Below are 113026 nucleotides of genomic sequence, written 5' to 3' on the forward strand. Positions count from 1 at the left end.
GTGTTCCTTCTTCGGGAGGTGCAGCACCGCGGTGACCATGGCCAGGGCCACGGCGCCGAGCGGGAGGTTGATGTAGAAGGACCAGCGCCAGCCCATGTGGTCGGTGATGGTGCCGCCGACCAGCGGTCCGCCGATCATGGCGAGGGCCATCACGCCGGCCATCATGCCCTGGTACTTGCCGCGCTCGCGGGGCGGGATCAGGTCGCCGATGATCGCCATGACGCCGACCATCAGACCGCCGGCGCCGAGGCCCTGGATCGCGCGGAAGCCGATGAGCTGGCCCATGTCCTGGGCCATGCCGCTGAGTGCGGAGCCGACGAGGAAGATGACGATCGAGGTGAGGAAGGAGCCCTTCCGCCCGTACATGTCGCCGATCTTGCCCCAGATGGGAGTGGAGGCGGCGGTGGCCAGGGTGTAGGCGGTGACGACCCAGGAGAGGTGTTCCAGGCCGCCGAGCTCGCCGACGATGGTGGGCATGGCCGTACCGATGATCATGTTGTCGAGCATGGCCAGCAGCATCGCGATCATGAGCGCCATCAGGACGACCCGTACGCTGCGCGGCTTCACCTCCTCCGAGGTGTCCGCCTTCTTCTTGATTTCCACCATGTTCCACTCCCCTGGCGCATACGCACCGGCCCTGGGACTTACTTGCCGACCGGCTAGTTCACTACAATGGGGAAGGTAGACCCGTAACTAGCCGGGCGTCAAGCAAGTAACTCAGGGGAGAGTCATGTCCAGCAGCAGTCCGCAGCAGCGCCGTGGCGATACGCGGCAGCGCATCCAGGACGTCGCACTGGAACTCTTCGCCGAGCAGGGGTACGAGAAGACGTCGCTGCGGGAGATCGCGGAGCGGCTCGGGGTCACGAAGGCGGCGCTGTACTACCACTTCAAGACCAAGGAAGACATCATCATCAGCCTGTTCGAGGACCTGACCCGGCCCATCGACGAGCTGATCCGGTGGGCGGAGGAGCAGCCGCGCACGCTGGAGATGAAGCGGGAGGTCCTGCGCCGCTACAGCGAGGCGATGGCGGGCGGCGCCTCGCTGTACCGCTTCATGCAGGAGAACCAGGCCTCGCTGCGGGAGCTGACCATCGGCGAGACGGTGAAGAAGCGCCTCCTCACCCTGGTGGAGCTGCTCCGGTCCGGCCAGGAGGACGCCCCGCTGGCCGATCAGGTGCGGTGCGTGAGCGCCCTGTTCACCCTGCACGCGGGGATGATGTTCCTCCAGCACGTGGAGGGCGACCCGGAGGAGACCCGGCAGGCCGCCCTGGAGGTCGCGACGGACCTGATCACCCAGGCGCACGGGCAGGTGTAGGCCCCGCCGAAACCCCTCGGCTCACGCGACACTCCCCGGTTCACTCGATCGAACGAACGTAACCCCGGGCGATTACTCTCCGTAGTCAAGTCGGCTACTTTTGGTGATGCGGGGTGCTGCGGAACGGCCGCGGCACCGCCCGAGCCGAAGGAACCGCCGCCATGATGCGTCTCGCCCTCACCACCGCCGCTGCCGCCGCGGCAGCCGTCTTCGTCACCGCGTTCGCGCCGCAGGCGCCCGCCCCGGCCGCGCCGCTCTCCTACGTCGCGCTCGGGGACTCGTACAGCGCCGCCTCCTTCGTGCGCCCTTGGAACACCGACGGATGCGGCCGCTCCGCGCAGGACTATCCGCACCAGGCCGCGCGGCGGCTGAAGGTGGAGCTCACCGATGTCACCTGCTCGGCGGCGGAGGTCAGAGCGGGGCTGCTGAGTCCGCAGTCCGAGCTGAAGGGGCCGCCGTCCGTGCCGCCACCAGGCGGATGGACCGCCAAACCGGCGCAGATCAGGGCCGTTACGGCAGCCGCGGATCTCGTCACGGTCGGCGCCGGCGGCAACTCCGTGGGCTTCGCCGAAATCGTCGAGGCCTGCGTGAAGCGGGGCCTGGCCTCTTTCGGTACGGGCTCCCCGTGCGCCGATCACTACGCGCGGGGCGGGGGCGCCGCGGGGCTCGACGCCCGGTTCACCGCACTGGAAGCCGATTTCACGGCCCTGCTGAAGGAGATCCGCACGCGTGCTCCGCGCGCCGGGGTGGCGGTCGTCGGGTATCCGGCCGTCGTGGACAGCTCGGCGGGCTGCGGCTGGGGGTCCTGGCACCAGCTCGGAACCGTCGCCAAGGGCGACATGCCCTGGCTCGACTCCGTGGAGCGCCGGCTCAACGCCCTCCTGCGGGAACAGGCCCGCCGGAGCGGCGCGGTGTACGTGGACACCTACTCCTCCAGCACCGGGCACGGGGTGTGCGCGGCCGCCGAGCAGCGCTGGATGTACGGGATCAAGGACAGCCTGACCGGGCCGGGCGAGCAGAGCGACCCGCCCTCCGAGCTCTGCCGCTCCATCCCGGCCCGGGGCGAGGCCTGCACCGTCCTCCACCCGAACCTCCGCGGCGCCACCCACCAGGCGGACCGCGTCACCGAGGCCCTGACCGCACTGGGGGCAACCAGAAACTAACTAGAACCTGACATACCGTCCTCGACGGCGGCTGGACCACCCGCTGACGGCGGGCGACCCCGATGACGGCGGCGTGATGCGGGCCCGTCGTCCGGTCACTCCGCCGCGGGCGGCTTCTTGAACCGGTCGCGGAGCGTGCGCTGGACGGCTGAACCGATGAGCAGGACGAGGGCGGCGCCGAGGCCTCCGAGCAGTTCGGGCACAGCGGCGTACAGGACGTCGTTCACCGCTTCACCGCCGCGGCGGCACGCTCCACCTGGCGGGCGCCGAGGCGGTGGAGCTTGCGGCGGACCCGCTCGCCGTACGCCTCGGGGTGCTCGCTGTCGACGGCGGCCACCGCCCAGGAGTCGGCGCCGGCGGCCCAGGTGCGGGCCACCGCCTGCTCCGGCTCGGCGAGTTGCCGCAGCACGGCGCCGACCCGCTGGTCCTGGAACTCGTCGTCCACGAGGAGCCCCTCGGGGCAGCGCCGATCGGTCACCACGTCGGCGAGCGTGAGGCCGTCGCCGACGGGCCGGCTCAGCAGGGTGACGCGTTGGCCGCGCGTGCGGTGTTCCCACAGCGGCAGCAGCTGCCGGTGTGCTTCGTCGGCCTCCTGGCGCAGCAGGTGCCTGAGCGCCGGGTCGTCGGCCGCACGGTCGCGGAGCAGGTCCACCCAGTCGCCCAGCAGGGCCATCTCGACGGCCTCCCGCCACCGCGCGGGGTGCGCCAGGCCCAGCCAGGTGCGGCTGAAGTCGTCGACCGTGGCGTGGTCGCCGTCGATGGCCGCGTTGCGGGCGACCAGCGCGTTCTGCAGCAGCAGCCGCTCGGAGCGGTTCAGTTGCCACGGACGCGCCGTTGCCAGCGCCAGGAGCACGGAGGAGATCGCGGCGTACACGTTGACCAGGACCTCAGCGAGCCCTTCGTCGCGCGACAGACCCGAGAGGATCGCCGCCGCTCGAAGGAGGCTCATGGCGGCCTCGACGGGCGCGAGTAGGTGCTGGGGGTAGTGGCCAGATGCCCGTTCCGCGCCGATGGCCGCCCGTTCTTCACGCGTGCCCGGGCCCTGGATTTCTACGACGCACGCCGGGCAGACACTGACGGACTCCAGGATGATCATGAGCCTTCCTTCGGAGAAGAGGTCTTGAGGTTCTCTCTCCTGGGCGCGGGGGCAGACCCGATCGGCAAAGAATCTTCAGAACGCCCGATGTGGCCTGCGTCACGTCTGACGCGTGAGGGCCGCCCGGTCCGGCGCGGCAGCGGCGGCTCGGCGCTGGCCCCTCGCCCGAAGATCAGGAAGACTCGGATCATGGTTTCGATAGTGCAGAACGTGGCGATCGATTGTGCGGACGCCTATGAATTGGCCCTGTTCTGGAGCCGGGTGACCGGGTGTCCGCTTCCGCCGGAGGACGGGCCGGGTGTCCGGGAGACTCAGGTGCTGTTGGCGGAGGGGCCGGTGCTGTACTTCAACCAGGTTCCCGAGGCCAAGACGGTCAAGAACCGGATCCACCTGTGCCTGCGCCCCGAGACCTCGCGGGAGCAGGAGGTGGACCGGCTCCTCGGCATCGGAGCCACCCTCGTCGGCGATCACCGCAACCCCGACGGTTCGGGCTGGGCCGTCCTCGCCGACCCCGAGGGCAACGAGTTCTGCGTCCTGCGCAGCAAGTCCGACCTCGCCGCCGCGCACCCGGCCTAGCTCGTTCCTTGGGGTCAGGTCGCGGTGGGAACGTGGCGCGCTGCCACGAGCCGGGCCATGGTCCGGAGTTTCCTGAAGTAGGAGGCGCAGTACTCCGAGTTGATCAGGGGCTCGATCCTGTCGAGGTCGGCTATGCACGCCCAGAGGACGGCTATGCCGTTGTCGTCGAGGCCGCCGTTCAACTCGGCGTGGACGAGGCCGGCGACATCGGCGTCCAGGAGGATCAGCTCCACGCCGTCGATGTCCACACCGCGAAAGCTGTCGGGGTACAGGGCGCGCAGGTGCTCCTCCCACAGCCGGGTGAGTCGGGCGTCGGACGGTGCCGCGCCCGTGGCGGCTGCCGTCGCTCCTGCCGAGGGCCGTGGGCGGACAAGCAGGGATACGGCGTCGAAGACGGCACGGACCATCGCGATGGCCCCCTCCGGACTGATGTCGGCACTGGTGACGGCGCCCTGTGTGAGCTCGTCGCGCAGTTGTCGGCTGCGGTCGAGCCGCGTGGCGAGTTCTGCCGGGACGAGCCCGGTGTCGGCGGCCCGCTCGATCAGGTCTTGGAGCGACTCGTTGACGGCAAGGCGCTCGGTGAGGACGTGCTCCAGGGCGAACAGGGAATGCGTGACGGCGGCGGTGGCGAACTCGTACCGGTAGTAGGAGTGCCGGATGAGCTCGCGGGAGGTTTCCAGCGCGCTCATGACGTACATCGACGCGTCGCCGGGCAGAACCAGGTCCGCAACCAGGGCATGCATGCCCTCGTAGTCGAGAACGACGAGGCGGGCACGCGGGTCCGGTACGGGCACCGGCAGCAGCAAGGGGTTCACCCACGCAGTTTCGTCGCCCCAAGGCTGCCGGTGCCATCGGATTTGCTCGGCGCAGGCGTGGCAGGCGTGGCAGGCGTGGCAGGCGTGCTGATGCGGCGTCAGCGGGACTCTCGCCACACGGCGACTTCGGCTTCGATGTCGAATTCCTTGAGGTTCAGCGGGGGGCCGGGCGGGGGCCTGCGCAGGGCCGTGCGGATCTTGTCGTTGATCTCCGTGAGGAGGGCGCGGACCTGGCGTTCGGTGCGGGCGGCCTTGACCGCCTCGCGGGCGTCCTCCGCCTCCTTGCGCAGCGCGAGCGCCGGCGGGAGGACCGCGAAGCCCTCGCGGTGCAGTTTGCCCTTGATCCACCACAGCTCGTCGTACGGGGCGTCGAGCGAGGCCAGCGGCTTGCCGAAGCCGGGCAGGTTCTCGATCTCGCCGCTCGCCTCGGCCTGCCTGATCTGGCGGTCCACGAAGGATTCGAAGCTGACGCCAGGCGGTTTGCGCTCGGTCACGTTGCCTCCCAAGGGGTTCTCGCCAGCATAACTCCGGGGACCGGGGGGAGGGTTACGCACCGTGACCGGCCGTGGGCTCAGAGGCGGCGGTCCGACTCCTCGATCGGGATGTCGTTGATGCTGGCCTCGCGGCGCCGCATCAGGCCCGCGGCGTCGAACTCCCACTGCTCGTTGCCGTGGCTGCGCCACCACTGGCCGCCCGCGTCGTGCCACTCGTACTCGAAGCGCACGGAGATGCGGTTGTCGGTGTACGCCCACAGCTCCTTGCGCAGCCGGTACTCCAGCTCGCGCTCCCACTTGTCGGCGAGGAAGGCGCGGATCTCGGCGCGCCCGTTCAGGAAGCGGTCGCGGTTCCGCCAGGCGGAGTCCTCGGTGTAGGCGAGGGCGACGCGTTCGGGGTCGCGGCTGTTCCAGGCGTCCTCGGCGGCCTGCACCTTGGCGCGGGCGGACTCCGCGGTGAAGGGCGGCAACGGCGGTCGCACGGCGGAGGGAGCGGCGGCAGTCACGGGGTGCACCTCTCGACGGAACAGGAGGGAGAACGGTCATTCTCCTCGCTGCCCCAACCCTAGAGAACGGTCGTTCTCAGCGCAAGCGATTCTGGTCTACGCTGCTTCCATGCCCGCCGCCCCGATGAGCTCGATGAGCTCGATGAGCCCGATGAACGACGAAGAGGCCCGCACGCGCCTGCTGGACGCCGCGGAGGCGCTGTTCTACGCCGAAGGCATCCAGGCCGTGGGCATGGACCGCATCCGCGCGCGGTCGGGCATCCCGCTCAAGCGGCTCTACCGCCTCTACCCGGCCAAGGAATCCCTGGTCACCGCCTACCTGGAGCGCCGCGACCGCCGCTGGACGGCGAGCCTGAGCGCAGCGGTCGCGGGGCGGCCGGCCGACCCCGTCGGGGCGGTCTTCGAGTGGCTCGCGGGGTGGTTCTCGGAGCCGGACTTCCGCGGCTGCGCGTTCCTGAACGCGTACGGGGAGCTGGGCGCGGGTCCCGCCGGGGTGCTGGACGTCGTACGCCGCCACAAGGCGGAGCTACGGGCGCTGCTGGCCGGCATCGCCGGTCCGGGCCGGGAGGGCCTGGCGGAGCAGTTGTTGCTGCTGGTCGAGGGGGCGACGGTGGTCGCGGCCCTGGAACCGGGGCCGGGGGCGGCGGTGCGGGCGCGCGAGGCGGCGTACGTCCTGGTCCGCGCGCACGGGGGGATTCACGCGGACGGAGGGATTCACGCGGCTGCCGAGTGATCGGTTACGCGTCGTACACAGCCGGGTCGCATTGTCAGCTTTTAACTGGTGTCGGGACTTTTGTCCACCGGAAGACCGCATTCGGCGGTCGCCCTCCGGTTCCGTCGCTTTTCCTCGCGGAGGAAACACCCTTGTCTGCTTCCCGCTGCACGTCGGCCGCCCTGGTCGTCGCGGCCGTCACCGCGACCTGCCTGCTGCCGGCCGTGCCGGCTTTCGCCGCCGGCTCGCCGCACATCCGGTTCTCCCAGCCGTACGTCCCCTCGATCGCCGCCGGAAAGACCGGCCGCGTGGTGATCGTGGCGGAGACCGGCGGCGATCAGGCACTCAGCAGCAGCTTCCGGATCACGGCGCCGGAGCGGACGACCTTCCCCGAGGCCCGCTTCTACTGGAACGGCGACCGTGCGGGCGCGCCCTGCACGCTCTCGGGCAACGCCCGCCAGCTGACCTGCGATGCCGGGACCCGGGCGGGCTTCGCCTTCCCGGCGCAGAGCGACACCCGGCTGGGCGTACTCGTACGGGTGGACGCGGACGCTCCCGAGGGAACGACGCTCGACGGCGGCGAGTGGGCCGCGGACGGCGCCTCGCCCGGTCTGTACGCGGTGTCCACCCCGGTGACGGGGCCCAAGGGCGACGACGGGCACGACGGGCACGACGGGAAGCCGGGCCACGACGGAAAGCCCGGCCACCACGGCCGCCCAGGACCCAAGGGCGACAAGGGAGACCAGGGCGAGCGGGGCGAGAAGGGCGAGCGCGGGGACCGCGGCGACCGCGGTGAGAAGGGTGACCGCGGCGAGAAGGGCGAGCGCGGGCCGAAGGGTCCGCAGGGACCCAAGGGCCACCAGGGCCCGAAGGGCGACACCGGCCCCGCGGGCCCGAAGGGCGACCAGGGACCGGCCGGAGGCCCCCAGGGTCCGAAGGGCGACACCGGGGCCCAGGGCCCGACGGGCGACACCGGCCCGTCCGGCGGCCCGAAGGGCGACACCGGCCCCGCGGGCCCGAAGGGCGACCAGGGCAACGAGGGCCCGACGGGACCGGCGGGCGTACCCGGACCGGGCGGACCGCAGGGCCCCACGGGCGACACCGGCCCGGCCGGCGGACCCAAGGGCGACAAGGGCGACAAGGGCGATAAGGGCGACCAGGGCACCCGGGGCGACCGCGGCGACCGCGGCCCGGCCGGACCTACGGGAGCGCGCGGACCCGGCGGCGAGAAGGGCGAGCAGGGCCCCGTCGGACCCAAGGGCGACAAGGGGCACAAGGGACACAAGGGCGACCAGGGCCCGAAGGGCGACCAGGGCAAGCGCGGACCGGGCGGGCCCAGGGGCGAGCAGGGGCGGCAGGGCCCCAAGGGCCCGAAGGGTGACCAGGGCAAGCCCGGAACGTGCAAGTGCGGCAAGGACCACGGCGGCAAGGACCACGGGGGCAAGGACACCAAGCCCGGGAAGTCGACCGCCCGCATCGTCAGCGACAAGCTGCACGTGCGCACCGGTCCCGGCACCCACTACAAGAAGGCCGGCGTGATCAAGCACGGCACCGAGGTCCAGGTGATGTGCAAGACCAACGGCACCGAGGTCGACGGCAACGCGATTTGGTACAAGCTCGCCGACGGCCGCGGCTGGATCGCCGCCCGTTACGCCGCGAACCTGAACCGCATCCCCACCTGCTGACCTAGCGCCGGCACCAGCACCACCCACCCTTCGGTGCGCATCGAGGCCCCCGAGCCCCGGTGCGCACCGAAGTCGTTTCCGCCCGGCACGGACAACGAAATCCGCAGCACGCACCCACACCAACCACTAATCCCCACCTTCAACAGGTAGTTGAACAAAAGAAACCGAAGAGTAGCCCTTGTGTCCCCACCGCCACCGCGGGCAAGATCTAGCCCTTGTACGCGGCTCGGAGGGGCACAGCCTGTGGTGAGCAAAAGGGCCGGCAACGACGGGGGCGGCGGACTGCGCGCCGGCGCCCTGGGGACGTTCGACTCCATCGTCATGGCGGTCGCGGGCTGCGGGCCGGCGTACACCGTCGCCGCGACGATCCCGGCGCTCATCGCCACCGTCGGGGTCGCGAGCCCCGCCGTGCTCCTCTACTGCGCGATACCGATGATCGGCATCGCGCTGGCCTTCCGTCATCTGGGGCGCCTCGACGTCAACGCCGGGGCGAGCTACGCCTGGGTGGCGCGCACCCTGCACCCCTTCCTCGGCTTCCTCAGCGGCTGGGCCCTGGTCGTCGCCGCGACGGCCTTCCTCGTGTCGGCGACCCTCCCGGCCGGCAGCGCCACGCTCGCCCTCGTCAGCCCGGAGCTGGCCTCGCACACCGGCCTGGCCACGGCCGTCGGCGCCGGCTGGTTCCTGCTCATGGCGGGCGTGGTGGCGCAGGGGGCCAGGATCAGCCCGTACACGCGCCGCATCCTCACCGGCGTCCAGCTCGTGCTGCTGCTGGCCTTCGCCGTCGCCGCCCTGGCCAAGGACGGGAACGCGGCGGACTTCTCGCTGTCCTGGTTCGGCTTCGGCCACTTCGACGCGTCGCACAGCTTCGTCGCCGGCGCGCTGATCGCGGGGGTCAGCTACTGGGGCTGGGACGTCTCCAGCAACCTCAACGAGGAGACCCGCACCAGCCGGCGGTCCTTCGGCCTCGGCGGCCTGATCGGCGTCGCGCTGTCGTTCGCGGTGTTCGTCGTCTTCACCATCGCCACCAACATCCTCATCGGCGCGGACGCGGTACGGGACAACCCCGACGGCTTCCTCTCCGTGCTCGGCGACGCCGTCTGGCCGGGCTGGGGCGGCCGGCTGCTCGTCCTCGCCGTCGTGCTGTCCATGGTCGCCACCCTGGAGACGAGTCTGCTCCAGGCGACCCGCACGCTCTTCGCCATGGGCCGCGACCGCACCGTGCCCGCCGCGTTCGGCCGCATCCACCGCGACTGGCAGACGCCTTCCGTGGCCACCGCCACCGTGGCGGCCGTGGCGCTCCTCCTCGTCGCCGTCTCCGCGACGGCCGGCTCCGGAACGCAGTTCGTACGGGACGCCGTCAGCGGCATCGGCCTGCACATCGCCTTCTACTACTCCCTCGCCGGGCTGGCGGCCGTGGTCGCCCACCGCAAGGTGCTGTTCAGGTCCGTGGGCACCTTCCTCTTCGTCGGGCTGTGGCCGCTCGGCGGCGCCCTGTTCATGATCTGGATCTTCGCCATGTCGGTTCCGGAGCTGACCGGCAGCGCCCTCGCCATCGGCCTCGGGGCGCTCGCGCTGGGGCTGGTCCCGATGACCTTCTCCCGGCTGCAGGGGGTCTCGTACTTCAGGCCCAGGCCGCTGGATCCCGAGCAGGACGCCTTCTACGAGGAACAGGGCGCGGGACCGGTCCCCGGCCCGGGCCTCGCGGCGGCCGAACGGCGGGACGACGTACTGACCGACTTCTGACGACGCCGAGAGCGCCGACAGCACCGAGAGCACCGACTCGACACCACGCCGATCCGAGGAAAGTCCATGGCACCCTGGCCGCGCCGCCGCCGTTCCGGAGCACCGGTCTACGACCAGGCGTACGGCGACCGACGCCTGGAGCAGTGCCGCCAGGACATGGTGATGGGCCGCTGGGAAGGGGCCCGCGACCTGCTGGCCGAGCATCCCCGCCACGACTGGGACCGGCGCGCGCACCGCATCCGGCTGCTCGCGGACGCGGCGGCCGGCAGGCGCACCGTGGACGTCTGGTACGCCGCCGAGCCCGCCAACGCGGACGCGGCCGTCCTGCGCGCGGAGACCGAGGTGATGCGGACGTTCGCCGCGGCGCGCAGCGGGGCGATGCCCGCGAACGACAGCCTGGACCAGGTGGCCGGGCTGTGCCTGCGGGCCGCCGATCTGGCGCCCGCGGACCCGTACCCGTACGTCTCCCTGGTGACGCTCGCCCGGCTGTACGACCGCGGCGACCCGAACATGGGCCACTGGTGGAAGGAGCTCCGCGCCCGCGACCCCTTCCACCGGGAGGCGCACCACCAGGCGCTGCGCTACCTCTCCCCGCGCTGGCACGGATCGAACGGCGAGGCCAACAACTTCGCCTGGGACGTGGCCGTCTACGCCCCGCCCGGTTCACCGCTCGTGGTGCTGCCGCAGGTGGCGCGGGCGGAGCAGTACCGGCACCAGACGGAGGCGGAGGGGCGCACGGCGATCGGCCTGGCCTACCACTGGAGCGGGGACCGGGCCCGCTGGGACCTGCGCAACGCGCTGGAGAACTGGATCGCCCGGCGCACGGTCTCGTACGCCCAGGACGTCGCCGACCTGAACTACCTGGCCCACGGTCTGGTCCACGCGGGCATGGAGGCGCAGGCGCCGGCCGTCTTCGCCCTGCTGGACAACCGGGCCACGCGGGTCCCGTGGTCGTACAGCGGCGACGCGGAGAGCCTCTTCGTCCGCTGGCGGGACAAGGCGATGGACCTGTTGGACCCGCCCCAGAAAAAATCTTGAAACTTCTCGGCGGGGGATGTCGAGAACCCGTGCCGTGCTCCGTCTCCTCAGTGGAAGCGGCCAGAATGGGCCGCACGGCACGGAGGAGACCGTCATGGCCAAGTACCTGCTTCTCAAGCACTACCGCGGCGCCCCGGCTGCCGCCAACGACGTCCCCATGAGCGAGTGGACGCCGGAGGAGATCACGGCCCACATCCAGTACATGCGCGATTTCGCGGACCGGCTGGAGGGCACCGGCGAGTTCGTCGACGGTCAGGCGCTCGCCCCCGAGGGGACCTGGGTCCGCTACGACGGCGAAGGCCGCCCGCCGGTCACCGACGGCCCCTTCGCCGAGACGAAGGACCTGATCGCCGGCTGGATGGTGATCGACGTGGACAGCTACGAGCGCGCCCTCGAACTGGCCGGGGAGCTGTCGGCGGCCCCCGGTGCGGGCGGCAAGCCGATCCACGAGTGGCTGGAGCTGCGCCCGTTCCTGGCCGCGCCGCCGACCGTCCCCGAGTGCCACTGACCTGGACCAGGTGGACGAGGCGGACGAGGCGGACGACGTGGACGAGGCGGACGAGGCGGACGAGGTGAATGAGGTGGACCAGGTCAACCGGGTGAACCAGGTGGACGAGACCCTGCTCCGGAGCCTCACCCCGCACGTCCTCGGAATCCTCGTCCGCCGCGGAGCAGACTTCGCGGCGGCCGAGGACGCCGTCCAGGAGGCACTGCTCGAAGCGGTGCGCGTCTGGCCCGAGGCCCCTCCCCGGGACCCGAAGGCCTGGCTGATCACCGTGGCCTGGCGCCGGTTCCTCGACGCGACGCGGGCGGACACCGCCCGCCGCCGGCGCGAGGACCGGGTGGAGGAGGAACCGGCGCCGGGCCCCGCCCCCGCGGTGGACGACACGCTCCAGCTCTACTTCCTGTGCGCCCACCCCTCCCTGACCCCCTCCTCCGCCGTCGCGCTCACCCTGCGCGCGGTCGGCGGGCTCACGACGCGCCAGATCGCCGCGGCCTACCTCGTCCCCGAGGCGACGATGGCGCAGCGCATCAGCCGCGCCAAGCGCACCGTCTCGGACGTCCGCTTCGACCGCCCGGGCGACGTCGGTACGGTCCTGCGCGTCCTCTACCTGGTCTTCAACGAGGGCTACTCCGGCGACGTGGACCTCGCCGCCGAGGCCATCCGCCTCACCCGCGGCCTGGCGGCCTCCATCGACCACCCGGAGGTGTCGGGGCTCCTCGCCCTGATGCTGATCCACCATGCCCGGCGCGCCACGCGCACCACCCCCGACGGCACGCTGATCCCGCTCGCGGAGCAGGACCGCGGCCGCTGGGACAGGACCCTGATCGCCGAGGGCATCGGCATCCTGCATCCCGCGCTCGCCCGCGACCGACTGGGCGAGTTCCAGGCGCAGGCCGCCATCGCCGCCCTCCACGCCGACGCGCGGACCACCGAGGAGACCGACTGGGTGCAAATCGTGGAGTGGTACGACGAGCTGGTCCGCCTGACCGACAGCCCGATCGCCCGCCTCAACCGCGCGGTGGCGGTCGGCGAGGCCGACGGCCCGCGCGCCGGCCTGGCGGCGCTGGCCGAGCTCGACGCCGCGCTCCCCCGCCACACCGCGGTCGCCGCCTACCTCCACGAGCGCGACGGCGACCTGGCCCTGGCGGCCCGCCTGTACGCCGAGGCGGCCCACCAGGCCCCCAACCTCGCGGAACGCGACCACCTGACCCGCCGGGCGGCCCGCCTGAACTCCGCCCGCCGCGACTGATCCACAGCGACTGATCCGCCGCGAAGCGGCGCAGAGTCGCTCGTGGCGTCAGTCGGCGGCGGCGTCGCCCTGCCGTCCGTGGTCGAAGCCGCCGCGGTGGGTGAGGACCTCCTCCATGTTGCCCTCCGCCCAGGCCTTGATCCCCTTCATGAGGCCCTGGAGCGAGCGGCCCAGATCCGTCAGCTCGTAGCTGACGGTGACGGGCACCGTGGGGGTCACGGTCCTGGTCACCATCCCGTCGCGCTCCAGGGAGCGCAGCGTCTGCGTCAGCATCTTCTGGCTCACGCCCGAGATCCTGCGCTGCAGTTCGGAGAAGCGCATGGGACTCGGCTCGTCGCCGGGGGCGGTTCCCGGGCCGTCCCCGCCCAGGGCGGCGAGCACGAGGGCCACCCACTTGTCGGAGATGCGCTCCAGGAGTTGGCGGCTGGGGCATTGCGCGAAGAACGCGTCGTACTCCGCTTTGGCTGCGGCCCGCCGCTCGGACGCGGTCGTGGTCGGCATAACTCGCCTCTCCGCTCGGTCACTTAGGCACTTCGAGGTGCCTTCTTCCCGCCGGTGGGCGGGTGCCTCCATGGTGGTGACACGCCCAAGCGATGGCAAGCCCATCCACCTCACGGGCCCCACGAAGGAGCAGTTGATGATGCAGCACATGACGTCCCGCCGGGCCGTGGTCCGTACGCCGTCCGGACCCCGGTCGATCGAGACCGTCACCGTCCCACTGGCCGAGCCGGGGACGGGGCAGATCCGGGTCAAGGTCGCCGCCGCGGCGGTCAACCCGGTGGACCTGGGCGTGGCCGGGGGTGTCTTCCACCGGCTCGGCCTGGTCGACCAGCCTCAGCACACCGGACTCGGCTGGGACTTCGCCGGCACGGTCGATGCCGCCGGACCGGGCGTCGACCTGCGGGTCGGCACGCGGGTCGCCGGGTTCCTCGACGGATTCGACCGCGACCACGGATCCCATGCCGAACACCTCCTGGTCTCCGCCGCCAAGGTCGCCGTCGTACCGGACACCCTGGACCTGATCGAGGCGGCCGTGGTGCCGCTCACCGCCACCGCCGCGGCCCAGCTCGTCGCCCTCCTCGGCGAGGCGCCCGGCGAGGGCCGGCGCTTGCTGGTGACCGGCGCGGCCGGTGCGGTGGGCGCGCACGTCGCCGTACTCGCCCGGGACAGCGGCTGGCAGGTGACCGGGCTGGCCCGCGCCGCCGACGAGCCGTTCGTCCGCGGCCTCGGCGTGGACTTCACCACCGGTCCCGGGCAGGACTGGGATGCCGTCGCCGACGCCGGAGCCCTTCAGGAGCCCGCCCTGCGGGCGGTGCGCGACGGCGGCCGTTTCGTCGGCGTGCAGCCCGCCGCACGGCTCGCGGAGGAGCGCGGCATCACCGTCGGCGTCCTCTTCGCCCGCCCCGACGGTCCGCTCCTCACCCGCTTGCTCGGACGGGTGGCGACGGGCGAACTGCCGGCCCGCGTCCACGCCGTCACCCCGCTCGCCGAAGCGGCCGACGCCTACGAGGCGATGGCCAAGGGCGGCGTCCGCGGCCGGATCGTCCTCGTCCCCTGACAGCCCCTTCCCCACGAACGACCACCTCAACGAACAGGACAGCCGATGCTCACCACCCTTGCCACCGTTCTCGCCGGCCTGATCGGCGCGGCCCTCATCGTCATGGGCGCGATGGTCTTCGCGAAGCCGCGGAACGCCGCCGGCTTCGGCATTCCCAACACACCGGTCGACGACCCCGCCTTCCGGTCCTGGCTGCACGTGAAGGGGGCGCGCGAGATCGTGTGCGGGGTCTTCGCCTTCGTGCTGATGCTCGTCGCGCCAGCGTCGGTGCTGGGCTGGTACATGCTGACGTTCGCGGCGATGCCGGCCGCGGACATGGTGATCGTGCTGCGCAGCGGCGGACCGAAGGCCACCGCCTACGGCGTCCACGCCGCGACGGCGGCGGTCATGGTGGCGACCGCCCTAGGCCTCCTGCTCTGAGCCCGACGGTCAAGCTGAGCGTGCCGCCGCAGTGCGACAGCTTCAAGGGCTGGGACGAGACCCTCGGCTGGGTCCCCGAATCGGTGGGATCCCTCCCGGCTGGCGGTGTTCCCCGCCGACGCCTCCGGTTCCGGGGTCAAGCCCCTGCGCGAGGTGGACGTCCCGGTCAAGGCGTCTGCGCACCAGGTCCGGGTCAGCGCGGACGCCGGACGGCTGCTCGTCGCCTCCTGGATCAACGGAGGGAAGGACGGGGCGCCGCAGGGTCCCCCCACCTGGTCGGTGCACGACGTCCGGACCGGCGCGCTGCTGGCCCGCATGGAGTGCGCGTACAAGGAGACGCCCAGCATCCTGGACCAGGCCCCCGCCCACACGGCCATCGCCTCCCCCTCGGGCCGCTACCTCGCGGCCGGCCCGGTCGCCTTCGACCTGGAGCGGAAGCAGGGCATCTGCCTGGAAGGCGACGGCAACCGCAAGACGATCACGGTCGCCGCGATCCGCCTGACCGGCGTGGGCGGCGGCGCGGGCCTCTTCTTCGCCCGCGACGACAACAAGAACCTGCGGGTCTCACTCCGACGGGCCCCCTGACCCGGCCGGATACCCGGCAGCGGCGACTGTGTCCGTACTCGCCGGCAGGCAGGCGAACGCGATTCGGGCGCCGTGGCCGAAGGGCGGAGCACCAGCTCACCTCGGGCTTGGACTCCATGGTTTGTAGAGTGCGGCCATGTGGAACCGCAGCTTTCTGATCCTCCATGGCGTCGAGAACCGCCGCCCGGCCGAGCACTGGCAGTACGACCTCGCCCAGCAGCTCCGAGCACAGCGGGAGCAGGTCTTCTACCCTCAACTGCCCGATCCCGACGGCCCGGCACTCGCCGCCTGGACCGGGGCGATCGAAGCCGAGCTGGACATGATGCGCGGGGAGCGCATCGTCGTCTGCCACAGCCTGGCCTGCGTGGCCTGGCTCCACCTCGCGGCCGACCGCGGTGACGTACCCGCCGCCGATCGCGTGCTCTTGGTGAGTCCGCCGGGGCCGTCGGCGTTCTCCTGGGACGTGATCGCCGGGTTCACGCCCGCGCCCCTCGATCTGACCGGCTTGAAGCTCGCCGTGGCAACGCCTCGGCTGGCATGCTCCGACAACGACCCGTACTGCCCGGAGGGCGCCGCCGAGGTCTTCGGTCAGCCGCTGGGGTGCGACGTCGATCTCCTGGCGGGCGCCGGGCACGTGACCGTTTCGGACGGCTACGGTCCCTGGCCGTCGGTGCTGGACTGGTGTCTGGATCCCACCACACGCTTGGCCGTCAACTAGCCACGACGGACGGGGAGGGGCTGGCCTTCCCCCCTCGATGCCGCGCCGGTCGAGTCGGCGCTGCGGCGCCGGGTCTCCTCTAGATGGCAGTTGATGTAGGAGACGAGGCTGAGCGGGTCCCGGGGGTTGTCGGCCTGGAAGGTGATGCGGCGCAGGAGGCTGACTCCGTCGAGTGCGATGCCCTCGCGGGCGAGGACGAAGACGAGGGCGAGGAAGGCGGAGCGGGCGTTGCCGTCGTCGAAGGGATGGAAGAAGCAGACGTCGAGATAGGCACGGGCGGCGCGGGCCGTCAGCCCGAGGGGTCGGCCGACGTCGGATGCGCTCTCGGCCAGGCACGCGTCGAAGCGGGCCGGTGTGTCCGGTCCGATGCCGTAGCGTTCCCGGCTTCCCTTGGCGAAGGCGGGCGAGGTGCGGAACCGTGGCGGCTGCGGGGTGCCCATGAGGTGCTGCTGCCAGCTGCTGAGCAGGGTGAAGTCGAGCCGCGCTCCGCGTGCCGCGTCTGCTCGGACCAGTTCCAGGGCGTTGAGCAGGCCTTGGGCTCGGGCGGGGTCGATGGCGCCGTCGAAGGCCCGGATGTCCTCCGCCGCGCCGTCGTGAAGAGGCACCACCGGTCCGTCCGCACCGCCGTCCGGGATCTCGTGCCACGGCACCGGTTCGCGTACCGCGAGCCAGCGCTGCAAGTGGTCTTGAGTCGGCGAGTCTGCGCGCGTTCGGCCATCGGCCGGCTGCAGGGAGAGCGCGAGCTGCTCCGCGATGTCGTCGACCACCACCGTGTCAGGACCGGTCCAGCTGTGGAAGCGTCCACCGATCGCCTCGCCGACCAGGCCCTGGGCCACGTCGGGCGCGACTCCCCACCGGTTGAGGAACCAGGTGAGCACTTGGCTGCAGTGACCGTGCCAGCCGCTGCCGCACCCGGTGCGGTCGACGACCTGCAGGATCAGGTTCCTCGCCGTGCGCTCCCACAAGATCCGCTGATCTTCGATATCGGTCAGGTCCAAGGGGTAAGCCTCGAACCAGCCGGCGAGGTACTCCAGCCACTCGCGCCACTCACACAGGGCCGCCTCGACACGGGCCAGCGTCTCTTCCGACGTCGTGATCGAGTGCTGCGGGCAGCACCAGTTGCCCACCGGTCCGCCGTCGAAATCCCCCTCGTCGTGCGCCCAGCGCCACCCGACGGTCCACCTGCCGTAGTGCTGGACAAGGGCGTACGACATGGCGTCGGCCCAGGACTTGGCCTCGCCGTAGCTCCAGGCGCTCATCGCGGGGCCCCCGAAAGGGAGGTTCGGGCGGACGGGCACACACCGGGCCGGGCCGAGCGAGCGCACCGTCCGCGCTACGGATGCGCCATCGAAGGGGTGACGGGCGGGGTCCACGTCGTCCCACTTCAGGAAGCCAGGAGCCAATTCGACGATCACCGCGCAAGCCTGCCAGGCCCGCCCGGCGCCCCCAAGCGGTTTTCCCCGCTCAGGTGCGCGACGGCGTTGCGGTTGTCCGCACTGCGACAACCCCGCAGCTGGAGCGCGCTCCGCCCGATGTCGGGGACGCCGCACTGCGGGCGCCCTGGTCAGGATGCCGGGCTCGGGCGCGCCACCAGGTATCCGGCGGCCCCGGCGACCGGCAGGCTCGCCCAGGTGCGGGTCCCGCCGCCGGGCTCCCGGGACTCCCCGAAGCCCCAGGCCCCGCCGCAGTCCCGCACGACGGCGGCCATGACCCGTAGGGCCGCCCTGCGGCGGGCCTCGCAGTGGGCGGCGAGGCGGGGGTGGGTGTGGGGAGTGTGCCCGTCGTACACCGTGAGGCGGAGAGCCCCCTCCCGGTGCCGCAGAGCGAGATACAGGCTCCGCCCGGGGTCCAAGTACCAGGCAGCGGCAACGAGTTCCCCCACCACCTGCACCGCGGCGGGCACGACCCGGTCGAGGCGGTGGGCGTGGAGCACGGACCGTACGGTGCTGCGCGCGATCTGGCCGCTGTACGGCTCCCCGGGCACGGTCAGGCTGCACGACAGCCCGTCGGGCGACGGCGGCTCATCCGCTGGCGGGCAGGCATCGAAGCAGCCGGGGCTGGGGGGCATGAAGGGGCTCAGCATGACGGACTCCCTGTCGTGAGTCGGTTGCTCTCGCGTTTGGTGGGGGCAGTGGCTCGTCGCCGAGGCCGAGGCCGAGGCCGAGGCCCAGGCATGCTGCGGCGATGCACTTCCAACTCCCTTGCGTGAGCGGTGCACTACCCAAGGTAGCGAAGGGGGTGGTCAATTCGCCACCTGAGTACGGGAATTAGCCCACTATGGATCCAGAGGCCCTCGGCACGGCAGACTGCAGCCATGCCCCCAAGGACCTCGCCGACCGAACGACAGAAGCGACTGGGCGCCGAGCTACGCAGGTTGCGGCTGGCAGCAGACGTCTCCGCCGAGTCCGCCGCAGGACTCCTCGGTATCGACCGCTCCAAGATCTCCGCCATCGAGCAGGGGATCCGCACCATCAGCGAGGAGCGCCTCCGGTCACTGGCCTGCCACTGCGACTGCGCCGACGAGCGGTACATCGACGCGCTCGTTGCCATGGCTCAACCCCAGAAGCGAGGCTGGTGGGAGCGCTACCGGGGCAAGTTGTCGTCGGCGATACTCGACATCGCGGAGCTCGAATCGCACGCAATCCGGATCCGGTGCGCGCATTCGGTACACATCCCGGGACTCCTGCAAACCAGCGATCACGCCCTCGCCGTGTTCCGGTTTGCGGTACCGGCCCTCCCGGAGTCAGAAGCCGCCCTCCGGCTGGCGCATAGGCTGGAACGTCAGCAGGTACTGGAGGGCGACTCGCCACCCGAGTACGTCGCCGTCCTGCACGAAGCAGCGTTGCGGATGCAGTTCGGTGGCCGCAAAGTCGCGCGGGCTCAGCTGGAGCACCTACTCCAGGTTTCCGAACGGGACAACGTCGTCGTCCGGGTGCTCCCCTTCGAGGCCGGAGGGTTCCCCGGCGCCGGCCAGACGGTCAACTACCTGGAGGGACCAGTGCCACAGCTCGACACCGTGCAGAGTGACAGCACGCACGGGCCTGACTTTCTGCACACCGAGGTCCAACTATCCAAGTACCGCGCCCAACTCGACTGGACGGAACGGCTCAGCCTTGCGCCCGACGAGTCCCGTGACTTCATCCACGATCTGGCGCGCCAACTGTGAGGGGAACGATGGCCGACATCACCTGGGAAGACCCCTATTGCGCTGAGGCCAGCGCTTGCTACCGGATCGGGGTGGACGGGGACGGCAACAGCTACATAGCCCTCTCCGGCCAGGAGGACTCCTACCTCACGGACACCCGCGAGGCCCTGCAACAGCTGATCCGGGACATCAAGGCCGGCAAGGCCGACCACCTACTGACGGACTGACCCCGCCCCCCGCCGGAGCGGGTGACGGGGTCCGGTCGCTACTTGCCGCTGCGCGGGAAGGTGATTTCCACGCGACGGTTCTTCTTGCGGCCTTCCTCGGTGCCGTTGTCGGCGATCGGGTAGTCCTCGCTGTAGCCGCGTACGTCGAAGGTGACGCTGGGATTGGTCACCGTCTTCGCCAGCTCGGCCTGGACCGCGTCGGCGCGCTTCTTCGAGAGTTCCTTGCCGTGCTCGTAGCTGCCCTGGTCGTCGGTGAAGCCGAAGACGCGGACGGTGGTGGCCTTCTGGGAGTTGATCTCCTGCGCGATGGCCTGGATACGGGCGGCGGCCTGAGCATTGAAGACGGCACTGTCCTCGGGGAACATCACCTCGGATTGCAGCGCCATCATGACGGTCTGGTTCGTCTCTTGGCGCCGTTCCTCGCCGCCTAGGTCTTCGACGACCTCGACCATATCCAGCACCTTGGAGGGTGCGAGCACGCCGCCCTGCGGAAGCTTCAACCCCGGGGAGTCGGGCCTGATGGGCGGGGGCGCCGAGGCTGAAGGTTCGGTGCCCGGGGGCACGGATGGCGTGACATCGTCCGCGTAGGCACTGGTCGCGCCGATGAAATGGGCCCCGGCGATGACGAGGCTGGCGACGGCTGTGGCAGCTGTGATGCGATGGCGTTTGGTCATGGGGTCACCCGGATATTTTGATGGTGGCCGCGGCAAAGGTCGGCAGACCGAACACGACCTCGGTGGTAGTGGCCGGTGGCGAGGGGAACTGGGCGAAGAAGGCGATGCTCTCCCCACCCTTGATGTTCAAGAGACCAGTAGTGCACGCACACCGTCCCTCCGTGTCACGCAGCACGAGGTAGCGCTTCTTGCCCACAGCATCGACCAGACTCGCGCCAGCGACTGACCCGGGACTGGCCGTCCTCTCTTCGCCGCGCAAGGTCCCGAAGTTGGAGAACGTCTTGGAACCTGTGTTCTTGATCTGACCGTTGACGGTGACGTACCCGTCTTGGTCTCGTACAGCCGAATTGAGCTCCAAGACGATGTCGGACGGCCCTTGCGCCGTAGCAATCACCTCAAGAGGTCCCGAGCCCTTGCTCGCAGTGGGCGCGGGCTGCTGAGGGCTACTCCCCTGACTCTGGGGAGTCTCGGACTTCGTTGGCTCCTTGGCCTTCTCGCCGTCTCCGCCGCATCCGGCCAACGTGAGGGCCAAGACCGCCGCAACCGCAACGGCCGCTCCCCCGCGGACCTTCGCCTTCTGCCGCATGCTCATGTACGCCTTTTCCTTGTCTCTCGTTGGATGTCAGTCGGCCAGTCGCACAACGAAGAGTTTCCTCGCCAGCTTGTACAAAGAGCCGGGATCCGACGGATTCACGACGATCACCGATCCGTCCCGGCACTGAATGTCGACAGGCCCGCCACCCTCGGGCGGTGGCGGGGTGGGTGCGGGGTGCAGGGTGCACCGTGGTTCGATCAAGGCCGTTGCGGTAGCGCGGGCACGCACGTTCTCGGTCCCCGGGATGACCGAGTCCCCGACCGTGCCGTTGGTGATCACCGAGACGGTGAACTCCGGGACGTCGAAGTCGCATTCCGCAGTGGCGTCGTTCGTGCTGGCGAAGGCATTCGCCTTGGAACAAGCCCCCGCGGTATCGAAGCGACGGCCCCTGATGATCTCCTCCCACTCCGCCGGTGTGAGGGTGAGGAGATTCCTGCCCCGGAACGCGTTGTCCCTGACCTCCTGGGCAGCCGCGAGCGCCGCCGCGTCGGCGGCGCCCTGCGCATCGCTGCGCGTGGCCCCCGCCATCCCGACGACGACGAAGGCCAACGCGGCAAAGAGCAGGAAGGCCATCATCGCGGCGTAGAAGGGGATGACCTGGCCCCGATCGCGCGAGCCCGCCACGATCATCCGCCGGTGATTTCCCCCAGGACCGTGGTGATGGCACCCGCGATGTTGCCCGCGAGACCAGACGCAATGATCGCCGCGATGATCAACGCGATGATCACGATGATCCCCAGATACTCGAAGACCGTCTGCCCCTCGTCCGCCCCCCGCCGAAGGCGGTTCTTCCGTTCGACGATCGCCTTGAGCAGCTTGAGGTTCTGCATGGGAGTCCTCTCCAGAGCCGGCGCCGTTATCGGTTCGCGGACGGTACGTCGTCGCACCAGCAGTTGCAAAGGGTCCCGGGACCCAATTACGGACCCACTGCGCACTCCGTCTACCCATGGCCAGCCACCCCCGGACGGGCGGTTCCCAGCCAACGGGCTATCGCCTCGCTGCGCGTGGCGGTCTGGAGCTTCGCGAAGATCCGGTTGATGTGGTTCTTGACCGTCTTCTCGCTGATAAAGCAACTGGCTGCGATCTGCTGGTTACTCATGCCGGAAGCGATGAGATCCATGACCTCCTCCTCACGCGAACTCAGGCCGTACACAGCATGGTTGGGAAGACGCTCCGAAGACTGTCCCACAGTTCGTTGCGGATGCGAAGAGGCCCGGAGTTCCGTGAGCACCGCGCTCGCCGCCGTCGGGCTGAAATGTGCGCGGCCCGCGCTGACGTCGCGGACGGCCGCCACGAGGTGATCCGGCGTGAATTCGCCGTGCACCAAGTAGCCGCCCGCACCCAGCAGCAGCGCCTCGCGGACGATCTCTGACTCCTGGCTGTACGTCAGCATCAGCACCGGAGCGAGCTGCACGAGGTGGGGCAGCGCCGAGATGCCGTCCACCCCCGGCATCCGGACGTCCAGGAGGACCACGTCGGGGGCGTGGAGCCGTGTCAGGTGCAGCGCCTCACGGCCGTCCGCCGCCTCGGCCGCCACTTCGAAGCCCTCCACCGCGCCCAGGAGGGCCGCCAGGCCCGCCCGTACGACCGGGTTGTCGTCGGCGATCAGGACGCGCAGCGGCAGCGTCATCACGCACCCCTCCCCGTCGAAGGGAGGGCGGACAGGGGAAGTGTCAGCCGGACCTGCGTCCCCGGCCGCCCGCCGGGCCGGGCTCCGATGTGGAGGCGGGCGCCGATCGCGGCGGCTCGCTCCGCCATGCCGAGCAGGCCGAAGCGGCCCGCCGAGGCCAGCGCCGCGAGGTCCATGCCGCCCGGGAGGCCCCGGCCGTCGTCCTTGATCACCAGCACCAGGTCGGTGTCGTCCACGGCCGCCTCGACCTTGATCCGAGCCGCCCCCGCGTGCCGCCGGGCGTTCTCCACCGCCTCCCCGGCCACCGCCAGCACGTGGCGGGCCACCGGAGAGGGCACCACCGGGAGGGTGCCCTTCACGCGCAGCTCGGCCGCGTTACCGCCCATCCGGGCCCGGAGTTCCGTGGCCAGGGACACCTCCGGCGCGTCCAAGTCCCGCCGCAGGTCCGCCAGTACGTCCCGGGACTCCGCAGCCGCGCGGCGGGCCGCCCCGGCCACCAGGTCGGCCTTGCTGCGGAGCGCAGCCGGGTCGGTCGTGCGGGTCAGGGAGTCGGCGGCCAGGGCCAGGCCGTGCAGGGTCTTCGAGACGGAGTCGTGCAACTCCCGGGCCAGGTGGTCCCGTTCGGCTTGGACCGCCTCCGCGACCGCCAGGCGGGCGCGGGTTTCCAGCAGGGCCTGGCCGGCCGTTCCGAAGCGGAGGAGCAGGTCGCGCAGGGAGGCTCCGATCGCGCCCGCCAGGACGCAGAGCATCGACAGCATCAGGGCCTCGGCCACCACCGCGACCACGGCCGCCTGGATGCCCGCGTAGACCGCGGAGCCGCGCCAGCCGTAGGCGATCCCGGCCAGGAGCGGGGTGCACACCGAGGCGAGGAGGAGCGGGGAGCCGGGGGTGGCGGTGACGAGGAGGAGTCCGCTGAAGACCCAGTCGACCGCCAGGGGCCAGCGGTGGCGCAGGAGCAGCGGTCCGAAGCGCTCCCAGTCGCGGAACAGGGCGTAGGACAGCATGAAGGTGAGGAGCACCGCGCCGCCCGCCAGGTGGGTCGGTGCGCCGGGTGCCGTGCGGCTGAGCACCACCGGTGTGCCGAGGGCGATCATCACGAGGCGGAAGGCGAAGACCTGGCGGCACAGCGCCTGGAGGGCGTTGACCTGGAGGGCGATCGGCAGTTTCACCGCGGGCCGGGCGGATGGCCGGTCCCGGGCGGCGGCGGCGTACGCCGTGACGTCCAGCGAGGTGGCAGCCATGGCTCAGCCGCCCCCGAACAGGGCGCTGAAGTCGACGTCGGCTCCGTACACGAACCCGCCGATGAGGAGGATCATCGTGCCGGGCAGCATGAACGTCGTGACGGCGAAGGTGGCCCTCGGGACGGCCTTGGCGGCCCGGCGGCGGGCGTTCTGGGCGTCGGTGCGGCGCATGTCCTCGGCGATGGCGATCAGGGTGTCGACGATCGGGGAGCCCAGTTCCTCGCCCTGCTGGAGGGCGGTGACGAACTGCGCGACCTGCTCGGAGTCGTTGCGGCGGCGCAGTTCGTCGAAGGCCTGGCGGCGGCTGACGCCCATGGTCATCTGTTGCAGGGTGATCCGGATCTCGTCGGACCAGGGGCCCTCGTACTTGTCCGCGACCCGTTCCAGCGCCGGCCGGAAGCCGATCCCGGCGCTGACGACCACCGCCAGTACGTCCAGGAAGTCGGGCAGGGTCCGCTCGATGTGGTCGCGGCGGATCCGGATCGCCGACCAGAGGCCGGCCTCGATCCAGAACACCCCGAAGGCGACCATGACCAGTGCCAGGACCAGCTGCCCGTTGATCAGCATGGCGAAGGCGCCCACGCCGCCGAGGAGGGCGTACACGGCGCGGCGGGCGGCGTAACGGTCGATGGTCAGGCCGGAGGGGTTGCCGGCGCGGTCGATCTGGCGGCGTTTGCGCGCCACCCGGTCGGGGCCCATCAGGCGCAGTATCAGCGGCGCGTAGCGGATGCCGGCGCGGTCGATGAGCGAGCCGACGGCCGTCGTACGGGTGGCGCCGACCTCCAGGGCCAGCATCAGGTCGCTGGGGAGTTTGGTGTCGGCGCGGTAGAGCCGGATGCCGTGGAACACGCCGAAGACCGACAGGGCCACGGCCAGGGCGAGGAGCAGGGCGATCATTCCGGCAGCCTCCTCAGACGGCGATCTTGGTCAGGCGGCGGATGAAGACGAAGCCGAGCGCGAAGAGCCCGAGGGCGATCAGGACGGCGCTCTGCCCGACGACGGATCCCGTCATGCGGTCCAGGGCGCCGGGCATCATCGCGTCCACGAGGAGCAAGGAACCGACCCCCATCACCGGGACCAGGTACGCCGTGACCGTCACCTGGGACAGCTGCGTACGGACCTCGCGGCGGGTTTCCTTGCGCTGTTCCAGCGTCACCGTGAGGTTGCGCAGGCTCCCCACGATGGCGCCGCCCGCGCGGGCGGACAGGACGAGGGTGGAGACCAGGACGACCAGTTCACGGGAGGGCAGGCGCTCCTCGATCTCGCCCAGGGCCTCCTCCATGGAGTGCCCGACCGCGAGCCGGTCGGCGACCCGCGCCAGTTCCTCGCCGGCCGGGGCCTCCAGCTCCTCGGCCGCCATGCCGATGGCCGTGCGCAGGGCCAGGCCGGCCTGGGTGGCGTTGGCGAGGATCCGGGCCACGTCGGGGAGCTGGTTGATGAACCGCTCGGTGCGGCGCGCCCGCTGCCAGTTGAGGAAGGCGTTGGCCCCCCACAGGGCGATCAGTCCGGCGACCGGGCCGAAGAACGGGGCCAGGAAGGAGGCCGAGACCAGCCAGATCCCGGAGACCGTGGCCAGCATGTAGACGAAGTACTCGCCGACGGTGAGGTCCAGGCCGGTCACCGCGAGCTTGCGCTCGATGCCGCGGCCCAGCTGGGTCTTGCGCAGGCGCCGGTCCACGCCCTGGAAGCGCCGCGTGCGGCCGAGGGGTGCCGGGAGGCCGCTCGCCGAGAGGCGCTCGATGAGCGCGGCGCGCTGGGCGCGGCCGGTGGCGTAGGCGTGGATGCCGAGGACCGCCAGCACGCAGGTCAGCAGCGTGGCGCCGAGGGTGAGGGAGATCAGTGGGTTCACAGGGCGGTCCGGGTGATGCGGGCGGGGAGGGGGCCGGTCAGCGGATCGGCCAGCGGATCAGTCCGCGGGTCGGCGAAGGGCGCGTCCGCCGGAGCGACCCCGAAGGCCTGCGGGATCGGCTGGTTGTTCATGTAGAGGCGGTCGGCGAGCCAGCGGGGCAGCGGGTAGTACTCGAAGCGGCCGTGGACGCGGCCGTCGGAGCTCATGGGCTGGGCGGCGAAACGGCAGACCGTCGTGATCCGGAAGGGCTCGCGGCCGTGCGAGTCGAGGAGGGAGATCTCGGTGATGCGGCGGGTGCCGTCGCCGAAGCGGGTCAGCTGGACGATGATGTTGACGGCGCTGTTGATCTGGTCCTGGAGGGCCTCGAAGGGGACCTCCACCTCCGACATGGACGCGAGGGTCTGCAGGCGCATCAGGGCGTCGATCGCGCTGTTCGCGTGCACGGTGGCGAGCGAGCCGTCGTGACCGGTGGACATCGCCTGGAGCATGTCGAGCGTCTCCCCGCCGCGGACCTCGCCGACGATGATGCGGTCGGGGCGCATGCGCAGGGAGTTGCGGACCAGGTCGCGGATGGTGATCTGGCCCTTGCCCTCCACGTTCGCCGGGCGGGATTCGAGCCGGATGACGTGCGCCTGCTGGAGCTGGAGCTCGGCGGAGTCCTCGATGGTGATGATGCGCTCGCCCTCCGGGATCAGTCCGGAGAGGGCGTTGAGGAGGGTGGTCTTGCCGGTGCCGGTGGCGCCGGAGACGATCACGTTCAGCTTGGCCGTCACCAGGCCCGACAGGAGCAGGAGCATCTGCTCGTCCAGGGAGCCGAGGCCGATCATCTCGTGCAGGGTGAAGGCCCGGGGGAAGCGGCGGATCGTGAGGGTGGCGCCGGTCAGGGAGAGCGGCGGGATGATCACGTTGACGCGCTCGCCGCTGGGCAGGCGGGCGTCGACCATCGGATTGGCCTCGTCCACCCGACGGTTGACCGTGGAGACGATGCGCTCGATGGTCTGCATCAGCTGCTCGTGCGAGGCGAAGCGGAGCGGGAGCTGCTCCACGCGGCCGGAACGCTCCACGAAGATCTGGTCGGGGCCGTTGACCATGATCTCGGAGATGGTGGGGTCTTCGAGGAGCGGTTCGAGCACGCCGAGGCCGAGGGCCTCGTCGACGACGCGGCGGATGAGCTGGGACCGCTCGACGGTGGAGAGGACCGGGCCCTCGCGGCTGATGATGTGGCCGAGCACGCGCTCCAGGCGCGCGCGGCGCTCCGCGGGCGCGAGCGCGGACATCTCGGCGAGGTCGATCTCCTCCAGCAGTTTGGCGCGGTACGAGGAGACCAGGCGGCCGTCCTCGCGCGGATTGTGCCGCTCGTCGGGGGTGTTGACCCTGGAACGCAGGCTCATGGTCCGGTCACCTCGGGGTCGTCGTTGGGCATGACGGCGCTCCGGGTGACCGTCCGGTCGCCCACGCCGGGCACGACGGATTCGATCGTGAGGGTCACCGTCATCCGGACCGAGTTCCGGTTCGTGGCCCGCTCGATCTGTGCTCCCGCGGCGAGGTTCGACGAGATCGCCGCACGGCCGGCGGCCGCGCCCTCGCCCGGATCGCGGGCCTCCACGCGGGCCGCCGTACGGGCGGCGGTCTGGGCCTGCTGGACCACGTACGCGGACCAGCCCAGCTGGATGCCGCCGAGCCCGACCAGCAGCAGGATGGGGAGGAAGCCGATGTACTCCAGGGCGACTTGACCCTTGTCGCGGTCACCGCGGCGGATGCCGCGGATGACGTGGATGCCACGGATGCCACCGACAGCGCGCATCCCGCGGCTGCCCGTCCCGGTCCGGATCCGGTTCATCTCAGTCCCTCCTCGTAGGGGGAGCCGCCCGTGCCGATGATGGGAACGCCGATGTTGAACCCGGGGAAGAGGATGGGGAGGTTGAGCCGGACCTCGGCCTTGTAGAGGTTCCCCGACTTCCCGCAGGCCGCGGCGGGCATGGTCCAGGCGCCGCCGATGTGCTCCCCCGCGGCCTCCTGGCAGGCGCCGGCGCCGTGCACCGCTCCGGCCCGGGCCGCCTCGTCCGCGGCGTTCCCGGCCAGGGAGAAGGCGTAGCCGATCAGCACGCACTCCCACACCGCCACCACGGTCAGCAGGATGTAGGGCAGCATGCCGACGAACTCGAAGACGACCTGCCCGTCGTCCCCGCGCTCCCGCCACCGGAACCGTCTGCGACCCGCCACCCCTCAGCCCTCCCGCCCGCGCCGCGACCACGGCCCGAGTGCGCCCCGGTCGCCCTTGCCGCGCAGCCTGGACACCGCGCCGGAGCCGCGTACGGCCAGGGCCGCGCCGGGCTCGGCCGCCGCCGGGGCGTCCTGGGCCTCCGGGGCGGTCAGCAGGCCCAGTTCGCCCGCCACCGTCCACAGGGCCTGCTTGACCGTCGAGCGGTTGTCGAGGTCCTGGACCCGGCCCGCGTCCACGACGGCCTGCAGTTCCTTGAAGGCGGCCGGCACGGGGGTGCGTACGGCCCGGGTCTTGGTGATCTTCTCGATCAGGGCGGGCTGGATCTCGGTCTGCTTGGACCAGCGGTTGACGACCATGGTCGTCTCCTCCGCCTTCCTGACCTGGAGCCGCTCCCACATCCGGACCATCCGCTTGGCCGCCCGGACCGCGACCACGTCCGGGGTGGTGACCAGGACGGCCACGTCCGCGAGCTCCACCGCCGCCGCGTTGGCGCCGGTGACCTGGGTGCCGCAGTCGATGACGACCAGTTCGTAGCGGGCCCGCAGGGCGGCGATCACGTGCCGGGCGGCCCGGTCGTCGACCTCCTCTCCGCGCTCCCCGTCGGCCGGGGCCAGGAGCAGCGCGAGGCCGGTGCGGTCGTCGTAGACCGCGTCCTGGAGGACCCGCGCGGAGATGTCCTGGATACCGGCGAGGTCGGCGATGGAGCGGCGGAACTGCACGTCGAGGTAGGAGCCGACGTCGCCGGCCTGGAGGTCCAGGTCGACCAGGGCCGTACGCCGCCCCGCCGCCACCGCGGCGAGCGCGAACTGCACGGCCGCGAAGGTGGCGCCGACCCCGCCCTTGGCCCCGGTGACCGTGACCACCTTGCCGCCCGGGCCGCTGGGCAGTTCCGGGCCCCGGCCCAGGTGGCGGCGTACGCCCACGGACCACTGGGCGGCGGCCTGGACGCGGGCGGCGAGCTCCTCGTAGGCGAGGGGCAGGCCGACCAGGCCGCGGGCGCCGGAGTCCATGGCGGCGGAGAAGAGCGCGGGGCTCGCGTCGGAGGTGAGGAGGACGACGCCGACCGCGGGGAAGCGCAGGGCGACCTCGCGGATCAGCTCCAGGGCGGGGAGCGGACCGATCCGCTCGTGTACGAGGACCACCTCGGGCAGCTCGTCGATGGACTCGGAGGCCAGCCGGGCGAGCGTGTCGAGGAGGAAGGTGGAGTCGGGGACGGGGGCGGCCGGTTCGGCGCCCGGGAGCTGGCTGAGGAGGGTGGCGATGACGCGGGCGGACTCCGGGTCGCCGGCCGCGGGGAGGATGCGGGTGGTCATCGGCGCCTCACCGGTCCCCTTCAAGGGTGTAGAAGTGGTCGCCCGGGTTGGGCGCCGAGTCGGTGCCGGGGGCCACCAGGGCCAGGCGTACGTGCACCGCGAAGGACTCGGCGTAGGCCACGCGCTGGGTGTCCTTGGTGGACAGGGCGAAGGTGATCGGGACGGCGTCGGTGGTGCTCTTCTTGTCGGCGTCCTTGCTGTCGATCGGGGTGAGCTTGCCGACGTTGATGACGCGGGCGTTGGCCACCATGAGCACGGACTGGTCGGGGTCGGTCGGCTTCTTGCCCTTGTAGGTGCCGATGATGTTGACCTTGGCGCCGGGGGTGACCTTTCCGGCCACGCCCGTGGAGGCGTCGATCATGATCGCGATCTCCTGCTCGCCGGGCTGGAGCTTCGGCTTGTCGACGAACATGTCGTTCTGGAGCAGCGAGCCCTTCTTCAGGGAGGTGAGCGCCAGCTTGTCCTTGAGCACGCCCAGGTCGGTGACGGCGGTCTCGGACAGCCATCGCTTGGGGACCGTGACCTGCTCGAACTGGCCGGCCGCCAGGGGGGTGTACGGGGCTATGTCGCCCTTCACCCGGTAGGCGACGACCTCGTTGCCGACCTTGGAGTTGACGTCTCCCATCACCACGAGGACTCCGCCGAAGGCGGCGAGGGCGCACAGGACCGACAGGATCAGCAGGATGACGCCGCGGCGCTGGCGTGAATTCATGGCCGTCTTACCTCGCCGTTCTTCATTCGTTCGGGCCGGTCAGTGTCTGGGTCTGGATCTGGGGCGGAGCCGGTCCGCGGATGAGGCTGCGGAGGCCCCCGCCGCTGCCGTCGGCGGGGGCGGCTGCGGTGCGAGGAGCGGGGCGGCGCAGAAGCCGCAGCGGTCGCCGATGAGCTCGAAGCCGCACCAGCGGCATTCCTCGCGGCGGACCGAGGCGACGAGCTGGTAGAGGACCGAGGGGTCCGGGATGGCGGCCGCGAACTCCACCAGCTTCGGTGTGGCCCACCAGGCGGGCGAGTCGGCGGGCAGCGGGTTCTCCATGACGCCCTGGACCCGCCAGGCGGGGGCCAGGTCGGAGGCCACCCAGTCGGAGGTGAGCTGGCCGCGGGCGAAGGTGAGGTGGGTGGCGAAGTCGGGGCCCGGGGGGAGCGTGGCGCCGCCGCCGTGGGTTCCACCGGAGCCCGAGCCCAGTTTGACCAGGTGCGGGGTCGGGTGGGCCAGTACGGCGAACTGGGCGTTCGGGGACCAGGACTTGGCGTGCGCCTTCAGCCCGACCGGCACCCGGTCCAGCTTGGCGACCGAGCCGAGCAGCGCGCCCGCGTAGATGTAGTGCGTGAGTAACCGGGCGGCGGAGGCGAGGACCCCGGGGCTGAAGTCGCAGACGCTGAGCTGGCGCAGCTGACGTACCAGCAGTGCGGTGCCCAGCGGCGGGAGATCGACGTCGACGAGGGCGATCCGGTCGGTTTCCAGGATGGACCGGACGGTGTGCAGGCGGCGGACGGCGGAGGCGCGCAGCCAGGACGGTACGAGGACCACCAGGTGGCCGTGGCGCTCCAGCAGGCCGGCCGTCTGGGCGAGCGCGCCCTCCAGGTCGAGCTCCTCGGGCGGCGGCAGTACGGCGGCGGCCGGGGTGTGCCGGTCCGGGGCCGGCAGCACCAGATCGGCGCTGGTGACAGCAATGGCGATCGGCACGCGCATCCCCCCGTTCACCCGGTCATCCACGGGCGTTCCCCTGACCGAGGCGGGTGCGCGCATGCTGCGCGACCGCAAACGATCAACACCCTTCCCCCTTGCCCCAGCACCATATCCACGTCCTTCCTGACAGGGCAGGGCCTTACACATTCCCGTGCCACCGGCACGTGTCACGGGGGGCGGGAAAATCCGGACAACAAGGATCGCGAGACGACGGGCAGATCGATCAGTTCAAGCCATATTGCAAACACTCTTGACATGGACATTGGACTAGACCAACTTGGCTGCGGGGCACCCCACTTGCCCCGGACCTGCCCCACGACCCGTTCTGACGCGTTCTCACTTCCCCACTCCCCCCACCGGAGCCCACGTGAACCGCATACGCTCCCTCGCCATCCCGCTCGCCGTGACCCTCGCCGCCGCCGGGCTCACCGCCCTGGCCACCGGCACCGCCCAGGCCGCCGACGTCAACGTCGTCCGCAACGGCGGCTTCGAGTCCGGCCTCGCCAACTGGACGTGCACCGCCGGCAGCGGCGCCGTCGTCTCCTCCCCCGTCTTCGCGGGGGCCGGCGCCCTCAAGGCCACCCCCGCGGGCCAGGACAACGCCCGGTGCAGCCAGGTCGTCACCGTCAAGCCGAGCTCGACCTACACGCTGAGCCAGCAGGTCAACGGCTCGTACGTGTACCTCGGCGCGACCGGGACCGGCACCCAGGACGTCTCCACCTGGACCCCCGGCACCGGCGGCGGCTTCCAGAAGCTGTCCACCACCTTCAGCACCGGCCCGAGCACCACGCAGGTCACCGTCTACACCCACGGCTGGTACGGCCAGCCCGGCTTCGTGGTCGACGAGTTCAGCGTCTTCGGCCCCGACGGCGGAGGCGGCACCGACCCCTCGCCGACCATCCCCGGCGCACCCTCGGGCAGCGCCGTTTCCGGCCAGAGCTCCAGCGGGCTCACCCTTTCGTGGAACACGGTCAGCGGGGCCACCGGGTATTACGTGTATCAGGACGGCGTCCGCGTCCAGACCGTGACCTCGGGCACCTCCGCGCAGATCTCCGGGCTCGCCGCGTCGACCACGTACTCCTTCCAGGTGAGCGCGTACAACGCGGCCGGCGAGGGCGTGAAGGGCGCGGCCGTCCCCGGCACCACCACGAGCGGCGGGGGCGGCAACCCGAACCCGTCGGTGCCCAAGCACGCGGTGACCGGCTACTGGCAGAACTTCGACAACGGCGCGACCGTCCAGAAGATCTCCGACGTCTCCGCGCAGTACGACATCATCGCCGTCTCCTTCGCCGACGCCACGAGCACGCCCGGCGCCATCACCTTCAACCTCGACTCGGCCGGCCTCGGCGGCTACACGGTGCCCCAGTTCAAGGCGGACATCGCCGCGAAGAAGGCGGCCGGCAAGTCCGTCATCCTCTCCATCGGCGGCGAGAAGGGCACCATCTCGGTCAACGACTCGGCGTCCGCGACCAACCTCGCCAACTCCGCGTACGCGCTGATGCAGGAGTACGGCTTCACCGGGATCGACATCGACCTGGAGAACGGCCTGAACCCCACCTACATGACCCAGGCGCTGAAGGCGCTGGCGGCGAAGGCCGGCCCCTCGCTCGTCCTCACCATGGCCCCGCAGACCATCGACATGCAGTCGACGCAGGGCGGCTACTTCAAGACGGCTCTCGCCGTGAAGGACATCCTCACCGTCGTCAACATGCAGTACTACAACAGCGGCGCGATGCTCGGCTGCGACGGCAAGGTCTATTCCCAGGGCTCGGTGGACTTCCTCACCGCGCTGGCCTGCATCCAGCTGGAGGGCGGGCTCGACCCCTCGCAGGTGGGCATCGGGGTCCCGGCCTCCCCCAGCGGCGCGGGCAGCGGCTACGTCTCGCCGACCATCGTGAACAACGCGCTGGACTGCCTGGCCAGGGGCACGAACTGCGGCACCTTCAAGCCGTCGAAGACCTACCCGGGGCTGCGCGGCGCGATGACCTGGTCGACCAACTGGGACGCCAAAGCGGGTAGCGCTTGGTCCAACGCGGTGGGTCCGAAGGTCCACGGCCTGCCGTAGCCGGTAGGTGTGTGGGGTTGGCTGGTTTGAGGTTCTTGACCCGGACATGCCACGAGAGCACGCTGTGCGCGTCCGCACGGCTACCCCCACACTCCCACCCAGGAGAACGCATGCGGCTCCACCACCGCCGAAGGGCCGCCGTCACGGCGGCCCTTCTCGCGCTCGCGCTCGGCGCACCCGCCTACGGCCTGAGCGCGACGGCAGCCCCGCCGCCCACCCCGTCGACCGCCACCCAGGACGAGTCGATCGTCCAGTACGAGATCGAGGGCCCGTCCACGGCGACGGAACGCACCGCCCTGCTCCGTACCGGCGTCTCGATCGACGAGGTGGACGCCCGCTCGGTCGTCGTCAGCGCCGACACGATGCAGGCCAAGAAGCTGCGCGCCCTCGGCTACGAGCTGACCGCGCTGCCCGGACCGCCGGACCGCTCCGACGGGCGCGACATCGCCGCCGGGATCAACGACTTCCCGTCGAAGGACGCGCTCTACCACAACTACGCCGAGGCGAGCGCGGAGATCGACCAGCGCATCGCCCAGTACCCCTCGATCATCAGCAAGCGCGTCATCGGGAAGTCCTACCAGGGCCGGGACCTCGTCGCGATCAAGATCAGCGACAACGTCGCGACCGACGAGGCCGAGCCCGAGGTGCTCTTCACCGCGCACCAGCACGCCCGCGAGCACCTGACGGTCGAGATGGCCCTCTACCTGATCAAGGAGTTCGGCTCGAAGTACGGGACGGACTCGCGCGTCACCAACGCGGTCAACGGCCGCGAGATCTGGATCATCCCCGACCTCAACCCGGACGGCGGCGAGTACGACATCGCCTCCGGCTCGTACCGCTCCTGGCGCAAGAACCGGCAGCCGAACGCCGGCTCCTCCTACGTCGGCACGGACGAGAACCGCAACTGGAACTACAAGTGGGGCTGCTGCGGCGGCTCCAGCAGCAGCAAGAGCTCCGAGACCTACCGGGGCCCGGCCGCCGAGTCGGCGCCCGAGGTGAAGGCGGTCTCGGACTTCGTGCGCAGCCGCGTGATCGGCGGCAAGCAGCAGATCACGGCCGCCATCGACTTCCACACGTACAGCGAGCTCGTGCTGTGGCCGTTCGGGTGGACGTACAACGACACGGCGCCGGGGCTGACCGCCGACGACCTGGCCGTGTTCAAGAAGATCGGCACCAGCATGGCGGCCAGCAACGGCTACACGCCGGAGCAGTCGAGCGACCTGTACATCACCGACGGGACGATCGACGACTGGCTGTGGGGCGACCAGAAGATCTTCGGCTACACCTTCGAGATGTACCCGGCCAGCTCGGGCGGCGGCGGCTTCTACCCGCCGGACGAGGTCATCGAACGCGAGACGGCGCTCAACAAGGACGCGGTGCTGCAGCTCCTGGAGAACGCGGACTGCATGTACCGGTCGATCGGCAAGCAGGCGCAGTACTGCCCGTAGTGCCGTTGGTGCACGTCACGTGAACCGGGGCGCCCCACCGCCAGGGGGGCGCCCCTTCCCGCGTGCCTTCCCGGCTAGTCCTTCTTCGCCTGCTCGGCGTTGCGCCAGATCGTGAGGTCGAGGGTGATGTACTGGCTCGACTCCTTCGCCCCCGACTTGCCGCGGTAGGTCGCCACCGCGATGTGCCCGGCGTCGCTCAGGACGCAGACCTCGGATCCGGCCGTGAGCTGGTCGAGGGTGATCTTCTCGGTGAAGCGGGTCACCTTGCGGCAGGTCTCGAGCGAGCCCTTCTCCGAGTTGTTCAGCAGGACCAGCTTCCCGTTCGCGGTGCCGAACTCGTCCTTCCCGAAGGTGGTGTCCCGGTAGAAGTAGAGGTCTCCCTTTCCGTAGTGCACGCCCCCGCCGGTCGACTCCTCCGCCGGACGTGGCGGATTGTCGGCGAGCAGCAGCTGGTGGGACCCGGGCATGTCGATGCCCTTGTACGAGACCGGCTGCGGGTCCACTGGCTTCTGGACCCCGCCCGGAGAGGCGCTCGCACTCCCCCCGCTGCCCCTGCTGCCCGACGCCCCGTCCGTACCGCCCTTGTCGCCGTCCGGCAGCAGGGACCCGATGACGGCGAGCCCGATGACCGCGCCCACGACGGACAGGGTGACGATCAGCCCGGTCCGCTTGGGCTTGGTCGGCGCGGGCGGGTACGTGGGCTGCCCCCACCCGGGCTGCGCGTAGCCGGGCTGGGCGTACGCGGGCTGCGCGTACGTGGGCTGCGGGTGCGGAGCCTGCGGGCGCGGGGGTTGCGCGTAGGCGGGCTGCGCGTACGGCTGCGGCGTCCCGTAGCCGGTCGGCACCGTCTGCGGCCCGGGCTGCACGGGGGCGGGCCGCCCCGGGCCGGCCTGCCCGGGGCCGGGCTGCGCCGGAGCGGCCTGCGTCGGGGCGGCGGCCAGGCCGGTCGGCGTGTACCCGGGCGCGGCGGCGGGTGCCGGAGGCGCGCTCGGGGCCGCGGGCTGCGCGGAGAGCTCGGTCGGCACCGGCGTGGCCGGCCGCGGCGGCGGGGTGGGCGCCGGGGCGGGCAGCAGCTGCACCCGCTCGGTGATGGCACCGGCGACCGCGCGCGGCAGCCAGTCCTCGCCCTGGCGCAGCGGCTCGGCGCCCGCGGCTTCGTTGCACAGCGCGATGACCTCCGTCAGCGCGGGCCGGTCGGCCGGGTCGCGGCTGAGGCAGCGGGTCACCAGGGGCCGCAGCTCCTCGGGCAGTCCGCCGAGGTCGGGGTCCTCGTGCACGATCCGGTAGAGCACCGCGTGCGAGGGCCCGTCGCCGTAGACGGAGGAGCCCATGGCCGCGAAGGCGGCGATCTGGCCGAGGGCGAAGACGTCGGTGGCCGGGGTGATCGTGCCGGCCGAGGCCTGTTCGGGCGCCATGAACGCCGGGGTGCCGATGCTGACGCCCGTGCTGGTCAGGGCGGTGCTGTCGGCCGCGCGGGCGATGCCGAAGTCGATGACGCGCGGGCCGTCGGAGGCGAGGAGCACGTTGGCGGGCTTCAGGTCGCGGTGGACGATGCCCGCGCCGTGGATGACGGTCAGCGCCTCGGCGACCCCGACGGCCAGCAGCAGCACGCTGCGCGGCGGCAGCGCGCCGTGGTGGGCCACGGCGTGCGCGAGGGAGGGGCCGGGTACGTAGGCCGTGGCCAGCCAGGGCTGGGAGCCCTCGGTGTCCGAGTCGATGACCGGGGCGGTGTAGAGCCCCTGGACCCGCTCCGCGGACCGCACTTCCTGCTGGAAGCGGCGCCGGAACTCGGGGTCCTCGCCGAACTCGGACCGGATCACCTTGATGGCGATGGGGCGGCCGCCCGGCGTGTACGAGAGGTACACCTTGCCCATGCCGCCCGCGCCGAGCACCGCCGCGAGCCGGTAGCCGCCCACGACCTCCGGGTCGTCCGCCTTGAGCGGTTGGAAGATGCCTGCCGAAGGTGCGCTGCTCATGAGGACCCATCCCTGCTAGCGGCGTTCCGGCCCCCGCCGGCGCCCCGAAGTCATCCGTGAGGGTACCCAATGGGCGCTCGCCCGCCGGACCCGGACCGCTGACCCGGCGGCGGGAGTTGGCGGCGCCCGCCGCCAACTCCCTTACGGGGAAAGGCTCAGGCGTCGAGCACCGCGAGGGCGTCGATCTCGATCAGCAGGTCGCCGGGGAGGCCCACGTACACCGTGGTGCGGGCGGAGGGGACCGCCTTGAGGTTCTGCTCCTCGAAGTAGGCGTTGTAGATCCCGTTCATCTCTTCGAAGTGCGTGGTGTCGGTGAGGTAGACGCGCAGCATCATCACGTCGTCCCAGGTCGCGCCGCCCGCCTCCAGTACGGAGCGGACGTTCTCCAGCGTCTGGAGGGTCTGCTCGCGCAGGGTGGGGCCGGCCGGGGTGGGCTCCTGCCCGTCCACGTGCGGGAGGAAGCCGACCTGGCCTGCGACCTGGAGGATGTTGCCCTTGCGGACGCCGTGCGAGAACTTCGCGGGCGGGTCGGTGTGGGTGGCGGGGGTGATCGCGATCTTGTCGGTCATGGCCTGTCTTCTTCCTGTTCCTGTACGGGGCCCGAGCCTGAGTACTCGCGGCCGATGGCGTCGGCGGTCTGCCGTACGAGCGGGAGGAGTTCGAGCAGCCCCACGACGGAGAGGACCACGCCGGGGGCGGAGACGGACATCGCGGCGACCACGCGGCCGTCGGGTCCGCGGACGGGGGCGGCCAGGCAGTTCAGGGACTCCTCGTGGCCGCCGAGGTCCGTGGCCCACCCCTGGGCGCGTACGAGGTCCAGCTCGCGCAGGTACGCGGCGGCGTCGGGGGTGGAGCGGGAGGTGTAGGCCGGGTACTCGATGCGCGCGGCCAGGGCCCGGCGCTCGGCCTCCGGCAGGTCGGCGATGAGCAGCTTGGCCACGGCGGCGACGGTGAGGGGGACGGGCCGGCCGATGCGCGAGTACATCCGGACCGCGTAGCGGCTGTCGACCTTGTCCACGTAGACGACCTCGTCGTCCTGGTGGAGGGCGAGGTGCACGGTGTGCCCGGTGATCCGGTTCAGTTCGAGCAGGTGCGGGTGGGCGATGTCGCGCACGTCGAGGTTCTCGATGGACTCGGCGGCCAGCGCGAAGAGGGAGGCCCCGAGCCGGTAGCGGCCGTCGCCCTGCCGGTAGACGAAGCCGTGTTCCTGGAGGGTCCGCAGCAGGCGCAGGGCCGTGCTCTTGTGCACGGCGAGCACCTCGGCGACCTCGCCGAGCCCGGCCGGTCCCTTGGCCAGGGCCGGCAGGATCCGCAGCGCCCGTTCCACCGACTGGCTCACGCCGTGCACCTCCGTACGGAACCCGGACCCGGACCGGACCCGTTGACCCGTCGTCATCCGGGATGTTAGACAGCATGCAGCGGTGCACGCAACGACTGTTGCACTGTACGCAACAACGGCAACGCCCCGGGAGGCACACACCCATGCCCAGCGACCCCGTCCAGGCCCTCGCCCAGGAGCCGGTGGACCACCGGTTCAAGGGCCTCCCCCCGGACGCCGGACAGGCGGGCCTCACCGTGGGAGAGCTGACCGCCCAGCGGCGGAGCCTCTACACCGGCGGGTTCACCACGCCCGTGCTCACCCTCGACGCGGAGGCGCTGAGCCACAACCTCGCCGCCCTCGGCGCGTACGCCGAGCGCCACGGGCTCGCCTTCGCCCCGCACGGCAAGACCTGCATGGCCCCGCAGCTGTTCCGGCGTCAGCTGGAGCACGGGGCCTGGGGCATCACCGCCGCCGTCCCCCACCAGGCGCGCGTCTACCGGGCGTTCGGCATCCAGCGGATCTTCCTCGCCAACGAGCTCGTCGACGCCGCCGCCCTGCGCTGGGTGGCCGCCGAGCTCGCCGCGGACCCCGATTTCCGCTTCGTCTGCTACGTGGACTCCGTACGCGGGGTCCAGCTCATGGACCGGGCCCTGGCGGGCCGGTCCCAGCAGGTCGACGTGGTCGTCGAGCTCGGCGCCGGGGAGGGCGCCCGCACGGGGGCCCGCAGCGACGAGGACTGCCGGGCCGTCGCCGACGCGGTGGCGGGGACGGACACCCTGCGCCTGGTCGGTGTCGCCGGGTACGAGGCGGAGGTGCCCGGCGCCGACCCGGACTCCGTGCACGCCTACCTGCGCCGGCTCACCGCCCTGGCGGCCGAGTTCGACAAGGCGGGACGCTTCGAGGGGGTCGAGGAGATCGTCGTCAGCGCGGGCGGCTCCGCCTGGTTCGACGCCGTCGCCGACGTGTTCGCCGAGCTGCCGGAGCTCTCCCGGCCGGTCCTGAAACTGCTGCGCTCCGGTGCGTACGTCTCCCACGACCACGGCTGGTACACCCGCCTCACCCCCTTCAACCGGGTCCCCGGGGAGGGCGGCCTGCGCCCCGCCTTCCGGCTCTGGGCGCAGGTGGTCTCCCGGCCCTCCCCCACCCAGGCGTTCGTCAACGCCGGCAAGCGGGACATCGCCTACGACCTGGGGCTGCCCGAGGCCGAGCTGGTCCGCGACCCCCTCACCGGCGCCGAGCGCCCGGCGACGGGGATCCGCGTCCTGAAGCTCTCCGACCAGCACGCCTGGCTGGAGACGGACTCCGCCGAGGACGTGCGGGTCGGCGACTGGGTGGCGCTGGGCATGTCCCACCCGTGCACGATCTTCGAGAAGTGGCCGCTGATCCCGGTGGTGGAGGCCGACGGCACGGTCACCGAGTACGTCCGGACGTTCTTCTAAGCCCATGGACCTGGTCATCCGCGGGGCCCGCGTCGTCGACGGCACGGGCGGGCCCTCCTACACCGCCGACGTCGGGATCCACGAGGGCCGCATCGCCGAAGTGGGCGGCCGGATCGCGGGCGGCGGGCGGCACACGCTCGACGCCCGCGGGCTCGCCCTGGCCCCCGGTTTCATCGACATGCACGCCCACAGCGACCTGGCCCTGCTCCGCGATCCGGACCACGGCGCGAAGGCCGCCCAGGGCGTCACCCTCGAAGTCCTCGGCCAGGACGGCCTGTCGTACGCCCCCGTGGACGACCGCACGCTGGCCGAGGTGCGGGCCGCCATCGCCGGCTGGAACGGCACGGGCGAGGACATCGAATTCGACTGGCGCACGGTCGGCGGATACCTGGACCGGCTCGACCGGGCCCACGGCGGGCAGGGCATCGCCGTCAACGCCGCCTACCTGGTCCCCCAGGGCACCGTCCGCGCCCACGTCGTCGGCTGGGGCGACCGCCCCGCCACGCCCGCGGAGCTCGACCGGATGCGGAACCTGGTCGCCGAGGGGCTCGCGCAGGGCGCCGTAGGCATGTCCTCCGGGCTCACCTACACCCCGGGCATGTACGCGTCCGGCGCCGAACTGACCGAGCTGTGCCGGGTGGTGGCCCGGTACGGCGGCTACTACTGCCCGCACCACCGCTCGTACGGCCGCGGCGCCCTGGCCGCCTACGCCGAGATGGTCGAGCTGACCCGCGAGGCCGGCTGCGCCCTGCACCTGGCGCACGCCACGATGAACTTCGGTGAGAACCAGGGCCGGGCGGACGAGCTGCTCGCCCTGCTCGACGGAGCGCTGGCCGACGGCGCCGACATCACCCTCGACAGCTACCCGTACACCCCCGGCTGCACCACCCTGGTCGCCCTGCTGCCCAGTTGGGCGAACGAGGGCGGACCCGAGGCGGTCCTCGCCCGGCTGCGCGACGACGCGGAGGCCGAGCGGATCCGGTACGCGCTGGAGGTGGAGGGCGCCGACGGCTGCCACGGGGTCCCGGTCGACTGGTCGACGATCGAGATCGCCGGGACCACGGATCCGGCCTACGCGGCGTACATCGGCACGCGCGTCCCCGACTGGGACACGGCCCGCGCGCTGCTGCTGGGCGACCGGCTCGGCCCGAGCATCCTCCAGCACGTCGGGCACGAGGAGAACGTACGGGCGATCATGCGCCACCCGGTCCACACGGGCGGCTCGGACGGCATCCTGCAGGGCGCGAAACCGCATCCGCGGGCCTACGGCACCTTCCCGCACTACCTCGGGCACTACGTGCGCGAGCTGGGCGTCCTCTCCCTGGAGGAGTGCGTCGCCCACCTCTCCGGCCGTCCCGCCGCACGGCTGAGGCTGCCGGACCGGGGGCTGGTGCGCGTCGGGCACCGGGCCGACCTCGTCCTCTTCGATCCGCTGACGGTCGCGGCCGGATCGACGTACGAGCGGCCGCGCGCGCTGCCGTCCGGGATCCCGTACGTCCTGATCGACGGGCGTTTCGTCGTACGGGACGGGCGCAGGACGGACGTCCTCGCCGGGCGGGCCGTGCGTCGCACGCCGCACGGCGGCCGCTAGTCGTCCGTCGTGCGGCCGCCGGTCGGCCGTGTTCCACCCATACGATGAGCGGCATGTACGCCTTTGTGCCTGCCGCCCTCTTCCTCGCCCTCTTCGGCGTGAGCGTCCGGGAGGACCGCCGGCGCTTCCGCAACGCGGTCTACCTGGGCCTCACCTTCATCTTCACCTCGATCGGGCTGCTGTTCCAGGTCGCGCACCTGCCGGCGGGGCTGGCGGAAGCCGTGGTCATCCTGATCTTCCTGGTGCCCACGGTCGGCATCCTCGCGCTCGGCGTCTTCCTGATCGGCAACGGCGTGACGATGGTCCGCAAGGAGGGCCGGCGGCCGGGCAACCTGCTGTCCCTCGCGGCGGGCGTGGCCATCTTCGTCCTCATCGCCTTCGTCTTCGTGGCGGCCGACACCGGACCGCCCGCCCTGGACGCCGTGGTCGCCGGGGTGGTCTTCCTCGTCGCGTACGTCTCCTTCCTCTTCCTCTGTTTCCTCGCCTACGCCTACCTCTACGGGCGGATCAAGGTGCGCGGGGACGTGGACTTCGTCGTGATGCTCGGCTCCGGCCTGATCGGCGGCGACCGGGTCCCGCCCCTGCTGGCCTCCCGGCTGCGCAAGGGCCAGGCGATCCACGACGCCCAGATCGCGCGGGGCGGCCGGGCGCCGCTGCTGCTCACCTCGGGCGGCAAGGGGACGGACGAGAAGGTCGCCGAGGCGCGGGCGATGGCGGACTGGCTGATGACCGAGGGCGGCGTGCCGCAGGAGCACCTGCGGCTGGAGGACCGTTCCCGCACGACGGAGGAGAACCTCTTCTTCAGCCGGACGATCATGGAGGCGGAGGACCCCGCCTACCGCTGCGTGGTGGTCACCAACAACTTCCACGCCTTCCGCGCCGCGATGATGGCCCGCAAGGCCGGGGTCAACGGGCAGGTGCTCGGCTCGCCGACGGCGAAGTACTTCTGGCCGAGCGCGACGATCCGCGAGTTCGTGGCGGTGTTCTGGGAGCACAAGACCGCCAACCTCAGCATTTGCGGCGCCATCGTGGCCCTGACGGCGGTACTCGCGCTGTCCGTCTGACCGGCCGGCCGGGCCGCCCGGTCCCGAGGTGCGTTCATGGGGGCAGGGCCGGAGGATGGGGCCAGGGGGACACAGCAGGAGGTAGCGATGGACAGTGAATCGGACCAGCAGCCCCAGCGCCCCGCCCACCTCTACACGGGGTCGGAGCACCCGTTCGACCCCGAGGACCTCGTGATGGCGCGCGGCCAGGACGTGACTCCGGAGCGAGTCGAGAAGGCACGCAAGCTGATCGAGAAGGAGGGCGCGAGGGCGCTCGAACGCTACCTCCCGTAGGTGGGCCCGGAACGGGGCGGACCGGGCTCCCCGGTCCGCCCCGAGGTGCGATCGGGGCGATGCGCATCCAGAATCGATGGATGCTCGTTAGCCCGCGCGGGGGCCGATTCCGAAGGGACGACAACGATGCGCGCCCAGGCCGCTTCCCACGCCCACTCCGCCGCAACGACCATCGACTGGGACCACCCGGCCGACCCGCCCGCGGGGCAGCTCTCCACGCACGTGCGCGCCTACGTGGACAGCTCCGGCGCCGACGGGCACCTGTGGCACGGGGTGCCGACGCTCCTGCTGACCACCCTCGACCGGTTCTCCGGCCGGCCCGTCCGCACCCCGCTGATCTACGCGAAGGACGACGGCCGCCACATCGTCCTGGCCACCGCGGCCGACGGCACGCCCGGCGTCCCCTCCTGGTACCGCAACCTCACCGCCCACCCCGAGGTCCGCCTCCAGGTCGGCGCCCTGACCGCGCAGGCCCGCGCGCGCACGGCGACCCCGGCGGAGCGGGAGACGTACTGGGAGGCCGTGACCGCCCTGTGGCCCGCCTACGAGGACCACCAGGCGGCGGCCGCACCCCGCGAGATCCCCCTGGTCATCATCGAGCGCTGACCGCAGCCTCGAAGGCCTCAGCCTCAGCCGGTGACCGCGATGCGGCCCTCCAGGCCGGTGCTGACGAGGTGGGTGGCGTCGGCGTCCACGAAGCGGATGCGCCAGTAGCCGCTGCTCTGCGCGGTGAACTTCTTGCTCACGGCTCCGTTGGCCCCGGAGACGGAGGTGCCCATCTCCTTCCACGTGGTGGAGCCGTCGGGCCGGAAGTAGTACCGGACCTTCTGTCCGGCGTACGGCACGAACCCCTCGCTGGGCGTGTACGTGTCCAGGACCCCGGCGACGTACAGCTGCTGCCCCTTGGCCACCGGACGCGGTCCGAAGCGCTCGCCGGTGATCTGGGTCTGGGCGCGCGACTGGCGGAGCACCTTGGCGCCCGTGCTGGGGCCGATGTTGGAGGTGCCCGGTGTGTACACCCGCCACCCGTCGGACGGGTACTTGCCGCTCGGCGTGGTCACCTTCAGGGTGAACGTCTTGTTGTAGGGCACGGTGAAGGACTGGCGGGTGACCCACTTGCCCGGCGCGATCTGGAACTGGATCTCGACCGGCGCCTGCTGGCCGGTGAGGCCGTCGACGAGGACCTTGCCGCTGAAGGTGAGCCCGCCGTACTTGTCGGTCGCGACCAGCTTCTCCTCCACGACCTTCGTCGTGTGGGTGATCTTCGCGACGGTCGCGGTGCGCGTGCCGTCTCGCGTCAGCCATTTTTCGTCGCGGTTGTACACGCTCAGGGAACCGGTCGTGAGGACGCGGGGCAGGAGGGTGTAGCTGCCGTCGGGCCCGGTGGTGGCCTCCGCAGTTCCGATTCCGTAGGTGCCCACGCGCTGGCCGACGGCGGGCTTGACCGTGCCGTCGTCCGCCCGGCGGCTGAGCTTGCCGAGCACGGGCACGCCGGTCCCGTAGCGGGCGGTGAGGGGCCCCGTCGAGGTCAGCGTCATGACGGCCTTCTGGGCCCGGATCGTCACCGGGACCGTCGCGGTCGCCGCGGTGTTCCCGCTCGCCAGGGTCACGGTGTGGGTCAGGGAGCTCTCGGTTCCGAGGGCGGCGACGGAAAGGGCGAACTTGCCCTGCGCGTCGGAGACCCCGTCGGCCGAGCCGTCGCCGAGGCGGGCACGGACCTTCGCGCCCGTCAGCGGCAGGCGCTCTCCGGTGCGCGGGTGGACCGCGGTGACCGTGCCGGTGACCTGGGTGCCGAGGGCGTCCAGCGAGAACTCCTGCCGGCTGGACTTCGCCTCGACCCGGGCGTCGAGCGCGTAGGTGGACCGGCCGGCGTTGCGGACGGTCACCTCAGTGCCGTTGTACTCCCTGGCGTACACGTCCAGTTCGTAGTCCCCCATGTCGGGGAGGACCAGCGGCTGCTTCTCGCCCTGGTACCACTCGCGGGGGGAGCCGCCCGATTCGTCGATGTCCCAGTAGTGGTGTGTGAGGTCGTCGACCACGGCGACGACCTTGTCGGTGCCCGCCCGGCGCACGTCGACCCGGTACGGGGTCGGGTCCCCGCCGCCTTCGATGTGGACGATGAACTCGTTGTTCACGCGCTGGATGCTGACGACCCCCACCGAGACCGGAACGGACTTGATCTCCGGGTCCGCCATCGGTGCCGCCTGCCGCGCGGCCGGTGCGGCGTTCGCGGCGGGCGCCGCCAGCGCGCCCACGGCCGCGAGCACGACGGCCGTCCCGACGGCCGTCATGGTCCTTCTGAAACTGTTCACCGGCTGAATCCCCCGTGCATCACATGTGATCGACTGCACGGGTTGGACGGCCGACCGGCCGCGATGGTTGTACCGCCTCCGGCACCAGTGCGGTGATCATCGCGGTGTGATCAAATCTCCGGATGCTCCGGATGATCACACGCCCCGACCGTGCCCGCGGCGGCACCGCCCGCCTCTGGACGGCCAGTGCGCTGTCCTCGGGGTCTACCTGGGTCATGCAGATCAGCCTGTTCATCCAGGTGCTGCAAGAGTCCTCCCCCGCCACGCTCGCTGCCGTGGAGCTCATCGGGACCGTGCCCGCGCTGGCGTTCATGATGGTGGCCGGCACCCTCGCGGACCGGTTCGACGTGCGGCGCCTGGCCGTCGGCTCGATGGTCGCGCAGGCCGTCTGCGTCCTCGGCATGACCCTCTTCCTCGACCACGGCATCTGGATCACCGCCGCGTTCTACGGGCTCCAGGGCCTCGGCAACACCCTCTGGCCGCCGGCCCGTCAGCAGTGGCTGTACGGGGTGGTGGCACCGGAGTCCCGGCCCGCCGCCAACGCCCGGCTGGCATCCGTCTCGGGAACCATGACCGTCGTCGGCGCCTCGCTCGGCGGTGCGCTGGCCGGCTGGAGCCCCGTCGGCGCGATGGCCGTCGCGTGCGTGCTGCAGGTGCTGGCCGTCGTACCGCTGCTGGCGCAGGCCCGGCGGCCGATGCCGTACGCGGAGCCCGCGGTGCCGGGGGCTTCGGGGGCTTCGGGGGCGGCGGCCCGTGAACCGATGCGCAAGGAGCTGACCGCGGGTCTCCGGGTGCTGCGCGATCTGCCGCTGGCGCGCTCCGTCGTCTGGATCGGCATCGCCTGGGGCTGCATCGGCGGGGCGTACGACATCCTGCTCGCCGCCTACGCCACGGGCCATCTCGGCGGTGGCGGCGCGGTGTTGGGCTCGTTGTACGTGGCGGACGGGGTCGCCGTCATCCTCGGCACGCTCCTGGCCGCACGGTTCGCGGTCCGCCGCCACCTGGCGGCGTACACCGCGGCCTACGTGTTCCAGGGCCTGGCCTGGGCGGCGTTCTTCCTCGCGGGGCATCCGGTCCTGGCGGTGGCGCTGCTGGGCGTGATGCGGCTGGCCAGTGGCGTCATCATCGCCCTGGACACCACCGTCCTGCTGGCCACCGTCCCCGCGGCCGTGCGCGGGCGGGTCTCCAGCCTCCACATGACCACGTACGGCGCGATGGCCCGCGTCTCCCTGGCCCTGTTCGGCGGCCTCCTCACCGTCTGCGACGTCCGCACCGTCGGAGTGTGCACCGGCGCCGCCTCGGTGGTGCTCGGCCTCCTCTGGTGGTGCCTGCGCGACCGCGAGATCCAGCGCACCTACCCGGCGGCGGTGGCCGCGCGCGAACCGGCCGCCGCGGCCGCCTGACCTACCGCGCGGAGCTCCAGCCCCGCCGGCGGAGGGCTTCGAAGCCGTCCAGGAGGAGGTCCAGGGCGAATTCGAACTCGAACTGGTCGTCGCAGCCGCTGCCGCCGACCGTGGAGCCGTCGTCGTGTGCGGCCGTCGCGGCCAGTTCCGCGATGTGCGGGAAGCGCGCCGCCAGTGCCGGGTCCGGCGGGCCGGAGGGGCCCGAGGTGTCGAACAGCTCCTGGCTGAAGCCGAGCAGGCGGCTGCCCATCGCGTGCATGACGTGGTGCGTGAGGTCGGCGGAGAGTCCGCCCGCGCGGAAGGTCCCGGCCATCGAGTCCAGGTACGCCAGCACGGCCGGGGTGGGTCCGGTCCGCGATTCGATGACCCGGGGCGCCCAGGGGTGGCGCTGCAGGACCCGGCGGGCCGAGAGGATCCGCCCGCGGATCACGCGCTGCCAGTCGGGGCCGGGGGCCGGCGGGTCGATCTCGCCGACGACGGCGTCGGTCATGCCGTCGAGCAGCTCCTCCTTGTTGGCCACGTGCTTGTAGAGGGCCATCGGTACGACGTCCAGCTCCTGGGCGAGCCTGCGCATGCTGAGCGCGTCGATGCCGGTGGCGTCGGCGAGCGCGACGGCGGCGCGCAGGACCCGGTCCCTGTTCAGGGGGATCCGCTGCGTGCCGGTGGCTTCCTGCCGGTTCATTCCCGTCCCGCCCCTTCCCACCTCTTCGACGACACCCTCGCCTTGACGAGTGTACGACGTACACCTATGGTCGCTGCAAGGTGTACGGCGTACACCTCCATCGAGCGAGGGGTACCGAGAAGATGAGTCCGGACCGGAGAACCGCGGTGGCCGCCGGGCTGCTGTTCCTGCTGACCGAGGTCTCCGCGATAGCCGGGGCGGCCCTCTACCGCCCCCTGCTGGGCGCGGCGGACGGCGGGCTCGCGCGGGGCGCCGATACGCAGGCCCTGCTCGGGGCCCTCTGCGAGGTGGTGCTGGTGGTGGCGGTGGCCGGCACCGGGGCGGCCCTGTTCCCCGTCCTGCGGCGCCACGGCGAGGGGCTCGCGCTCGGGTACGCCTTCGGGCGGCTGCTGGAGGCGGCCGTCATCGCCCTCGGGATCGCCTCCGTCCTGGCGCTCGTCACCCTGCGACGGGGGGCGGGGGCGCCGGACGGCGCCGATGCCGCGCTGGTGGCCCTGCACGAGTGGACGTTCCTGCTCGGCCCGAACATCGCCCTCGGCCTGAACACCGTCGTGCTCGCCTACCTGACCTACCGCGCCCGCCTGCTCCCGCGCTTCATCTCGATCCTCGGCCTGATCGGCGGCCCCCTGATCTGCGCCTCGGCGGCAGCCGTGATGTTCGGCGCCTACGACCAACTCTCCCTGCCGGGCGCAGCCGCCGCCCTCCCGGTCTTCGCCTGGGAACTGACCCTGGCCGGATGGCTGATCGCCAGGGGCTTCAAGCCCGGCGCGGCCCCCGCACCCCGGGCGACCGGCGAGGCGGCCACAGTCGCTTGATGGCGCACCCTTGCCCAGCCGGGCGGCCTGACGGCACGCTCGACCGGACAAGTCCTAGCCGAAGTCGTACACCGTGACGGGTATCCCCTTCGCGCACAGCGCGTCGAGGATCAGCGGCTCGATGCGGGGCCACTTCCCGCCCGCGAGGCCGCAGCCGATGCGGGGCATGTGGACGGAGGCGCCCAGCTCGGCGGCGTGGGCCGCCAGGAGTGCCAGGCAGCGCTCGATCGCCTCGTAGCGGACGGGCGGGCCGGCGCTGCCGGTGCGGATGCCGTGCTGGCCGACCATGTTCGCGACCCAGGTGTCCGGGCTCACCTGGACGAGCTGCACCGCGCCGAGCGCGAAGTCGTTCCCGCTGCGGCCCCTGTGCCAGGCCCGGTACGCCGCCTCCGGCTCGCTCCAGCGCTTCGAGAGCGCGAGGACGAAGCCCTTCCCCCAGCCCCCGAGGTCGTTGCAGACGTGCGCGATGATCTTCGGCCCCCGGGCCTGCGGACTGCTCGCATCCCCCCGGATGATCGTCGGCTGATGCATGCGGATCCCCCCTTTCCCCCTGTCCGGAAGGTACCCGGACCCTCTGACATCGCCGGAAGGCACGCGTCTCGGGGGGCTTGGGGCCTCAGCCTTCGGGTCGTAGGTCCGGAGTCTGTTCGACCATGGGTTTATGCGGTTTTAACCGTGTTACAACTGGAACATCGCGCTGCAAATGGCGCATTTTCCTTAGCTGTTGCCCAGCCCACACAAGCGCTGCCTGCCTTGGCAACACACCCGTTTCCCCTGGAGGAAGCAACCGTGAGCACAGCCGAGCAGACGGCCACGTCTGCCAAGAAGAACTCCGCCGCGATGGCGGTCATGCAGCGCCTCGGCCGCAGCCTCATGCTGCCGATCGCCGTGCTGCCGGCCGCCGCACTGCTGATGCGCTTCGGCCAGGAGGACATGCTGGGCAGCACCTCCCTGCCGGACTGGTGCAACGAGATCGCCACGTACATGGCCGCCGGCGGCAACGCCGTCTTCAACAACCTGGCGCTGCTCTTCGCCGTGGGCATCGCGGTCGGCTTCGCCAAGAAGGCCGACGGTTCCACCGGCCTCGCGGCCGTCGCGGGTTACCTCGTCTTCTCGAACGTGCTCGGCACCTTCACCGACGGCAACGTCCCGCAGGTCGAGAAGGTCGTCGACCACCAGGTCGCCCTGGTCAACGCACCCGTCAACGCGGGCGTCCTCGGCGGCGTCGTGATGGGCATCGTCACCGCCCTGCTGTACCAGAAGTTCTACCGGACCAAGCTGCCTGACTGGGCGGGCTTCTTCGGCGGCCGCCGCCTCGTCCCGATCCTGTCCTCCTTCTCGGGCCTGGTCATCGGCATCGTCATGGGCCTGATCTGGCCGGTGCTCGGCAAGGGCATCCACGGCTTCGGCGAGTGGCTGGTCAACTCGGGCGCCGTCGGTGCGGGCATCTTCGGTGTCGCCAACCGCGCACTGATCCCCGTCGGCATGCACCACCTGCTGAACTCCTTCCCCTGGTACCAGGCCGGCGAGTTCGACGGCAAGCACGGCGACATCGCCCGGTTCCTCGCCGGCGACCCGAGCGCCGGACAGTTCATGACCGGCTTCTTCCCGATCATGATGTTCGCCCTCCCGGCGGCCTGCCTCGCCATCACCCACTGCGCGCGCCCCGAGCGCCGCACGGTCGTCGGCGGCATGATGTTCTCCCTCGCGCTCACCGCGTTCGTCACGGGCATCACCGAGCCGATCGAGTTCACCTTCATGTTCATCGCCCCGGTGCTCTACGCGATCCACGCGGTCCTGACCGGTGTGTCCATGGCGCTGACCTGGTCGCTCGGAATGAAGGACGGCTTCGGCTTCTCGGCCGGCGCGATCGACTTCTTCCTCAACCTCGGCATCGCGTCCAACCCGTGGGGTCTGGCCGGCATCGGGCTCTGCTTCGCGGCGCTGTACTACTTCATCTTCCGCTTCGCGATCACCAAGTGGAACCTGCCGACCCCGGGCCGCGAGTCCGACGAGGAGCTCGCCGAGATCCTCAAGGCCGAGGCGAAGTAACCGTGCCCGCGACGCAGCGCACCCCCGGACGGGGACTGCCTTGCGAGGAGCGGCGCGAGCTGATCGCCGGAGCGGTACGGGCCAGGGGCCGCGTACGGGTCGCCGATCTCGTACGGGAACTGGGCGTCAGCCGGATGACCATCCACCGGGACCTCCAGCACCTGGACGCCCAGGGCCGGGTACGCCGGATCCGCTCCGGAGCGACGGCCACGGCCACGGCCACGGCCACGGCACCGACGGCCCCCGCGGCCGCCACGGCCTGAGGGCCACCCCGAAAGCGGGGGCGGGGCACCACCGACCGACCGGTGGTGCCCCGCCCCTTTTCGCGTCCCTCAGGACCGGCAGGGTGACGAGCGCAACACCGGTCCGCCCCCTTCCGTCGGGCCCACCCATTCCGCAGGCCGGAGCGGGGCGGCGGCCCCGGTTTCCAAGGGCTCGTGGCGCCCGCACCCAAGCTTTGCGCGAAAGGGGACATATCGGTCCACCGCTCGCCCCCGCGCTCCGGGTCAAATAGCGGGGCGCGCCCGCATCGGGACCCGTAAGCTCCCGTCATGCAGGTGATCCAGTCAACGAAACTCGCCAATGTCTGCTACGAGATCCGCGGCCCCGTCCTCGAAGAGGCGATGCGGCTCGAAGCAGCAGGTCATCGCATCCTCAAGCTCAACACCGGCAACCCCGCGGCCTTCGGCTTCGAGTGCCCGCCGGAGATCCTTGAGGACATGCTCCGCAACCTGGGCAACGCCCACGGCTACGGGGACGCGAAGGGCCTGCTCTCGGCGCGCCGTGCGGTCATGCAGCACTACCAGACCAAGGGCATCGACCTGGACGTCGAGGACATCTACATCGGCAACGGGGTCTCCGAGCTGATCCAGATGTCGATGCAGGCGCTGCTCGACGACGGCGACGAGGTGCTCGTCCCGGCGCCGGACTACCCGCTGTGGACCGCCTCCGTCAGCCTGGCCGGCGGCACCGCCGTGCACTACCGCTGCGACGAGCAGTCCGACTGGATGCCGGACCTCGCCGACATCGAGCGCAAGGTCACCGACCGGACCCGCGCGATCGTGATCATCAACCCGAACAACCCGACCGGCGCCGTCTACGGCGACGAGATGCTGCGCGGGCTGACGGACATCGCCCGCCGCCACAACCTGATCGTCTGCTCGGACGAGATCTACGACCGGATCCTCTACGACGGCGCCACGCACACGAACACCGCCACCATCGCGCCGGACCTGCTGACGCTCACCTTCAACGGGCTCTCCAAGAACTACCGCGTCGCCGGCTACCGGTCCGGCTGGATGGCGGTGTGCGGGCCCAAGAAGCACGCCTCGTCGTACATCGAGGGCCTGACGATCCTGGCGAACATGCGGCTCTGCGCCAACATGCCCTCCCAGCACGCCATCGCCACCGCGCTCGGCGGACGGCAGTCGATCAACGACCTGGTGCTGCCCGGCGGGCGGATCCTGGAACAGCGCGACACGGCGTACGACCTGCTGACGCAGATCCCCGGCATCACCTGCGTGAAGCCCAAGGGCGCGCTGTACCTGTTCCCGAAGCTGGACCCGTCCGTCTACAAGATCAAGGACGACCGGCAGATGGTCCTCGACCTGCTCCGCGAGGAGAAGATCATGGTCGTGCACGGTACGGGTTTCAACTGGCCCGAGCCCGACCACTTCCGGATCGTGACCCTGCCCAACGCGAAGGACCTCGCCGACGCGGTCACCCGGATCGGGAACTTCCTCGACGGGTACGGCCAGCCGTAGGCCCCCAGGGGCCGCGCCGTCCTACGCGTCGGCGGCGGCGAGTCCGGCGGACAGGGCCGCGGTGATCGCGGCGACGTGGTGGTAGGCCCGCCCGGCGGCGGCGAGCACCCGGTCCTGTTCGCCCGGCCCGCGCAGCGCCCCGTTCAGGCGCGCCGTGAAGCGGGCCCAGCGCTCGCGGTCACCGCTGGCGTAGTACGCCACGCCGTCCGCGTCGCGCAGCCCGTAGGCCTCGGCGACGTACCGGCGCAGGATCGCGCCGCCGAGCGTGGAGCCCTCCAGTACGTAGAGGAACCCGAGCAGGGCCGCGGGGTCCGAGGCCGCGGCGGCGCGGATCTCCCGCGCGAGGGCGTCCGCCGGTGCGGCCGCGGTGGACGCCGGGAACACCCCGTCCTCGGCGAAATACATCAGGTCGCGGTCCACGAGGGGGAGTTTGGCCAGGTCCGCCGACCACACCGAGGTGACGTACGGGTCCGTGGCGCGGGCGAGCTCGCTCTCCAGCGCCGCCAGGACCCGGCGGTAGGCCGCGAGCTGGTCGACGTACCGGTCGAGCGGGAGCGTCCCGGCGAGCATCGCGCGGGAGAAGGGCGTGCACTCCAGGTCCTGGTGCCGGCCGCGGGTGCTCGCCCGGATGCGCTCGACGACCGTGTGGCAGTCCGTGGGGCTCATGCGCCGTCCCCCTTCAGGAGCGTCGTGTGGAGCCGGTCGATGAGGTGTCCCTTGCGTTCGATCGTCACGTCGAAGTAGCGGGCGCTCCGCTCGGAACGGCACACGCCGCGCACCGCCTCCATCGCCGAGCGCTTCAGCTCCACCGCCTCCGCCGCGAGGAGCAGGAGCGTGCGGCGCAGGTCCGGATGGCCGAGCACGAACTCCTTCAGCCGCGCCCCCACCGGCTCGCCCGACGCACGCGGCCCGTCGGGCGCGGAGTCGAGCAGTTCGAGGAAGACCCGGTTGCTCAGCTGGCCGAAGTCCTCGTGGGTGGCGCGGCCGCCGAACCCGGGCACGAAGTCGGTGAGGTCGTTGAACAGCTGGCTGGCCAGTCCGAGGTTCCGCATGGCCTCGTCCAGGACCCGCCGCTCGTCCTCCACGACGCCCAGCGCCGCCACCGCCGCGTCCAGCGGCATCCAGAACAGCGTGCCCGTCTTGAGCGCGGCCATCGACTCCCAGAAGGCGACCCGCTCGCCGCGGGGCGCGGCCGTCAGTTCGGCGCGCGTGAGCGCGGTGCGCGTGGAGACGTCGACGGCCTGGCCGGTGAGGCCCCGGCCGACCGACCGCAGCAGGCTCCGTACGACGGCCGGGTCGGCGGCGTGCTCCAGCGCGGCGGTGATCAGCAGGGTGCCCGTGTTGAGGGCGAGCGGGATGCCGTGGCCGACGTGGAGCGCGGGCTCGCCGTAGCGGATGCCGCTGCCGTCCTGGATGTCGTCGAGGGCGACGGCGGCCTTCAGCAGGACGCGCACCGCCACGGCCGCGCGGCGGACCGCGGCCAGGTCCGCCGCGGCGGCCTCCTCGCCGGCCGGGCCGGGGAAGCCCCGGTAGTTGCGGTAGGCCCAGAACACCATCGAGGGCCGCAGCGGGGCCCGGCCCGCGGGCGCTCCCTCGGTGGGCGCCAGGGCCTGCTGGCCCACCTTCGAGCCGACGGCGTCGGCGACCGGCGCGTACAGGGACCGCCCCAGCGCCGCCTCGTACACCGATTGCGGCGCGGAGGAGGAGCCGGTCCCCGCCCCCTGCCGCGCGGGCGCGGTGGTCAGGGAGGCCAGGAAGGCCGCGAGGTCCTCCTCCAGGAGCGCCGCATCGCTCCGCACCACGGCCTCTACGCCCGATATCTCCGCCATGCCCGCCGCATCCGGCGCATTCGACACGCCTGACACGTCTTCGACCCCAGCCATTCCGTCCCCCGAGCATCACACCGGCCGGCCCGCACGTCTCCGCACAAACGTGCACCGAAAGGAGAAGACTGAACGTTGTTCCCCAGCCATCACAAGAGAGATTCAAGCCGACACGCAGGACCAAGATTCAGCTCAACTTTAGAACGGATCCAATGTAGGATGGTCTCCTGACCACGCAGGAGGCCTCCATGTACGAGCCGATTCGCACCAAGGCGGTCGACCCCCGCATAGGCGCCCACCGCAGCGACTACCCCCGCAGCAGCCGCGCCGAAGCCCTGGACATCCAGCTCGCCGGGCACCTCGCCGCACTGCTCACCGTGACCGACGAGCTCGGCCTCGACGAGGCCGCCGCCGTCGTCGCCGCCCAGGTGACCCGCCTGCGCGGGGCCCAGCCCGCCCGCGCACCCCGGCATCCCGACCGGCAGCCCGACGCCGAGGCCACCGCCGCGCTGCACCAGCGCGCCCACGACCTCGCCGCCCGCGCCCTGCTCGTCGCCGCGTCCCGCGCCGACACCACCGTCGCGATCCTCGCCGCCGAGCGCATGGACGCGCACGCCGCCGCGCTCGACCTCGTCGGCGCCCACTGACGGCCCCGGTCCGGGGCCGCGGAGGCTCCGGACCGGGTGCCACGCCCTGCGGGGCTTGAACGTGCAACCCGCCTCGCTACCGCCCGGCAGGCCTGCGGCGCGCCGCCCCTGCGCAGCGGGCCGACCCTGCGGGGCTTGGTCCCCTCCCCGCCCTTCGCCCGTTCCCCGGGGCTCCGCCCCCGACCCCGCTCCTCAAACGCCGGAGGGGCCGGGATGGGCGAAGGGCGGGTCCGGGGCGAACTCTGCCGCCGCGATGCCGCACCAGGGGATCGCGGCCGGGGGCCAGACCGGGCCCACGGCCTCCGCGAACTCCATCGCGGCCGGGCGGACACCCGGGATCTTCACCAGCGTCTGGGACCCCCGGGCCGATGGGGCCATGGCGGAAGGCTGCGACCCGGGCCGCGCCTCCGGCTGTTCGCGGAACTCCACGGTGACCACGTAAGCACCCTGTTCCGGGAAGCCGTTGACCGCCTCGACCGAGGCGACCACGCGGCGGCTCGTCGGGTCGATCCGGCAGCCGGTGATGCGGACGTCGTCCGGCGCGGCCCCCGCCGGCCGCACCGCGGGCCGGCCGCCCGCCCACACGTACAGCCCCAGCGGGGCGAAGACCAGCAGTCCCGCCACGAACACCAGGGCGACCAACCAGCCCTGCCACTTCAACGCACTCACGCCCATGGCACGATCCTCCCGGCCACCCGCCCCGGTCACCAGCACCCACGGGCCCACACAGCATTTCGAAGTGGGACCGCCTCGTCACCTCTCGTTCACCCAACTCCGCGCGGAATGTGGGTTTCCGCGAGCACTCTGCACCCGTGAGACGCATCCTAGGAATCGCCCTGGCGATCCTCCTGGTCGGCGGCGTGATAGCCGTCATCGCCATCGGAGGAAAGAAGCCGGAGGGCACGGCAACGAAGACCGTGCGTGGCGTCATCGGTTCGGAGAAGTCCGAGTTCTTCCGCGACCCCGACGTCGTCAAGGCCCTTGCAGACAAGGGCTACACCGTGAAGACCGAAACATCGGGCTCCTGGGCGATGGACCAACTCGCCCTGAAGGACTTCGACTTCGCCTTCCCCAGCAGCAACGAGCCGGCCAAGGAGATCGAGGCGGCGGCCGGAGTGAAGGGCGCGCAGAACACCAAGCCCTTCTTCTCCCCGCTCGTCGTCATCGCCCGCGCCAACGCGGCCAAGGTCCTCGGCGACCACGGCCTCGCGAAGACGACCGGAAAGAACACCGGCACCCTCCTCCTCGCGCCCTTCCTGAAGGCCGCCGGCGAGGCCAAGACCTGGCAGGAGCTCCAGGGCGGCACCAGCGCCCACCCCGAGCTGGGCGGCACGGTCTTCATCAAGACCACCGACCCCACCACCTCCAACTCGGGCGCGCTCTTCCTCGCCACCACCTCGAACGTCGCCAACAACGCGACCGTCGTCTCCGACGACGCCGGCATCGAGCGGACCGCGCCCCTGATGAAGAAGCTGATCTCCGTCCAGGGCGCCCTGGAGCAGAGCACGGACGACCCCTTCCGCTCCTTCATCAGCGGCAGCGGCGAACCGCTCATCCTCGCCTACGAGTCCCAGGTGGCCAGCCTGCTCCAGCAGAAGCAGGTATCGGGGGACGTCGGCAGCATGGTGGTGCTCTATCCCGACACCACCGTCAACTCCCCGCACACCTTCGTGCCGATCAGCGAGAAGGCCAAGGACCTCGGCTCCCTGCTGGCCACCGACCCGAAGCTGCGCACGCTCGCGGTCCGCCACGGGTTCCGGCCGACGGAGGGCGTGGCCGAGTTCACCGCCGCCACCGCGCCGCACACCGCGTACCTGAACCCCGGACTGACCGGCATCCGCCAGGTCGGCGCACCGACCGTCAAGGTCCTGATGGCGCTGGCCGAGCGCGCCAAGGGATAGGGGGACCACACCACCATGACACTGACACCGCCAGAGAACAGCCCGCTCGTCCTCACCGCCCCCGAGCCCGTGGCCCCCGTCAAGCGGGAGCAGGCCTCCGGCCTGGTACCGCTCCAGGACGGGGTCCGCGAGGAGATGGCCCGCCGGGCCGGGGAGTACGTCGGCTCCCTGTCCGGCATCGACAGCCGCTCCCCCGAGTTCGCGAACCGCATCGGGGAGATCGCCGGCCTCGGCTCCGCCGACATCCGCGGCGCCGCCCAGCAGTCCAACCGCATGCTGGAGCGGGCCGTACGCTCCCTCGGCACCGACGTCGGGGGCGACGCCCAGGCCCGCGTCGCCGGCTCGCTCGTCGAACTGCGCCGCACCGTCGAGGACTTGGACCCGAGCGACAGCTCGGCCGGCTCGGGGAGGGGCATGCGCAAGCTCCTCTCCAAGCTGCCCGGCGGCAACAAGTTCCGCGACCACGTGGCCAAGTACGCCTCCTCGCAGACCACCCTCAACCGGATCGTCGGCGCGCTGCGCGGCGGCCAGGACGAGCTGCGGCGCGACAACGCCGCCCTGCACACCGAGCGCGCCCGCCTGTGGGAGACCATGGGCAAGCTCCAGGAGTACGCGGTGCTCACCGAGGCCCTGGACGCGGCCGTCGAACAGCGGATCGCCGACCAGAGCGACCCGCAGCAGGCCGACGCGCTGCGCGTGGACGTGCTGTTCCCCGTACGGCAGAAGCACCAGGACCTGCTGACCCAGCTGGCCGTCTGCGCGCAGGGCTACCTGGCGATGGACGTGGTCCGGCGCAACAACGAAGAGCTGATCAAGGGCGTCGACCGGGCCGCGACCACCACGGTGTCCGCGCTGCGGATCGCCGTGATGCTGGCACAGGCGCTGAGCACCCAGGGCGAGGTCATCAAGCAGATCGACACCCTGCGCGACACCACCGAGGGCCTGATCCGTGGCAACGCGGAGATGCTGTCCACGCAGAGCGGGGAGATCCAGCGGATCGCCGCCGACCCGGCCGTCGGCGCGGAGACCCTGCGGACGGCCTTCGCCCAGATCTACAAGACGCTCGACACCATCGACACCTTCAAGGTGCAGGCGACCGAGAACATGGCCGCCACCGTGGAGTCCCTGACCGGCGAACTCCAGAATGCCTCCGCATACCTGGCGCGCACCCGCACCACCAGCGCCCTGGAAGGCGGCGACGCCCGATGAACGGCATGAGCATCCGCAGCGCCGTGATGCGCAGACGACTCGCCGCGGCGGTGGCGCTCGCCGCCACCCTGCTCGGGGCGAGCGCCTGCGCGACGGACGACGACCACCCGAAGCCGAAGCAGACCGAGTACCAGGAGGGCAAGCTGCGCGTCCTGGCCTCCAGCGAGCTGTCCGACATGGACGAGGTCCTCAAGGCGGCGAAGGCCGCCACCGGGGTCGGCGTGGAGCTGACCATGTCGGGCACCCTCGACGCGGTCGAGCAGATCGCCTCCGGCAAGGCGGACGGCAAGTACGACGCCGTCTGGCTCTCCTCCAACGACTACCTGCGGCTGCGGCCCGAGGCGGCGGGCAAGCTGGCGAACGAGACCCCGGTGATGTCCTCGCCCGTCGCCCTCGGCGTGAAGCCGGAGGCACTGGCCCGGCTCGGCTGGAAGCCCGAGTCGGTGACCTGGTCGGCGGTCCACGAGGCGGTGACCGGCGGGAAGCTGACGTACGGGATGACCGACCCGGTGCGCTCCAACTCCGGGTTCTCCGCACTGATCTCGGTGGCCTCCGGACTCTCCGGCGCACAGGCGGCGCTGACCGACGCCGACGTGGCGAAGGCGCAGCCGATGCTGAAGGGGTTCTTCACCGGGCAGAAGCTGACCTCGGGCTCCTCGGGCTGGCTGGCCTCCGCGTACACCCAGCGCGGGGACGTGGACGCGCTGGTGAACTACGAGTCGGTGCTGCTGTCCATGAACCGGGACGCGAAGACGAACCTGACGGTGATCCGGCCGCTCGACGGCGTGGTCACGGCCCACTACCCGCTGACCCTGCTGACCTCGGCCCCGGCCGGGGCCCGCGAGTCGGGGCGCGCGCTGACCGAGTACCTGCGCGGCACCGAGGCGCAGAAGGGGATCACCGAGAAGACCTTCCGGCGGCCCGTCGCGGCCGGGGTGACCCCGGCGGCCGGGCTGAACCCGGACAAGCGGCGCGAGCTCCCCTTCCCCGGCACCCGGTCGGTGGCGGACGGGCTGCTGGCCAGCTACGAGAACGAACTGCGCCGGCCCTCGCGGACGGTGTACGTGCTGGACACCTCGGGTTCGATGGCCGAGGAGGACCGGATCGGCCGGCTGAAGGCGGCGCTCACCGACCTGACGGGGACGGGGAGTTCGGGCACCGGGGAGCGGTTCCGGGACCGCGAGGAGGTCACCCTGCTGCCCTTCGGCGACAAGGTGAAGAAGGTCCTGACGCACGCGGTCGAGCCCGGGAACCCGGGACCCGCCCTGGACGCGATCCGGGGGGACGTGAAGTCGCTGCAGCCCGACGGGGGCACGGCCATCTACAGCAGTCTGCAGGCGGCGTACCAGCAGCTCGGCAAGGGCAACGCTGACGCCTTCACCTCGATCGTGCTGATGACGGACGGCGAGAACACCGCGGGCGTCGGCGCCAAGCAGTTCGACGCCTTCTACGCGGGGCTGCCCGAGGCGCAGAAGCACACCCCGGTCTTCGCGGTGCTGTTCGGCGACTCGGACCGCAAGGAACTCGCCCACATCACCGAACTGACCGGCGGACGGCTCTTCGACGCCACCGACGGCAACGGTTCGCTGGACGGAGCCTTCGAGGAGATCCGTGGCTACCAGTAGGCCGCTCGGCGCACGGCTCCTCAGGTACCTGGAGTCGAAGAAGAACCTGGCCGGCAGTGCCTGCGGGGTGGTCGGGGTGGGCCTGACCCTCACCGGGGTGGCCGGCACGTACTGGCCGGTGGTGGTCGCCGGGCTGTACGGGGCGGGCGCGCTCGTCGCCCCGCCCGAGGTGCCGGCGCCGCCGGTACCGCCGGAGCCCGCCGAGCAACTGGGCTTCGTACGGGAGGACTTCGCGCGGCTGCAGGAGTACGTCGGCGAGGTGGACCTGCCGGCGGAGCCCGCCGAGGTGCTGACCGGGCTGCTGGAGCTGTACGCGGCGATGCTGGAGCCGGGCTGGGTGGCGGGCGTCCTGGCCGCCGACCCGGAGGCGGTGCACGCGCTGACCCGGGCCATCCGCACGGACGTGCCGGAGTGCGTGGACACCTACAACCGGACCCGCTGGTGGACCCGGCTCACGGCGGGCGGCGAATCGCCCGAGCGCCACCTCGAACGGCAACTGACGCTGCTGCGGGAGGAAGCGGAACGCATGACGGCGGACCTCCGCGAAACGGAGGCCCGTCGTCAGCAGACGCACACGACCTATTTGGAAGGCCGCCGGGAATCATAGGCCCGTCATTCCGATGCCTCGAATGCACACACAATTCACCGGCAGTTACATCAGGAAGCCGGCACCGTGTCGAAATAGTGCAGACCTCCGTCACTGAACCCCTTCACGGCGGATTCGACATCCTTCGCGGATTCGCCGCCCGCGGCGTTGAAGTAGACCCAGTCGACCTTCATGTCCCACGCCCGGTCCCCCTTGAACGGCAGGTCCACGAACCAGGTATTGAACTGAACGGACATGTCCGAGCGCGGGGCGTACTTCTTGTTGTTGGTGAAGAGCTCGCGACCGTCGAGCTGATAGGTGACCGAGTCCTCCGTCACCGCGATCAGCACCGTGTGCCACCCCTGCAGGCTCTTCTCCGACTTCCTGGTGACGCGGTCCCCCTTGTCGGCGTTGTGCCAGCTCGTGGTGTCCAGCTTGGGTCCGGGTGCGCCCCAGCCGCCGTTGGGCATGTACTCGTAGTCCAGTTCGCTGTACGCCGAGCCGCTGCCGCCGATGGTGAAGAAGGTCTGGTTGACGTGGTCGCCGTTCCTGCCGCTCGCGGGCTTGTCGCTGAAGTGGATCCGGGCGGCGTACGTGCCGGTGCGGAACTTCTGCTTCAGCGTCCCCAGAGCCGCCTGCCTCGTACCGGCCGGCGTGCCGTCGGTCTGGGCGCGCAGCTGGAGCACCTGGCCGTCCAGGGCCTCCGTCGCGGACGGGAAGCTGATCCCGTCCGCCGACCAGGTGCCCGCGATGCCGGGACCGCCCTCGCTGGTGCGCACCAGCCAGCCGTGCTTGAAGAGTGCCGGGTCCTTGGGGTCGCGGTAGCGGAAGTTGTCGAACATGACCCCGGACGGGACGGTGGACCCCGCCGCGAGGCCGCCCACCGCCTTCGGTGCCGCCGCGGCGGCACCCTCGGGCTCCTCTCCCCACACGAGCACGCCGCCCTTGTACGCGGTCACCAGCTTCGATTCCTTGAACGCGGTCTTGCCCCCGTCGAAGGACCGGTCGTTGGACTGCTTCACCTTCCCGTGGTCGGCCCGGTAGAGCTGCAGCTCTATGCCCTTGCTGTTCTCGCCCGGTGCGAGGGTGCCCGCGCTCGCGGTGAAGCCGAGCTCCAGGTAGTGGTCGGCCGTGCCGGTCGGCTTGTCCAGAGCGGCGATGGCGCCGACGACGTTCGAGCAACCCACCGTGGTCTGCACGCAGTTGAAGGCGTACGGCGTGTCCGTGTCCGCGGTGAAGTAGTACCGCAGCCGTACCTCGCTCAAGGACACCGGCTTCTGGGACGTGTTGAAGATCTCGAAGGACGGCTTGGCGAAGTCGTCCGAGGCCGAGTCGGTCCGGTAACGGACGCTGAGCTCAGGGGGGTTGGGGGTGACCGTCTTCCCTGTCGGGTACACAGCGTACAAAGCCCCGCCGCCGGCGACGACGACGCCCACGATGAGCAGCGCCTTGATCGCCGGCCACACGCGGCGGCGCGGCTTGTTTCGCAGGGCAGGACTGGAATGCGTCACGGAAAGCTCCTCGGCAGGGGACTGAGGCTGCGCTGAGGGGTGGTCGTCCGATCGCCTGGATCGTTCGGCTGAGCACAACGCTTGAGTGAAAGTCCGGCGATCTTAACCACACAACTCCGCTCTCCGTCCCGGCCGGTAACCCCCCCGGATGTCGCTGAGACTCCCGAGCGGGACGGAAGGTTGTACCCGGGACCCGGTGACTTAGCACACCACTCCCGTCTCTTTTCGGGGTCCGAAGTCTGTTGTTAGCGTACGAAGCTCTTTGATGAATTCTGGCCGCTTATCTCTGCCTGGACTTGACCGGCGGAGTTCGCGATCCAGGCCGGGGGTGGGGAATGAGCTTCGTGAACAGAACAGGTACTGCCGATCTCGTTGTGGTCGGGCTCGGATACGTGGGGCTTCCGCTTGCCCGTGCGGCCGCGGCGGCAGGCCTCAGGGTGGTCGGCCTCGACCGCAGCCGAGGGGTCGTCGACGGTTTGAACGCAGGGCGTTCGCACATCGACGACATCACGGACGCCGAGGTCGCGCTCATGCTCGGCCAGGGCTTCCGGGCCGTCGACGAGCCCGAAGTCATCGCCGCCGCCGACGCGGTCGTGATCTGCGTCCCGACCCCGCTGACCGACCACGGTGCCCCCGACCTCGGAGCGGTGGACGCCGCGGTGGGTGACATCGCGGCCCACCTGACCCCGGGCACCCTCATCGTCCTGGAGTCCACGACGTACCCGGGCACCACCGACGAGGTCGTGCGGCCGCGGCTCGAGGCCGGCGGCCTCCGCGTCGGCATCGACTTCCACCTCGCGTTCTCGCCCGAGCGCATCGACCCGGGCAACCCCACGTACGGCCTGGAGAACACGCCCAAGGTGGTCGGTGGCATCACGCCCGACTGCACCAAGGCCGCACGCGCGCTGTACGAGCGCTTCGTGGGCCGGGTCGTGGAGGCGAAGGGCACCCGCGAGGCCGAGATGGCCAAACTCCTCGAGAACACCTACCGCCACGTGAACATCGCGCTCGTCAACGAGATGTCGATGTTCTGCCGCGAGATCGGCGTGGACCTCTGGGACGCCATCCACTGCGCCTCCACCAAGCCGTTCGGCTTCTCCCCGTTCTTCCCCGGTCCCGGCGTCGGCGGCCACTGCATCCCGATCGACCCCAACTACCTGTCGTACAAGGTCCGTTCGCTGGGCATCCCGTTCCGCTTCGTGGAGCTGGCGCAAGAGATCAACCAGCGGATGCCCGTGCACGTGGTCACCCGTGCCTCCGATCTCCTCAACGACCAGGGCAAGGCCCTGCGCGGCTCGCGCGTCCTGCTGCTCGGCGTGACGTACAAGCCGAACATCTCGGATCAGCGGGAGAGCCCCGCACTCGCCGTGGCGCAGAACCTGCGCGCGAAGGGTGCCGAACTCGTCTACTTCGACCCGCGCGTCGACAACTGGACGGTTGCCGGACTGCCCGTCGAGCGGGTCGAGGACTACCTCGTGGGCGCCGGGGAAGCAGACCTCACCATCCTGCTGCAGCCCCACCGGGAGATCGATCTCGGCGCGCTCGCCGACCGCGCCCAGGCGCTGTTCGACACCAGCGGCAAGTCCGAGGCGCACCCCCGGGTGGTCAAGCTGTGACCGCGCAGGACACCTACGTACCGGGCGCCGTCGATTCCGCCGGCCGCCAGAAGCACCGCAAGCGCAGACACCTGAAGGTCTCCTACGTCGTCTTCGCGGGCCTCGCCGCAGTGATCGCGACGCGCATCGACACCGGTTCGCTGCACCTCTACTCACTGGGCGCCCTCAGCCTGCTGTCGCTGAAGATGATCGGGGCGCTGTTCTACCGGCCGGCCAAGGCCGACCAGGCGCAGCTGGAGTACCTCGAGAGCTGCTGGGTCACCGCGGTCATCCCGATCTACAACGAGGACCCGGTGATGTTCGAGCAGGGCATGCGCAGCGTGCTCGCGCAGAGCCGGCTTCCCAACGAGATCCACATCATCGACGACTGCAGCGCCGACGCCGGCGGCATCCGTGCGGCCAAGAAGATGCGCGGCGAGTTCGAGCAGCGCGGCGTGAAGTTCACCGTCAGCGTGCAGCCGGAGAACAAGGGCAAGCGCGAGGCGCTCGCCCTCGGCTTCGAGGCGGCGCCGTACACGGACCTCTTCCTGTGCGTGGACTCGGACACGATCCTGTCCCGGGACACCGTCCGCGAACTGCTGCTGCCCATGGCCGACGAGAAGATCATGGCCTCGACCGGCATGGTCCTCGCGCTCAACTACGACAGCAACATCTTCACGCGCCTGCAGGACCTGCGGTACGGCAACTCGTTCCTCTTCGAGCGGGCCGCCTACTCGCGACTGAAGGCCGTGCTCTGCTGCTGCGGCGCGCTGTCCGTGTACCGCGGCACGCTGGTGCGCAAGTACCTCGACGACTTCCTCAACCAGCAGTTCCTGGGCAAGCCCGCGGTGTTCGGCGACGACCGCCGGATGACCAACTACTGCCTCATCGAGGGCCAGGTCGTCTTCCAGGAGACCGCGGTCGGCTACACGGCCGTGCCGGAGAAGCTGCCGCACTTCCTGCGCCAGCAGGTCCGCTGGAACAAGTCGTTCTTCCGCGAGTCGCTGTGGGCGTTCCGCAAGCAGAAGAAGTGGCGGCCCGCGTTCTGGCTGACGACCATGGAACTGGCGCTGTGGCTGGTCTTCGGCTCGGCGATGTTCTACTCGATGGTCATCCTGCCGATCCTGCACCCCGAACGGTTCGTCAACCACATCGGCGACTACCTCATGTTCATGGTGCTCATGGGGTACCTGCGCAACGTCCGCTACCTCGACTTCCCGCGCCGCGGGATGGGTCTGGTCAAGCGGTTCGGGATGTTCCTGCTGGCCCCGCTCTACGGCGTCATCCAGCTGACGCTGCTCACGCCGCTGCGCTTCTACGCCCTGTTCACCCTGCACAAGGGCAGTTGGGGCACCCGTCAGGCCGGCGTCGAGGTCTCGGTGGCGGGCCATGAGGGAGAGGCCTCCGCGGTGTGGGAGGAGGAGGACCCGTACTCCAACCCGAAGGTCACCGAGACGCTGCAGATGATGCGTCTGGAAGGCGCGGCGCTGGCCCGGCAAACCTCGTCCCGCCCGGCCGGGTCGCCACGGCAGACTGGGCATCACCTCACCGACGGACAGCAGCAGGACGGCTGGGACATCCCGCAGCAGCAGGTGTCGTGGGGCGGCCCGGCACCGGTGCGGCCGCACGCGGACGGGCACTGGCAGCAGGGCGGCCAGCCCCAGTACCAGCATTCCCAGTACCAGCAACCTCAGTACGAGCAGCCCCAGCCCCAGCAGCCGCAGTACCAGCAGCCGCAGTACCAGCAGCCCCAGTACCAGCAGCCGCATCCGCAGGGCCATGACCAGGACGTGGATCCGTACTGGCTCCGGGACCAGGGCGGCCGTTGACGGCAGGTTCCCGAAAAGGGGCGGTCCGCACGGGAGTTCTCCGTGCGGACCGCCCCCTTCAGCGCACTCGGCGGGGGTCTCAGGTGTAGTACTGCATCGCTTCCGCGACGGTCACGACAGGAATCCCGCGGGCGCCGATCTCCTGCAGCATCTGGGCGAACCCCTGCCGGCTGATCTCCGTGCTGGCCGCCGGGGCGCCCGCGACGATCTTGTGCATACAGAGGATGAGCCAGTCACCGTTCCTCGCACAGCGGTCCAGCTTGCCGCCGAGGCCCGTCACCTCGGACAGCGCCGTACCACCGATTCCCTTGCCGTCATTGATTCCGGTGAGCGCCTTGAGGCGGTAGGGCATGGCCGGGGCGTACGACTCGATCGTCTCGGAGATGATCGAGCGGGCCGTGCTGAAGTGCCGGCTCGCGAGCAGGTCGACCGGGACGCCGTCGGACGTCTTCTGGAACGCACCGTGCGGGTAGGCGAAGTGCTCACTGTGGAAGCCGTTGGACACCAGCCACTCGCGCAGTGCGCGGAAGTCGTCGTCCGCCTGCTGCGCGGTGAGCTTGGGGTAGCTCGCCGTGTGGGTCGCGGTCGCGTACGAGTGCCCTGCCATTTCCCAGCCCGAGTGGTCCTGCAGGGACCTCATCTGGTCGATCGTCAGAAAGCTGCCGGTGCCTATCGCGTCGGCGATGTTGTAGACCGTGCCGGAGTAGCCGCTGGCGTCCATCGCGGGCCGCGCCAGGTCGTGGATCGACTTGTGGGAGTCGTCGAAGGTGATCGACACGACGCCCTTCGGGAAGACCGAGCTGGTGTCCGGAACCAGTTCGACGGCCTGGAGGTGGTAGGTCACAGGGCCGGCCGCGTCGTCGTACACCGCGAAGGACAGATCGGTGATGCCGGTTCTCGTGGACGGCACACCGGAGGACGAGATCGCGTACGTGCCCGCCGCGTCGGTGACGTCGGCCCACTGGAGGTGGACGGTGACCCACTCCCCCGACTGGACGTAATTGGCGGCCGTCTTGGAGTGGTTGTGGACCTGCCAGCCGAAGCGGTTCGCGAGGGAGCCGCTGCCCGCGTAGAAGACCAGCTTGCTCAGATGGGTCACGTCCGTCACACGGAAGACGAGCCTGATCATCTTTCCGGTCAGATCCATCGCGGGCAGCCCGACCTTGCGTACGAACGACTGCTCGCCCTTGCCGCTGGTCGTCACCCTCACCGCCTGCGTCCCCCGCACGAACAGTGCCGTGTCGTTCGGCTCAGCCGACGCCGTACCGGCACCGGCCGCGGACCAGCCGTGCTGCGCCTGGAACTGCTGGGACCACGTCGCCCGGCGGAACTTGGGACGACGGCCCGTCGGCGCGAACGAAGGAGTCGTCAGGCCCTGGGCGAGCTGCCGGCCCGTGACGCTCAGGTCACCGGCACCCGCCGTGGCGGCGTCGGCCGTCGCGGGCTGCGCCGGCACGGTGAGCAGCGCGCCACCGGCCGTCAGGAGCCCGCCCTTGCCGGCCAGGCGCAGCGCGGAGCGCCGGCTGACTTGCTTCGCCGCACGTGGGGAGTTCCGGGACCCTGCGGAGGTTCCGGGTATGGACTGATCACGGCTCACGGGACTCCCCCAGCGGTCAGGTGGCGGGACCGCCCCCCAGGCTGGGTCCCGCAGCAGATCATCGAATCACGGATCGATCCGGGACTCGAACGATATCCCCAGCCCGGCGCGGTGATGCCGAAGGGGTCGACCCCATCGGGATCGACCCCTTCTGACCTGCACGCTGGACGAATCGCCCAGCGCACGGCAAAGACGCGACTACCCGTTGAAACCAGGTCGGGGAATCCCGCGTCGACCTGCGGCCGGGGACAGCCGGACCGCAGGGGCTTGGATGGCCGGGCTCAGCCCAGGCGCGCGACGAGCGCTTCGTACTGGTCCCACAGCTCCTTCGGCGTGTGGTCGCCGTAGGTGTTCAGGTGCGCGGGGACCAGCGAGGCCTCGTCGCGCCAGACCTCCTTGTCGACCGTGAGCAGGAACTCGAGGTCGGCGGCGGGCAGGTCCAGGCCGTCGGTGTCCAGGGAGGCGACGGTCGGCAGGATGCCGATCGGGGTCTCCACGCCTTCGGCGGCGCCGTCGAGGCGCTCGACGATCCACTTCAGGACGCGGCTGTTCTCGCCGAAGCCGGGCCACACGAACTTGCCCGCGTCGTTCTTGCGGAACCAGTTCACGTAGTAGATCTTCGGGAGCTTGGACTGGTCCTTGTCCTTGGCGACGTCGACCCAGTGACCCATGTAGTCGCCCATGTTGTAGCCGCAGAACGGCAGCATGGCGAAGGGGTCGCGGCGCAGCTCGCCGACCTTGCCCTCGGCGGCGGCGGTCTTCTCGGAGGCGATGTTCGAGCCGATGAAGACGCCGTGGTTCCAGTCGAAGGACTCGGTGACCAGCGGCACGGCGGAGGCGCGGCGGCCGCCGAAGAGGATCGCGGAGATCGGGACGCCCTTGGGGTCCTCCCACTCGGCGGCGATCGTCGGGCACTGCGAGGCGGGGACGGCGAAGCGGGCGTTCGGGTGGGCCGCCGGGGTGTCGCTCTCCGGGGTCCAGGCGTTGCCCTTCCAGTCGATCAGCTGGGCGGGCGCCTCTTCGGTCATGCCCTCCCACCAGACGTCGGAGCCGTCCGGGGTGAGCGCGACGTTGGTGAAGACGGTGTTGGCGTACATGGTCTTCATGGCGTTGGCGTTGGTGTGCTCGCCGGTGCCGGGGGCGACGCCGAAGAAGCCGGCCTCGGGGTTGATCGCGTAGAGGCGGCCGTCCTCGCCGAAGCGCATCCAGGCGATGTCGTCGCCGACGGTCTCCACGGTCCAGCCGGGGATCGTGGGCTCCAGCATGGCGAGGTTCGTCTTGCCGCAGGCGGAGGGGAAGGCCGCGGCGATGTACTTCGCCTCACCGGCCGGCGGGGTGAGCTTGAGGATCAGCATGTGCTCGGCGAGCCAGCCCTCGTCGCGGGCCATGACGGACGCGATGCGCAGGGCGTAGCACTTCTTGCCGAGCAGGGCGTTGCCGCCGTAGCCCGATCCGTAGGACCAGATCTCGCGGGTCTCGGGGAAGTGCGAGATGTACTTGGTGGTGTTGCACGGCCACGGCACGTCGTCCTGGCCCTCGGCGAGCGGAGCACCGAGGGTGTGGACGGCCTTGACGAAGAACCCGTCGGTGCCGAGCTCGTCGAGGACGGCCTGTCCCATCCGGGTCATGGTGCGCATGGCGACCGCGACGTAGGCGGAGTCGGTGATCTCGACGCCGATCGCGGAGAGCTCGGAGCCGAGGGGGCCCATGCAGAAGGGGACGACGTACATCGTGCGGCCCTTCATGGAACCGCGGAAGATGCCGCCCTCCTCGCCCTTGCCCGCGAACAGCTCCTTCATCTCGGAAGGGGCCTTCCAGTGGTTGGTCGGGCCCGCGTCCTCCTCCTTCTCGGAGCAGATGAAGGTCCGGTCCTCGACGCGCGCGACGTCGGAGGGGTCGGAGGCCGCGTAGTACGAGTTGGGGCGCTTGGCCGGGTCCAGCTTCTTGAAGGTGCCCTTGGAGACGAGCTCCTCGCAGAGGGCCTCGTACTCGGCCTCCGAACCGTCACACCAGACGATGCGGTCAGGCTGGGTGAGGGCCGCGATGTCACCGACCCAGGAAACGAGCTCCTGGTGCTTGGTGGGGACGTCGGAAGTGGTGCCAGCCGCGATGTCGCGCGCCACGATCGCTCCTTGTTGAGGGGTTTGATTTGTGATTGCCCCGTGGGGGCCGCGACCCGGACGCTTCGCGCTCCGCTCATCCGGTGTCGACCGCACTCATCTGATCATCCGGTGCGTGTGCGCATATGTCCAGGGGGCCTCTCACGTGAGCATCGCCACTCCGGTCAATCTTCCGTAAAGCGCACTAACGGAAACCTACGCACCCGTAGGTAGCATGGCCCGCATGACTTCCGACGCCGCTGCCGTGGCCGCTCCGATGGTCGAAACCGCCGATCAGGAGACCAAGCCGCTCATGCGCGGCTGGCTCCACACCGGCATGTTCCCGGCCGTGGTGATCGCCGGCCTCGTCCTGATGGCCTTCACCGACTCGACCCGGGCCCGGGTCGCGTGCGGGGTGTACGTCCTCACCGCGTGCCTGCTCTTCGGCGTCAGCGCCGTCTACCACCGCGGTACGTGGGGCCCGCGCGGGGAAGCCGTCCTGCGGCGGCTCGACCACGCCAACATCTTCCTGATCATCGCGGGCACGTACACCCCGCTGACCGTGCTGCTGCTACCCGACTCCACCGGGCGGACCCTGCTGTGGGCGGTCTGGATCGCGGCCGCGGCCGGCATCGCCTTCCGCGTCTTCTGGGTCGGCGCCCCGCGCTGGCTGTACACCCCCTGCTACATCGCCATGGGCTGGGCGGCGGTCTTCTTCCTCCCCGACTTCATGCGCACCGGCGGCATCGCCGTCCTGGTCCTGGTCATCGTCGGCGGCCTGCTCTACAGCGTCGGCGGCGTCATCTACGGCATGAAGCGGCCGAACCCCTCGCCCCGCTTCTTCGGCTTCCACGAGGTCTTCCACTCCCTGACCCTGGCCGCCTTCGTCGCCCACTACGTGGGCATCTCGATCGCCGCGTACCAGCACTGAGCCGCCCCCTCCGGACCGTGCGGGCGTGCGTCCCGCCCCCGCACGGTCCGAAGGGGAGGACTCAGGGCTTGCCGTGGCCGTGGCCGTGGCCGCCGACCGTCACGCGCCCCACCCTGTTGCCGACCAGCTCCGTGAACCACATGTTCCCGTCGGGACCCTCGGCGATGTGGAACGGGGTGTTCTCCACGTTGGGGGTGGGAATCGGGAACTCGGTGAGCTTGCCCTGCGGCGTGATCCGCCCGATCCGGTTCCGGTTGGACTCCGCGAACCAGAGGTTCCCGTCCGGGCCCGCCGCGATGCCGATCGGCCCGCTGTTGACCTCCGGCAGCCGGAAGCGCCGTACCTCGCCGCGCGGAGTGATCCGGCCGATCTCGTTGGCGGGGCCGCCGCTGTCCGTGAACCAGAGGTTTCCGTCCGGGCCGGCGGTGATGTTGAACGGGGCGCCGTCGGGATTCGGCAGGGCGAACTCCTTCACCTCACCGCGCGGCGTGATCCGCCCGATCTTGTTGGTCGAGGGCGAGGTGAACCACAGGTTCCCGTCCGGGCCGGTGGCGATCCGGTACGGCTGGCTGTCGGGCGTCGGGAGCGGGAACTGCGTGATCCTGCCGCGGGGCGTGATGCGGCCGATCTTGTTTGCTCCGGCCTCGACGAACCACACGTTCCCGTCCGGCCCCTTGGTGATGCCGAAGGGGAAGCTGTCCGCCTGCGGCAGCGGGAACTCGGTGACCTTGCCCTGCGGGGTGATCCGGGCGATGTGGTTGTCGAAAGGCTCGGTGAACCACAGATTGCCGTCGGCGCCGGAGGTGATGTCGTCCGGGAACCGCTCGGGGTGGGGCAGCGGGAATTCCTTGATCTTGCCGTGCGGCGTGATCCGGCCGATCTTGTTCACCGGCGCCTGGATGGCGAACCAGACGTTCCCGTCGGGGCCGCCCGTGATGCCGGACGGGTTGGCCCCCTCGGTCGGCACGGCGAACTCGACGATCGTGCCGACGGGCTTCGCGTCGCCCCCGCCGGTCCCGCGCTGCCCGGCGAAGGCCGGAGCGGGCACGCTGAGCAGGGTGCAGGCGAACAGGACGGCCAGGCGCCGCCACCGGACCGGAGCGCGGTGGCGGCGCGGGCTGAGCAGGGGGGTCTCGGGCATGGGCCCAAGGTAGAAGGAACGTCCTATTCCGGATGGCTTTGACGGGCTGTCAAACGGGTGCTCCTGCCGTGCTCCCGCCCCGCCCGGTGCTCAGCAGGCGTATCCGTCACCGTCCGGGTCCAGGCGGAGCGGATCGCTGCCGTTGACCTTCAGGCGGGCCGGGTACTTGTGGGCGGCCAGCCAGTCGCAGCGGGCCTTCGTCGTCGGCTTCACCTCCGCCGGGAACCGTGTGGGCACGCACACGTTGGCCGTGCCGTAGTGCCGGTCGCAGCCGGCCACGCTCGGGGCCACCGGGGCCGAGTCCCGCTTCGCGGGGTTCTGCTTCGGGGCCGCCAGCTTGTTCGCGAAGGTGTGCTCGTGCGCGGACGGGGGCTCGGCGGTGGCCGCCAGGGCGGAGGGACCTCCCAGGTGCACCCACTGCGCGATCGACGGGATGCCGTTCGCGTCGACCGCGAAGAGCATGTACCAGCCGGGCGGAGCCAGGTTCGGGTTGCTGGTGACGTTCAGGTCGATGGTGGTGCCGTTGACGACCGTCAGCGGCAGGTCCACGAACCGCTGGTTCGGGTCCGAGGAGTGGGTGACCGCCGCCGGGCGGATCAGCTCCGCCTTGGCGACCGCCCGGTTGACGGTGATCCGCTGCGTGTCCCCGTACACCCACTGGTTGTCGATCACCGAAGTGATCTGCGGGCGCGCCCCCTTGAAGAGGTACGGCGGGCTGTAGATCGACACGTTGTGGTTGTACGTGCCGTTGCCCGGGTTGTCCCCGACCGACATCACCCGGCCGTCGGGCATCAGGAACGAGGCGGAGTGGTACCCCCGCGGGATCGGGTCGGCGGCCAGCCCGGGCTGGTAGGTGTTGGTCACCGGGTCGAAGAACGAGGCCTCGAACACCGGGTCGGCCCGGTCGTGCAGGGCGCCGCCGGTCTCCAGCACCTTGCCGTCAGGCAGCAGCACGGCGGACACGTACATCTTGCCCTCGGCGCCGGTCTGCGGACGCTTGCCGGCGCCCTGGTCGACCAGGCCCTGCGGCAGGTCCGGGCCGGCCGTGTAGGCGGGGCTCGGCTTCTTCAGGTCGATGATGTCGGTGATCCGGTTCGCCGCCGGGTTGGTCTCGTTGTTGCCGCCGCCGATGGTCAGGACCCGCTGGTCCTGCGCCGGGGGCAGCAGCACGCTCGCCGACTCGTCGCGCTGGTCCTTGTTGCGCAGGCCCGGCACGTCGGTGATCGTGTTGGCGGCGTAGTCGTACACGGAGGCGCCGGTGCCCTGGGTGCCGTTGCCGAAGGTGTGGCTGCCCGAGTAGAAGAGCCGCCCGTCCTGCATGAGGATCATCGACGGGTACAGGCCCCAGTACGACCAGGTCTGGTTGACCTCGTTCATCGGCAGCCACTTGTTCTGCGCCGCCGAGAACTTCTCCGCGGTCACGTTGCCCGTGGAGTCCTCCTTCAGCCCGCCGAAGGAGATCACGTCGCCGTTGCCGAGGACGGTCGCCGACGGGTACCAGTGCCCGCCGTTCATGTCGTTGGTCTTCGTGTACTTCTCGGTCGCCGGATCGAAGGTGTACGAGTCCTTCAGCCCCTGGTAGCCGATCGTGCCGTCGGCCGACGGATAGCCCTTGTTGCCGCTCATCACCAGCACCCGGCCGTCGGCCAGCTGGACGTGCCCGGAGCAGAACATGTCCACGGGCGTCGGGATCGTCTTGAACGAGCCGTTCGCCGGGTCGTAGACGGCGGAGGTGAAGGTGCCCGCGTTGAACTGGGCGATGTCGTTGCCCGAGCCCGCGATCAGCAGCACCTTGCCGTTCTTCAGCACGACGGCGTGCATGGAGCGCACCGGGTTCTTGGCGGCGATCACCTCCCACTTGCCCTTCGCGCACTCCGTGGCCGTGCCCGTGCAGGTGGGCGTCGGCGGGGGTACCGCCACCTCCTCCAGCGCGTAGTCGTCCGTGGTGAGCGTGCCCACCCCGTAGACGGACAGGCCCCACACGATCTTGTCGGTGTTCGGCGGGACCGCCGGCGTACGGACCGACGTGCGCGCCCACGCGGCGCTGACCGGGGGATTCTGCAGGTCGGTCCAGTACTGCCAGCCGGCCACCGTGTCGTGGCGGAACACCGTCACCGACACGTCCGGGGTGTTCGACTTGTACCAGGCCGACAGGTCGTACTGGCGGCCCGGCACGACCGTCGGGGCGCAGGTGCCGTTCTCGGTGACCAGGGCCTTGCGGTCGCCCTCCACCCGGCGGGTCAGCGAGACCTTCATCGCCTTGGTGCCGGAGTGCGCGTCGGCGACGGTCGCGAAGGTGAAGTCGTTGTCGCCCCAGCCGGATTTCGACCAGCAGGACGGCATGTCGGAGCCGGCCGGGCCGGCGGTCTCGAAACCGGGGTTGGTGAGCAGGTTGGGCGGTCCGGCCGTGGCCTGCTGCGGTGCGGTCAGCAGCAGGCCCGCGGTCATCGCCCCGACGGCCAGCAGGGCGGCCCGCCACCTTGCCCTGCGCCGGATCTTCCTCTGCATGGGGAGTATCCCTTCGTGCGGCTCATCGTGTGGCTCAACTCGTGTGCGTACGGCCTGCCTTGCGCGGGAGGTAGACGAGCGCCTCCGTCGCCGCGAAACGCAGGACGAAGGTGGTGACCAGAGCGAGCGCGGTCGCGGACAGGACCCCGAAGCCCCACGTGCCGACGAACACCGCGATCAGCGGGATCCGCAGCAGCAGATCCGCATTGGCCAGCAGCGTGAAGCGCCCGAGGCGATCGGCCCAGTGCCGGTGCCGGCGCCGGTCGCGGAACAACAGGGTCTCGATGAGGAGGAAGTTCCACAGCACCCCGGCCTGGTTCGCCACCACCTCGGCGAGCAGGTAGTTCATCCCGGTGTGCGTGAGCATCCACAGCGCGGCCAGGTTCGGGACGAAGCCGGAGAGCCCGACCAGCCCGAAACCGATCATGCGGGCCAGCGGGGTCGCGGAGCGCAGCGAGACGAGGTGGGTGAGGAAGCGCAGGCCCTCACGGGCGGTGGACTTCGACTCCCCCGAGAAACGGTCCTGGAAGACGAAGGGCACCTCGGCCACCCGCGCCGGCCGGCAGCGCACGGCCAGCTCCAGCAGGATCTTGTAGCCCAGCGGCTTCAGCGCCTCCTGCGTGACCGCCGAGCGGCGCATCGCGAAGAACCCGCTCATCGGATCGCTGATCCCGCGCAGGGCGCGCGGGAAGAGCCCCTTGGTCAGCCAGGTCGCCCCGCGCGAGACGGCGATCCGGTAGCTCCCGGCGAGCCCGGCCCGGCTGCCCCCGGCGATGTAGCGGGAGGCCACGACCAGGTCGGCGCCGGTCCGCTCACCCTCCCCGACGAGCTCGGGGACCAGGTGGGGCGGGTGCTGGAGGTCGGCGTCCATGACGACGATCCAGTCGGTGTCCGCCCGGCCGATCCCCTCCACGACGGCCCCGCCGAGCCCGCCGTCGGGGCTCTCCCGGTGCAGGACCTCCACCGGGAAGGCGCATTCCAGGGCGGCCTTCTCGATGACGGCCGGGGTGTCGTCCGTGGAGTCGTCGACGAACAGCACCGACACGGGCAGGTGCGCGGGCAGCGCGGCGGCCAGCCTGCTCAGCAACTCGTCGATGTTTCCCGACTCGTTGAAGGTCGGGATGATGAGGGTGACACTGCCCGGGGCGGGCGCCTCGGCGGCGGCCTCCGGCAGGTGCGGGGCGCGCGGGACGTGCGCGCCCTGCGGGGCGTGCGGGGTCCACAGGTCTTCGCTCATGCCGGATCAACTCCCGTTGACGGTGCGGGCGGTGGGATCCGTACGCCGGATCTCGATGCGGTCCTCGCCCTCGCCGAAGACGGCGACCGGCGTCGAATGCTCCAGCGCGGCCTTCACGTTGGGCAGCTGCGCCGCGTCGCGCCGTACGGTGGGCGAGGAGACCACGTAGTCGATGTCCCGCCAGCCGCCCGGCAGGGTCTTGGTGACCGCCGGGTCCAGGTCGGCCTTGTAGAACCAGATGGCGCCCAGCCCCGGGTCGAACCCGTGGTGGACGGCGTCCAGCCACAGCGCGTCGTCGACCAGTACCCGGGTCGTGGAGGGCTCGGGCACCTCGCGCCCGAGCCAGGCCGCGGCCTGCCGGTACGGGGCGTTCGCGTCGGCCGTGAGCGCCGTGCGGTTGCCGTCGTACCAGCGCGGCAGGAGGTACACGGCGGCCGCCGCGGCCAGGACGCCGACCAGCGCCCACCGCCCGTAGGCCAGGGCGCGCCGCTCCCCCGGCGCACGGCGGCGGCGCAGCACGGCGTGGGTGACGCTGGCCGCGCCCCCGGCGAGGACCAGCGCCAGGAACGGCAGCGCCTGGATCACGTACATCGCCGGGAGGTAGCCGGAGGGCCGCAGCGCGACGAGGCCGAGGATGACCACGGCCAGCGCCGGGCCGGCGAGCGCCCGGGCCGTGACCGACCACCGGATGGTGACGAGGAGCAGCACCGCGCCGGCCAGACCGCCGAGCGGCAGCACGGTGTCGTAGTACAGCCAGGACTCGAAGACCCCGTGCGAGCCGGAGCCGGGGTCGAGGATGAAGCCGGAGCCGGCCCGGCCCATCTGGTAGACGATCCCGCCGATGAGGGAGACGTGGCCGGAGCCGGGCAGCAGCTCGGCGTTGAGCAGCGCGTACAGGGGGTACGTCACCCCGATGAGCACGCAGGCGGTGATGGCCCCGGTGACGGCGAACTTGCGGGTGTCCCGGTGACTGTGGCGCCACATGGTCACCAGCAGCGCCGGGAGCACCACCAGCATCGTCTCCTTGGTCAGCACGGCCGTGGCGGCCGCCAGGCCGGAGGCGAAGTGGTGCCACAGGTGGCGGCTGGGGGACGCGGCGAGGCAGAAGGCCAGCAGCATCCACATCACGGCGATGTTGTCGAGGAAGATCTCCCGCTGGAGCACGACGGAGAGCGGGGAGAGCCCGAACAGGCCCATGGCGAGACCGGCCGCCCAGCGCGGCAGCCAGAGCCGGCGCGCGAGCACGTACAGCAGCACCGAACTGGCGGCGGACACGGCGAGCATCGAGAACCGCATCGGCGCGACGGTCATCGCGTCGGGCACGAACAGGGACGGCAGGTACGTCAGGCCCGCTATCTGGATCCAGCCGAGCGGGGGATGGTCGTACCAGTAGGTGTAGTGGGCCAGCCCCTTGCCCTGCTGGACGGCCCAGGCCTGCGCGAGGTAGGTGCCCTCGTCGTCGCTCAGGGTCGGGAAGTTCGTGATGTTCCAGCCCTGCACGAGGAGGATCGCCAGCAGCAGCACACCGCAGAGCAGCAGGTCGGGGCGGGAGGAGCGGAACCGGACGAGCGGCCGGGCCGGCGCGGGCGGGCGGACCCCGAGGCCGCCGGTCCGCTGGCGCGGGATGAGGGCGGCATCGGCGGCGGCGGGGTCGGTGACGTCGGTGGCTGTCGAACCGGGCGCGGCATCAGTGGCCGTGGGCAGGGTGGCGGTCACCGGGGGCTGTCCTCTCGGGTGAGGGTGTTCGGGCTGCTCTGGCTGTGGCTGTCGCTGCTCTGGCCGACTTCACCGGACGGGGTCGCGAGGTGGGCCCCGGTGTGGCTCGTGAGCTCCCACTCGTTGCGTCCGCGCTGCTCGCGCCAGACCGCGCGGATCGCGGCGCCGGCCAGCATCACCTGGTAGAACGGGCCTCCGACCACGAGCTTGACGTAGTGCGTGAAGCGCACCCGCAGCCCGTACTGCCGGCCGAAGTCGTGCAGGCCGACCACCTCGAAGACGAAGGTCACCATCGCCGTGATCATCGGCAGGAAGGTGACGATCGCGACGCCCACGGGCACGTCGAGGAAGACGGCGACGGCGAAGTTCACCGGGATGACGACCCCGGAGGTGGCCTGCATGAACGGCGTCATGAGCGTGTACCGGGCCAGCCAGCGCTGGCCGCGGCCGGGCAGCTGCTGCCAGTCCTTCTTGCGGTAGACCTGAAGGAAGCCCTGGTTCCAGCGGGTGCGCTGCTTGAGCAGGCTCACCAGGGACCCCGGGGTCTCCTCGCGGGTGACCATGTCGGAGTCGTAGGCGACGACGACCTTCTTGCCGACGGAGGACAGCCGCACGCCCAAGTCGCAGTCTTCGGCAAGGCAGTTCGGGTCCCAGCCACCGGCCTCGCGCAGCACCTCGGTGCGTACGAAGACGGTGTTGCCGCCGAGCGGGATGAAGCCCTTCTCGGCGTGCAGGTGCAGCCGGGAGCGGAACCAGAAGAAGTACTCCAGGCAGTTGCGCAGGCTGTACCAGCTGGAGTGGAAGTTGATGAGCTGGACCCCGCCCTGGACCACGTCGGCGCCGGTGGCGCGGAAGGCGTGGTCCACGTGGGACAGCAGCTCGGGATGGACCTGGTCCTCGGCGTCGAAGACCCCGACGATGTCGCCCCGGCAGTGCGGGAGGGCGGTGTTGAGGGCCTTCGGCTTGTTCTTGACCTCGTGGTGGTCGGTGACGACGCGTACGAGACCGGGCGCCCGGGCGGCGGCGCGCTCGGCCACCTCCGCGGTCCCGGGGTCGTCGTGGCCGACGATCACGATGATCTCGTAGTCGCGGTGGCTGGATTCCAGGAGCCGCTCGATGGTGTGCTCCAGGACCGCCTGCTCGTGGCGGGCGGGCAGCAGCAGGGAGAAGGCCAGCCGGCCACCGCCGTCGGGGCGGTCGAAACGGGTCGAGGCGAGCGTCTCGGGCGTCCGCCACGCGTGCATCTGCCACCAGAGCGTGAACGCCGCCATCCAGAAGAGCGCGAGCGATACGACACAAATGAACACGGATATGAACAAAGCGTCCCCCACAGACATGCCGCAACCCCAGGCGGCGATCCCCGAACCCCCCGGGGACGGGCGCGTACGGCAGGCTCCCCAGCCCGCCGCCCCGCCCTCCCCCATTCCCCCCGCGTGCGCAACCCCCGGTGCGCGCTAGCCCGGCGCACCCTGGCGCCGACAGTGACTGATCGGTGACTCCGAAGTCACGAGACTAGGCAGCGAACATGACGCTTAGGCGCTTTCGAGATAAAAACCACGTTGCCGAACTGACCTTGATACAAACGGAATTGACGCTACTCCCTTACTTTCAGGGATGAACCGTACCCAACTGCTCCGCCAGCTCGACCGGATCGGTCGTAGGCCGCGCGCAGACGAAATGTCGACAGACATACGCCGTCGGGAGGTCGCGCACGAGCGTGCGCTCGGCCAGAAGGGGGAACTCCCCGCCACTGCCGTCCGCCGCCCCCGGCAGACCCGTCGCCACGACCGCCCCGGGAGCCGTCCCCAGCAACGCGACCCGGTGCAGCTCCGCCCGCGCCGGATCCTCCGGATGACCCACCACGGCGACCTCGCGCGGCCCGTCGACCAGCGCCTCGGCCACCGCCAGCCCGTGCCCGATGAAGCGCGGAGCGCGCGGCCCGAGCGCGTGCACCACGGCGAGCGCCCGCTCGGCCGCCGTACGGTGCGCCTGCGAACCGGTGTGCGCGGCGTACGAGAGCAGCGCGCCGGCCGCGGCCGTCCAGCCGGAGGGGGCCGCGGTGTCGGTCGGGTCCTGCGGCCGCCTGATCAGCCGCTCCGCGTCGTGCGCGGTGTCGTACAGCGAGCCGTCCTCGGCGGTGAACCGGTCCAGGACCAGGTCGACCAGGAACCCGGCGAATTCCAGCCAGACCCCTTCACCGGTGACGGCCCCCAGCGCCAGGAACCCCTCGGCGACGTCCCCGTAGTCCTCCAGCACCCCGGCGTTCGCCCCGACCCGCCCGTCCTTGCTGGTCCGCGCGAGCCGGGCCATCCCGTCCATGTGCACCCTGACCAGCAGATCGGCGGCCTCCGTGGCCCGCTCGACCAGATCGGGCCGGTCGAAGAAGGCCCCGCACTCGGCGAGGGCGGCGATGGCCAGCCCGTTCCAGGCGGCGACGATCTTGTCGTCCCGGCCGGGCGCGGGCCGCTCCTGCCGCGCGGCGAGCAGCCGCTCCTTGAACCCGGCGAGCCGCTCGTCCCCGATGTCCGGCCCCTGCACGGGCAGTTGGAGCACCGACATCCCGTGCTCGAAGGTCCCCTCCTCCGTCACCCCGAAGCAGGCGGCGGCCAGGTCCCCGTCCTCCTCCCCCAGCACCTCGCGCAACTGGGCGGGAGTCCAGGCGTAGTAGACCCCCTCGACATGCTTGCCGGTCTCCGGGTCCTCACTGTCGGCATCCAGCGCGGAAGCGAAGCCGCCCTCGCGGGTGCGCAGTTCACGCACCATGAAGTCGGCCGTCTCCAGCGCGACCCGCCGCGCGAGCTCGTCCCCGGTGGCGCGCCAGAGGTGGGCGTAGACGCGACAAAGCAGCGCATTGTCGTAGAGCATCTTCTCGAAGTGCGGAACGACCCATTCCCGGTCCACGGAGTACCGCGCGAACCCACCCCCGAGCTGGTCGTAGATCCCGCCCCGCGCCATGGCCTCACACGTTTCGGCCGCCATCTGCAGCGCCCCCTCGGACCCGGTCCGGGCGTGGTGGCGCAGCAGGAACTCCAGCACCATGGACGGCGGGAACTTCGGCGCCCCGCCGAACCCGCCGCGCGCAGCGTCGTACTCCCGCACCAGCCCGAGCAGCGCCTGCGCGAGCTCCTCGGGCCCGGGGGTGCCGGCCTTCCCGTAGTCGAGCTGCCGCCCCGCGAGGTCCCGTACGATCCGCTGCGCGACCTCCGCCACCTCCTCGGGCCGCCCGACCCACGCGGTGCGCACGCCTTCGAGCACCTGCATGAAGGAGGGCATCCCGTGCCGGGGCTCGGGCGGGAAGTAGGTCCCGAAGTAGAAGGGCTCGGCATCGGCCGTCAGGAACACGGTCATGGGCCACCCGCCCTGCCCGGTGGCGGCCTGCACGGCCTCCATGTAGACGGCGTCGATGTCGGGCCGCTCTTCGCGGTCGACCTTGACGTTGACGAAGTGCTCGTTGAGATAGGCGGCGGACAGCTCGTCCTCGAACGACTCGTGCGCCATGACATGGCACCAGTGACACGCGGAGTAACCGACTGACAGCAGAACGGGTACATTGCGCCGCCGCGCTTCCTCAAAAGCCTCCGGGATCCAGGGCCACCAGTCGACCGGATTCTCGGCATGCTGAAGCAGATAAGGCGAGGTCAAGCCAGCCAACCGGTTCATATGCCCCAGCCTCTCACAGCGCCCCGACCCGGAGTGCGGAACCCGCGTACCTTCGTCCGCCTGGCCGATTTGCACTCATGCGCCATCACGTGGCGGATCGGGATGCGTGATCTTGGCTGGAGCGGCACGTGGCACGCAGTCCGCCCACGCAAAGGGTCACCTACGGGCGGCTCACGCCAAGCGAGAAGTCGCCTATCCCCCTTTATGCCCCAGCGGGCCTCGCCATGTCGGTACGGTCTCGTCTCAGGCCAGCCGGTGATCTCTACCGACCGTGGCGGTTCACGGTCGAGCGGGGCCAGTGACCTCTCCCGCGAGCCGGAAGGAGGTTTCACGACCTTTTACTCCCTTCCGGAATCGATCCGGGAGAATCGCATCATGCGGCTGACTCCGTCCTCGCTGTCAGTGACCGGTCGCATGCGCCGACAGGCGCGTAAGGACACCGCACCCGAGCTCGCGGTTCGCCGGTTGCTCCACCGAAGCGGGCTTCGGTACGGGGTCGACGTGCCCGTACCTGGCATGTCCCGCCGGACGGTGGACATCCGCTTCCCGCAGGCGAAGGTCGTGGTGTTCATGGATGGCTGCTTCTGGCACGGCTGCCCGGAGCACGCGACCGAGCCGAAGGCGAATGCAGAGTGGTGGCAGGCCAAGCTCGACCGAAACGTGGAGCGCGACGAGGAGACGACACACCACCTCATGGCCCAGGGATGGACCGTGCTGCGGTTCTGGGAGCACGAGACGGCCTCGGACGTCGCTGCGACCATCACCGCGACCGTGCGGAGGGAGCCGACCTGAACGCCCACCGCCGTCACCTATCAGTGGGAGAACCTACGCTTCACGGAGTACGCGGTGCATCCGTCGCACCACTACGGCCGAGGCCGACGACAGGGGGAGCGATGACCAGGTTCACGTCACTGGAGTTGTGCGCCGGCTCAGGCGCGCAGGCACTCGGCTTGGAGCGCGCCGGGTTCGACCCGGTCATGTTGATCGACAACAACGAGTTCGCATGCCGGACGATCGGGCTGAACCGGCCGGGGTGGGATGTCCGCTGTCGAGATCTGATGAGCTTCGACCCTTTGGACGAGGACGAGCCGGACCTGCGCAAGGTTCTGGACGTCGACCTCATCAGCGGAGGAATGCCCCGCATCAAGGCCGCAGCGGCGGTCGCACGCCGTGGCGGAGACGATCACGAGCGCACACTGGTCAGGGCGGCGATCAGTGTACTGATGGCGGTCCGGCCGAAGGCGCTGATGCTGGAGAACCTGGAGGGGCTGGTTCAAGGCGACGGCTATGCGGAGGATCGCTCCTGGATGGAGGCGGAGCTGGAGAACCTCGGATTCAGTTCCTTCTGGAAGGTGCTGGACGCTGCGGACTTCGGCGTGCCACAGCACCGACGGAGCGGCTTCCTGGTGGCCCTCGCGGCGGACTACGGGCACGGATTCGTCTGGCCCGAGCCGAGCACCGCTCCTACACCTACGGTGGGCCAGGTGCTGGGGCCTTCGATGGCTGCCGACGGGTGGCCCGGCGCGGAGCAGTGGGCCGCAGCGGCGGACCGACCCGCTCCCGCCCTCGTCGGCGGGTCGGACAAGCGCGGTGGCGGGGATCTCGGGCCGACCGGCAGTAAGAAGGCATGGGCGGCAATCGGCGTCGAGGGGGCCAGCCTGAGCGACGCCTGCCCCTCGGCCGACTTCCCCGTCGACGGCAGGCCCAGGCTGAGCGTGCGGCAGGCAGCGATCTTGCAGGCGATCCCGGAGAACTGGCAGATCCACGGACGCAAGACACGCGCCTACCGCCAGATCGGAAACGCGCTGCCCCCGCCGGTGGCAGAAGCCGTGGGGCGATCGATCGCAACCGCACTGTGCGGCACAACACCTTCGACCATCAGCTGATCCGATGTCGCCCGTGCAGGCACTGTCGGTCCGGACGACCGACAGCGCCGGCTAGCATGGTCCGTCACGGCCCTGCGCTCCAGAGGCCGGAAAGTCAGCCCGTGCCACGCTCCAGCCTCCGCTCAGCAAGGAATCCGCATGCCCTCGCCGTTCAAGATTGTCGACCTGTTCGCCGGCCCCGGCGGACTGGATCTTGCGGCGCGCCAGCTGGGCATTCCCGCCGTGGGCATCGAGTGGGACAGCGGCGCCTGCGCGACCCGTACAGCGAACGGCTTGGTCACGGAGCCGGGCGATGTCCGCAAGTTCGGGCCCGAGCAGTTCGAGGATGCCAACGTTTTGGCGGGTGGTCCCCCGTGCCAGACGTTCACCGTGGCCGGAAACGGCAGCGGGCGAAAGGCCCTGGACCAGGTACTCCGATTCGCCGACCGCTTCGTGGCCCGCGAACCTCTGGAGTCGATCCGCGCCGACCTCTCCAAGCTGGAGGACGAACGCACCGGCCTGGTGCTCGAACCGCTGCGGTGGGCGTTGCAGGCCCTGGACGCCAAACGCCCTTTCGAGGTGATCGTCCTTGAGCAAGTCCCTGCGGTCCGTCCGGTGTGGGAGAAGTACGCCGAGCTTCTCGACAAGGAGGGCTACTCGGTCGCTGTTCCCAAGGTGCTGCGCACCGAGGAGTACGGTGTGCCGCAGACCCGCCGTCGAGCGATCTTCATCGCCCGGCGACGCGGCTCGGATCGCCTTCCCGTCATGCCGCAGCCCACGCACGACCCGTTCAACCCGCTGAAGAAGGTCCGGGCCGCGCGCCTGCACGGCCCGACGGACCCCGTGCCGATGGCCACGGCGCTCCCGGACCGACCGGCCCCCTTCGTCGTGATCTCCAACTACGGAACCGGCGGCGACCCCAAGGCCCGCGGACGTCGGTACTCCCACGAGCCCTCGGCTACCGTCACCGGCAAGGTGTCGCGAAACCGGGTCGAGGCGCCCGAGGGCGTTGCCACCGACCGGTTCACCTGGTCCGAGATGGGACAGCTGCAGACGTTCCCCGCCGAGCCGGACTGGACATGGGCGGGCACAGACATCTCCCAGCAGATCGGGAACGCCGTGCCACCCCGGCTCGGCATGCACATCCTCGCCGCGGCCCTGGACCTCCCGCAGGAAGATCTCGACGCGGCGATCCGCAAGCACTACGCCTACTGAACCCGTCGACCGTCAGGCCGATTCGGGCAGGGCCGGAGTTGCCGACCCTGCCCGAAAGGCCCTCTCGGCAGGTCAGAACAGGCCGGGCACCGCCCCGTCCGGCGTCCCTACGAGGGCGACCCGATCGAGGAAGGCATTGTTCGTCTCGCAACTGGTCTCGGGGAGCAGGACGCAGGCGTGGCAGGCTGCGAGGTTGACGCTGTGGGCGCCGCTCGCCGATGCCTCGGAGCAGAGGGGGTCGTTGGAGCACCAAGAGGCGCGGAGCAGCGCGGACTCCAGCGAGGCGGCGAGGCGATCGGGTTCGCCCTGGGCGACGATGCCGCCGAGGCTTCCCGCAGAGTCGCTGGTCGCCGTGTAGATCAGGAAGCCGGCCATGTCGTCACCGATGTACAGGCGCTCGCGCAGGGACGCCGCCGGGTAACCGCCGTCGAGGCTCCACTCGTTGATGAGCAGGTGCGCGAGCGTGTGCACCGCCAGGTAGCGGGGGGCGATCGGGGACGACGGGACGGGCCGGTCGGAGTTGGTGAAGCGCTCCCGGAGCAGCGCCTCGTGGTTGCGTCGAACAAACGCAGCCCGCTCCTGCGGTTGGGGCCGCTGCTCCCAGGTGGCGAGACGTTCCAGGTCGAGGCGGACGAAGACGCCCTCCCCGCTGACCTCGATGGCGGGCAGCCAGTCCGGCTTCTGGAGGGCGAGCGCGGCCCGGCGGGGGCTGGTCGCGGTGTCGCCGACGGCCGGCTCCTCGACCCGGGTGAAGGAGTGCAACGCGCGGATCTCCCGGATCCGCTTGACGAGCATGATCTGTCCGATGCCGTCCGGCGTCCGATCATCGGTGGGTCGCTCGCAAACAAAGTCCTGCAGCTCGTCACGCCCACCTTCCGGACGCTCACGCTGAAGGGTCCGGTACTCCTCCTGGTAGAGAAGGTCGCGCGGCGACGACGTGGCCTGCTCCTCGGCCGGCCGCTCCGCCTCGGCCTCGCGAACCCGCAGCACGGCGGCGACCGCGTCGTCGACGGTCAGCCCCCGGGTCCTGTCCTCGAACTTCACCATCCTCAGGTAGGTGCGGATGTCGGCCTCGGCCCCGTCCTGGATGTTGCTCCAGTGAGGGGCGAGGGCCTTGAGTACACCGTCGCTCCATGGCGGGATGGACAGGGCGGAATGGACAACCGGATACCAGACGGTGGAGGAACCACGCTGAAGGGTGCGCGGCGGCTCGCCGCAAGGCTGGACGGGGGCGTCCTTGAGCCAGGGACGACGTCCGGTGCAACGGATGCCGAGATCGCGCAAGGCCTGGCTGCGGAAGGCTCCCTCCATGGACACCTCCTTGGCACCGCAGGTGCAGCCGATGACGACCCCGCGGAGGGAGGCCGTGGAGCCTTCGGCACGCAGTCGCAACTTGCCACCGCATCGGCCGACCGAGCCGGCCTCGCCCGACTCGTAGGAGGAGGAACGGTGGACCCACTTCCAGTACGGGAAGTCGTCGAGATGACCGTTGACGCACGCCGTGACGAAGCGGGACGGGACCAGGTCCCGCTCACAGGCGCCGCAGACCGCTTTGTCCTTCGGCGGGTTGAACTTCGAGTAGTACTGCAGCTCACGGCACTCCGGGCACGAGTACAACTGCGGGAAACGGGCGGCCCGCACCCCGTCACGGGCATCCTCCGGGTCGACGGCGGGCGGCAGTTTGAACTCCTGGGCACCCGTCACCCTGGTGAGGCGGGGCTCCCAGAGGGTCCGGGTCCGGCTGACGTCCCAGGTGTCGAGTCCGGCGATGACGAAGGACTCGTTGTCGACCGCGATCATGGAGCCGACGCCGTAGGTGGTGATGGCCTGGGCGCGGCGGATCTCGCCGAGCTTGCGCAGGGGCGTGATCGGCGCGCCGGGTCGGACGGTTCCTCGCTTGCGCGGGGGCGGCGGGGTCATCGCTTCTCCAGAAAGAAGGTCGAGGAGGCGTCCACGTCGCGCAGGCTCCACAGCGTGGGCCAGCCCGTGCGACCCTCCGGGAGGTCGTTGTCGAAGGCGCTGAGGAGAGCGGTCCTGCCGCTCTTGGCGTGGGCCTCGTAGCAAAGGTTCGGATCGTCGGCCGCAGTATCGCTCCACCAGTCGACGAACTCGTCGAAGGCGGCCGCGGTGGCATCGTGTTCGCCGGGCGCAACTCTCGCGACCCGCTCCAGCAGCGCGTCCCGAACGGCGCCGTTTATCTCGTCGACGAAGTCCTCGATCCGGGCCGCCGCCGCGTTGGCGCGCGCGCCCGGGAGCATCAGTCGCGCCAGGGCCACGATCACGGCGTGCAGGCCGCGGTCGCGGGCACGCGCCGAGAAGGGCGTGACGCTGGTGGACTCGACCTCGCGGTAGAGGGCGGAGTGGAAGTGCTGGAAGCTCTCGTAGTGTGAACGATCCCTGGATCGGGTCGAGTTGAGCATGACGGCAACCAGCCCCGGATGGCGTCGGCCGACCCGGCTGGTCGCCTGGATGTACTCCGCGGTGGTCTGTGGCTGGCCCATGACCGCCATCAGGCCGAGGCGGTCGATGTCGACACCGACGGAGATCATGTTCGTGGCCAGCAGGACGTCGATGGTGTCCGGGGACGGGAACCTGCGCTCAATGTCCTTGAGGCGCTTGGGGATGTCGCTCGCGCTGGCTCGGCTGCTCAGCTCCGTCACCGCCTCGGGGTGGCGGGGCTTCTCGATGCCGTCGCGGGCGGCGAGTTGCTCCATCCGGTCCTGCACGTCGTCGAGGACCTGGAGTTCGGCGGCGGACAACAGTCGCAGGCTGTTGAAGTAACCGACGAGAGTCCAGTAGGCGTCCTTGACCTCGTCGTCGGCGTCGCCGATCTGAATCTGGTGCAGCAGAGCGGCATAGCTACGGATCAGCAGGGTGGACTGGCTGGTGCTGGAGGTGAGCAGGCCGACGTACCTGCGAGTGGCCTTGTCCTCACGGGATGCCTCGACTGCGAACCAGGAGTCGCGGGAGTCGAGTCCTGCGGGCGGAAACTGGCAGACCTCGCGGTTGAAGAGGTGCAGGCCCTGTTCATCGGCGCGCCGGATGGTCGCTGTGGACGCAATCACCTTGGGTCGGTCCGCCAGGATGTCCACCGCGGTCTCGTAGAGTCCGGTGAGCGTCCCGAGCGGGCCGGAGATGAGGTGCAGCTCGTCCTGGACGATCAGCTCCGGCGGCCTGGTCTCCTCCAGATCGCGGTTGAACAGCGCGGCCGTCCGCTCCCGCCACGGCATGGACGCGAACTTGTCGACGGTCGCGATGATCAGCGTCGGGTGCGCGGCGTAGACGGAGTCGTCGACCAGGTGCACGGGCAGTCCCTCGCCGCGATGGAACGCGCACTCCACGTCGGGACAGTGGACGTACATACGTGCGAATTCCGGTGCGGCCTCGTAGTTGGACGCGTCGAGCCGGCTGCCGCACCAGGGACATGCCTGGAGCTGCACCGGGTTCTCCTTGTCGAGCGAGCGGCCGCCGGCACGCAGGGCATCCAACTTCGCGCCGGCCGTCACCAGGTCGTTCGGGGTCGCGGACTTCCCCACCCACATGCCGATGGAGATGCCCTCCTGTCCCAACTCGTCCTCGTGGCGGGAGCGGGTCAGCTCCATCGCGCAGATCAGCGCGGTGGCACGCTCGAACTGTTGGAGCGTCAGCAATCGCAGGGTGTACCGCATCAGTACCGTGACGCCACCGCCGTGCGCGGGGTCCTTGAGACGGCGCAGGAAGGTGGTGAAGGCGATCAGGCCGAGGTACGCCTCGGTCTTGCCACCACCTGTGGGAAACCAGAGCAGGTCGGCGATCCCACGATCGGGGTGCTCGTCCTCGACGATGCCCTGGAGACAGAGCAGCAGGAAGCAGATCTGGAAGGGACGCCAGTACTCCTTGCTCTCGTCCGGTCCACCGGCGGGCTTGCCCGCCTTGACCCAGGACGTGCGGGCGCGCTGCTCGACCATGGCCCGGTTGGCGAGCTGGAACGCCCTCATCGCCTGGGCATGCGCGGGATCGGAGAGCAGCGCAACGCCCGCGCTCATGCGGGTGAGCGCCATCTCGCACGCCTCGATCCGCTCCTGCGCGGCGGGCTCGTACTCGGTGCCGGCCAGGGCCTCCGCCTCAGCCTTGCGTTCGTCGATCCACGTCCGGTAGCCGTCGAGGAGTGCGCCGAGCGCGTCCACCACCGCCTCCGGGTCGGCGGTGCCGAGACCCCGCATGGACAGCGCATCGACGGCGATGGCTTGGTTCGAGTCCGTCAGCAGCACCTCGTGGGAGGGCACGAACTCGGTCCGGACCTCAACGACGGCGGCGCGCCCTGCGATCGGGGCACCGACCGGTGGAGGGGTCCAGTCCCAGACGGCCGCGCAACCGTGGCCGGTGGCGAAACCGGGCGCGTGCCGGTGGAGCAACCGGCTGAGCATCAACTCCCGGTCATGACTGCCGGACGAGGTACGGCGCTCGACGAAGGGCTCGGCGCCGGGCGTGAGTGCCCGGACCCGGAGGGTGGGCTGGTAGTAACAGGCGGCATCCTTCAGCTCCCGGGAACCGACCGTGCGGATGTTGATCAACGTGGCGGTGACGGTGACGGTGCCGTGCTTGCCCTTGGGGCGTACCAGAACCCGGAGTTCCAGCCCCTCCGCAATGAGCTGCCCGACCGTCGTCGGCTTCGTCACGTCCACCTCGACGTCAATCAGTTCCAGCGGGACCCTGCGCCAGCGCTCCCGCTGTTCCCGGGTGCTCCGGGCCTCGATGCGCGCGGCCTCGACGGGGTTGCCCTCGGCGTCCTCGGGGCGGTAGACGGCGGCAGTGGTGTGCAGCACGATCCGCTCCGCCACCGCGGGATCCACGGCGAAGGTGAGCCCCATGGAGGAGGGCCGTCGCATGTTGGCGAGCGAGACACCACGCTCGACGGCGTCCTCCTCGCCGTCGCCGCCCCGGACGAGCGCGGGAGAGTCGTCTCCTTCGGACTCGTCGCCGTCCCGGTTGCCGCGGACGGCCTCGGGCGTCTCCTGGGGGAACAGGACGCCGATCGGATACACGGTCACCGGCGCGTCGTCCTTGAGGATCTCCTCCTCGCCACCGATCGGACCGAGGAGGTCCAGACGGAGGGCGGCACCGAGCCGGTCGCGCAGGGCGTAGTAGTCGTGGAGGGAGGGGCTCATGAGGGAAGTCGCTCCGTGTTCGAGTCGTCGGACGGGTCGGTCCAGTCGAAGCGGCCGAGGCCGCTGAGGCGGGGGGCGAGCCAGGCCCCCGAGCTGCCGATACCGGCACGCTCGGTCGCGATGTCGCTGCCCGCGACGGTTTCGACGCAATCGATGCGGAGGCCGGTGATCCGGCCGGGGAGGTTGTACTCGGACCAGCCGCCGCCACGACCGAGCATGAGGTGCAGGGCACGGCGGAACGCCTCCGACACCTCGCCGACGGGGCGACCGTCGTGGAGGACCGCGTACGGCGGCGTCTGGTCCTCCCCCTCGGGCAGGCGGTGGAGCAGGGACAGCTCGACGGCATCGCCGGCGTGAACCTCGTGGGCGAGTCGTCGCTGAACCTCGACGGGGTCGGCGGCGACGTTGCGCACGCCGGGGGGGTGCGCATGGCAGACGTCGAGTACGAGTGCCTCGATGCCGTTGCGAGCCCACGATCGGCTGCCTCCGATGTACCAACGGTCCAGACGCCTGTCCTTGCGGACCAGCCAGGTGTTGGGACGGTCGAGTCGGTAAAGGTCGTCGCGCGGTCGGGTCATGGCGACGTAGAGGAGGCGGGCCTCTGCGGCCGGGTCGTAGTCGATCTTCTTCTTCGCCACGTCCTTCGGACGTCTCAGCTCCACCGGCTCGACCACCAGAACACGATCGAACTCCAGGCCTTTGGCGCGGTGCACCGTCGAGACAACCAGCGACGCCGGTTCGGCCGCCGTGAGCTCGTCGGGAAGCCGCCCCTCCGCCACCGCCAGGCGCAGCGCCGCGAGCTCGACGCGGCCACGCCGGTTGCCGGTGACCCGGCGTACAGCTCGCGCCAACACCGCCGGATCCAGGTCCGGCCGGGGGTCTAGTCCGGCGACCAGTTCGGCGAAGCGCGACTCGGAGAGGTCGGCCGCGTCGGTGGCGGCGAGCAGACCGGCGATCCAGGCGGGAGCGGGACGGTCCCGGACGGATCGCTGGAGCCGGTGGTCCACACCGGCCTCGTACAGGTTCTGGCTGATGGAGAGCGCCTGACCGTTGTCCCGGCACAGGATCGCGGTCGGTCCGTCGAAGTACCGGAGCGAGTCCACGACGAAGGAGTCGTCCAGTGTGCCGAAGTAGGGAGCCTCGTCCAGCAGGAGTCGCAGCTCGCGGTGGATCTGCTCGGCCTGCGCCTCGGCCGGCTCCCGCTCGGCGGCCAGCCGCTGGAGCCGCGGGCCGTAAGGGAGGGCGACCCGGGCCTGCTCGGTGCGGGCTCGAAAGTTGTCGCCGAGGTGGATCTCGACCAGGTCCTCGGCGAACGAGCCACGGATCCAGTCGAAGAAGTAGTTCGTCTCCTGCGCCCGCCGGTCGGGGTCCGTGACCTGGAAGCCGTAGACGGCCTGGGCGCCGTCCCCGACCAGAGTGAAGCCGCTCTGCGTCTGGAACCGGTCGAGGAGCACCTCGACCATCTCGCGCCGCACCCCGACAAGATCCTGGACCTCGTCGATCAGCACATGCGCGGGGGCGCCGAGCTCGGCCGCCTCGACCGCGCCCTTGTCGATGGCCTCGGTGGCAGCCTCGATGCGCTGGTCGAAGGTGGTTCCCGACCAGTCCCGGTCCGGATACGCCCGTCGCAGCAGGGCGCCCGCCCAGGAGTCGAAGGTCTGGGCGCGCACCCGACGGGCGGAGTCGGCGTGGCTCTCGATCCGCTCGCGCAGCTCGCGCACCGCGGCCCGGGAGAAACTGAGGACGAGGATCTCGTGCGCCTCCAGCTCCTCCCGTTCGACCAGCGCTTCCAGGCGGCGGACCAGGGTGTGCGTCTTACCGGCGCCGGCGCCCGCCGTGACCAGAGTGCGGGCATCCCAGGGCTGGTCGACGACGGACTGCTGCGCCGCAGTGATCGCGTGCTGGGGCGCGCTCACTTGTCCCCGTTCCACAAGTGGTCGAACTTGCTGAAGGCCAGCTCGCCCTGGTAGTTGACCACGTTGTCGCGCACGTTGAGGATCAGGCAGGTTGGTGTGCCGTTGTTCTTCGGTCCGCGCAGACCGCGGCCGATCATCTGCTGATAGACGTTCGGACTGTAAGTGGGACGGGTGACGACAACCGCACGGGTGGCGGGGGCATCGAAGCCCTGGGCGAGGACTCCGTAGTTGGTGAGCACCTGGATGCGGCCCTTGCGGAAGTCCTCGATGCGCTTGCGGCGCTCGGACACCGGCGTGGCCGAGTCGATGGCCGCGGCGCGGATCTGCCGGTCGTTCAGCTTGGCGGCCAGGAACTTGGCGTGGGCGACCGATGTGGCGAAGACGAGGATCGGCCACTCGGCGGGCAGGTTTTCGATCTCCTCGATGATGCGCTGGTTGCGGTCCTGGTCCTCGGCGAGGCGCTGTTCGGCGCGCTTGGGCAGCACGCCGAACTTCTCCGAGCTGGAGACCTCGTCGGAACTGAGCCGGATCTCGGCCCCGAGGAGTTCGCGGTGCCTGACGCGGGCCAGCACGCCGAGGTCCTGGAGCTGCCGGATGGCCTCCTTCTGGTCGCCGCCGAAGACATCGAGGTCCAGGCGGGTGCCGAAGCGACGCACCAGGCGCAGGGTCAGGTCCTCGTTGTTGCGGTAGGGGGTGGCTGTCAGTCCGACCAGGTGGCGGCGCAACATGGGCGGGTTGACGCCGAGGTGCTCGAAGATCTCGCCGTAGCGGGGAGAGGTCGCCCGGTGCGCCTCGTCGACGATGACCAGAGCGGCGTCCCGCAGCCAGGCGTAGTCCTCGTGGCCGAGCACACTCTGCAGTTTGGCGTCGGTGGCGACGACCAGGTGCGGCTCACCCGTCACCAGCGCTGCCTCGTTGGAGGACCAGAGGCGGCTGATGACCAGCGGCATCTCCGCGCCCACCTTGGACCAGACGAACCGCCAGCTCTGCACCGCCTGCTCGCACAGCTCCTCGCTCTCCGCGATCCACAGCACCGGCCCAGGGAGCTCGCCACGGTTCCGGATCCACCGGATCACGGCCTCGGAGGTGACACGCGTCTTGCCGGCACCGGTCGGGATGGACAGCATCCCGCGCTGCGGCACCGGGTTGTCCAGCAGCCGCTGGAGTGACTGCGCCAGCTGTTCCTGGTACTCGTGCAGAGCGGGAAACTCGGACGGGCCCTCCACCTGGATGCGCGCCTCCAGCGGCGGCACGCGTGAGCCGGCGAACGAGTCGGGGAGCCCGAGGTCGGTGACGAACTTCAGCGCCTTGGCGTCCCCGGTGAAGCTGCTCGGCGCGTTGCCGGGGAACGCGAGAGCCAGGTCCCGGCCGTGGATGCGCAGAATCTCCTCACCGTGGGAGTTGAAGGCCAGCTCGGCGACCCGCCGGGCGTCCGGCTGCTCACCGTCACGCTCGGCGACCTCGCTGTCCAGGAGGCCCGGAGGCAGCTCGGTACGCAGTTCCTCGTCGCCGATCAACAGGGCGATCTTGTCGATGACGCTCTCGGCCTCGGCGATCTGCCGCAGTCGAGCGCGGGTCTCCCTGTCCTGATCCTGACGCGTCTGGAGGTCCAGCACGCTCTTGCAGCCCTGGGGGCCGAGCTGCCAGCCGAACTCCCTGTCGGCGGCTTCCAGGACGTCGACAGGTGCGAGTGTGTCGAGCACCAGCAGGGTCGACCCGCTGCGGGCCGAGGACAGCGGCTTCAGCTCCACACCACGCGGCGTACGGATCTCCTGCTCCAGCTCACCGCAGCGCTGGACCTTCCGATTGTCCACCGACTTGCCGAGTCGCTGACGCAGCGGCGGGAACTCGTCGACGAGCAGCATCGGTCGGGTCGTCCCGGCCTTGCGGACCTGCTTGCTGATGACGTCCTCGACCTTGAGCATCCCCCATTGCTCGACCATCTGGGCCGCGGTTGCGGCGTCGGCCTTGTCCGCGACCAGGAGCGCGGGGAGCTGCTCGCGAACGAGTTCGCCGAAGTCCGCTGCGGACGTCGCCACCACGATCTCCGCGTCGGGGCGCACGTCCCAGGCCCCACCCACGCGGCAGCGGGTCAGGATGCCATCGGGAAAGTCCATGCCGACGCGCAGCATGAGGGCGTAGACGCGGCCGATGAAGGCGTCGTCCTCGCTGACCAGCACCCGGTCCAGCAGAGCGCGCCAACGGTTCGCCGGCACCTCTTCCGGTGTGGCCGGCATGCGCAACCTGCGAGCCTTCGACTCGGAGATGTCGGTCACGACGGGCAGTACCTGCGCGTATGCCTTGAGTTGCGGGCCGACGGCCTCGCGCACCGCGGTCAGGCCCAACGAAGTGTGCACCAGGCCGTGCCTGTTGAGCATCCAGCGCAGCGGGGAAAGCACTTCGGTACGGCCGTTGGTCGAGGCGCCGTAGGCACGGGTCCAGCTCGCGACGACGCCGACGTCCGGGATCGCGGCGACGAACGCGGCGCGGCCCTCCTCGGAGAGGCGAGGCAGCAGGTCCAAGGGGCCCGCCGGCGCCGCTCCCTCCAGGACGAGCCGGTTGATGTTGGTGCGCGGGGCGTCCGCAGCGAGCCGGCGCAGGTACTGGTCGTGCACCGCCTGCCGGTACTCCTCGAACCAGGACTGCCGCTTCGGGTCCTGGGCGGCGGCGGGCCGGTCGTGCAGGCCGAGGTCACGGAAGATCGCGGCGTCCGCGCCGTGGAAACCCGTGTCCACGGCGATCGAGGCGTCCCTGCTGCCGTCCCCGGGCACCACGGCACCGGGCAGCAGGCAGGCCGCCACGGGCCGGAAGCGTCCGTCGACCGTGCGGACATGGAGCGCGGCACGGGCATCCGGGTAGCGGCCGCGGATCCGGTCCACCTGGGTGTTGCCGCCCGCGCTGCGCAGCAGCATCCAGAACTGGGTCCACAGTTCCGGGGTGTAACCGTCAAATCCCTGATCGAGCACGCCCTGGAAGCGGCCGTGGGCATCGGCGATACGGATGCCGATGGTGTGCAGGTGGCGCTGCATCTCCATTCGCTCGGAGATGGCCGTGTGCACGTAGACCATGTCGTCGCGCAGTTCGTCGGCACCGGTGCGGTGGAAGACCTTGCCCACGACCGGCGCCACCATCCCGTGGGCGTCGGTCAGCACGATGCGGGCGCTGCGCGCGGCCTCCAGCGTCTCCTTGTCCCCGTTGTGCTCCACCATGGCTGCGAGGATGCGGATCGCGTGACAGGACGACTCGGCGGTGCCGTCCGAGACCAGCGCCTCCAGCCAGGTGCGGACGCCTTCCGTCGACTTCCTGGCGGCCAGCAGGATGTGCTCCATCTTGCCGTGGCGCAACGAGTTGGCGTCGACCGAGGGGTGCACCCAGTCGCGCGGGCGTCCGGGGTACTCGGCCCAGATGCGCAGCCATTCCGGCTGCAGCTTCTCGGGGTGTATGTGCAGGTCACGGGGGAGGCGGAGCACACCGTCCTGGTCAGGCAGGGACGGCAACTGCGCGGCGGTGTCCCAGACGTGGCGGATGAAGTACTCCTCCGCCCAGTTCACGGCCTCCTTGGTGCGGCCGGGCAGAAGCGGCAGGAAGGCGGCGGGGTCCTCCTTGCGGGACAGTCGGGGCAAGGAGGTGACCACCAGACGGGCAGCGACCTGGAGCAGCTCACGGTTGAACGCGCTGCCGTCGAGGAGGTTCTGCCTGTCCTCGTTGGTCTTCCACGCCGCATTCAGGTACCCCGTCACGGAGACCGGGTACTTGGTGGGGAAGTAGGACCAGAACTGGCCGCGCCCCACGGGCACCGTAAGCAGGCCGTCCTTCTCGACGTACGCGGGAACCGCCCACGAGACATCGATGACACTGCGGTCGTGCAGCTCACCCGCACCGCCACGGGCCTCCGCGGTGGGCTCGTGGGCGTCCGTGAAGACGCTCCACTCGCTCACCACTTCCTTGATCCCTGTGCCGACCTCGCGGATGATTCGCCGATCACCCAGGACCTGCACCGTCAGCTTGCGGCGCTGAATGGGAAGCCGACGACGGTCCTCCAGCAGCACCTCGCCGACATGGGAGGAGAAGATCTGGAAACCGGAGGGGAAGGCGTCGGTCTCGCGACCGTCGCGGTGTTTGAAGCCACTCATGTCGTGCCCCAGGCGCTCGGCCGCCCCCGGCAGCAGGGGGAGCTTGACCACGGTGGTCGCCCAGGCCAGGAGCTCCCGCAGGACGTTGTCCTTGTCGCGCTCCTCGTCCCGGTCGAGAGGGCGGGCCATCCGGAGCACCGGGGTGTCCATGTCGAGGGGCTGCTGGAGTCCCAGGGCCTCGGCGATTCGGTCGGCGGACCATGTCCGGTCGAAGCCGAAGGATCCGCTGGTGCTGAAGAACTGGGGCGCATCGGTCACCGACAGTACGGACTTCACGCCGACACCGAAGCGGCCGATCTGGCCGCCGCGCTTGCGGGAGACACTCATGCGCAGAATCGTGTCGGCGCCCTGCGCCGTGACCGGGGTGCCCTGGTTGGCACAGTAGAGCGTGTCGTCGGTCAGCACCACGGCCAGGCGACCGCCCGGTTCGTTGCCGATCTCGTCGGCGGCGTTCTGTACGAGCTCGAACAACTGACGCTCGCCGTATCCACCCTGCGTGATCCGCAGCTCGCCATTGGCGTGCTCCTGCACCAGGCCGCGGTCGATGCGATAGGTCTCCAGGGTGCGGGACGACTGTTCCAGCACCTTTTGGATCACCAAGCCATCCGAACCCTGCGACAACGTCTGATCGCTCACGACCCAGCTGCTTCCTGCCCGGGGACGGCCCCGGACCAAGTATCAAGATGAAGACCGACGGAAACGGAAAAGATTTGCATCTACCGGAGATACGGAGCGCGTCGATCCCTCGAAGGCATCCGTGCCGACAACGGCCGGCTCTCCGATCCTGCAGGGGATCGGAGAGCCGACCGCCGCCGCCCCTAATTCTCGGACAGCATGATGACAATGACGACGGGAGCGTCGGGACGCCCCCGGAACCCGAGCCGACGCGCGGCGCCGGAACGGCTCCGCCCCGGACCGGTGGCGGCGGGCCCGGACGACGGAGGAGCGGAGCTGTACGGCCGCGGCCGGGCGGTGCCGTTGCCCCCGCCAGCGTCGAACCGGAGCTCGACGCGCCCCGTTGCCCTCGGCAGTCGAACCGACACCACCACCGTCTGGGACTCGGGCGACCTGTTGCCTACGCCCCCCGACGTCGAGCTCCCCTCCGTCTGCGACGCGTTGGTCGACGCCCGCTTCCCACGGGCCGCACGCCGCTTCCGCTCGTCGGCCGAGACGATCGACTTCCAGCGCTCCCGCGTCAGCCCCATCGCCTCGAGGAACTCCGAACGCAGGTACGGGTCCATGGAGTTGTACTCCCGGATGATGGACGACGGGATGTCGTCGTCGCCGGGGGAATTCAGGGTCACGACAGCCTCCTACGGGCACGGCGGGATCAAACAACGGCGAAGGGAACAGGGAGGAACAAGGTGCGCTGATCTCGCCCCGAGGCTCATCCGGTGACAACAGGTACTCCGCCCGACGCGCGGCCGGACGGGACAACCGATCTGTGCAAATGCAGTACGACGGCATGCCAAAGAAGGCCCACGAATTTCCCAACTGGCTTGCCGATCAAGCGATCCGACGGCCTGTCAGTTCGATCAGCCTTCCATATGCACTCACCCATGTCCAGCGCCATCCGCCCACAGGACATCCCACCGTCCAGCGCGCTCCAATCGCCCCATTTTCACTAATTTTGCACCCCTCTGGGGGGTGACGCAAAAACGGGAGCCGAGGCCCACCCCTCTCACGCATCGCACTCGACAGCCCCCGAGCAAGGTGGTGTCATTCACCGTCAAGCAACTACTGGCGCAACCCGGAGTGCTCTGACGACAAGGACTTTTGACACATTGTCGATGTCAAATATAGCTGCTAGCATGCCTCTGACCAGCATGAACAGCCGCCGACGCACGGGGACGACGGCTCGGCGGAGGGGAACGCCCGCAGTGATCGATGAGAGTGAAGACTTCGGACCCTGGCTCGGGAGGCAGCTCCGACGTCGGGACATGACCCAGGCCGAGCTCGCAACCAGGGTCGGTGTCACCCGTGCCGCGGTGTCCGCGTGGATCACCGGTCGGGCACAGCCGCGACCGGAGACGGTGCGCCAGATCGCCGATGCCCTCGACACCGATCTGACCACCATGTACGAGCGCACGACCGACGCTGTCGCCGCACGGCCGGTGAGCTGGTACCACCGCCGGGCGCATGCCGACGGTGGACGGGAGTTCGGCAATGCGGCGGCGTTCGCCTTCGACGCAGACCTCAGTGTCCTTGCACGCGAGGCGACCCAGAACTCTCTCGACGAGCGGCGTGACCCCACCCGGCCGGTCCGCGTCCAGTACATCCTGCACGAGCTCACCGGCGAACATCGGCGCAGCTTCCTGGATGCCGTGCAGTGGGATTCGCTCAGGACGCATTACGCCGCCGCCGCGAGCACCAACCAGAAGGTCGGCCGCGCGCTCGCGGAGGGGCTGCGGGAGATGGAAGCCTCCGGCTCGCTCCTACTGCTCCGGGTCGACGACTACAACGCCAACGGTCTCACCGGCCCCGAGTACGAGGACGGCCGTTTCGCCGCCGTCGTCCGGCGTCAACTCGACAGCAACAAGGGCGACAACCGCCGGGCCGGCGGCTCCTACGGCCTGGGCAAGGCGACCCTCTGGGCCACCAGCCGGCTCGGCCTCGTCCTCGTCAACAGCACCCTCTCGGTCCCCCACGAGGGCCGCACGGCCAGGCGGTTGATCGGTCGCCTGGACCTACCCTGGCGCGAGGTGGGTGGCGAGGCGTTCGCCGGACCGGCCTGGTTCGGCGAACCGGACAGCGACCGTGCCTTCGAGAACGTCTCCCGCTCCTGGTGGGGCGTCGAGCAGGAGACAGCGAGCCTCCATCTGGAGCGTGAGGGCGAGGACCCCGGCACCTCCTTCCTGGTGGTCGGCGCCCACGACGCCGCTGCCGTCGCGGCCGGGGAAGAGGGCCTCCAGGCCATGCACGACAAGCTCTGCGACTCCTTGGCGGAGAACTTCTGGGCCGCGATGACCGGAACGGACACGGTGCCACCGCTGCTGGAGGCATCGGTCCGGACCCTGCGCAACGGGGCCGAGTGGATCGCGGAGACCCGTGTCAGCCCCGAACAGCGTCGCCCCGCCCTGGCCCGCGCCCTGCGCGCTTACCTGGCCGGAGAGACCGTTACAGAGCTCACCAGCCGGACCGACGTGGTCGAGCGCGCCGTCACTCTCACCGTGCCCCCGCTGCGCACCGCCGGCAAGGGAGCCGCGGCTGTCACCCACGACGCGGTGCTGCTGCTCACACCGGCGGACGACAGCGACCGGACGCACAGTCAGGTCGTGGCCATGCGGGGCAACCGCATGAGGATCACCAACCGCAGGCCGCGCGACCTGGGCCTCGGCGTCGAGCCCTACCAGGCGGTTCTGCTCGCCGGCTTCGCCACCGCCCGCGACGGGGAGGACGTCGCGCGCGCCGAGGCCTTCCTTCGCGCGTCGGAGCCGCCCGAGCACAACCGCTGGGAGTGGACGGAGGAGCTGTCCGACACCTACGTGCGCGGAGCGAAGAAGCGCCTCGACGAGTTCCGCATGGCGACCGACAACGCCGTGCGCGCGATCGTCGGCGCGCGGGCCGTCGCGCCCGCCGACGACGCCGGCCCCGAGCTGCTGCGGAGCCTGCTGAAGCTCACCCCGGCAACCGGCGGTGGCCGGACGGTCGCCCGTCGTGGCCGCGGTTACCCCACCGTCGACGACATCGACGGCGAGGTCGACACCACCGGGGCATGGTCGCTGCGCGTGCGCGTCGCGGTCCCCCAGCAGGACGACCCCTGGCGCCTCTCGCCGACCGCGTGCTTCGGCGCCGGCGGGTCGGGTTCCGGAAGCCCGGTCCGCTGGGCCGAACTGACCGCCACGGAGAACTGCTCCTTCGCCGGTGACGTCCTCGTCGTCGCCCCGGGCGTCCGGTACGCGATGTTCAGCGGCGTCACCGACGTCGACAGCCACCCGGTGTCCGCCGGTCGGACCAACGTCACCGTGAGCCTGCGCAAGGCCGTCGAAGGAGCTGCGCGTCCATGAGCCGGATCATCTACCCCTACGCCGTCCTGAGCGGACGGGTCGAGGTCGAGATCACCCGCGTCCGGGTCGACAGCCGTCCGCTCGACTACGCCAAGATCTCCTCCTCCCTGCGGACCGTCGCCCTCGAAGACGCCGGTCGCGACGACTGGCAGGAGGCGGTGTTCGACGTCCGGGCCGTCCTGCCGGAGGAGGAGATCGCCTACGGCCCCTGGTCCGAACTCGTCTGCGTGGCCGTGCTGGAGGAATCGACCACGAACACCAGGACCGTTCAACGCCTCACCAAGGACCGTGGCTCCGGGGCCTGGCAGGGTTCCGTGCGGCTGCGCCGATCCCGGCACCGTTCCCGGGCCACCCTCGGCGTGCAGGTCGTGGCGGCGGTCGAGGGGGTCCGGGGGCGCATGATCGGGCGGAGCGAGACCGACTGGGTGATCGACCTCCAGGCCGAGATCCCCGTCCGGGACAAGGAGATCCGGATCGTCGAGACCGACTTCCGCGACGGCCCGTACGTCTGGCTGCGCCCCTTCAAGGACGCACCCTGGTTCGTCGACACCTCCGCCGACGCGCCGACTGTCTACCTGAACCAAGGTGTCGAGGGGCTGACCGCTCTACTGCGCGGCAGCAGTACCGTGGAGAAGGCGACGGCCGCTCTCGTCAACGCCCAGATCGTCAGTGACGTTTGGGGGACGATGTTCCACTCGGCCTTGAGCGAGGTCGAGTTGGACGAGGAGGGTCGACCGCGGATGCCCACCGGCTGGCGCGAGTCCGTCCTCGATGCCATGCTCTCCGACGTTCTCCCCGGACTGTCCCCCACCGACGCGGTCGTCGAGCTGCGGGCGCGCCGCGAGGAGGGTTACGGCTGGACCGAGCTGCAGTCCCGCATCCAGTACGCCGCTGCGCTGCGCGCCCAGTTGCCCAAGCAACTCGCCACGACGCTGCGCCTCACCGCCCGCTCGTCCCATGGAGAAGACCGGTGAAATTCGAGCACGCCACCACGGATCGACTTGCCCTGCTGCCCGTGGGGGTGGCCACCCGTCACCTCAACCAGGCCGTTCTGTCCGGAGCCGAGCCGCCCGCCCAGGTCGCTCTGCTGCGCGCCGCGACCGTGATCGCCGACCCGTCGGCGCGGTGGAACACCGAACCGGTCCGGGAGCTGCTGGACCAGGCCATGGCCCGCTTCGCGAGCGACCGCGCCGACGCCGACGCCTGGCTCGCTCCGCGCCTGCACGCAACCCTGCGACTGACCAGGAGCGAGGCCGCCGACAAGGATCTGTGGGCATATCTCGCCATGGTCGTCGCTCCGGACTACGTCCTGTGGCGCCACCTACCGGCAGGCGGTGAGGACGCGCGCCGGACTGCCGTCGTCCAGGCGTCCCGATTCGTGGGAGGCAGCTCCGTCCAGGCGTTCGCCCGGCTGTGGTGGGCCGCCGAGATGTGCCGCGACGGCGCCGACTACCGTCCCGTCGAGGCGGCCTGCGGGAACCAGGACTTCCTCAACACCGCCCTGCGCCTCGGCGTCATGGACCACCGCCCCACTGCGCTGGCCCTGCTACGGGTCATAGAGAACCTGGCCGCTGCCGGTGCTCCCCGACTGGGCGACCAGTTGAACGCGCTGTGCAAGGCCATCGGCATCGCCGGCAGCACCCTGATGTACGAGGTCATAGGGCCCGACGAACTCCCGGACGACGCAGAACTGCTGGCCTGGATCGCCGAGGCCGACTCGGCTCCTCCCGTCGCCTGGGACCGTCTCCCCGACGGCCCCGACGACGGCACCGCCCCCACCGCGTCCGTCGACACCCTCACCCACCTCTTCGAAGACATCAACGTGCACCTGGGCCGGCTCCGCGACCGAGGTCGCCCGTCCGTGCCGATCGGGTGACACCGAACCGTCCTCGCCGCCGGGCGCTACTCCCCTAAGAGTGAGAAGATCGTGAGAGCGTCCTCGTCCGGCTCGGCCCAGCCAGGCCCATCCGTGTCGCTGAGGGCGGGCGAAGCAGGCTTCGATGATTCGCGACGCAGCAGTGCTGGAAACGCAGGCGTCGGAGTGGTCGCAAAGGAAGGAGCGCGACACGTTCGCGCGGCGGCAGACGGCGGCGAGGGTGACTTAGGTCTTCCCGTGGCAGAGTCGGGTGATGGCGGCGTAGACCCGACCGACAACGGCGTCGCTGCTGCGGTGGCGGGCGGCCAAAGCGGCGGCCGTGCGCGGCTCGAGGACCGTAGCGGTCACGCGCACTCCTCCTGTTCGTCGGCGGCAGCAGCGGGGGCACTGCCCTCCAAGTGCCGGCGGCGAATGGTGTCGTACCGCTCGGGTGCCCACTCGACCCATGTGGCTATCTTCTGCCCCAGCCGCTCATCGTACGTGTCCATGCCGGCACTCCCCGGAAACCTCTCAGGTCAGAACTACCTGGTTGTGTACATCTACTGGCACCAGTGGCAGCTTGCATAGCCGACGCTGAGCAGCACGGGCACCCCGCGCTCCCGTGCCTCCGCGAAGGCCTCCGGGGACCAGGGCCACCAGTCGACGGGGTTGTCGGCGTGCTGGAGCAGATACGGGGAGGTCTCGTTCGCGAGGCGGTTCGGCATGGGCCCATCCTGCCCCAAGCGTTCTCAGGACAGCCGGTGCGGCTCGTCGTGGCCCGGGTCAGCGCCGCAGTAGCGGGGCCAGGTCGCGGGTCCAGGTGTCGCGGGTTCGGGTCCAGGTGGCTGCGCAGGTGGCGCGGGACGGGGTGGCCAGGGCTTTGTGCCGGGTCGGGGACGCGCCGTAGACCGCGCAGCGGTGGGATTCCGCGCGGGCCGCCGGCGGGGCGTGCTCGTCGGAGGGGGCGGGGTCGAAGGCGGCCGACAGGTCGTGGGACCGGGCCGCGATCAGGAGTGACTCGGCGCCCTCCTTGCTGCCGTTCAGCATCAGCTGGGCGAAGCGGTCGGCGGCGTCGCCCTCCGCGCGGTCACCGCCGGCCGGGAGGTGCAGTGCGTCGATGAGGGCGTGGCCGACCTCGTGGTAGAGCATCGCGTAGACGAGTTCGGCGAGATCTTCGTCGTGGAGGATGCTCTCGGCGCGGGAGAACAGTTCGCGCTGCTTGCCCAGGTCGTCGTAGCAGAAGTCGATGCGCCGGGCCTGCGGGGCGTAGCCGCTGCCTTCGCCGTGGCAGGAGCGGACGACGACGGTGACCAGGTCAGGGAGGTCGACGTAGTCGTTGAGGCCACCGACGATCATGTCGGCGAGGATCCACTGCTTCAGGAAGCGGGCTTCGTCGCGGTCGGCGGCCACCGGCTTCTCGTAGCGGAGCCAGAACCCCCGCGTGGGCACTGGTTCCTTCGGCATCAGTTCACAGCCGGCGGTCGCCGCCAGCAGCAGCGCCGTCATCGTCGCGCACAGTCCCGGAGTTCTCCACCGTCTGCTCACCGGGTCACCATAAGCGACCGCTTGCCGGTCAACTCCCTCTGAACTAGCTCAGATTCCCTCGCGCTTGTGCGCGTCCCGGCGGACACTTGTGGCACGGTGCCGGAGCTCTCTGAGGGGGATTGCCGATGCGGGACAGTCATCGCGGTGAGGCCGAGCGGCTGCTGGGGCGGGCCGTGGAGGAGGAGTCCCGGCGGGGAGCCGGTGGGGCGGCCGGTACTCCGGAGGCCAAGGCCGCGCTGCTGGCGCGCGGCAGGCAGGCGCTGGATTCGCTCGCGGCGAGCGCCGCCGCCGAGTACGAGGCGTACACGCGCGCGCTGGACGAGGCGGCGGCCGGGGACGAGTCGCTCGGCGAGGCCTTCCGGCGGGCGAACACCTCGACCGCGCTGCTGGTCACGGGAGTTGCGGCCGCTGCCGCGATCGTGGCCGACCTGGCCTTCAGCGTCGCGGTCGGCACGGCCCTGACCACCGGCGCCATCGTGGGCGTGGCCGGGGCGACGGCGACGGTGGTCAAGGTGACGGCCCTGCACCTGCCCGCGGCGAACCGGCGCGCCGGGGAGGCGGGCCGGCCCGGCGGCGCGGAGCAGCTCAAGCTGCAGTGGCTGTCGGCGCTGGAGGTGCGCGGGATACGCCCCTTCCTGGAGCAGCAGCGCAAGGTGGCCGCGGCGCTGCAGGCCCCGCCCAAGGTGAACGGGACCGGCGGCAACGGCGGCTCCGGCGTCAGGCTGCGCGGCGCCAATCGCAGCGCCGAGGCCCGCCGGCGGGCCATGCTGGAGCAGTCCTTCGGGCAACTCCCGGCACTGGAGGGCGCTTTCGTGGGTCGGCGGGCCGAGCTGGCCCGGATCGCGCAGTGGGTGCAGAGCGCCCGGGCGAGCACGGAGACCCGCCCGGTGGTGGTGGTGTTGCACGGGGAGCCCGGGGTGGGCCGCACCACGCTCGCGCTGCACGCCGCGCAGGCGCTGCGGGACCAGTTCAGGGGTGCCTGCGTGGTGAACCTGCGCGGCGGGGGCGCCTCCGAGAGTCCGCTGCCGACGCGCGAGGCGCTGCTGCACCTGATGAACCGGCTCGGTGCGCCGCGCGAGCAACTGCTGTTCCGCGAGGGTTCGTCGGCGGAGCAACAGGTGCGCAGGCTGGGCGAGTTGTACCACCAGCACGTGCAGGGCACCCCGGTTGCGGTGGTTCTGGACGATGCGGTGGACGCCGCGCAGGTACGGATGCTCGTGCCCGAGCGTTCCGAGAGCCTGGTCCTGGTCACGGCCCGGGAGCCGCTGGAGCTGCCCGCCGAGCCGGCGGCCTGGGTGTACCAGCTGCCGGTGACCCGGCTGGCGGAGGAGGCGGGCGCGGAGCTGGTCCGTGCGGCGGTCGCGGAGGCGTCGGGGTCGTCGGGGGCGGGAGCCGCGGGAGCCGGAGCCGCAGGGGCAGGGGCAGGGGCAGGGGCGGCGGCCCCCGTCGGGGCGCAGCCGCCCCCCGGCGGGCCCGCGCCCGCGGCGGCGTACCCGGACGGGACCGTGCGGGCGCTGCTCGCGCTCGGCGCCGGGCTGCCGCTGGCGCTGCGCGTGCTGGCTCCGCTCGGGGACGTAGGGGACGCAGGGGACGTAGGGGACGTAGGGGACGCAGGGGACGCAGGGGACGTAGGGGACGCAGGGGAGGCTCCGCGGGCCGGTGGTTCGCTGGACGCCGCCCTGGACCTGGCCTACGCGGCCCTGCCCGAGGAGCGGCGCCGGCTGCTGCGCCGCCTGACGCTGGCCGGCCGGGCCTCGCTCGGGGCGGCGGCCGCGGCGGCGCTGATCGACGCGGATCAGGTGGAGGCCGGGCGGCTGCTGCGCGAGCTGGCGAGGGCGGGGCTGCTGGACCACGTACGCGGGGACCGGTTCCGGATGCACGACGCGGTGCGGGCGTACGCGGCGGCGCGGCTCGCGCAGGACGAGGACCGGGCGGGCGCCGCGGCGGCGCACGAGCGGCTGATCCGTACGTACGCGCAGCTCGCGGACTCGGTGATCCGGATGGTCGACGGAAAGATGTCGACGCGGGCGAACGCCCTGTCCAAGGCGAGCACGGTCGGCGGGCACGGCTTCGCCTCGCTGGACGCGGCCCTGCGCTGGCTGGACGACGAGTCGAGCTTCATCACGGCGGCGCTGCGGCACTCGGAGGGCGTGGACCAGCAGGCCGTACTGGACCTGCTGGGCGCGCTCTGCGACTTCTGCCTGCTGCGCGGTGACCTGTACCGGCTCGGTGAGATCAACGAGCTCACACAGGCCGTCGACCAGGGTCTGCTGGTCCGCTCGGTGCAGTGGCGTACGGGTATCGCGGCCCGCCAGCTCGGCGAGCTGGACAAGTCCCGCACCACCCTGACCTCGCTGGTCGACCAGTACAAGGAGGCCCGGCAGGAGGCCGGCGCGGGCATGGCGCTGGTCTCGCTCGGGATCACCCTGCACCACCAGGGCAACCTCCCCGAGGCCTCGGCCCGCATCCGCGAGGCGCTGGTGCTCCAGGCTCCGGACGAGCTGGCGGGCGACCGGGCGTGGGGTCTGCACGCGCTGGGCGCGGTGGAGCGCGACCGCGCGCACCTCGCGGAGGCGCTGCGGCTGCTGCGCGAATCCCTCGTCCTGCACCGGGAGAGCGAGAGCGTGCACGGCGAGGCCTGGGCGCACTTGCAGCTGGGCCAGGTGTACCTGCGCCTGGGCGAGGTCCCGCGTGCGGAGGCGGAGCTGCGCCTGGCGCTGGAGCTGTACGGGCGCACGCGCGACGACCGGGGCCAGGCGTGGGCGCTGACCCAGCTGGGGCGGGCCCGGGTGGTCGACGGGGATCCGGGGCCGGCGCTGGAGCGGCTGCGGGACGCGCTGGCCCGGCACCGGGAGGCGGAGGACGCGCGCGGCGAGGCGTGGACGCTGTACTACCTGGGCCAGGCGCTGGAGGAGGCCGGGGAGCGGGACCGGGCGGTACGGGAGCTGGAGCGGGCCCGCACGATGTTCTCCCGGATGCGGGACGTGTACGGGCTGGCGCACGCCCGCCACCACTCGGGCCGGGTCACGCGCGACCAGCGGGCGACGCAGACGGGGAACCTGAAGAACTCCGGCTTCGCCCGTCAGCTGCTGGTGGACGCGCGGGCGGACTTCCGGCGGATCGGGCTGGCCCACGGGGAGGCCTGGACCTGTCTGGAGCTGGCGGTGGTGGACGCGGGCAACGGGCGCACCGCGCAGGCGCTGGACCTGTGCGAGGAGGCGGTGCGGCTGTTCATCTCCTACGGGGACCGGCGCGGGGAGGACTGGGCGCGCTTCCTGCGCTGCACGCTCCTGCCGTACGCGGTCCCGGCGGCCCCGGACGAGGCGCGCACGGAGCTGGCGCGGCTGGCGGCGGCCCCGCATCCGATGCGGGACGGGCGGCTGGAGGACTGCCTGGAGTCCTACACGGTGATCCTGGCGCGCGGGGTCGACCCGGCGGAGGGCTGGCAGGCGTGGCGGCTGTCGCTCGTACCGAACCTGCACTCGCGGGAGATCATGGGCGTCCCGGTGCCGCTGCCCTCGGCGTAGGGCGCGCGGAGACCCGCCGCCCGGCCGCGAAGGCGGGCCGGGCGGCGGTCACCCCATCTGGACGGCCCCTACGGGGCGCGGGTGCCCTCCGCCGGGGCGGGCTCGGGGGCTTCCTTGAAGTCGACGCGGCCCATGTGGCGGCTCATCGACTTCATCAGGCCCCACACCCCGAGGGCGAGGGCCGCGAACACGACGAATCCGAGGAGGCCCGGGGTCACCTTGTTCTTGTCGAAGGTGTCGCCGGCCAGCGGGAGGAGCTGGGCGATTGCTTCGTGCGTAGCGCTCATAGCTACGCATTCTCCCGGATGCCCGCGAAGAGGTCGGACTCGGGGAGGGAAGTGTCCACGAGGGACTTCGCGAGCTCGTACTCCTCCGTCGGCCAGACCTCCTTCTGGATCTCCATCGGGACGCGGAACCAGCCGCCGTCGGGGTCGATCTGCGTGGCGTGGGCGATGAGCGCCTTGTCACGGATCTCGAAGAAGTCGGCGCAGGGCACGTGGGTGGTCAGGGTCCGCTCCTTGCGCTCGAACTCCTTCCACCGCTCCAGCCACTCCCCGTAGGGGGATTCCAGGCCGCGGGCGAGCAGCGCCTCGTGCAGGGCGATGGTGCGCGGCTTGTTGAAGCCCTGGTTGTAGTAGAGCTTCTGCGGCTGGTACGCCGGGCCGAACTCGGCCTCGGGGTACTTCTCGGTGTCGGCCGCGTGATCGAAGGCCACCATCGTGATCTTGTGGGTCATGATGTGGTCGGGGTGCGGGTAGCCCCCGTTCTCGTCGTACGTGGTGACGGCCTGGGGCCGGAAGGCGCGGATCTTCTTCACCAGGCGGCCGGCCGCCTCGTCGACGTCCGCCAGCGCGAAGCAGCCCTCGGGCAGCGGCGGCAGCGGGTCGCCCTCGGGAAGCCCGGAGTCGACGTATCCCAGCCACTCCTGGTCGACGCCGAGGATCTCGCGCGCCTCGTCCATCTCCTTGGCGCGCACCTCGTGGATGTGCTCCTCGATGTACTTGTCACCCTGGAGCTTGGGGTTCAGGACCGAGCCGCGCTCGCCGCCGGTGCAGGTCACGACCAGCACGGACACCCCCTCGGACACGTACTTGGCCATGGTGGCCGCGCCCTTGCTCGACTCGTCGTCGGGGTGGGCGTGGACGGCCATCAGTCGAAGCTGCTCGGTCAAGACAGGATCCTCTTTGAGTCGTCAGGGCGGGCGCTTCTATAGTGACCGAATCGGGAGGTGGAAAAATTCCGGGGGGTCACCCCGGGATCCCGGTGTTCGCCCACCTCGAAGGGAACGATCGATGAGCGCGGTGCGCGAAGAGCTGCCCGAGGGCCGCTACGGCCGGTCGGCGGACGAGCGTGCGGACCGCAAGCTCAAGGTGATCGGCTCCGTCCTCGGGGTCGCGCTGCTGGGTGTGGTCGGCTGGATCGGCTGGGACTACGTGGCCGGGCAGAGTGTCAGTGCCGAGGTCATCAAGTTCAAGGTCGTCTCCGATACCGCGGTCCAGGTGCACCTGGAGGTGCGCAAGGGGGCCTCGGAGACCGGTGTGTGCACGCTGAGCTCGCAGGACGAGGGGCACGGCGAGGTCGGCCGCGCCGATTTCACCTTCACGGAGCCGGACAAGCGCGTGGACCGGATGGTCACGCTGAAGACCACCGGGCGCGCCACGATGATCGAGCTGATCGGCTGTCGCGTGGCGGGTTCCGCGGGCTGACCGGAGGGGTGCCCTGGGGCAGGGCCCGAGGCGGGCTCTGAGGCGTGACCCGAAGGGTGCCCTGAGGCGTGACCCGAGTCGTGCCCCGAGGCGTGTCGCGCGCGTGATCGGACGCACTTCACACACTTGGCGTCCTCCCCCTTTTCTTCCCGAATTGTTAGGCTCGTGGTTTCGTCCGCCGCTGGCGGCTTTGTAGTCCCTGTACCGACGAGGAGCACCCGTGACCCAGACGAGCGAGAGCGTCACCTGGCTGACCCAGGCGGCGTACGACCAGCTGAAGGCCGAGCTGGAGTACCTCTCTGGTCCCGCACGGTCGGAGATCACGATCAAGATCGCGGCGGCCCGCGAGGAGGGCGACCTCCGTGAGAACGGCGGTTACCACGCGGCCAAGGAGGAGCAGGGCAAGCAGGAGCTGCGCATCCGCCAGCTCACGCAGCTGCTGGAGAAGGCCAAGGTCGGCACGGCCCCCGCCTCCGAGGGCGAAGTGGCCCCCGGCACCCTGGTCAAGATCGCCTTCGACGGCGACGAGTCCGACACCATGGAGTTCCTGCTGGCCTCGCGCGAGTACGCGTCCTCGGACTTCGAGACCTACTCCCCGCAGTCCCCGCTGGGCTCCGGCGTGCTGGGCAAGAAGATCGGCGAGGACGCCCGGTACGAGCTGCCGAACGGCAAGCAGGCGTCGGTCAAGATCCTCGACGTCAAGCCCTTCACCGGCTGATCACCCCCCTTTCTTTTCGACCCGCTTTTCACCGCGAAGCCCCGCCGAGCCGCTGCTCGGCGGGGCTTCGCGCGTGCGGGGCGCGTGCGGGGGCCTACGCCGTCGCCGAGCGGTACTTGCGTACCGCCAGGGTGCGGAACACCACGATGATCACCACGGACCAGATCAGCGAGGCCCACACCGGGTGCGTCATCGGCCAGGCGTCCGAAGGCGACACACCCGGGTTGCCGAAGAGTTCGCGGCAGGCCTGGACGGTCGCGCTGAACGGGTTCCACTCCGCGATGGGCTGGAGCCAGCTCGCCATGTTCTCGGTGGGCACGAAGGCGTTGGAGATGAACGTGACCGGGAACAGCCAGATCAGCCCGCCCGAGGTGGCCGCCTCCGGGGTCCGCACCGACAGGCCGATCAGGGCGCCGATCCAGGAGAACGCGTAACCGAGGAGCAGGAGCAGGAGGAAGCCCGCGAGGGCCTTCGGGATGCCCTCGTGGATGCGCCAGCCGACGAGGAGCGCCACGATCGCCAGGACGACCATGGTCAGGGCGGTCTGCACGAGGTCGGCCAGGGTGCGGCCGGTGAGGACCGCGCCGCGGGCCATCGGCAGCGACCGGAAGCGGTCGATCAGGCCCTTGTGCATATCGTCCGCGATGCCCGCGCCGGCTCCGGCGGTGGCGAAGGTGACGGTCTGCGCGAAGATGCCGGCCATCAGGAAGTTCCGGTAGTCGCTGGCGCTGGTCGAGCCGCCGATCATCATCGAGCCGCCGAAGACGTAGCTGAACAGCACGACGAACATGATCGGCTGGATCAGCCCGAAGATGACCATCTCGGGGATGCGGGACATGCGGATCAGGTTGCGCTTGGCCATGACCAGGGAGTCGTTGATCCCCTGGACGATGCCGCCGCGCGGGCGGGGCGCCGCCAGCTCCGGGGTCGTGGAGGTGAGGGTCACTTCGCCACCTCCTTACGGTCCTTGCGGCTGCCCGCCGACTTCGCGGCCTTCGCGGACTTCGCGTCGGTGGGAGCCTCTCCGTTCTCCTCGGCGGTGAGCTCCGCCGCGTGGCCGGTCAGGGAGATGAACACGTCGTCCAGGGTGGGACGGCGCAGGCCGATGTCGTCGATCTCGATGCCGCGTCCGTCGAGTTCGCGGATGACCTCGGCGAGCAGCTTGGCGCCGCCGGAGACCGGCACGGTCAGCTTGCGGGTGTGCTCCTCGACGGTGGTCTCGCCCTTGCCGAAGCCGGCGAGCACCTCGCGGGCGGTGGCTATGTGCTCGCGCTCGTGCACGACGACCTCGACGCGCTCGCCGCCCGTCTGGGCCTTGAGCTGGTCGGAAGTGCCGCGCGCGATGACCCGGCCGTGGTCGACCACGCAGATGTCGTGCGCGAGGTGGTCGGCCTCCTCCAGGTACTGCGTGGTGAGCAGCAGCGTGGTGCCGCCCGCGACGAGCTCCTGGATGATGGCCCACAGCGCCTGGCGGTTGCGCGGGTCGAGACCGGTGGTGGGCTCGTCCATGAACATCACGGGCGGGCTGACGACGAGGGCCGCGGCGAGGTCGAGGCGCCTGCGCATGCCGCCGGAGTACGTCTTGGCGGTGCGGTCGGCGGCGTCGCCGAGGTTGAAGCGCTCCAGCAGCTCACTGGCCCGGGCCTTCGCCGCCTTGGCGCCCATCTGGTAGAGCTGGCCGACCATGTGGAGGTTTTCCCGGCCGGTGAGGTATTCGTCGACGGCGGCGAACTGGCCGGAGAGGCCGATCGAGCGCCGGACTTCGTTCGGGTGTTTGAGGACGTCGATCCCGGCCACGACCGCCTTGCCGCTGTCGGGCTGGAGGAGGGTGGTCAGGACCCGTACGGTCGTGGTCTTGCCCGCGCCGTTCGGGCCGAGCAGCCCGAGGACCGTGCCTTCGGGTACATCGAGGTCAACGCCGTCCAGAGCCCTTACGTCGCCGAAGGTCTTGACCAGACCTTCGGCGTAGATGGCGCCTGGCATATGGGTGCTCCCAGTGCGAATCGAACCGGTTGAATCGTGACATTCCTACGCGAATCCTATGGGCGCCGAGCCGACCTCGCTCAGCCGAACGGGCGACACCGTATCGCGTCATATCGCGTCTCGCCACCGGATCGGGGAGTGTCACCCCGGGGTCGTCCTGGGGTCACCCCGGGAGGTGAGCTTGCTAGCTCATGACCTTGTACCCCGCGCCGTGCAGCGCTCGCGCGACCTCCGCGCAGTGCTTCGGCCCCTTCGTCTCCAGGTGCAGCTCCACCTCCACCTCCGTGAGCCCCAGGCGCGGATCCGTCCGCACGTGGCTCACGTCCAACACGTTCGCATCCACCACTGACAACTCCCCCAGCAGACCGGCCAGCGCCCCCGGCCGGTCGGTCACCCGCAGCCGCAGCGACAGGTAGCGGCCGGCCGCGGCCATGCCGTGGCGCAGGATCCGCTGCAGCAGCAGCGGGTCGATGTTGCCGCCGGACAGCACGGCCACCACCGGGCCGTCGCCGTACAGTTCGGGCTCGCTCAGCAGTGCGGCCACCGGGCTGCACCCGGCCGGCTCGACCACCAGCTTCGCCCGCTCGAGGCAGAGCAACAGCGCGCTGGAGAGCGCGTCTTCGGACACCGTACGTACGTCGTCGAGCAGCTCGCCAATGATTTTGAAGGGGATGTCGCCGGGCCGTCCCACCTTGATGCCGTCCGCCATCGTGTTCGGGTTGTCGATGGACACGGGGTGCCCGACCTTGAGCGAGGGCGGGTAGGCGGCCGCGCCCGCCGCCTGGACTCCGATCACCCGGACGTCGGGGCGCAGCGCCTTCACCGCGACCGCCACCCCGGCGGCGAGCCCGCCGCCGCCGATGCCGACCAGGATCGTGCGCACCTCGGGGCACTGCTCCAGGATCTCCAGGCCGACCGTGCCCTGGCCCGCGATGATGTCGCGGTGGTCGAAGGGGTGGATGAACACCGCGCCCGTCCGGTCCGCGTACTCCTGGGCCGCGGCCAGCGTCTCGTCCACGACCTGCCCGTGCATCCGCACCTCGGCGCCGTAGTCCTGGGTCGCGGCCACCTTCGGCAGGGGCGCCCCGACCGGCATGAACACGGTCGAGCGGACCCCGAGGAGCGAGGAGGCCAGCGCCACGCCCTGGGCGTGGTTGCCCGCGCTGGCGGCGACGACCCCGGCCGCCCGCTGCTCGGGGCGCAGGCCCGCGATGCGCACGTAGGCGCCGCGCAGCTTGAAGGAACCGGTGCGCTGGAGGTTCTCGCACTTGAAGTGGACCGGGGAGCCGGTGAGCGAGGAGAGGTACCGGCTGCCCTCCATCGCGGTCACCCGGGAGACGCCGGAGAGCATCTTCTGGGCCCCCCGGATGTCGTCGAGGATGACCTGCGGGACGGGCTGCGGCACTCGGTAGTTCATGCGGCCAGTCTCGCAGCCGGTCCGCCGCACGTTCCGCTGCGCTGGGCGGGACGGGTGAGCGGGGGCCCTGTGCGGGACCCTGACGGAACGCGGAGGGGACGCGGACGGGACGCGGACATGCACCGGACGGGGCGCGGACGGGACGCCCACAGGAGCGGCGATATCTCGCCATGCGGGACGGCTCGTAGTCGGCGTTTCACCGCTGCCGTATCAGTTCTTGTACGAGGAGTACGAGCCGTCGCACGGCCGCGTACTCTGTCCCCCATCCTTGTCGGCCCCATGCGAAGAGAGCCCACGGCCATGCCCTCCACCCCGGCCAGTTCCGACCTGCCCGCGCCGGCCGGCGCGCCCGCCGAAGCCGGTCTCCTCGACGCACTCCAGCACCAGGTCGCGGTCTTCGCCCGGCGCGCCGAGCAGACCCGTCTGGGCGGGGTGGGCCAGGCCCGCAACTCCATGGACCGGGCCGCGTACCTGCTGCTGAACCGGCTCGACCTGGAAGGCCCGATGGGCGTCAAGGCGCTCGCCGGCGGGATGGGCATCGACTCCTCCACCGTCACCCGCCAGGTCGCCCCGCTCGTCGACAGCGGCCTGGTCAAGCGGACCTCGCACCCCGAGGACGGCCGGGCCGTGGTGCTCGCGCTGTCCCCGCGCGGGCTGGCGCGGCTGGAGGAGGTCCGTTCCTCGCGGCGCGAGCTGATGGCCCGGGTGACGGACGGCTGGGACGAGGAGGAGCGCGAGGCGTTCACCGGTCTGCTGACCCGTTTCAACGTCTCGCTGTCCGAGCTGATGTCGGCCGGCTCCGAGCCGGGGTCCGAGGCCGGCCCCGCCTCCTGACGCCCGGTCGACACCGGGTGACGCCCGGTTGGGGGCCGGTTGGGGCCCGGTCGACACCGGCTGACGCCCGGGTGACGCCGGCTGACGCCCGGTTGGGGCCCTGCTGAGGCGCGGTTGACGCCCTGCTGGGTCCCGACTGCGTTGCGACTGGCGCCCGACCCCTTCCGAGGCGGTCCCTCCGGCCGCACTATGTGGACTGTGGACCACGGGCCGGGCCCCTACGCGGAGTTCGAAGCCTTCGTCGCGGGCGCGGCGGGGCGGCTTCTGCGCGTCGCGATCCTGCTGACGGCGGAGCCCGCGACGACCGCGTCCGACACCGCGTCCCCGGCCCTTTCCGGCGCCGGCGCCACCGCCGACGCCGCGGCCGCGGCCCCCGCCGCGCGCGGGCTGCTCGGCGACGCGCTGGCCCGTACGTACGCGAACTGGCGCAGGCTGCGCGGGGACGACCCGTACGACCACACCCGCCAGGAGCTGTGCGCCGCCTTCGCCCGTACCGGCCGCCGCCACCACGGGGGCAGCGGGGTACTGGGGCGGCTGGGGCCGCTGGAGCGGCTCGTCGTGGTGCTGCGGCTCTACGAAGGGGTCGCGGAGGAGGTCACGGCCGCGCAGCTGGGGCTGGCGCCCGAGCGGGTACGGGCCCTGTGCGACCGGGCCGTGGCCGAGCTGGGCTCCCGCCCCGGAGCCGCCCCCGGTCGTCCCCGGCCGGACGCCCGCCGCAAGGAGGCGGCATGAGCCCCGATCCCCGGGAAGCCCAGGTCAAACGGCTGCTGGAGGGCCCGTACCCGGCGGTGCCGCCCGATCTCGCGGCCGGCGCGGCCGCGCGGGGCGACCGGCTGCTGCGCCGCCGCAGGGCCGTGCGGCGGATCGGCTGGAGCCTGCTGTGGGCGGCGGTGGTGGCCTTCGTGGTGTGGGCCTCGCTGACCGGCGCGTGGTCGACGCCTTCGAGCGAGGTCTCCCCGCCCTGGTAGGACGTGCCCGGACGGGGAGACGTGTTTCGCTCTGACTGCTTCGGGCTGACTAACCCAGCGCCTGCGTGAGGTCGGCCAGCAGGTCGTCGGCGTTCTCGATGCCCACCGACAGGCGGACCAGGTCGCCCGGGACCTCCAGGGCGGAGCCGGCCACCGAGGCGTGGGTCATGCGGCCCGGGTGCTCGATGAGGGACTCGACGCCGCCGAGGGACTCGCCCAGGGTGAAGATCTTGGTCCGGTCGCAGATCGCGACGGCCTCCTCCTCGCCACCGGTGACGCGGAAGGAGATCATGCCGCCGAAGTTGCGCATCTGCTTGGCGGCGATCTCGTGGCCCGGGTGCTCGGGCAGGCCCGGGTAGAGGACCGTGTGGACCTTGGGGTGGCGGACCAGCATCTCGGCGATCTTGCCCGCGTTCTCCGCGTGCCGGTCCATGCGGACGGCCAGCGTCTTGATGCCGCGCAGCACCAGCCACGAGTCGAAGGGGCCGGCCACCGCGCCCATGGCGTTCTGGTGGTAGGCCAGCTCCTCGCCCAGCGCCGCGTCCGCGGCGACGAGCGCGCCGCCGACGACGTCGGAGTGGCCGCCCATGTACTTGGTCAGCGAGTGCACGACCACGTCCGCGCCGAGCGCGAGGGGCTGCTGCAGGTAGGGGGACGCGAAGGTGTTGTCCACGACCAGCTTGGCGCCGGCCGTCCGCGCGATGTCGGCGACGACGGCGATGTCCGTGATGCCGAGCAGCGGGTTGGAGGGGGTCTCGACCCAGATGACCTTGGTCTTCGGGGTGATCGCCGCGCGCACCGACGCCGGGTCGGAGGTGTCGGCGACCGACCACTCGACGCCCCAGCGGGAGACGACCTTCGCGAAGAGGCGGAAGGTGCCGCCGTACGCGTCGTTCGGGATGACCACGTGATCGCCCGGGGAGAGCAGCGTACGCAGCAGGCAGTCCTCGGCGGCGAGCCCGGACGCGAAGGCGAGCCCGCGCCGGCCGCCCTCCAGCGCCGCGAGGTTCTCCTCCAGCGCGGTGCGGGTCGGGTTGCCGCTGCGGCTGTACTCGTAGCCGCCGCGCAGCCCGCCGACGCCGTCCTGCTTGTACGTGGACACCTGGTAGATCGGGGGTACGACCGCGCCGGTCAGCGGGTCCGCCGTATTGCCCGCGTGGATGGCGCGGGTCTCGAAGCTCTGGTGCTCGTGGCTGTCGTCGCTCATGGCCCGATGCTAAGCGGTCCCGGGGCGTGCGGAGCACCTGTCTTTGCCTCCTATTGGCCTTCGCACGGGTCGGTCTGGTTCGCTGGGGTCATGGAGATTCTGTGGTTCCTGCTCGCGATGGGTCTGCTCTTCGCCGTCCTCTCACCGGTCCTGCGGCGCAGGCGGGGCGGCCTGCGCCTGGTCGCGCCCGGGAGCCCGGACGCCGCCGACCCGGCTGACTACGGATTCGCCCTCCAGGAGGAGCTCGACATCCGGATCCCCGGCCCCGACCACGACCTGATGGACGCCCTCGACCACGTGCGGCGGACCGGGCAGTGGCAGGCCGCCTCCCAGCTGCTGGCCGGCACCTCCCGGGAGGGCGAGGTGCGCTGGCAGCGCGTCCAGGCCTTCGCCGGCTCGGC

General features: G+C 70.9%; 103 protein-coding genes and 1 pseudogene (2 of these 104 cut by a window edge). 48 read left to right on the forward strand and 56 right to left on the reverse strand.

The annotated features are described in order from the left end of the window. A protein-coding gene (locus AC3IX6_RS12760; RefSeq protein ID WP_489370232.1) for an MDR family MFS transporter crosses the window boundary here: on the reverse strand, window positions 1-606 show its 5' end (the start). The gene continues 984 nt to the left of window position 1, outside the view; 606 of the gene's 1590 nt are visible here — the first part of the coding sequence; the start codon lies at window positions 604-606; its stop codon lies beyond the left edge, outside the window. A 124-nt stretch (window positions 607-730) separates the two neighbouring features. Between AC3IX6_RS12760 and AC3IX6_RS12765 the strand changes: the two genes are divergently transcribed. Both AC3IX6_RS12765 and AC3IX6_RS12770 read left to right on the forward strand, forming a co-directional pair. After that, window positions 731-1315 (forward strand): TetR/AcrR family transcriptional regulator, encoded by a 585-nt coding sequence (locus AC3IX6_RS12765; protein ID WP_489370233.1) that lies wholly within the window; start codon window positions 731-733, stop codon window positions 1313-1315. Between the two features lie 161 nt (window positions 1316-1476). Then, complete coding sequence (locus AC3IX6_RS12770; protein ID WP_489370234.1) at window positions 1477-2478, forward strand: SGNH/GDSL hydrolase family protein; 1002 nt, start codon at window positions 1477-1479, stop codon at window positions 2476-2478. 95 nt (window positions 2479-2573) lie between these two features. Here the strand turns inward: AC3IX6_RS12770 and AC3IX6_RS12775 are convergent, their stop codons facing one another. After that, on the reverse strand, window positions 2574-2705 hold the full coding sequence (locus AC3IX6_RS12775; protein WP_489370235.1) for a hypothetical protein: 132 nt from the start codon (window positions 2703-2705) through the stop codon (window positions 2574-2576). After that, on the reverse strand, window positions 2702-3574 hold the full coding sequence (locus AC3IX6_RS12780; RefSeq protein ID WP_489370236.1) for a hypothetical protein: 873 nt from the start codon (window positions 3572-3574) through the stop codon (window positions 2702-2704). Before AC3IX6_RS12780 ends, AC3IX6_RS12775 begins: the two co-directional genes overlap by 4 nt. Window positions 3575-3763: 189 nt before the next feature. On the opposite strand from AC3IX6_RS12780, the gene AC3IX6_RS12785 reads away from it, so the two are divergent. Further along, entirely contained in the window at window positions 3764-4150 is a 387-nt protein-coding gene (locus tag AC3IX6_RS12785; RefSeq protein ID WP_489370237.1) for a VOC family protein, read from the forward strand. Between the two features lie 14 nt (window positions 4151-4164). Here AC3IX6_RS12785 and AC3IX6_RS12790 read toward each other — a convergent pair whose 3' ends face one another. The 3 genes from AC3IX6_RS12790 to AC3IX6_RS12800 all read right to left on the reverse strand — a co-directional run bounded on the left by AC3IX6_RS12790 (window position 4165) and on the right by AC3IX6_RS12800 (window position 5965). Next, window positions 4165-4965 carry a hypothetical protein gene (locus AC3IX6_RS12790; RefSeq protein ID WP_489370238.1) on the reverse strand — a complete coding sequence of 267 codons (801 nt, stop codon included), beginning with the start codon at window positions 4963-4965 and terminating at the stop codon, window positions 4165-4167. Between the two features lie 98 nt (window positions 4966-5063). Continuing rightward, entirely contained in the window at window positions 5064-5459 is a 396-nt protein-coding gene (locus AC3IX6_RS12795; RefSeq protein WP_489370239.1) for a DnaJ family domain-containing protein, read from the reverse strand. 77 nt (window positions 5460-5536) lie between these two features. Further along, complete coding sequence (locus AC3IX6_RS12800; protein ID WP_489370240.1) at window positions 5537-5965, reverse strand: nuclear transport factor 2 family protein; 429 nt, start codon at window positions 5963-5965, stop codon at window positions 5537-5539. Between the two features lie 151 nt (window positions 5966-6116). Here AC3IX6_RS12800 and AC3IX6_RS12805 point away from each other — a divergent pair, with 151 nt between their 5' ends. The 6 genes from AC3IX6_RS12805 (at window position 6117) to AC3IX6_RS12830 (ending at window position 12897) form a co-directional block, all read left to right on the forward strand. Beyond that, the gene (locus AC3IX6_RS12805) at window positions 6117-6698 is read left to right on the forward strand and encodes a TetR/AcrR family transcriptional regulator (protein ID WP_489371428.1); all 582 of its coding nucleotides are present in this window, start codon (window positions 6117-6119) and stop codon (window positions 6696-6698) included. 131 nt (window positions 6699-6829) lie between these two features. Beyond that, a complete protein-coding gene (locus AC3IX6_RS12810) occupies window positions 6830-8362 on the forward strand; it encodes an SH3 domain-containing protein (RefSeq protein WP_489370241.1) in 1533 nt (510 codons plus the stop codon). 246 nt (window positions 8363-8608) lie between these two features. Next, entirely contained in the window at window positions 8609-10105 is a 1497-nt protein-coding gene (locus AC3IX6_RS12815) for an APC family permease (RefSeq protein ID WP_489370242.1), read from the forward strand. Window positions 10106-10171: 66 nt separating this feature from the next. Next, a complete protein-coding gene (locus tag AC3IX6_RS12820; protein ID WP_489370243.1) occupies window positions 10172-11143 on the forward strand; it encodes a hypothetical protein in 972 nt (323 codons plus the stop codon). 94 nt (window positions 11144-11237) lie between these two features. Beyond that, window positions 11238-11651 (forward strand): YciI family protein, encoded by a 414-nt coding sequence (locus AC3IX6_RS12825; protein WP_389691274.1) that lies wholly within the window; start codon window positions 11238-11240, stop codon window positions 11649-11651. A gap of 100 nt (window positions 11652-11751) precedes the next feature. Further along, entirely contained in the window at window positions 11752-12897 is a 1146-nt protein-coding gene (locus AC3IX6_RS12830; protein ID WP_489371429.1) for an RNA polymerase sigma factor, read from the forward strand. A gap of 48 nt (window positions 12898-12945) precedes the next feature. On the opposite strand, the gene AC3IX6_RS12835 is transcribed toward AC3IX6_RS12830, so the two are convergent. After that, complete coding sequence (locus AC3IX6_RS12835; RefSeq protein WP_489370244.1) at window positions 12946-13398, reverse strand: winged helix-turn-helix transcriptional regulator; 453 nt, start codon at window positions 13396-13398, stop codon at window positions 12946-12948. A 136-nt stretch (window positions 13399-13534) separates the two neighbouring features. Between AC3IX6_RS12835 and AC3IX6_RS12840 the strand changes: the two genes are divergently transcribed. From AC3IX6_RS12840 to AC3IX6_RS12855, 4 genes are all read left to right on the forward strand, one after another. Next, window positions 13535-14455, forward strand: a complete 921-nt coding sequence (locus AC3IX6_RS12840; protein ID WP_489370245.1) for an NADP-dependent oxidoreductase — start codon at window positions 13535-13537, stop codon at window positions 14453-14455. Between the two features lie 45 nt (window positions 14456-14500). After that, on the forward strand, window positions 14501-14875 hold the full coding sequence (locus tag AC3IX6_RS12845; RefSeq protein WP_489370246.1) for a DUF4267 domain-containing protein: 375 nt from the start codon (window positions 14501-14503) through the stop codon (window positions 14873-14875). 105 nt (window positions 14876-14980) lie between these two features. After that, window positions 14981-15460, forward strand: a complete 480-nt coding sequence (locus tag AC3IX6_RS12850; RefSeq protein ID WP_489370247.1) for a hypothetical protein — start codon at window positions 14981-14983, stop codon at window positions 15458-15460. 136 nt (window positions 15461-15596) lie between these two features. Further along, window positions 15597-16178, forward strand: coding sequence for an RBBP9/YdeN family alpha/beta hydrolase (locus AC3IX6_RS12855; protein WP_489370248.1), 582 nt, complete (start codon window positions 15597-15599; stop codon window positions 16176-16178). On the opposite strand, the gene AC3IX6_RS12860 is transcribed toward AC3IX6_RS12855, so the two are convergent. Continuing rightward, window positions 16175-17437, reverse strand: coding sequence for a Fic family protein (locus AC3IX6_RS12860; protein WP_489370249.1), 1263 nt, complete (start codon window positions 17435-17437; stop codon window positions 16175-16177). The two genes, AC3IX6_RS12855 and AC3IX6_RS12860, sit on opposite strands and share 4 nt — an antisense overlap. 305 nt (window positions 17438-17742) lie before the next feature. Beyond that, a complete protein-coding gene (locus tag AC3IX6_RS12865) occupies window positions 17743-18261 on the reverse strand; it encodes an ATP-binding protein (protein ID WP_489370250.1) in 519 nt (172 codons plus the stop codon). Between the two features lie 231 nt (window positions 18262-18492). Here AC3IX6_RS12865 and AC3IX6_RS12870 point away from each other — a divergent pair, with 231 nt between their 5' ends. Continuing rightward, window positions 18493-19344 (forward strand): helix-turn-helix domain-containing protein, encoded by an 852-nt coding sequence (locus AC3IX6_RS12870; RefSeq protein WP_489370251.1) that lies wholly within the window; start codon window positions 18493-18495, stop codon window positions 19342-19344. An 8-nt stretch (window positions 19345-19352) separates the two neighbouring features. Then, window positions 19353-19550 (forward strand): hypothetical protein, encoded by a 198-nt coding sequence (locus AC3IX6_RS12875; RefSeq protein ID WP_489370252.1) that lies wholly within the window; start codon window positions 19353-19355, stop codon window positions 19548-19550. Between the two features lie 38 nt (window positions 19551-19588). Here AC3IX6_RS12875 and AC3IX6_RS12880 read toward each other — a convergent pair whose 3' ends face one another. From AC3IX6_RS12880 to AC3IX6_RS12945, 14 genes are all read right to left on the reverse strand, one after another. Next, entirely contained in the window at window positions 19589-20224 is a 636-nt protein-coding gene (locus tag AC3IX6_RS12880; protein ID WP_489370253.1) for an OmpA family protein, read from the reverse strand. A 4-nt stretch (window positions 20225-20228) separates the two neighbouring features. Further along, window positions 20229-20816: a hypothetical protein gene (locus tag AC3IX6_RS12885; RefSeq protein WP_489370254.1), complete on the reverse strand. Its 588-nt coding sequence runs from the start codon at window positions 20814-20816 to the stop codon at window positions 20229-20231. 30 nt (window positions 20817-20846) lie between these two features. Next, window positions 20847-21449 (reverse strand): pilus assembly protein TadG-related protein, encoded by a 603-nt coding sequence (locus tag AC3IX6_RS12890; protein WP_489370255.1) that lies wholly within the window; start codon window positions 21447-21449, stop codon window positions 20847-20849. Then, a complete protein-coding gene (locus AC3IX6_RS12895) occupies window positions 21446-21649 on the reverse strand; it encodes a hypothetical protein (protein ID WP_489370256.1) in 204 nt (67 codons plus the stop codon). Before AC3IX6_RS12895 ends, AC3IX6_RS12890 begins: the two co-directional genes overlap by 4 nt. A gap of 110 nt (window positions 21650-21759) precedes the next feature. After that, window positions 21760-22449 (reverse strand): response regulator, encoded by a 690-nt coding sequence (locus AC3IX6_RS12900; RefSeq protein WP_489370257.1) that lies wholly within the window; start codon window positions 22447-22449, stop codon window positions 21760-21762. After that, entirely contained in the window at window positions 22449-23690 is a 1242-nt protein-coding gene (locus tag AC3IX6_RS12905) for a sensor histidine kinase (RefSeq protein ID WP_489370258.1), read from the reverse strand. The genes AC3IX6_RS12900 and AC3IX6_RS12905 overlap by 1 nt, the downstream gene beginning before the upstream one ends. Window positions 23691-23693: 3 nt before the next feature. Next, window positions 23694-24584, reverse strand: coding sequence for a DUF5936 domain-containing protein (locus AC3IX6_RS12910; protein ID WP_489371430.1), 891 nt, complete (start codon window positions 24582-24584; stop codon window positions 23694-23696). Window positions 24585-24600: 16 nt separating this feature from the next. Next, window positions 24601-25539 (reverse strand): type II secretion system F family protein, encoded by a 939-nt coding sequence (locus AC3IX6_RS12915; protein ID WP_489370259.1) that lies wholly within the window; start codon window positions 25537-25539, stop codon window positions 24601-24603. After that, on the reverse strand, window positions 25536-26930 hold the full coding sequence (locus AC3IX6_RS12920) for a TadA family conjugal transfer-associated ATPase (protein WP_489370260.1): 1395 nt from the start codon (window positions 26928-26930) through the stop codon (window positions 25536-25538). Before AC3IX6_RS12920 ends, AC3IX6_RS12915 begins: the two co-directional genes overlap by 4 nt. Next, window positions 26927-27379 carry a TadE/TadG family type IV pilus assembly protein gene (locus tag AC3IX6_RS12925; RefSeq protein WP_489370261.1) on the reverse strand — a complete coding sequence of 151 codons (453 nt, stop codon included), beginning with the start codon at window positions 27377-27379 and terminating at the stop codon, window positions 26927-26929. Before AC3IX6_RS12925 ends, AC3IX6_RS12920 begins: the two co-directional genes overlap by 4 nt. Next, on the reverse strand, window positions 27376-27762 hold the full coding sequence (locus AC3IX6_RS12930) for a TadE/TadG family type IV pilus assembly protein (RefSeq protein ID WP_489370262.1): 387 nt from the start codon (window positions 27760-27762) through the stop codon (window positions 27376-27378). The genes AC3IX6_RS12925 and AC3IX6_RS12930 overlap by 4 nt, the downstream gene beginning before the upstream one ends. A gap of 3 nt (window positions 27763-27765) precedes the next feature. Next, on the reverse strand, window positions 27766-29076 hold the full coding sequence (locus AC3IX6_RS12935) for a CpaE/TadZ family protein (RefSeq protein ID WP_489370263.1): 1311 nt from the start codon (window positions 29074-29076) through the stop codon (window positions 27766-27768). Between the two features lie 7 nt (window positions 29077-29083). Beyond that, window positions 29084-29788, reverse strand: a complete 705-nt coding sequence (gene cpaB / locus AC3IX6_RS12940; RefSeq protein ID WP_489370264.1) for a Flp pilus assembly protein CpaB — start codon at window positions 29786-29788, stop codon at window positions 29084-29086. A gap of 39 nt (window positions 29789-29827) precedes the next feature. After that, window positions 29828-30766 (reverse strand): hypothetical protein, encoded by a 939-nt coding sequence (locus AC3IX6_RS12945; protein WP_489371431.1) that lies wholly within the window; start codon window positions 30764-30766, stop codon window positions 29828-29830. A gap of 364 nt (window positions 30767-31130) precedes the next feature. Between AC3IX6_RS12945 and AC3IX6_RS12950 the strand changes: the two genes are divergently transcribed. Both AC3IX6_RS12950 and AC3IX6_RS12955 read left to right on the forward strand, forming a co-directional pair. Then, window positions 31131-32828 carry a chitinase gene (locus AC3IX6_RS12950; RefSeq protein ID WP_489370265.1) on the forward strand — a complete coding sequence of 566 codons (1698 nt, stop codon included), beginning with the start codon at window positions 31131-31133 and terminating at the stop codon, window positions 32826-32828. 110 nt (window positions 32829-32938) lie between these two features. Next, window positions 32939-34276, forward strand: a complete 1338-nt coding sequence (locus AC3IX6_RS12955) for a M14 family metallopeptidase (protein WP_489370266.1) — start codon at window positions 32939-32941, stop codon at window positions 34274-34276. A gap of 74 nt (window positions 34277-34350) precedes the next feature. Here AC3IX6_RS12955 and AC3IX6_RS12960 read toward each other — a convergent pair whose 3' ends face one another. From AC3IX6_RS12960 to AC3IX6_RS12970, 3 genes are all read right to left on the reverse strand, one after another. After that, complete coding sequence (locus AC3IX6_RS12960) at window positions 34351-36252, reverse strand: serine/threonine-protein kinase (RefSeq protein WP_489370267.1); 1902 nt, start codon at window positions 36250-36252, stop codon at window positions 34351-34353. A 155-nt stretch (window positions 36253-36407) separates the two neighbouring features. After that, window positions 36408-36821 (reverse strand): RidA family protein, encoded by a 414-nt coding sequence (locus AC3IX6_RS12965; RefSeq protein WP_489370268.1) that lies wholly within the window; start codon window positions 36819-36821, stop codon window positions 36408-36410. Further along, window positions 36818-37591: an IclR family transcriptional regulator gene (locus AC3IX6_RS12970; protein WP_489370269.1), complete on the reverse strand. Its 774-nt coding sequence runs from the start codon at window positions 37589-37591 to the stop codon at window positions 36818-36820. The genes AC3IX6_RS12965 and AC3IX6_RS12970 overlap by 4 nt, the downstream gene beginning before the upstream one ends. 143 nt (window positions 37592-37734) lie before the next feature. Between AC3IX6_RS12970 and AC3IX6_RS12975 the strand changes: the two genes are divergently transcribed. The 5 genes from AC3IX6_RS12975 to AC3IX6_RS12995 all read left to right on the forward strand — a co-directional run bounded on the left by AC3IX6_RS12975 (window position 37735) and on the right by AC3IX6_RS12995 (window position 42546). Then, entirely contained in the window at window positions 37735-39012 is a 1278-nt protein-coding gene (locus AC3IX6_RS12975; protein WP_489370270.1) for an amino acid deaminase, read from the forward strand. A gap of 4 nt (window positions 39013-39016) precedes the next feature. After that, window positions 39017-40603, forward strand: a complete 1587-nt coding sequence (locus AC3IX6_RS12980) for an N-acyl-D-amino-acid deacylase family protein (protein ID WP_489370271.1) — start codon at window positions 39017-39019, stop codon at window positions 40601-40603. Window positions 40604-40656: 53 nt separating this feature from the next. Continuing rightward, window positions 40657-41667 (forward strand): YdcF family protein, encoded by a 1011-nt coding sequence (locus AC3IX6_RS12985; protein ID WP_489370272.1) that lies wholly within the window; start codon window positions 40657-40659, stop codon window positions 41665-41667. Window positions 41668-41754: 87 nt separating this feature from the next. Then, entirely contained in the window at window positions 41755-41940 is a 186-nt protein-coding gene (locus AC3IX6_RS12990) for a hypothetical protein (protein ID WP_243340661.1), read from the forward strand. A 126-nt stretch (window positions 41941-42066) separates the two neighbouring features. Next, entirely contained in the window at window positions 42067-42546 is a 480-nt protein-coding gene (locus AC3IX6_RS12995; RefSeq protein ID WP_489370273.1) for a nitroreductase/quinone reductase family protein, read from the forward strand. A 23-nt stretch (window positions 42547-42569) separates the two neighbouring features. Here AC3IX6_RS12995 and AC3IX6_RS13000 read toward each other — a convergent pair whose 3' ends face one another. Then, on the reverse strand, window positions 42570-44252 hold the full coding sequence (locus AC3IX6_RS13000; RefSeq protein ID WP_489370274.1) for a hypothetical protein: 1683 nt from the start codon (window positions 44250-44252) through the stop codon (window positions 42570-42572). 131 nt (window positions 44253-44383) lie between these two features. Here AC3IX6_RS13000 and AC3IX6_RS13005 point away from each other — a divergent pair, with 131 nt between their 5' ends. After that, complete coding sequence (locus AC3IX6_RS13005; RefSeq protein WP_489370275.1) at window positions 44384-45655, forward strand: MFS transporter; 1272 nt, start codon at window positions 44384-44386, stop codon at window positions 45653-45655. Window position 45656: 1 nt separating this feature from the next. On the opposite strand, the gene AC3IX6_RS13010 is transcribed toward AC3IX6_RS13005, so the two are convergent. Then, window positions 45657-46337: a TetR/AcrR family transcriptional regulator gene (locus tag AC3IX6_RS13010; RefSeq protein WP_489370276.1), complete on the reverse strand. Its 681-nt coding sequence runs from the start codon at window positions 46335-46337 to the stop codon at window positions 45657-45659. Window positions 46338-46459: 122 nt separating this feature from the next. Here AC3IX6_RS13010 and AC3IX6_RS13015 point away from each other — a divergent pair, with 122 nt between their 5' ends. Then, the gene (locus tag AC3IX6_RS13015; RefSeq protein ID WP_489370277.1) at window positions 46460-47152 is read left to right on the forward strand and encodes a DUF4386 domain-containing protein; all 693 of its coding nucleotides are present in this window, start codon (window positions 46460-46462) and stop codon (window positions 47150-47152) included. 54 nt (window positions 47153-47206) lie between these two features. On the opposite strand, the gene AC3IX6_RS13020 is transcribed toward AC3IX6_RS13015, so the two are convergent. Beyond that, entirely contained in the window at window positions 47207-47683 is a 477-nt protein-coding gene (locus tag AC3IX6_RS13020; protein WP_489370278.1) for a macro domain-containing protein, read from the reverse strand. Between the two features lie 258 nt (window positions 47684-47941). Here AC3IX6_RS13020 and AC3IX6_RS13025 point away from each other — a divergent pair, with 258 nt between their 5' ends. The 3 genes from AC3IX6_RS13025 to AC3IX6_RS13035 all read left to right on the forward strand — a co-directional run bounded on the left by AC3IX6_RS13025 (window position 47942) and on the right by AC3IX6_RS13035 (window position 50967). Beyond that, window positions 47942-49204: a PTS transporter subunit EIIC gene (locus tag AC3IX6_RS13025; protein ID WP_489370279.1), complete on the forward strand. Its 1263-nt coding sequence runs from the start codon at window positions 47942-47944 to the stop codon at window positions 49202-49204. A 2-nt stretch (window positions 49205-49206) separates the two neighbouring features. Beyond that, entirely contained in the window at window positions 49207-49467 is a 261-nt protein-coding gene (locus AC3IX6_RS13030) for a DeoR family transcriptional regulator (protein ID WP_489370280.1), read from the forward strand. A 288-nt stretch (window positions 49468-49755) separates the two neighbouring features. Then, window positions 49756-50967, forward strand: a complete 1212-nt coding sequence (locus tag AC3IX6_RS13035) for a pyridoxal phosphate-dependent aminotransferase (protein WP_489370281.1) — start codon at window positions 49756-49758, stop codon at window positions 50965-50967. Window positions 50968-50988: 21 nt separating this feature from the next. Here the strand turns inward: AC3IX6_RS13035 and AC3IX6_RS13040 are convergent, their stop codons facing one another. Further along, a complete protein-coding gene (locus AC3IX6_RS13040) occupies window positions 50989-51633 on the reverse strand; it encodes a biliverdin-producing heme oxygenase (protein ID WP_489370282.1) in 645 nt (214 codons plus the stop codon). Next, entirely contained in the window at window positions 51630-52796 is a 1167-nt protein-coding gene (locus AC3IX6_RS13045; RefSeq protein ID WP_489370283.1) for a polyprenyl synthetase family protein, read from the reverse strand. The genes AC3IX6_RS13040 and AC3IX6_RS13045 overlap by 4 nt, the downstream gene beginning before the upstream one ends. Before the next feature lie 242 nt (window positions 52797-53038). On the opposite strand from AC3IX6_RS13045, the gene AC3IX6_RS13050 reads away from it, so the two are divergent. Next, a complete protein-coding gene (locus tag AC3IX6_RS13050; protein ID WP_489370284.1) occupies window positions 53039-53437 on the forward strand; it encodes an SCO4983 family protein in 399 nt (132 codons plus the stop codon). A gap of 192 nt (window positions 53438-53629) precedes the next feature. Here the strand turns inward: AC3IX6_RS13050 and AC3IX6_RS13055 are convergent, their stop codons facing one another. Continuing rightward, complete coding sequence (locus AC3IX6_RS13055; RefSeq protein WP_489370285.1) at window positions 53630-54106, reverse strand: hypothetical protein; 477 nt, start codon at window positions 54104-54106, stop codon at window positions 53630-53632. Between the two features lie 143 nt (window positions 54107-54249). Between AC3IX6_RS13055 and AC3IX6_RS13060 the strand changes: the two genes are divergently transcribed. Genes AC3IX6_RS13060 through AC3IX6_RS13075 form a run of 4 tightly spaced genes read left to right on the forward strand, consistent with a single transcriptional unit; the run spans window position 54250 to window position 58779 of the window. Then, window positions 54250-55338, forward strand: coding sequence for a hypothetical protein (locus AC3IX6_RS13060; RefSeq protein ID WP_489370286.1), 1089 nt, complete (start codon window positions 54250-54252; stop codon window positions 55336-55338). A gap of 15 nt (window positions 55339-55353) precedes the next feature. Next, complete coding sequence (locus AC3IX6_RS13065) at window positions 55354-56547, forward strand: toxic anion resistance protein (protein WP_489370287.1); 1194 nt, start codon at window positions 55354-55356, stop codon at window positions 56545-56547. Further along, on the forward strand, window positions 56544-58172 hold the full coding sequence (locus tag AC3IX6_RS13070; protein ID WP_489370288.1) for a substrate-binding and vWA domain-containing protein: 1629 nt from the start codon (window positions 56544-56546) through the stop codon (window positions 58170-58172). Before AC3IX6_RS13065 ends, AC3IX6_RS13070 begins: the two co-directional genes overlap by 4 nt. Beyond that, window positions 58159-58779, forward strand: coding sequence for a hypothetical protein (locus AC3IX6_RS13075; protein ID WP_489370289.1), 621 nt, complete (start codon window positions 58159-58161; stop codon window positions 58777-58779). The genes AC3IX6_RS13070 and AC3IX6_RS13075 overlap by 14 nt, the downstream gene beginning before the upstream one ends. A gap of 50 nt (window positions 58780-58829) precedes the next feature. Here the strand turns inward: AC3IX6_RS13075 and AC3IX6_RS13080 are convergent, their stop codons facing one another. Then, window positions 58830-60269 (reverse strand): cellulose binding domain-containing protein, encoded by a 1440-nt coding sequence (locus AC3IX6_RS13080; protein ID WP_489370290.1) that lies wholly within the window; start codon window positions 60267-60269, stop codon window positions 58830-58832. 335 nt (window positions 60270-60604) lie between these two features. Between AC3IX6_RS13080 and AC3IX6_RS13085 the strand changes: the two genes are divergently transcribed. Both AC3IX6_RS13085 and AC3IX6_RS13090 read left to right on the forward strand, forming a co-directional pair. Continuing rightward, entirely contained in the window at window positions 60605-61885 is a 1281-nt protein-coding gene (locus tag AC3IX6_RS13085) for a nucleotide sugar dehydrogenase (protein WP_489370291.1), read from the forward strand. Then, window positions 61882-63693, forward strand: a complete 1812-nt coding sequence (locus AC3IX6_RS13090; RefSeq protein WP_489370292.1) for a glycosyltransferase — start codon at window positions 61882-61884, stop codon at window positions 63691-63693. Before AC3IX6_RS13085 ends, AC3IX6_RS13090 begins: the two co-directional genes overlap by 4 nt. A gap of 79 nt (window positions 63694-63772) precedes the next feature. Here the strand turns inward: AC3IX6_RS13090 and AC3IX6_RS13095 are convergent, their stop codons facing one another. Next, window positions 63773-65290 carry a polysaccharide deacetylase family protein gene (locus AC3IX6_RS13095; RefSeq protein ID WP_489370293.1) on the reverse strand — a complete coding sequence of 506 codons (1518 nt, stop codon included), beginning with the start codon at window positions 65288-65290 and terminating at the stop codon, window positions 63773-63775. A gap of 281 nt (window positions 65291-65571) precedes the next feature. Further along, the gene (locus AC3IX6_RS13100; RefSeq protein WP_489370294.1) at window positions 65572-67413 is read right to left on the reverse strand and encodes a phosphoenolpyruvate carboxykinase (GTP); all 1842 of its coding nucleotides are present in this window, start codon (window positions 67411-67413) and stop codon (window positions 65572-65574) included. Window positions 67414-67633: 220 nt separating this feature from the next. Between AC3IX6_RS13100 and trhA the strand changes: the two genes are divergently transcribed. Continuing rightward, entirely contained in the window at window positions 67634-68320 is a 687-nt protein-coding gene (trhA, locus tag AC3IX6_RS13105) for a PAQR family membrane homeostasis protein TrhA (RefSeq protein WP_489370295.1), read from the forward strand. Window positions 68321-68381: 61 nt separating this feature from the next. Here the strand turns inward: trhA and AC3IX6_RS13110 are convergent, their stop codons facing one another. From AC3IX6_RS13110 to AC3IX6_RS13135, 6 genes are all read right to left on the reverse strand, one after another. Continuing rightward, window positions 68382-69461, reverse strand: coding sequence for a Vgb family protein (locus AC3IX6_RS13110; RefSeq protein ID WP_489370296.1), 1080 nt, complete (start codon window positions 69459-69461; stop codon window positions 68382-68384). A gap of 90 nt (window positions 69462-69551) precedes the next feature. After that, window positions 69552-71969 carry a galactose oxidase family protein gene (locus AC3IX6_RS13115; RefSeq protein WP_489370297.1) on the reverse strand — a complete coding sequence of 806 codons (2418 nt, stop codon included), beginning with the start codon at window positions 71967-71969 and terminating at the stop codon, window positions 69552-69554. 34 nt (window positions 71970-72003) lie between these two features. Beyond that, window positions 72004-73206, reverse strand: coding sequence for a glycosyltransferase (locus tag AC3IX6_RS13120; RefSeq protein ID WP_489370298.1), 1203 nt, complete (start codon window positions 73204-73206; stop codon window positions 72004-72006). 6 nt (window positions 73207-73212) lie between these two features. Further along, window positions 73213-74745, reverse strand: a complete 1533-nt coding sequence (locus AC3IX6_RS13125; protein ID WP_489371432.1) for an ArnT family glycosyltransferase — start codon at window positions 74743-74745, stop codon at window positions 73213-73215. Between the two features lie 173 nt (window positions 74746-74918). After that, window positions 74919-76241, reverse strand: coding sequence for a glycosyltransferase (locus tag AC3IX6_RS13130; protein WP_489370299.1), 1323 nt, complete (start codon window positions 76239-76241; stop codon window positions 74919-74921). A gap of 289 nt (window positions 76242-76530) precedes the next feature. Then, a complete protein-coding gene (locus tag AC3IX6_RS13135; protein ID WP_489370300.1) occupies window positions 76531-78582 on the reverse strand; it encodes a thioredoxin domain-containing protein in 2052 nt (683 codons plus the stop codon). Between the two features lie 414 nt (window positions 78583-78996). Here AC3IX6_RS13135 and AC3IX6_RS13140 point away from each other — a divergent pair, with 414 nt between their 5' ends. From AC3IX6_RS13140 to AC3IX6_RS13150, 3 genes are all read left to right on the forward strand, one after another. After that, window positions 78997-79374 carry a very short patch repair endonuclease gene (locus tag AC3IX6_RS13140; protein WP_489371433.1) on the forward strand — a complete coding sequence of 126 codons (378 nt, stop codon included), beginning with the start codon at window positions 78997-78999 and terminating at the stop codon, window positions 79372-79374. A 101-nt stretch (window positions 79375-79475) separates the two neighbouring features. Further along, a complete protein-coding gene (locus tag AC3IX6_RS13145; RefSeq protein ID WP_489370301.1) occupies window positions 79476-80468 on the forward strand; it encodes a DNA cytosine methyltransferase in 993 nt (330 codons plus the stop codon). Between the two features lie 138 nt (window positions 80469-80606). Beyond that, the gene (locus AC3IX6_RS13150) at window positions 80607-81662 is read left to right on the forward strand and encodes a DNA cytosine methyltransferase (protein ID WP_489370302.1); all 1056 of its coding nucleotides are present in this window, start codon (window positions 80607-80609) and stop codon (window positions 81660-81662) included. Between the two features lie 72 nt (window positions 81663-81734). Here the strand turns inward: AC3IX6_RS13150 and drmB are convergent, their stop codons facing one another. The 5 genes from drmB to AC3IX6_RS13175 form a co-directional block, all read right to left on the reverse strand. Beyond that, on the reverse strand, window positions 81735-83582 hold the full coding sequence (gene drmB, locus AC3IX6_RS13155) for a DrmB family protein (RefSeq protein WP_489370303.1): 1848 nt from the start codon (window positions 83580-83582) through the stop codon (window positions 81735-81737). Beyond that, on the reverse strand, window positions 83579-86809 hold the full coding sequence (locus AC3IX6_RS13160; RefSeq protein WP_489370304.1) for a helicase-related protein: 3231 nt from the start codon (window positions 86807-86809) through the stop codon (window positions 83579-83581). Before AC3IX6_RS13160 ends, drmB begins: the two co-directional genes overlap by 4 nt. Beyond that, complete coding sequence (locus AC3IX6_RS13165) at window positions 86806-88725, reverse strand: UvrD-helicase domain-containing protein (RefSeq protein ID WP_489370305.1); 1920 nt, start codon at window positions 88723-88725, stop codon at window positions 86806-86808. Before AC3IX6_RS13165 ends, AC3IX6_RS13160 begins: the two co-directional genes overlap by 4 nt. Further along, on the reverse strand, window positions 88722-93455 hold the full coding sequence (locus AC3IX6_RS13170; RefSeq protein ID WP_489370306.1) for a DEAD/DEAH box helicase: 4734 nt from the start codon (window positions 93453-93455) through the stop codon (window positions 88722-88724). Before AC3IX6_RS13170 ends, AC3IX6_RS13165 begins: the two co-directional genes overlap by 4 nt. A gap of 221 nt (window positions 93456-93676) precedes the next feature. After that, window positions 93677-94162: a hypothetical protein gene (locus AC3IX6_RS13175; protein WP_489370307.1), complete on the reverse strand. Its 486-nt coding sequence runs from the start codon at window positions 94160-94162 to the stop codon at window positions 93677-93679. Between the two features lie 522 nt (window positions 94163-94684). On the opposite strand from AC3IX6_RS13175, the gene AC3IX6_RS13180 reads away from it, so the two are divergent. Genes AC3IX6_RS13180 through AC3IX6_RS13190 form a run of 3 tightly spaced genes read left to right on the forward strand, consistent with a single transcriptional unit; the run spans window position 94685 to window position 98741 of the window. Further along, on the forward strand, window positions 94685-96865 hold the full coding sequence (locus AC3IX6_RS13180) for a helix-turn-helix transcriptional regulator (protein WP_489371434.1): 2181 nt from the start codon (window positions 94685-94687) through the stop codon (window positions 96863-96865). Next, the gene (locus AC3IX6_RS13185; RefSeq protein ID WP_489370308.1) at window positions 96862-97839 is read left to right on the forward strand and encodes a hypothetical protein; all 978 of its coding nucleotides are present in this window, start codon (window positions 96862-96864) and stop codon (window positions 97837-97839) included. The genes AC3IX6_RS13180 and AC3IX6_RS13185 overlap by 4 nt, the downstream gene beginning before the upstream one ends. After that, entirely contained in the window at window positions 97836-98741 is a 906-nt protein-coding gene (locus AC3IX6_RS13190) for a DUF6339 family protein (RefSeq protein ID WP_489370309.1), read from the forward strand. Before AC3IX6_RS13185 ends, AC3IX6_RS13190 begins: the two co-directional genes overlap by 4 nt. Window positions 98742-98966: 225 nt before the next feature. On the opposite strand, the gene AC3IX6_RS13195 is transcribed toward AC3IX6_RS13190, so the two are convergent. The 4 genes and pseudogenes from AC3IX6_RS13195 to AC3IX6_RS13210 form a co-directional block, all read right to left on the reverse strand. Further along, a complete protein-coding gene (locus tag AC3IX6_RS13195) occupies window positions 98967-99089 on the reverse strand; it encodes a hypothetical protein (RefSeq protein WP_489370310.1) in 123 nt (40 codons plus the stop codon). Next, window positions 99086-99229, reverse strand: a complete 144-nt coding sequence (locus tag AC3IX6_RS13200) for a hypothetical protein (RefSeq protein ID WP_489370311.1) — start codon at window positions 99227-99229, stop codon at window positions 99086-99088. The genes AC3IX6_RS13195 and AC3IX6_RS13200 overlap by 4 nt, the downstream gene beginning before the upstream one ends. 57 nt (window positions 99230-99286) lie before the next feature. Beyond that, window positions 99287-99445 (reverse strand): annotated as a pseudogene (locus tag AC3IX6_RS13205) (DUF255 domain-containing protein); the annotation flags it as partial. 58 nt (window positions 99446-99503) lie between these two features. Further along, the gene (locus tag AC3IX6_RS13210; protein ID WP_489370312.1) at window positions 99504-100265 is read right to left on the reverse strand and encodes a DUF4344 domain-containing metallopeptidase; all 762 of its coding nucleotides are present in this window, start codon (window positions 100263-100265) and stop codon (window positions 99504-99506) included. Between the two features lie 125 nt (window positions 100266-100390). Between AC3IX6_RS13210 and AC3IX6_RS13215 the strand changes: the two genes are divergently transcribed. Further along, entirely contained in the window at window positions 100391-103792 is a 3402-nt protein-coding gene (locus tag AC3IX6_RS13215; protein ID WP_489370313.1) for a tetratricopeptide repeat protein, read from the forward strand. A 68-nt stretch (window positions 103793-103860) separates the two neighbouring features. Here AC3IX6_RS13215 and AC3IX6_RS13220 read toward each other — a convergent pair whose 3' ends face one another. Both AC3IX6_RS13220 and mca read right to left on the reverse strand, forming a co-directional pair. Next, window positions 103861-104079, reverse strand: coding sequence for a hypothetical protein (locus AC3IX6_RS13220; protein WP_489370314.1), 219 nt, complete (start codon window positions 104077-104079; stop codon window positions 103861-103863). Window positions 104080-104081: 2 nt separating this feature from the next. Further along, entirely contained in the window at window positions 104082-104963 is an 882-nt protein-coding gene (gene mca, locus AC3IX6_RS13225) for a mycothiol conjugate amidase Mca (protein ID WP_250751581.1), read from the reverse strand. 121 nt (window positions 104964-105084) lie between these two features. Here mca and AC3IX6_RS13230 point away from each other — a divergent pair, with 121 nt between their 5' ends. Beyond that, window positions 105085-105498: a DUF4307 domain-containing protein gene (locus AC3IX6_RS13230; protein WP_489370315.1), complete on the forward strand. Its 414-nt coding sequence runs from the start codon at window positions 105085-105087 to the stop codon at window positions 105496-105498. A gap of 220 nt (window positions 105499-105718) precedes the next feature. After that, a complete protein-coding gene (gene greA / locus AC3IX6_RS13235) occupies window positions 105719-106216 on the forward strand; it encodes a transcription elongation factor GreA (RefSeq protein ID WP_489370316.1) in 498 nt (165 codons plus the stop codon). Between the two features lie 94 nt (window positions 106217-106310). Here the strand turns inward: greA and AC3IX6_RS13240 are convergent, their stop codons facing one another. From AC3IX6_RS13240 to ilvA, 3 genes are all read right to left on the reverse strand, one after another. Beyond that, complete coding sequence (locus AC3IX6_RS13240) at window positions 106311-107162, reverse strand: ABC transporter permease (protein WP_489370317.1); 852 nt, start codon at window positions 107160-107162, stop codon at window positions 106311-106313. Next, window positions 107159-108199, reverse strand: coding sequence for an ATP-binding cassette domain-containing protein (locus AC3IX6_RS13245; protein WP_489370318.1), 1041 nt, complete (start codon window positions 108197-108199; stop codon window positions 107159-107161). The genes AC3IX6_RS13240 and AC3IX6_RS13245 overlap by 4 nt, the downstream gene beginning before the upstream one ends. A gap of 184 nt (window positions 108200-108383) precedes the next feature. Further along, the gene (gene ilvA / locus AC3IX6_RS13250) at window positions 108384-109616 is read right to left on the reverse strand and encodes a threonine ammonia-lyase (protein ID WP_489370319.1); all 1233 of its coding nucleotides are present in this window, start codon (window positions 109614-109616) and stop codon (window positions 108384-108386) included. A 300-nt stretch (window positions 109617-109916) separates the two neighbouring features. On the opposite strand from ilvA, the gene AC3IX6_RS13255 reads away from it, so the two are divergent. The 3 genes from AC3IX6_RS13255 to AC3IX6_RS13265 all read left to right on the forward strand — a co-directional run bounded on the left by AC3IX6_RS13255 (window position 109917) and on the right by AC3IX6_RS13265 (window position 111418). Then, entirely contained in the window at window positions 109917-110450 is a 534-nt protein-coding gene (locus AC3IX6_RS13255; RefSeq protein WP_243340624.1) for a MarR family winged helix-turn-helix transcriptional regulator, read from the forward strand. A gap of 198 nt (window positions 110451-110648) precedes the next feature. After that, entirely contained in the window at window positions 110649-111182 is a 534-nt protein-coding gene (locus tag AC3IX6_RS13260; protein ID WP_489370320.1) for an RNA polymerase, read from the forward strand. Continuing rightward, the gene (locus tag AC3IX6_RS13265; protein ID WP_489370322.1) at window positions 111179-111418 is read left to right on the forward strand and encodes a hypothetical protein; all 240 of its coding nucleotides are present in this window, start codon (window positions 111179-111181) and stop codon (window positions 111416-111418) included. Before AC3IX6_RS13260 ends, AC3IX6_RS13265 begins: the two co-directional genes overlap by 4 nt. A gap of 49 nt (window positions 111419-111467) precedes the next feature. Here the strand turns inward: AC3IX6_RS13265 and AC3IX6_RS13270 are convergent, their stop codons facing one another. Further along, window positions 111468-112625 (reverse strand): cystathionine gamma-synthase, encoded by a 1158-nt coding sequence (locus AC3IX6_RS13270; RefSeq protein WP_389695664.1) that lies wholly within the window; start codon window positions 112623-112625, stop codon window positions 111468-111470. A gap of 90 nt (window positions 112626-112715) precedes the next feature. On the opposite strand from AC3IX6_RS13270, the gene AC3IX6_RS13275 reads away from it, so the two are divergent. Beyond that, window positions 112716-113026: the beginning of a hypothetical protein gene (locus AC3IX6_RS13275; protein ID WP_489370323.1), read on the forward strand. It continues 796 nt past the right edge of the window; 311 of the gene's 1107 nt are visible here — the first part of the coding sequence; its start codon is at window positions 112716-112718; its stop codon lies beyond the right edge, outside the window.

This window comes from Streptomyces sp. GL_141 (assembly GCF_057834385.1).

What these genes read in the sequence shown, in the direction of transcription:
- AC3IX6_RS12935 (WP_489370263.1), bottom strand. Translation starts at nt 29,076, where the DNA reads ATGACCACCCGCATCCTCCCCGCGGCCGGCGACCCGGAGTCCGCCCGC.
- AC3IX6_RS13015 (WP_489370277.1), top strand. Translation starts at nt 46,460, where the DNA reads ATGAGTCCGGACCGGAGAACCGCGGTGGCCGCCGGGCTGCTGTTCCTG.
- AC3IX6_RS13255 (WP_243340624.1), top strand. Translation starts at nt 109,917, where the DNA reads ATGCCCTCCACCCCGGCCAGTTCCGACCTGCCCGCGCCGGCCGGCGCG.
- AC3IX6_RS12960 (WP_489370267.1), bottom strand. Translation starts at nt 36,252, where the DNA reads ATGAGCAGCGCACCTTCGGCAGGCATCTTCCAACCGCTCAAGGCGGAC.
- AC3IX6_RS13010 (WP_489370276.1), bottom strand. Translation starts at nt 46,337, where the DNA reads ATGAACCGGCAGGAAGCCACCGGCACGCAGCGGATCCCCCTGAACAGG.
- AC3IX6_RS13220 (WP_489370314.1), bottom strand. Translation starts at nt 104,079, where the DNA reads ATGAGCGCTACGCACGAAGCAATCGCCCAGCTCCTCCCGCTGGCCGGC.
- AC3IX6_RS13070 (WP_489370288.1), top strand. Translation starts at nt 56,544, where the DNA reads ATGAACGGCATGAGCATCCGCAGCGCCGTGATGCGCAGACGACTCGCC.
- AC3IX6_RS13110 (WP_489370296.1), bottom strand. Translation starts at nt 69,461, where the DNA reads ATGCCCGAGACCCCCCTGCTCAGCCCGCGCCGCCACCGCGCTCCGGTC.
- AC3IX6_RS13230 (WP_489370315.1), top strand. Translation starts at nt 105,085, where the DNA reads ATGAGCGCGGTGCGCGAAGAGCTGCCCGAGGGCCGCTACGGCCGGTCG.
- AC3IX6_RS13120 (WP_489370298.1), bottom strand. Translation starts at nt 73,206, where the DNA reads ATGAGCGAAGACCTGTGGACCCCGCACGCCCCGCAGGGCGCGCACGTC.
- AC3IX6_RS12870 (WP_489370251.1), top strand. Translation starts at nt 18,493, where the DNA reads ATGCCCCCAAGGACCTCGCCGACCGAACGACAGAAGCGACTGGGCGCC.
- AC3IX6_RS13180 (WP_489371434.1), top strand. Translation starts at nt 94,685, where the DNA reads ATGAACAGCCGCCGACGCACGGGGACGACGGCTCGGCGGAGGGGAACG.
- AC3IX6_RS12905 (WP_489370258.1), bottom strand. Translation starts at nt 23,690, where the DNA reads ATGGCTGCCACCTCGCTGGACGTCACGGCGTACGCCGCCGCCGCCCGG.
- AC3IX6_RS12785 (WP_489370237.1), top strand. Translation starts at nt 3,764, where the DNA reads ATGGTTTCGATAGTGCAGAACGTGGCGATCGATTGTGCGGACGCCTAT.
- AC3IX6_RS13135 (WP_489370300.1), bottom strand. Translation starts at nt 78,582, where the DNA reads ATGAACCGGTTGGCTGGCTTGACCTCGCCTTATCTGCTTCAGCATGCC.
- AC3IX6_RS13160 (WP_489370304.1), bottom strand. Translation starts at nt 86,809, where the DNA reads ATGAGCCCCTCCCTCCACGACTACTACGCCCTGCGCGACCGGCTCGGT.
- AC3IX6_RS12765 (WP_489370233.1), top strand. Translation starts at nt 731, where the DNA reads ATGTCCAGCAGCAGTCCGCAGCAGCGCCGTGGCGATACGCGGCAGCGC.
- AC3IX6_RS12835 (WP_489370244.1), bottom strand. Translation starts at nt 13,398, where the DNA reads ATGCCGACCACGACCGCGTCCGAGCGGCGGGCCGCAGCCAAAGCGGAG.
- AC3IX6_RS13005 (WP_489370275.1), top strand. Translation starts at nt 44,384, where the DNA reads ATGATCACACGCCCCGACCGTGCCCGCGGCGGCACCGCCCGCCTCTGG.
- AC3IX6_RS12805 (WP_489371428.1), top strand. Translation starts at nt 6,117, where the DNA reads ATGAACGACGAAGAGGCCCGCACGCGCCTGCTGGACGCCGCGGAGGCG.
- AC3IX6_RS13200 (WP_489370311.1), bottom strand. Translation starts at nt 99,229, where the DNA reads ATGGACACGTACGATGAGCGGCTGGGGCAGAAGATAGCCACATGGGTC.
- AC3IX6_RS12965 (WP_489370268.1), bottom strand. Translation starts at nt 36,821, where the DNA reads ATGACCGACAAGATCGCGATCACCCCCGCCACCCACACCGACCCGCCC.
- AC3IX6_RS12890 (WP_489370255.1), bottom strand. Translation starts at nt 21,449, where the DNA reads ATGATCGTGGCGGGCTCGCGCGATCGGGGCCAGGTCATCCCCTTCTAC.
- AC3IX6_RS12860 (WP_489370249.1), bottom strand. Translation starts at nt 17,437, where the DNA reads ATGAGCGCCTGGAGCTACGGCGAGGCCAAGTCCTGGGCCGACGCCATG.
- cpaB (WP_489370264.1), bottom strand. Translation starts at nt 29,788, where the DNA reads ATGAATTCACGCCAGCGCCGCGGCGTCATCCTGCTGATCCTGTCGGTC.
- AC3IX6_RS13050 (WP_489370284.1), top strand. Translation starts at nt 53,039, where the DNA reads ATGTACGAGCCGATTCGCACCAAGGCGGTCGACCCCCGCATAGGCGCC.
- AC3IX6_RS13035 (WP_489370281.1), top strand. Translation starts at nt 49,756, where the DNA reads ATGCAGGTGATCCAGTCAACGAAACTCGCCAATGTCTGCTACGAGATC.
- AC3IX6_RS13270 (WP_389695664.1), bottom strand. Translation starts at nt 112,625, where the DNA reads ATGAGCGACGACAGCCACGAGCACCAGAGCTTCGAGACCCGCGCCATC.
- AC3IX6_RS12885 (WP_489370254.1), bottom strand. Translation starts at nt 20,816, where the DNA reads ATGAGCATGCGGCAGAAGGCGAAGGTCCGCGGGGGAGCGGCCGTTGCG.
- AC3IX6_RS12820 (WP_489370243.1), top strand. Translation starts at nt 10,172, where the DNA reads ATGGCACCCTGGCCGCGCCGCCGCCGTTCCGGAGCACCGGTCTACGAC.
- AC3IX6_RS13145 (WP_489370301.1), top strand. Translation starts at nt 79,476, where the DNA reads ATGACCAGGTTCACGTCACTGGAGTTGTGCGCCGGCTCAGGCGCGCAG.
- AC3IX6_RS13065 (WP_489370287.1), top strand. Translation starts at nt 55,354, where the DNA reads ATGACACTGACACCGCCAGAGAACAGCCCGCTCGTCCTCACCGCCCCC.
- AC3IX6_RS12980 (WP_489370271.1), top strand. Translation starts at nt 39,017, where the DNA reads ATGGACCTGGTCATCCGCGGGGCCCGCGTCGTCGACGGCACGGGCGGG.
- AC3IX6_RS12770 (WP_489370234.1), top strand. Translation starts at nt 1,477, where the DNA reads ATGATGCGTCTCGCCCTCACCACCGCCGCTGCCGCCGCGGCAGCCGTC.
- AC3IX6_RS12865 (WP_489370250.1), bottom strand. Translation starts at nt 18,261, where the DNA reads ATGCTGAGCCCCTTCATGCCCCCCAGCCCCGGCTGCTTCGATGCCTGC.
- AC3IX6_RS12780 (WP_489370236.1), bottom strand. Translation starts at nt 3,574, where the DNA reads ATGATCATCCTGGAGTCCGTCAGTGTCTGCCCGGCGTGCGTCGTAGAA.
- AC3IX6_RS12955 (WP_489370266.1), top strand. Translation starts at nt 32,939, where the DNA reads ATGCGGCTCCACCACCGCCGAAGGGCCGCCGTCACGGCGGCCCTTCTC.
- AC3IX6_RS13115 (WP_489370297.1), bottom strand. Translation starts at nt 71,969, where the DNA reads ATGCAGAGGAAGATCCGGCGCAGGGCAAGGTGGCGGGCCGCCCTGCTG.
- drmB (WP_489370303.1), bottom strand. Translation starts at nt 83,582, where the DNA reads ATGACCCCGCCGCCCCCGCGCAAGCGAGGAACCGTCCGACCCGGCGCG.
- AC3IX6_RS13140 (WP_489371433.1), top strand. Translation starts at nt 78,997, where the DNA reads ATGCGCCGACAGGCGCGTAAGGACACCGCACCCGAGCTCGCGGTTCGC.
- AC3IX6_RS12880 (WP_489370253.1), bottom strand. Translation starts at nt 20,224, where the DNA reads ATGACCAAACGCCATCGCATCACAGCTGCCACAGCCGTCGCCAGCCTC.
- AC3IX6_RS13215 (WP_489370313.1), top strand. Translation starts at nt 100,391, where the DNA reads ATGCGGGACAGTCATCGCGGTGAGGCCGAGCGGCTGCTGGGGCGGGCC.
- AC3IX6_RS13045 (WP_489370283.1), bottom strand. Translation starts at nt 52,796, where the DNA reads ATGGCGGAGATATCGGGCGTAGAGGCCGTGGTGCGGAGCGATGCGGCG.
- AC3IX6_RS12840 (WP_489370245.1), top strand. Translation starts at nt 13,535, where the DNA reads ATGATGCAGCACATGACGTCCCGCCGGGCCGTGGTCCGTACGCCGTCC.
- trhA (WP_489370295.1), top strand. Translation starts at nt 67,634, where the DNA reads ATGACTTCCGACGCCGCTGCCGTGGCCGCTCCGATGGTCGAAACCGCC.
- AC3IX6_RS12855 (WP_489370248.1), top strand. Translation starts at nt 15,597, where the DNA reads ATGTGGAACCGCAGCTTTCTGATCCTCCATGGCGTCGAGAACCGCCGC.
- AC3IX6_RS12945 (WP_489371431.1), bottom strand. Translation starts at nt 30,766, where the DNA reads ATGCGCGTGCCGATCGCCATTGCTGTCACCAGCGCCGATCTGGTGCTG.
- AC3IX6_RS12895 (WP_489370256.1), bottom strand. Translation starts at nt 21,649, where the DNA reads ATGCAGAACCTCAAGCTGCTCAAGGCGATCGTCGAACGGAAGAACCGC.
- AC3IX6_RS12985 (WP_489370272.1), top strand. Translation starts at nt 40,657, where the DNA reads ATGTACGCCTTTGTGCCTGCCGCCCTCTTCCTCGCCCTCTTCGGCGTG.
- AC3IX6_RS12920 (WP_489370260.1), bottom strand. Translation starts at nt 26,930, where the DNA reads ATGAGCCTGCGTTCCAGGGTCAACACCCCCGACGAGCGGCACAATCCG.
- AC3IX6_RS13040 (WP_489370282.1), bottom strand. Translation starts at nt 51,633, where the DNA reads ATGAGCCCCACGGACTGCCACACGGTCGTCGAGCGCATCCGGGCGAGC.
- AC3IX6_RS12925 (WP_489370261.1), bottom strand. Translation starts at nt 27,379, where the DNA reads ATGAACCGGATCCGGACCGGGACGGGCAGCCGCGGGATGCGCGCTGTC.
- AC3IX6_RS13150 (WP_489370302.1), top strand. Translation starts at nt 80,607, where the DNA reads ATGCCCTCGCCGTTCAAGATTGTCGACCTGTTCGCCGGCCCCGGCGGA.
- AC3IX6_RS12900 (WP_489370257.1), bottom strand. Translation starts at nt 22,449, where the DNA reads ATGACGCTGCCGCTGCGCGTCCTGATCGCCGACGACAACCCGGTCGTA.
- AC3IX6_RS12975 (WP_489370270.1), top strand. Translation starts at nt 37,735, where the DNA reads ATGCCCAGCGACCCCGTCCAGGCCCTCGCCCAGGAGCCGGTGGACCAC.
- AC3IX6_RS12825 (WP_389691274.1), top strand. Translation starts at nt 11,238, where the DNA reads ATGGCCAAGTACCTGCTTCTCAAGCACTACCGCGGCGCCCCGGCTGCC.
- AC3IX6_RS13020 (WP_489370278.1), bottom strand. Translation starts at nt 47,683, where the DNA reads ATGCATCAGCCGACGATCATCCGGGGGGATGCGAGCAGTCCGCAGGCC.
- AC3IX6_RS13245 (WP_489370318.1), bottom strand. Translation starts at nt 108,199, where the DNA reads ATGCCAGGCGCCATCTACGCCGAAGGTCTGGTCAAGACCTTCGGCGAC.
- AC3IX6_RS13085 (WP_489370291.1), top strand. Translation starts at nt 60,605, where the DNA reads ATGAGCTTCGTGAACAGAACAGGTACTGCCGATCTCGTTGTGGTCGGG.
- AC3IX6_RS12875 (WP_489370252.1), top strand. Translation starts at nt 19,353, where the DNA reads ATGGCCGACATCACCTGGGAAGACCCCTATTGCGCTGAGGCCAGCGCT.
- AC3IX6_RS13265 (WP_489370322.1), top strand. Translation starts at nt 111,179, where the DNA reads ATGAGCCCCGATCCCCGGGAAGCCCAGGTCAAACGGCTGCTGGAGGGC.
- AC3IX6_RS12990 (WP_243340661.1), top strand. Translation starts at nt 41,755, where the DNA reads ATGGACAGTGAATCGGACCAGCAGCCCCAGCGCCCCGCCCACCTCTAC.
- ilvA (WP_489370319.1), bottom strand. Translation starts at nt 109,616, where the DNA reads ATGAACTACCGAGTGCCGCAGCCCGTCCCGCAGGTCATCCTCGACGAC.
- AC3IX6_RS13185 (WP_489370308.1), top strand. Translation starts at nt 96,862, where the DNA reads ATGAGCCGGATCATCTACCCCTACGCCGTCCTGAGCGGACGGGTCGAG.
- AC3IX6_RS12995 (WP_489370273.1), top strand. Translation starts at nt 42,067, where the DNA reads ATGCGCGCCCAGGCCGCTTCCCACGCCCACTCCGCCGCAACGACCATC.
- AC3IX6_RS12845 (WP_489370246.1), top strand. Translation starts at nt 14,501, where the DNA reads ATGCTCACCACCCTTGCCACCGTTCTCGCCGGCCTGATCGGCGCGGCC.